Origin of the sequence: Mesorhizobium sp. B2-5-11, assembly GCF_006440835.1 — a bacterium.
In the GTDB taxonomy this organism is placed as follows: domain Bacteria; phylum Pseudomonadota; class Alphaproteobacteria; order Rhizobiales; family Rhizobiaceae; genus Mesorhizobium.
Genome location: NZ_VFUK01000008.1, coordinates 1 through 111,047 on the forward strand (window position 1 = coordinate 1; position 111,047 = coordinate 111,047).

Consider the following 111,047-nt stretch of genomic DNA (forward strand, 5'->3'; position numbering starts at 1 on the left):
CTTGCTCTCCTTGCAAAGGGCCGAAAGTGTAACCCATCTATCCGGAATGAACTGTCACCCATCTCTCGGGAAGGGCAAAACAGCCCGGCTCACCCCGGGCTGTTCTTGTATCCGGCTGATGGCCCCCCGCTGATTTGAGAACCCTCATCACAGCCCAGCAAACACCCAAAGCCGACGCCCAAGGTCAAAAACAAATCCCGCAAAACCAAACACAATCCGCCCGCCAAAGCCCAGCCAAGCCAAAGCGACCAGGGGGGCGGGCAAGCCGGGCCACCGCACAAAAGACAGACCTGTCGCCGAAAATAATCCAGCCGGCAAAGCAATGGCGTCCGCAGTGTAAGCCGTCAACATCTCGACCTGAACCGGCGGGTGGGTTTGTCCAACCGCCGGCATAGGTGGTTCAACTCTTGATTTCGATCCGCTTTGCCTGCGCTTGCGCTTTCGCGGTCTTCGGCAATGTAACCGTCAGGACGCCGTTCCTGAAGCGCGCTTCGACATTGTCTTGCTCTACCTCGACGCCGAGCGGAATGCGGCGCTCGAAACGGCCGTAATAGCGCTCGGAGAACTGGCGCTCCTTGTCCTCGGTCTCGGACCGCTTTTCGCCCTTCAGGGTCAGCACGTCGTCATCGAGCAGGACCTCGATGTCCTTTTCCTCCATGCCGGGCACTTCGGCCGTGACACGGACCTCCTTTCCAGTGTCGGAGATCTCGACGCTTGGCCAGCGTGCGCCCTCGGCGGCAACGGAAGACAAGGATGGCAGCCCCGAACCGAAACCACGGAAAACATCGTCGAAAAGACGGTTGACCTCGCGGTGCAACGACATGAACGGATCACGTTCGCCATCGCGCAAAAGGCTGGGCACCTGTCCGCGTTCCCGGCCAAAAGGAATGAGATCACGTACGCTCATTGTCTTTCTCCTCTTTGCTTGCGTCTCCACCACCGGGCGACCGGCGTCCGGTTGGTGGAAGCCCTGACCCGAATTGCCTCACGCGGCCTGTTTTTCCACTTGCACGGGCTTTGCCGCGGATTTTTCCTTGGCTTTGGCCATGCTGGTGCCGATCTCGATCTTGCGCGGTTTCATCTCTTCGGGAATCTCACGCTGAAGATCGACGGTCAGGAGACCGTTGACGAGGCCGGCGCCGGTCACCTTCACATGGTCGGCAAGTTCGAAGCGTCGCTCAAACGGCCGTCCGGCGATGCCGCGATGCAGGTATTCGCCATTGTCCTCTCCGGCACGCTCGCCGGCGATGACGAGCATGTTGGGTTCATGCACGATGCTCAATTCGTCTTGACCGAAGCCGGCTACCGCCATGGTGATGCGGTAGGCGTCGTCACCGGTCCTGGAGATGTCGTAGGGCGGCCAGTTGTCGACGTTCGCCGTGCGGCTGGCATTCTCCAGCAGGTCGAAAATGCGGTCGAAGCCTATGCTCGACCGATAGAGCGGTGAAAAGTCGAAAGCGGTTCTCATAGCCATATCCTCCTTCGCTGAGCAACATGGGTACGAGGAGTGCCAAGGATGCGGCACTCCTTGACCTGCCGGCCCTTCCGGCGCCGGCGGAATCGATCTGGGAACTGACGGGCGTGGCGTCAAGAGGCCTGATCGAACGTCTCGTCGAGATTCCGGCGGCCCTTGACGCGGCCTGAACGGCTGACCATCTCGATCACGGATGGACGGTCGCCGGTGACGCCATCCGATTGCTTACTCGCAAAAAGACGTCAAAAAACGGAGGAAGTGATGAACGATATTCGGTTTCCCCAGCCGATTACCCTCGAATTGTCGGACGCCCCACGCAAGGTCGCCAGCAGCTTCGAGGCTCTGGAATGCCTGGATCAACAATGGCCGAAATGGGCGCGCGGACCAAGCTGGCGCGCCGCCGGCCGTGCATGCCGTGATGCGCTGGATGGCTGGCGCAGCGGGCGTGCCGCCTACAAGGCCTTCTTGAAGGCGGCCAAGCGAGCCGGCCTGACGAGGGGCCGCTCCGCTTCGCCCCAGCAATTCCGTTCCGCGGCGATGTCAAGGACGGCCCAGCCGATGGCTGTCAGAGCAGGATGACACGAATCCCATCACTCATCCTGCTCGGGAACTCTGATTTTAGGTATGCTCAATCGAGCCTTTGAGCGCGCCGCGTTGCAGGCGACGCGCTTCAGGTTTTTTGATCCGCTCAATGTGATCCGCTCAATGGATGGCAACGATGCCGTCAACGGCGCGCCATTCCGACGGTGTGATTAGACGATGATGTGCGACGCGCACGGAATGCAGCGTGCCGTCCAGTTCGCTTTCCCAATAGCCAAGGAAGCCCTTCAGCTCCGGGAAATCGGGAGCGAGGTCGTATTCCTGCCAGACATAGAGCTGCAGCAGGTTGGGGTAGTCAGGCATATGATAGTGAATCTCGGCCGTGGTCAGGCCGTAGCCATCCATCTGCAGGCGGAATTCTCTGCTGACCGCAGTCACCATATGTTTCTCCTTTCGCTTACGACCTCATGCATTCATCCTGGCGAAGTCGTGCCGGAATTCATCCGGCGTGGACCGCGGCGCCGGCACGTCGATGTCGAGCTTGCACAAGGCCTCCATGACGTGGTCGAAGGAAACCGGCCGCTCGACTCCCGGCGGCAGGCGCAGTTCCGGCATCGACTCCACCGCGCAGGCATCCGAGGCCCAAGACGACAGGATCGCCCGCTTTTCCCAGAGGTCGAGCGCGTCGTCTTCCAATACCTCGTCAGGATGTTTGAAGTGCCTCGCCGGCGAAAGCAGCCGGTCAAGCGAGGTGTCGGGCGTGTCAGTCAGGGAAGGCATGATCGGCGAAAATTTCTGTCGGTCCATCGTTGTCCTCCGTCTGCAAAAACTCCTCGATAGCGTCCAGTTTCCGGCTGTGCTTCGGCAGCGCCGGCCAGGATAATCTTGTTGGCCCTCTACCAAAATTCAAGCGGTGAAATCGTCGACTTGGTGAGAATTCCTGCATGATAACAACGCGTTGGCACTCTCGTGCGACGAGTGCCAAAATTTTTGCGCCAACCTCTTGAAACCGGAAAATTCCAAAACTAGCTCGATATGCGCGCGCGATGCCTGAACAAGGGTCGCGGCACCTCGTGCCGGGCCGATATTGCCGGTCCGGCGCGGAGGAACCTCAAAAACTGTTTGTCCTTGAAGGAGAACGACATGACGTTCCGCCCATTGCACGACCGTATCCTGGTCCGCCGCATCGAAGCCGAGGAGAAAACGGCTGGCGGCATTATCATTCCCGACACAGCCAAGGAAAAGCCGCAGGAAGGCGAGGTGATCGCCGCCGGCCCCGGCGCCCGAAACGAAGCCGGGCAGCTACAGCCGCTCGACGTCAAGGTGGGTGACCGCATTCTGTTCGGCAAATGGTCCGGCACCGAGATCAAGCTCGGCGGCCAAGACCTGATCATCATGAAGGAAAGCGATGTGATGGGCGTGATCGAGCAGACCGCGACCGTGAAGAAGGCCGCCTGACGGCTTCTTGCCAAGTTATCAGTCAACGAAAGCTGCCTAAATTGAAGGAGTGATCCAATGGCTGCCAAGGAAGTGAAATTCCATACCGAAGCCCGCGAGAAGATGCTGCGCGGCGTCGACATTCTGGCCAATGCGGTGAAGGTGACGCTCGGTCCCAAAGGCCGCAACGTCGTTATCGATAAATCCTTCGGCGCGCCGCGCATCACCAAGGATGGTGTGACGGTGGCCAAGGAGATCGAACTGGAAGACAAGTTCGAAAACATGGGCGCGCAGATGGTGCGCGAAGTCGCTTCGAAGACCAACGACATCGCCGGCGACGGCACCACGACCGCGACCGTTCTGGCCCAAGCCATCGTCAAGGAAGGTGCCAAGGCCGTTGCCTCGGGCATGAATCCGATGGATTTGAAACGCGGCATCGACAAGGCCGTGGAGGCGGTCGTCGCCGAACTGAAGGTCAACGCTCGCAAGGTGACGAAAAACGATGAGATCGCCCAGGTCGGCACCATTTCGGCCAATGGCGATCCCGAGATCGGCCGGTTCCTCGCCGAGGCGATGGAGAAGGTCGGCAATGAAGGTGTCATCACGGTGGAGGAGGCCAAGACCGCCGAGACCGAACTGGAGGTGGTCGAAGGCATGCAGTTCGACCGCGGCTATCTCAGCCCGTACTTCATCACCAACCAGGACAAGATGCGCGTCGAGCTCGAAGAGCCCTACGTGCTGATCCACGAGAAGAAACTGTCCAACCTGCAAGCCATGCTCCCCGTCCTCGAGGCAGTCGTGCAGTCGGGCAAGCCGCTGCTGATCATCGCCGAGGATGTCGAGGGCGAGGCGCTCGCCACGCTGGTCGTGAACAAATTGCGCGGCGGCCTGAAGGTCGCGGCAGTCAAGGCGCCCGGCTTCGGCGATCGCCGCAAGGCGATGCTGGAGGATATCGCCATCCTCACCGGCGGCACGGCGATCAGCGAGGATCTCGGCATCAAGCTCGAGAACGTCACGCTGCAGATGCTGGGCCGCGCCAAGAAGGTGGTGATCGAAAAAGAAAACACCACCATCGTCGATGGCGTTGGCCGCAAGGAAGAGATCCAGGGCCGCATCGCCCAGATCAAAGCGCAGATCGAGGAGACTACCTCCGACTACGACCGCGAGAAACTGCAGGAGCGGCTGGCGAAGCTCGCCGGTGGCGTCGCCGTCATCCGTGTCGGCGGTTCGACGGAAGTCGAGGTGAAGGAGCGCAAGGACCGTGTCGACGACGCGCTGCATGCGACCCGTGCGGCGGTCGAGGAAGGCGTACTCCCGGGCGGCGGCGTCGCGTTGCTCCGGGCCGCCAAGGCGCTCGATGCCTTGCCGATCGACAATGCCGACCAGAGGACCGGTGTCGAGATCGTGCGGCGTGCGATCGAGACCCCGGTGCGCCAGATCGCGGAGAACGCCGGCGCCGAGGGCTCGATCATCGTCGGCAAGCTGCGTGAGAAGAGCGAGTTCGGCTGGGGCTGGAACGCCCAGACCAACGAGTTCGGCGATCTCTACGGTCAAGGCGTCATCGATCCGGCAAAGGTCGTGCGCACCGCGCTTCAGGATGCCGCTTCCGTCGCTGGCCTGCTGGTCACCACCGAGGCGATGGTAGCCGAGAAGCCAAAGAAGGAGGCCGCGACCCCTGCCATGCCCGCCGGCGCGGGCATGGACTTCTAGGACGCTTGGAGGCCGCCCGCTCCCAGAAGTGGGAGCGGGCGCTTCCCGGGGAAAGTTTGGAGAGAGACCACTATGACCGGTATCGGTTCGGTTTCGGCGCCCACGCATCCGGCAAACGAATTTCTCGCCTACGAGGCAGAATGCAGGAGCGTGCTGGGGCCATTGTTGATGCGCGTTCTCGACATGGCCGAGTCCGAAGGCTGGAGCCGCCGTACGGCGGCGTCGACGCTGATGTTCCTGGCCGCGCAGCATGTGTCGGCAGCCTCGGAAGGCTCCGGCGGCTCAACCAGGGATGGAGGACGCGATCATCGGAGCCCCACAGCAAACGATGGACCGATGTCCGGTTGGGAAGAGGACCGACATGATCGTGGGCCAATTGCGTGAATGCCTGAAAACGTTGAGGTGGAAAGCGGCAGACCTCGTCGACGAGCTTGGTTGCCCGCAAAGCCAGGTCGCCGCCTGGCTCGATGGGCGGGCGCTTCCGCCGCTTTCCGTCCTTGCCTGGCTCGAGGCGCTCGCCAGGGCGCATAGGGCGCTACCGGCGCCTGGCCGAGGCTCGCCAGTGCTCAAGCCAAGCCCGGTCGAGCCAGCCGAGATCAGGCTCGTGGCCGCCGGAAATCCGACGACACCGGCGCACCCGCCCTATCCGCGCCGACCTGTCTTCGCGCACCAGGCTGCCCGACATGCTTCGGTTCGTTTGCCATCGAATGGAGGTTTAAATCATGGCACAGATGCGCTTTGAAGAACCCGTGACGATCTTGGTCGGAATGGGGCTTCCGGTAACGATCGAGACTGCGATGGAAGCATATGCCGTGTTGCAGGACTGGCCCGTTGCCAGCCGAAACGGCGCCCATGCCGTCGCCCTCAACGCTTGCAAAGCCGGCATTGCCGGCGAGATCGATGCGGAAACCGTGCGGGCGACCTTGATCGCCTTCGCGCGCCGCAATGACATTCTGGTGCCGAATATGATCTCGCCTGCGAGTACCGCGCCCAGCGGCCGCGCCGTGCGAGCGGATTGAGGATCTATACGCGACCTATCGGTGAGCGCCCCGGCGATCCAAAATGATCGGCCCGTCAGCCTTGAGCTGGCGGGCTGTCTCCGTCGCCTCAGGCCGTTTCGACGAGACGCGAGCGTTTCTTCTCGGCGGCCGCCAGCAACTCGACGAAGGCGCGGACCTTGGCTGGCCGGAACCGGGCCGGAGGGAAAACGGCATGGATGCCGCCGGCAGGCAACATCCAGTCGGCAAATACCGGCACGAGACGCCCCTCGGCGATATCGTCGCCGACACTGTAGTCGGGAAATACGCCCAATCCGATACCGGCGAGCACGCAGGCAAGAGCCGCCGGGCTCTTGTCGCACATGATGACCGGGTTGAGTTCGGTCAACCGTTTCTCCCTCTCTTGAAAACAGCCATTGGCCGATGCCGCGCAGCTGGGCGTTGCCGACCCAGGCAAGCGATCTTGCCTGGCGCGGGGTGACATCGGGCGGCAGGCTTGCGGCGAAGGTCGGGTTCGCCACCACGACCTGCTGTATCGTGCCCAGGCGCCGCGCCTGATTGGACGAATCCGCAAGCCAGCCGACGCGGATGCCGAGGTCGATCTGCTCGTCCACCAGATTGCTGACGGCGTCATCGAAAATCGCCTCGACGCGCATATGCGGATAAGTTCGGAGATAGGCGGCCATGACCGGCGCAACGATCTTCGTGCCATAGTCGAGCGGCGCGGTCAGCCTCAGCATTCCCTTGGGTTCGATCGCCCCGTGCGAGATCTCGCCATAGGCCGCTTCGGCTTCGCGCAGGATGATCATCGCGCGGTCGTAGAACAGGCGACCCTCCTCGGTCGGCGTGACACGCCGCGTCGTGCGCCGCATGAGCGTCGCGCCCAATTCCTGTTCAAGCCTGCCGATCTGATGGCTGACCACGGCCTTGGCCACGCCAAGCCGGTCCGCCGCCGTGGTGAACGAGCCTGTCTCCATCACCGTGGTGAAATAGACAAGCCGATTGAGATTGAGGAGTTCGGTCACATGCTTTGTCTGATTAGATCAGACAGCTTGTATTATTGGGCACCGTTTATTGCAAGACCATCACCTGCCACATGTAAGCCAAGACATTTGGCGGACGGGGCAGCCAACGCCACGGTAACGGAGACCGGACGATCGTGGGCAATCCAGAAGTGACCTACCTTTTCGATCCGCTCTGCGGCTGGTGCTATGGCGCAAGCCCGATGCTCGAAAAACTGTCCGGCAGCGGCGTGCGCATCGAGCTCTTGCCGACCGGCCTGTTTTCGGGGGCAGGCGCCCGGCCGATGGATGGCGGTTTTGCCGCCCATGCCTGGGCGAACGACCAGCGCATCGAGCGGTTAACGGGACAGGTTTTCACGCAGGCCTATCGGGACAACGTGCTGAATGTTCGCGGCACGTTGCTGGATTCCCATGCCGCGACCCTCGCGATCACCGCAGCGGGCCTGGAAAATCCCGGCCGCCGGCTGGCCGCGCTGAAGGCGATCCAGAACGCGCGCTATGTCGACGGGCGCGATATCGTCACGGTCGGCGGTGTCGCCGAGGTGCTCGCCGACGCCGGCATGGCCGATGCCGGCGAACTGGTGAAGGCGCCAACCGAAGGATTGCTGACAGCTCACCGCGAACTGGTCGGCCGAGGCCGCGCGCTGTTCCAGCGCCTGCATTCCAACGGCGTGCCTTCGCTCGCCATCATCAGCAACGATGCGCCGCGCCTCATCGGTTCGAACGCGCTGTTCGGCAGTTTCGACAATCTCCTCGCTCATATCGCGGCCGCGTGATCCCCAACCGACTCCAACAAGGATGGAAAAAGACATGGCAAAAGTCGCTCTCATCGGCGCATCGGGCGCAGTCGGTTCGCGCCTGCTCAAAGAACTCTCCGGCCGTGGCCACACGGTCACCGGCATCGCCCGCAATCCTGAAAAAATCGCGGCGCTGCCTGACGTGACGGCCAGGAAGGGCGATGTCTTCGACATGGAAGGCCTGGCCAAGCTGATCCGCGGCCATGATGTGGTGACCAGTTCGGTGCATTTCCTCGACAGCGATGCCGACACGCTGATCGCCGCGGTGCGAGCCTCCGGCGTGAAGCGCTACCTGGTCGTCGGCGGTGCGGGCAGCCTTGAGGTCGCGCCCGGCAAGCGGCTGGTCGACACGCCCGAATTTCCCGACATCTACAAGGCCGAGGCGCAGAAGGGCGCCGACTTCCTCGACAAGCTGAAGACCATCGATGACCTCGATTGGACGTTCCTGTCGCCGTCCGCCATGTTCATCCCGGGCGAGCGGACTGGCAAATTCCGCCTCGGCAAGGACACGCTTCTGGCTTCGGACAAGGGCAGCAGCATTTCCTTCGAGGATTACGCCATCGCGATGGTCGACGAGATCGAGAAGCCCGCCTACATAAAGCAGCGCTTCACCGTCGGTTATTGACTAGGCAGGCCTGGCCAGCTCGAAAGCGAAACGGCTTTCGGAGTTGGCGAGCCCAGCTGCTTCTTGTCCATCAACGTTCTAAACGTCGCCCGTCATCATCGCTCGCAGCCATGCCATGATGGCATCGAAGTCGATCGGTTTCGTCGTGTCGACGTCGAAGAGCGGGCCGCGCCGCAGCGGTTCGGCGCGCCTGGCGAGTTCGATCAGTTCGGGGATATAGGCCGCGCCTGGATGGCCGGCGGGACGCTGGCCGAGCCGGGCGCCATAGCGTTCGGCCAAAACCTCGCCCGGCGCGTGGCACCAGATTTCGAAAGTCTGTTCGACACCGGCATTCCTGAGATGATCCTCGAGCAGCTCGCGCGGCTGGAAACCGAACCAGGCGTCGACGATGAATGTGGAGCCCGCTGGGGCTTCGCCGACGACTGACCAGATCGCCTGATAGCTGGCCCGGCCGAGCGTGCGGTTGAAGGCGCGGTCGCCACCGCCGAGCGCTTCGAGAAACGGATTCTTGATCGTATCGAGCGCAAGCAACGGCCATCCCGTGCGGTCGGCTATGCCGCGCGAGACCGTGCTCTTGCCGCTGGCCGGGATGCCGTTGACCAGCACGGCGCGCCTGGCGCCGCCGGTTTGGACAAAAGAACGGCCCAAAATCGGCGCTGTCGCCCTGTCTGTTCCGGCCAGCGCCTGCAATCCCGCCCCGATCACGCCGGCCTCGTCGCCGAGCTGCGCCGGCTCGACCGGGCACTGATACCAGGGCGCCAGGGCCGGCGCGCGGCCGAGCGCCTTGTGTGCCGCCCGGCCAAGACCGCCGCCGAGCAGGACGACACCGGGGTCGAACATGGCGACGCTGGTATCGATGGCGGCACGCAAAGGCATTGCCCAGGCTTCGAGTATAGCGCGCGCCTGGACGTCTCCGGCGGCGTCGCGGGCAAAGAGCTGGTCGACCGAAAGGTCGGGACGCAAGCCGGCCCGCGCGATGTGACGGCCAAGCGCGGTGCCCGAACTGGTGGTCTCGACACAACCGCGCCGGCCGCAGGCGCAGATCTCGCCATTGACGTCGACAGTGATGTGGCCGAGCTGCCCTGCCGTTGCCCGGCCACGCACGATCCGCCGATGTTGAGCGACGGCCCCGCCAATGCCGGTGCCGATGGTGAACATGGCGACGTCGTGATGGCCCCGGCCGGCGCCGAGCGCCATCTCGGCGACCAGTGCCATGTTGCAGTCATTGTCGATGACGACGGGCTTGCCGGCCATGTCTTCCAGGCGCTGCGCCAGCGAGACGGAGGCCAGATTGACGTAGCCGCCGGACAGGACCGCGCGGCGATGCGCGTCGACGCGACCGGGAACACCGATGCCGATGGCCGAAACCTCCGCTGTGTCGAGCCGGCGCACCATCCCGGCGATCCGCGAGAGCACAGCCTGCGGGTCTGGCGCGCTCTTTTCGGACAGACGTTCGAGGATTTCGCCGGTGCCCGAAATGCGGGCGGCCCGCAGATTGGTGCCGCCTATATCGATCCCTATGCTGAGAGGCATGACGTCCTGCACGTGCCGGTGATCCAACGCAGATATCAGGCGGCGGCCTTGCGCCGGTGATGCCCGATCACCGCCTGGATCTCACGCAATCGCGGCACCGCGATGGCCTTAAGCCTTTCGCGCTGAATGTCACGATCGAGCGAGATGCAGTCCTTCCACAGCGAGCGGCCGGCGATGACGCCGGAGGCGCCGTTCTGCATGGCAATCTCGACCTGGCCGAGGAAGGTGGCGTGGTTGACGCCGGCCGAAAGCACCGCCCACGGCACCTCGCCGGCCATTCTCGTGATGTTGGCGCAGGCTTCCGGCGTTCCGGGATACGGAAGCTTCAGCACCTTTGCCCCGCACTCCAGCGATATCCTTGTGCCTTCCTCGACGAGCCAGGGGGTCTTCGCCGCATAATCTTCCGGGCTTTCGTCTTCGAGCTGATAGGTCAGGAATTCGACGACGAGCAACAAATCTTCCTGCCCGAAATCGGCGATGCATTGGCGCAGGATGGCGATGTTGTGCTCATTCGCTTCGGGCTTGTCGGCCCGCAGATACACCATGATCTTGCCGCCCGTGCCACCCAGTTCGCGCACGCGGCGCGCATCGATGCCGGGGACAAGGCGCGACAGGCGATAGCCTTCAGGCGAGACGTCGAAACCCGAGGCGTCGAGGCCGATAAGCAGCGCGGTATCGCGGTTCAGCACGCCCTCCTCGACAACCCGCGGCACCGCGCAGAGCGGGTCGAGCAGCACGCAGGACGCGGCACTTGCAAGGTAGCGCGTGATGTCGGCCTTGGTGTCGCCGAGCATGTCGTTGGTGATCCTGGCCTGTTCGGCCGGATCCGACGCCAGCAAGGTGCGCATGCCGCCGCGCTGGTCGCAGGCGATGGCCAGCATGGCCCCGTCCTTGCCGCATATCTGCTGATAGCCGCGCAGCTCCGCGGTGGTCATCTTTGTCATGGTCTCTGTCCGATGTTGGCGCTCTCTGGCCGAGGGCGCGGATCCCGTGGAAACAAGAATGTTCAGTTTTTGCCCGCCTGCCGGCAGGGGAGAATTGCCGTCTTGATGCGCCGTCCATTGCCCGGAAAAGCACACCTTGCCGGCGCCTGGGCAGGACGGCCTCAAGTTGCGAGTTCGCCGGATTTGCGCGATAACTCCCATCGGCGTATACGTGTGTAACACGTTGCTGAAAGGAATTGCAAGCTGGCTGTCCCTCCCATTCAGGATGCGACCGCATCGCGCACGATGCTGCACACGGTCGCCAAACTGCATTACGAGGCGGAGATGTCGCAGGTCGATATCGCGCGGCAGCTTGGCGTCTCCACCGCGACCATATCGCGCCTCTTGCAGCGGGCGCGGGCGGAAGGGATCGTCCGTATCGAGGTTCTCGATCTGGCGGCACCTGAGGAGATCACCGGACAGCTAATCGATAGGCTAGGCCTGCGTGACGCAGCGGTGGTCGAGACGCCGGCCGCAGGCGCGCTGACGGCGCTGGCCGGCTCGCTCGGCGGCCTTCTCAAGCAGGCGCAATTGGTGGCCGGCTCCGTGGTCGCCATCGGCTGGGGGCGCGCGGTGCGCGAGGTGATCCGCGCCGGCCTGCCGCGCATTCCGGGCGTGCTGACCGTTGCCGCCACCGGCGGCATGCAGCAGCACGCGGCGCATTTTCAGGTCAACGAATTCGTCCGCCTCGCCGCCGAGGAGTTCGGCGGGACACCGCACTTCATTCATGCGCCCTATCTGCCTTCCAGTGAATTGCGTGAAGTCTTCCTTGGTGATGCCGCCATCAGCGATGCCGTCGCGCTGTGGGACAGGACCGATGTGGCGATCGTCGGCATCGGCCTGCCGCATGCCATCAATGCACCCGAGGCGAGCGCCGCCACGCCGAGCGAGCAGGCGCTGGTCCATGCGGCCGGCGATGTCCTTCGGCATTATTTCGATGCCGATGGCGCGCTGATCGCCTGGGAAGGAGAGGGCCGGATGATCGCTATGTCGCCGGCGCAGCTCCGCGCCGTGCCGCTGGTGATCGGTGTCGCGGCGTCGCCGGAAAAGGCGACGGCCATCATCGGCGCCGCTCGCGCTCAGCTGATCAACGCCGTGATAACGGATACGAAGACGGCGCAAGCCATCCTCGCTACCCTGCCGCCGCGATAGTGCCGCCCGCCGCCCCGCCGCCGCATTCCAGTTCGCGAGGGCGATTTTACGAAATCGGTTGTGCCGCCGAGAAGTCGAGGCAATAGTTCGGCGGGACTTTGTGGAGCAGTCGGATGTTGCGTGAAAAATCCGGCGTTGCGACCCGGAAAACCGAGTTGCAATTTATTTCTGCAAAGTGTTACAAGTTTGTGAACTTGGCGTGCAATGCATGCCGGGTGCTGTGGTTCTCTGACCTCGCGGAGGCGAGGAAGTGACCGTGGCTATCGTGCCGGTCGGCTGGACCGGCTGACATATCGACTGGAGGGCGCTTGGGAGGAGCTGCCCGCGAAAAGCAAACAGGCGTTCCCGGCCGTCTTGTCCCAAGCGGACGACGGCCATTCGATGTCACTTGCAACGGCAGATCTGCCAACACAATGAGGAGGATGTCATGAAGAAGATCGTTGCCGCGCTTGCGGCTCTCGCCGTCAGCGCGACGGTGCTTATCGCGCCCGCGCAGGCGCAGGACAAGAAATACACCATCGCGCTCGTTCCGGGCCTGACCACCGACGGTTTCTACATCACCATGCGCAAGGGCGCCCAGGCCGCGGCCGACGCCCTTGGCGTGAACCTGGTCTTCCAGGGCGCTCCTGAGTTCAATCCGGTCACCCAGGTGCCGGTGCTCGACGCGGTCATCGCCAAGAAGCCGGACGCGATCCTGATCGCGCCTACCGACAAGGTCCAGCTGGTCGAGCCGCTGCGCAAGGCCAATGACGCAGGCATTCCGGTCATCACCGTGGATACGTTCATCGGCACCGGCGCCTATCAGACCGGAGCGGGTGACGCCGATTTCCCGCTGGCCTACATCGCTTCGGACAATGTGCTGGGCGGCGAAATCGCGGCGCGGGCGCTTGCCAAGGCCGTCGGCGACAAGGGCAAGGTCTACGTCTCCAACGTCAAGCCCGGCATCTCGACCACCGACCAGCGCGAGGAAGGCTTCAAGAAGGAGATGGCCAACCATCCCGGCATCACCGTTCTCGAGACCCAGTTCAATGACGACGACGCCAACAAGGCGGCCTCGCAGCTGCAGGCGGTGTTCGCGCGCAACCCCGACCTCGTCGGCGTGTTCGGCGCCAATCTGTTCTCGGCGCTGGGCGCCGCCAATGGCGTCAAGCAGGCAGGGCAGACGGGCACCGTCAAAGTGGTTGCCTTCGATGCTCCGACCAGCATCGTCGACAACATCAACACCGGCCTTGTGGATGTGGCGATCGCCCAGCATCCCGCAGAGATCGGCTATTTCGGCGTCGTCTCGGCCTATGCCCACCTGACCGGCCAATCCATCCCGGTCATGATCGGCACCGGCTTCACGATCATGGACAAGTCCAACATCGCCGATCCGAACATCTCGAAGTATCTCTATTCCGAGTAAGTCCGGACCAGCTTGGCTCTTCCCGGTGCGCCGGGAGGAGCCTGTGCCGGTCCCGCCAGGGCGGGACCTGTTTGAAGGCAGCCGCGCCGCGGAGTACTCATGACCTCGACATCACCAGCACAGCCAGCCGAGAAGCATGTCGCCCCCCAGGCTGACCACGGCGATCCCGCCAGGAGCTGGATCGCACGCATCGCCGAGGGGCGCGCCTGGCTGTTTCTCGCCGGCCTGATCATCTGTTTCGAGATCTGGTCGCGGAGCGCCTTCGGCGCCACTTTCGTGCTCAATCCGTTCAATCTTCAATCCATCGCGATTTTCGCCGTGGCGCCGCTGCTTTTGGCGACCGGGCAGACCTTTGTCATCATATCAGGCGGCATCGACCTTTCGCTGGGCTTCATCATGGGCCTTGCCGCGGTCATCGCCGCGCATGCCACCAACATGGCGGGCGCCGCCATTCCGTTGCCGTTGGCCATGCTGGCCGGCATCCTTGCCGCGGTGATCGTGGCCGGCGTGCCCGGCGTCATCAACGGCTTGCTGATCTCGCGGCTCAGGGTTCCGCCCTTCATCGGCACGCTCGGCATGTTCGGCGTCGCCCGCGGTGTCGCCTTCCTGCTTGCCGGCGGCACGACGGTGCCGGTACAGAACTCCTGGTTCGCACTGCTCGGCAACGGCAAGTTCCATGGCGTGCCCTATCTGGTGATGATCGCCGCTGTCTTCGTCGTCGTGATGCACTATCTGCTCAGCCAGACCCGGTTCGGCCAGCACAATTACGCCATCGGCGCCAATGTGCAGGCGGCGCGCCGCGCCGGCATCGACATCAGGGGCCACATCCTGCGGCTCTACGTGCTGTCGGCAATGTGCGCCGGCCTTGGCGGCGCGCTCTATGCCGCGCGCTTCACGGCGGGGGCAGCGCAGGCCGGCGAACCGCTGCTGCTCGACAGCGTCGCGGCGGTGGTGATCGGCGGCGCCAGCCTGTTCGGCGGCTCCGGCACGATCTTCGGCACCGTCGCCGGCGCGCTGGTGATCGCGGTCATCCAATACGGGCTGGTCTTCGTCAATGTGGAGCCGTTCTGGCAGTTCATCGCCGTCGGCGTCGTCATCATCATTTCCGTTCTCATCGACCAGGCGCAGCGCCGGTTCAGTGGAGCCCGTCAGGATGAATAGCACCGAGCCCCTCCTCGAAGTCCGGAACCTTTCCAAGCACTTCGGTGCGGTACGGGCGCTCAACGATTTCTCCATGGCCGTGCGGCCGGGCGAAGTGGTGGCGCTTGCCGGCGACAATGGCGCCGGCAAGACGACCCTGATCAAGGCAATATCGGGCGTGTTCCAGCCGACGGGCGGAGAAATCCTGCTCAGAGGTCAGCCGGTGGCTTTCGCCACGCCGCAGGAGGCGCGCGAAAAGGGCATCGAGACGATCTACCAGGATCTCGCGCTGGCCGACAATCTGTCGATCGGTGCCAACATCTTCCTCGGCCGCGAACCGATGCGCAAGGCGTTCGGCTTCCTGCCGGTGCTCGACCGCAAGGCCATGGCCGAGGCCGCCAGGGAGACGATGAAGCGGCTGGACTTCCACGTCAGCCGATTGAACGCGCCGGTCAGCAATTTCTCCGGCGGCCAGCGCCAGGCCGTGGCCATCGGCCGCGCCGTCTACTGGGACGCGCAGATCCTGATCATGGATGAACCGACGGCCGCGCTCGGCGTGCCGGAGCAGCGCAAGGTGATTTCGCTCATCCATCAGCTCAAGGCGCAAGGGCGCGGCGTGATCTTCATCTCGCATAATCTGCAGGACATCTTCGCCGTTTCCGATCGCATCGTCGTGCTGCGGCGTGGGATCCAGGCCGGCGAGCGCAAGATTTCCGAGACCAACCATGACGAGGTCGTCAGGCTGATGGTCGGCGGCTAAGGCCGTCGATTGCTAGCCGGCATCGCGGTTGGTCAGCGCGATGTGGCAGCAGCCGCTGCCGTGGCCGGGCGTCCAGGTGACATTGTCGAAACGCACGCCGGTCGCCTCGAACAGGCCACGGTCGAAGGCGCCGGCGATGCGGCAGAGCGTCGCGAGTTTTTCCTCGCCGACGCCGGCCTCGACCCAGGCATCCTTGAGAGGGCAGCGTTTCACCTTGAAGGCGATGCGGTCGGGCCCTCGTTCGACATCGGTCGGATACATCCGGCCGTCATCCGGGCTGACCGACAGGAAAGCTTCGCCGATTGAGCGCGCGTCGTTGGGACCGAATGCGGCGAAGGCGGCTGCGGCCACTTCCTTGCCGCGCTGCTCGATGGTCCGGGTCATTATCGCCTCGGCTCTTTCGGCGCCCAGCTCTCCGGTCAACTGATCCAGGAACAGGCGATAGAGGTCGGCCCGGTTGCGGAATGCGGAATCGAGTTCGCGCGACAGTTTCTCGGCTCTGGCTTCGGGGTCGATCATGATGCTTCCTGCGTGGTTCTTCTGAGCTTTGGTGCGGCTGCCACGAGCGCCTTGCCGATAGCCGATCGCGGCGCATCGATGACGGCGCGGGCATCGCCGCTCTCGGCAATCCGCCCGCCGTCGAGAAGGATGACGCGGTGGGCGACGGCCCTGACGACGCCGAGATCATGCGAAATGAAGAGATAAGCGATCCGTTCCTGGCGTTGCAGGTCGAGCAAAAGATCGAGGATCTGTCCGCGCACGGAAACATCGAGCGCCGACACCGCTTCGTCGAGCACGATCAGCGAGGGTTTCGTGGCCATGGCGCGTGCAATCGCCACCCGCTGTCGCTGGCCGCCCGAGATTTGATGGATGGCGCGAGAGGCGAGCTCCGCCGCAAGCCCGACGCGCTCCAGCAGGGCGGCGATACGGCGCGGGCGCTCGGAACGGGAGGCGAGCCCGTGGATACGCAAGGGATCGTCAAGCACGCGCGCCACCGTGGCGCGCGGATTGAAGGCGGCAAGCGGATCCTGAAACACCATCTGCAAGCGAGCGCGACGCGCACGCAAGCCGGCGCCGCCCAGAGCCAGGAAATCATGGCCTTCAAACTCGATCCGGCCGGCATCCGGCTCGATCAGCCGCAACACCAGCCGGGCGATCGTCGACTTGCCGCTGCCGGAGGGTCCGGCCAGCGCCAGCGTCTCGCCGGGCCCGATTTCGAAAGAAACGTCGTCGACCGCGGTAACCGTCTTGCCGCCACGGCGGTAGTGCCTGGTAAGGTTGGAAACTGCAAGCACGGGGACGCTCATGCGATCATGCCGTGGTGCAGCGGTTCGGCGTCGAGGCCGATATGGGCCTCGAGCAGCGCGCGCGTGTAGGCTTCAGTTGGCGCACTGACGATCTGTTGCGTGGCGCCAAGTTCGATCAATTCGCCATGCCGGAACACGGCAATGCGGTCCGCCAGCTCGGCGGCCAGCGCAATGTCGTGACTGATGAACAGCAGCGTCATGCCGTCTTCTTCCACCAGCCGCCGGATCAGTGCGACGATCTCGGCCTGCACGATGGTGTCGAGCGCGCTGGTCGCCTCGTCGGCGATCAAAAGTCTCGGGCCGGCTGCGATCGCGGCTGCAATCGCCACACGCTGCTTCTGGCCGCCGGACAGCTGATGCGGATAGGCGCGCAGGGCGGAGTCCGGGTCGGGCAGACGGACGCGTTCGAGCAGATCCTTCGCCTTGGCGTATGCCTGAGGCCATGTGAGACCGAGATGGGTTCGGGAGACTTCGGCGATCTGTTTGCCGACGGTCATGACAGGATCGAGGCTGGCGGACGGGTCTTGAAAGATGAAGCCGATATCGCGGCCGAGGAGGGGTGCCTTTTCGAGAAAACGGGAAGGTAGGCGTTCTGCCTTGGCACCCAACATCGACGGTCGCAAAACCCAATCGATACGTCCGTCAATCCTGGCGCTCGCCGGCAACAACCCCGCAATCGCCAAAGCCAGCGTACTTTTGCCCGAACCGCTTTCGCCGATGACGGCCAGCCGCTCGCCAGCCTTGATGTCGAGGCTGATGTCTCTCAGCGCCACCACCTCGCCGTCGTCACGGCGGTAGGTCACCGCGAGGTTGCGGATCGAAGCCAGCGCGGTCACGACAGGCCTCTTCGGACCGCCGTGGTTTCAACGATGCCTTCACCGGCGAGATAGACGCCGAGCACCGTCAGGACCAGTGCTATGCCGGGTACGATCGACAGGAAGGGCGCGGTGCGCAGCACGGCGCGGCCCTCAGCTATCATGCCGCCCCAGGTGACCCGATTGGGGTCGCCAAGGCCGAGGAAGGACAAAGCCGCCTCGGTGAGGATCGCCGCTGCCACGATCACCGAGGACAGCGCCAGCACCGGCGGCAAGGCATTGGGCAGCACCTCGCGAAAGGCGATTTCCAGCGGATGCATGCCGATGACGCGCGCGCCGGCAACGTAGTCGCGCTCGCGGATCGACAGCACTTCCGCGCGGGCCACGCGCGCGGGCCCGGTCCAGGTGCCGAGCGCTATTGCCGCCACGACGACGCCGAGCGAAGGGCCGACGACGCTGACGAAGGCCAGAGCCAGCAAAAAGCCCGGCACGGTCTGGAAGGCATCGGTGACGCGCATCAGCACCTCGTCGGTGAGGCCGCCGGCAAACCCGGCCACCGTGCCCACCATCGAGCCGATGGCCAGTGCGGCGGCGGCTGCCGCAAGGCCGACGGCAAGCGATGTGCGGGCGCCGTGGAAAAGCTCGGCCAGCACGTCGCGGCCGAGGCGATCCGTGCCGAGCGGCAGCGACCAGTCCTGGAAGGGCGGCAGCAGCGCCGGGCCGGCGATGGCTTGCGGGTCGCCCGGAAACAGCAGCGGCGCCGACAGGGCCATGGCGCACAATGCCGCCAGGAGTATGGCGCCGGCGACCGCCTCCGGCGTGCGCAGAAAGCGGCGGAGCGTGCTCATGTGCCGGCCTCGCTGGCGCCGACGCGCGGGTCGAGAAAGGCATAGGCGACATCGACGAGAAGATTGATGACGATGACCAGGACGGCGCTGACGAGAATGATGCCGAGCAGCAAGGGCGTGTCGCGCGCGGCCACTGCCTCCTGCGCCAGCCGACCCAGACCGGGCACGGCAAAAACACTCTCGATCACGACGCTACCGCCCAGCATCTGCGCCGACTGCAGGCCGAGCATCGTGACCAATGGCAGCAGCGCATTGCGGGCGACATGGGCAAGCACGATGCGGCGGCGCGACAAGCCCCTGGCGCGGGCGGCCAGCACAAAATCCTGCCGCCAGACCTCGGTGATGCCGGCACGCATCATCCGCAAATAGAGCGCCAGGTAGATGAAGCCGAGGGCTGAGACCGGCAGGACGAGATGGATGGCGATGTCGGCGGCGCGGTCGAGGCCGGCCTTGCCGGAGGCGATGGTCTCGATGCCGCCGATTGGCAGCCAGCGCAGGTCGACAGCGAAGACGACGATCAGCACCAGGCCGAGCCAGAAACCCGGCACCGCGTAGAGCGCCAGCGAACCGATGGAGAGAAAACGGTCGCGAAAACTGCCCGGCCTGGCGCCGGCATAGATGCCCAGCGCCGAGCCGAGGCCGAAGGAAAGCGCGGTGGCGCTGCCCATCAACCACAGCGTGGTCGGCAGGCGGTCGAGGATCACGTCGCGGATCGGCCGCGAAAAGGTGACGGACTGGCCGAGATCGAGATGCAGCAGCGCCCAGAGATAGTTGGCGAGCCGCGTCAGCTCCGACTGGTCGAGGCCCCAGCGATGGCGCAACAGCTCGATCATGCCGGCATCGCCGCCGGTCGAGACGATATAGGCATCGACCGCGTCGCCCGGGGCGGCTTCGAGCAGCAGGAACGTGCCGATGACGACGATCAAAAGCACGAAGATGCTGCCGACGAGGCGACGGCGGAGGAGCGCGAGGGCGCGGTTCATGCGGCCCTCGATGGGTTGGCGATACGTTGGTTAGGACCGCGCCTGGGCACCCCCCTCTGTCCTGCCGGACATCTCCCCCACAAGGGGGGAGATTGGCTGTCATTTTTGGCTTCGCCAATCCCCAACGTCGGAAAATTCGCGGGACAGACAAGTTGCCAATCTCCCCCCTTGAGGGGGAGATGTCCGGCAGGACAGAGGGGGGCCTCGTAGAACTCAACGCCTACGATGATTTCGCGAACGTTCATCCGCGAAATACTGTCACGATTCCAGATATGTGTCCGCCCAGTTCGATACCGCCCAGCGCGGATTGTTGGCGATGTTGCCGACCGTCTCGCGCGCGACGCTGATGAAGCTCCATTCGGCGACATTGATCAGCGGCAGGTCGGCGGCCACCTCTTTCTGGAACTCCTTGTAAAGATTGGTGCGGGCCGATGTATCGAGCGTCTCGGACGCCTTGGCGATGAGCGCGTCCAGCGCATCGTTCTTGTAGCCGCCCTGGTTGGAGAACGGCACGCCGTCCGGAATGCCGCTCTGCACCAGGATGGTGGTCGAGATCGCCGGGTCGCCGCGGAACACCGGCGGGCCGACGGCGAGGTCGAAAGCGTGGTCGGTGTAGACGGCCTTGATATGCGCGGCGGAATCGTTGTTGACGAGCTGGGCGTCGATGCCGATGGCGGCGAGCGCCTGGCGCAGATAGTCGCCGAACTGCTTGGTTTCGTTGAAATAGGGAGCCGGCAACAGTTTCAGCGAAAAGCGCTTGCCGTCGGCGCCCTTCTTGTAACCCGCCTCGTCGAGCAGCGCATTGGCCTTGGCGACGTCGAAGGCATAGGTCGGGACGTCGGCGGTATAGAACTGCGGGTCGTTCTTCGGCACCGGGCCGGTGGCGGTGGCGGCATAGCCGAGGAACACCGTCTTGACGACGAAATCCTTGTCGATGGCATGCGCGATCGCCTGGCGCACCTTCAGGTCGGCGAGCTCCTTGCGACGGTGATTGATCTCGACGACGAGCTGGTAGGTCAGTCCCTCATAGCCCTTGGTGATCACCTTCAGGCCCGGCACTTTCGAGATGCGGTCAAGATCGGCCAGCGGCACGGCGGAGAAGGCGGCGAGCTGGATCTCTCCTGCTTCCAGCGCGCTCGCCGCCGAAGTGCGGTCGGGCAGCACCTGGTAGATGATCTCATCGAGATAGGGCTCGCCCTTGCCCCAATAATCCGTGTTCTTCGTCAGCCGGTAGTATTGGCCGGCCTTGTATTCGGCGAACTTGAACGGGCCGGTGCCGATGGGCGCGTTGTTGGCCGGGTTGTCCTCGATCTTGCCAACTTCGTAAACGTGCTTCGGCACCACGCTGCTCAGCGCCGGCAGAGCGTTGCGGATCAGCTGGAAGGGCGTCGGCTTGGCGAATTTGAACACGGCGGTCAATTCATCAGGGGTATCGACCGCGGCCAGATCCTTGAACACGGTGCGGCCGAGATTCTGCAGCGGCTTCCAGATCTGCAGCGCCGAGAAGGCGACGTCGGCCGAGGTAAACGGCTTGCCGTCATGCCATTTGACCCCTTCGCGCAGTTTGAAGGTCGCCGACAGCCCGTCGGCGGCGCCTTCCCAACTGACCGCCAGGCGTGGTGCAAGCCCGTCCTTGCCATCGAAGGAGGCTTCGGCCAGCGTTTCGACGATCTTGCTGGAGATGAAGAAGACGCCGTTGGAGGCGACGATGGCCGGGTTGAGGTTGCGCGGTTCGGAATCGGCGGCGAGCACCAGCCGGCCACCCTTCTTCGGCGTCTGCGCCCAGCTCAAGGCCGGCATCGCGGTGGAGGCCAGAAGCATGGCAGAGCCCGCAAGCACCGTGCGGCGTGAAATCCTGAACTCCGACATCATCCTATTCCCCCTCTATCTCATATCTTGCACGGAGGCCTTTCGGGCGTTTCCATGCACGTTTGATTATGGGCCTTGCCGTGGCTTTCGCCAGAGACGGAATTGGCGCATCGTGGCGTGGCTTTGAAATTTTTGTTCGCTGGACCAGTTACGGGAGAGTGGTCGATAAACCTGACCTGGTAAGACTAGGTCATCCGATGCACCTCACATTATCGGCACCGGCGACGGCCATTCAGCTGGGCGAGCCTGTTTCTGGCTGGACCAGATGGGCGAAAATGGTGCAGATTTGACCCGAAGTCGGAAGACCTATCGGGATCGGGCATCCGGCGGTCCAGCCGATCCGCGCGGACATTCAGGGAGAGAGACAATGAACATAGCTCCGGGGAAGAGTGCCGTCGGCGACATCCCATTCGACCACGCCAGGGTCGATGGCCTGATGGAAGAGGCTGATATCGACGTCCTGCTCGCGACATCCAAGCACAACACCCAATATCTGCTCGGCGGCTACAAGTTCATCTTCTTCGCCGCCATGGATGCGATCGGCCACAGCCGGTACCTGCCGATCGTGATCTACGAAAAAGGCGGACCGGACCACGCCGCCTATATCGGCAACCGCATGGAGGGTGGCGAACACCAGAACCACCCGTTCTGGACGCCGACGCTGCATGCCGCCTGCTGGGGCACGCTCGATGCCGCCAATCTCGCTGTCGAGCATGTGCGCAAGATCGGCAAGGGCGACGCTCGCATCGGCATCGAGCCGGGTTTCCTGCCGTCGGACGCCTATGCCCTGATCCGCAAAGCGCTCCCCGACGCCAAGCTGGTCGATGCCACCGACATGCTGGAGCGCATGCGCGCCATCAAGACCGAGGCCGAGCTGGAGAAACTGCGGATCGCCTCCGAACTGATCACCGATTCCATGCTGGCCACCATCCAATGGGCGCGCGAAGGCACGACCAAGAGCGAGATGATCGAACAGCTTCGCCGCGAGGAGACCAATCGCGGCGCGCATTTCGAATATTGCCTGCTGACGCTGGGCTCCAGCCACAACCGCGCGGCGTCGCCGCAGGCGTGGAAAAAGGGTGAAGTGCTGTCGATCGATTCCGGCGGCAATTATCATGGCTATATCGGCGACCTCTGCCGCATGGGGGTTCTCGGAGACCCGGATGCCGAGCTGGAGGACCTGCTGGCGGAGGTCGAGGCGGTGCAGCAGGCGGCGTTCTCGAAGGTAAAGGCGGGTACGCTGGGTGGTGACATGATTTCCCATGCCGAAGGCGTGCTGAAAAAATCCAAGGTCGCGCCCTACACGGATTTCTTCGCTCACGGCATGGGGCTGATCACGCATGAGGCGCCGTTCCTGATGACCAACCATCCGGTGACCTATGAAGGCACCTATGCGGGCAAGCCGCTGGAGAGGAACATGGTGCTATCGGTGGAGACGACCATGCTTCACCCGACGCGCGGCTTCATCAAGCTGGAGGATACGGTGGCGGTTACCGATACCGGCTATGTGATGTTCGGGGATCGGGGTCGGGCATGGAACCGGGGTGGCATGTAACCTGCCACGTTACAAATGAGCGTGCCGGTCTCGATTGTCTCTAAGGCGCGTCGCGTCGAAACGAATTCATGCGCGGCGCTTTGCCGTTGCCGCTAAACAGAAGTCACTTTTGCGCGACAGGCACTAAACCATTCCAGTGCAGACGACTTCCAATCTTCCGTCGATCGTCTGGGTGCAGCATATGGTAAGCCCCTCGGATGCGGAGACGACGGCGCAATCGGATGCAAACGTTGACGCCCACGGACTGCCGGATTTGGCGTTGCGATGGAACCAGGAGAGTTGGCTCTGAAGCCCGGCCATGATCATAAGCAGGGCATTGATGTCACGTTGATCCGGCGAGGGCGGTGTAAAAGCGATCTTGACCAGCGGATGCTTATGGTCTTTGCAGTTGACCGTCCGTACCTGCTCGACAGTCTGGATCAAGCTCAGCGGCACGGGTATCCAGGATTCGCAGGACAAATCGGTCGAAAAGAGAAGCGTTGACGGGTCGGCGTCGTTGGCCTTGACAATACCGCCAACCGTCATGGCCGGGTTGCCATCCGGCAGGCTGCCCGTTGCGAGCTTCTCCACGAATTCCTGGGGACTGAAACGCGTCATCGCTTCTCTCTCAAGGAGGCATGCTGGACGATAGCATATCGGAAGGGCGCCTCAAAGTCGCGAGCGAGGGGAGTTCCCGGCCGGCAGCAACCTGAAATCCGGCAGTTCGCGCAATCCCAGTTCCGGCCCTGCCGGCGAATAGACGACGAACAGCTGCATCGGCCCGTCGCCGGTGTTGAGCGTCGAGTGGAAGCGGCTCTCGGGCACGTAAATGGTGCAGCCGGGGCCGACCTTCTCGACCACCGGATTGCCTTGCTCGTCCTCGACCATCTGCTCGCCATGGCCCGAAATGACAAAGATGATTTCTTCCGCGCCCGGATGGTTATGACGGGTATGGCCCTTGCCGGAAGGCAGGTCGACGACGCCGCCGGAAAAGCGGGTCGCGCCGTTCACTTCCGGAGCGACCGTCAGCGACAATTTTCCCCAGTCGAATCCGAAGGCGCTGACATCCTTCGGGTAGACGAACACCTTGCTCTTGTCGGTCATTCTCATGATCCCTTCTTTTTCTTCGTGGTCGTCTTCAGGCCGCCAAGCGTAACGGCCTTGAAATCGGCGGTCTGCCGGGCGATCGCCGCTTCCGCCGGCAGCCGCTCCATCGAGCTCGCGCCATAGAAGCCGTGCAGCCCCTTGCAGCGTTCGAGGATGTAGCGGGCGTCGTCCGGCATCGAGATCGGCCCGCCATGGCAAAGCAGGATGACATCCTTGCGCACCGAACGGGCCGCTTCGGCGATCGCGTCGATGGCGACCACGCAGTCGTCGAGCGACTTGGCAGAGGTGGCGCCGATCGAGCCCCCCGTCGTCACGCCCATATGAGCCACGACGATATCGGCGCCGGCCCTGGTCATGGCGCGCGCCTCGTCCGGGTTGAAGACATAGGGCGTGGTCAGAAGATCGAGCTTGCGGGCTTCGGCGATCATGTCGACCTCGAGCCCAAAACCCATGCCGGTCTCCTCGAAGCTCTGTCGCATGCTGCCGTCGAACAGGCCGATGGTGGGGAAATTCTGCACCCCGGAAAAACCCATCGTCTTCAGTTCGGAGAGCAGCAGCGGCATGATGACGAACGGATCGGTGCCGTTGACACCAGCCAGCACCGGCGTCTTCCTGACCACCGGCAGCACCTCGTAGGCCATCTCCTTGACGATCTCATTGGCATTGCCATAGGCAAGCAGGCCGGCGGCCGAGCCGCGACCGGCCATGCGGTAGCGGCCGGAATTGTAGATGATGATGAGGTCGATGCCGCCGGCCTCTTCGGCCTTGGCCGACAGGCCGGTGCCAGCGCCGCCGCCGACGATCGGCACGCCCTTGTCGATCATCCCCCTGAATTTCTTCAGTATGTCCTTGCGCGGTATTGCCGGCATGTCTTGGATCTCACTGTCTGGCGATTTCGAGGAAAGCCGCGACCGCGGCCTTGGCGAATCGGGGATCATTGATGTGCAGCGGCAGGCGTGTCAGCCGGCGCGTCGCGTTCGGCTTAATCGTGCGCTCAATGGCTTCGAACAGGGCGGCATCGGCTTGCGGGTCGAAGAAGGCGCCGCCTTCGATGTCGAGCGCCGAGACGCCTTTCTCCGGGACAAGGAAATGCACAGGCCCCTTGCAGCGGGCGAGCCTTGTGCCGATCCACTCGCCGATCTTGCGGCATTCCTGCGCCGTCGTGCGCATCAGCGTGACGTTCGGGTTGTGCTCGTAGAACAGCCGCCCGCGATAATGGTCCGGAATGGTCGCAGGCGCCCAGAAATTGACCATGTCGAGCGCGCCGACCGAGCCGACATAAGGCAGGCCGGTGCGGGCAACGGCACCGAAACGATCCTCCGTCGCCGGCAGCACGCCGCCGAACAGGAGATCGCAGACCTCAGTGGTGGTGATGTCGATGACGCCGGACAGCAGGCCGCTGTCGGCCAGTTTCTCCATGCTGCGGCCGCCGGTGCCGGTGGCGTGAAAGACCATGCAGTCATAGGTCGAACGGAGCTGATCCGCGATTGCCGTCACGCAGGGCGTGGTGACGCCGAACATGGTGAGGCCGATCGACGGCTTGCCCTCGGGCGGCGGCGGCGGTCCGGCGGCCATGCCCGATATCGCCTGGGCCGCATTGTGCAGAACGACACGCGAGAGCTGGTTCAGCCCGGCCATGTCGGTCACCGATGGCATCATGACGATGTCCGAGATGTCGACATAGGGCGCGGTGTCGCCGGAAGCGAGCGTCGAGACCATGATCTTGGGCAGGCCGAGCGGCAGCACGCGCATGCCTGCGGTGATGATCGACGTGCCGCCGCCGCCGCCGATGCCGATCATGGCGGCAATGTCGTTTCGCGATTGGGCAAAGCGAGCGAAGGCGATGCCCATGGCGGCGACGGCGATGCCGCGGTCATCGCCGGCGAGCACCGCGTCTCGCCCGCCGGGATGGTGGCCTGCCACATCCCCAGCGGCAATGTCGACCGGCACGCTCGCGGCGCGCGTTCCGACGTCGACCCGGCAGACAGCGGCACCCGTGGCGGCGATCGCGTCGGCCAGGAAGGCGAGTTCCTCACCCTTGGTGTCCGCGGTGCCCACCACATAAATGCGCTTCATCAATGCCTCCCTCTGCCGGTCCAAGTCACCCAAGGCTCAGTGCTCTACAGAGCGTCAACCTAGCCATTCCGAAAACGAGGAGGTCATTGCAATTTTTTGAGACGCGCGTATCATATTGATATGGATGTCTCACGTCAACACGCCGCAACAAGCGACGACACCGCCGGGGGACCCGAACGTGGACCGCGCGCGCGCACGAAACGGCTGATGCTGGAGACGGCGACGAGGCTGATGCAGGCAGGCGCAACACCTTCGGTCAGCGAGGTTGCCGAGGCGGCGCAGGTGTCCCGCGCCACCGCCTACCGGTATTTTCCGAGCCAGGCGGCACTGGTGCAGGCAGTGGTTAACGAGGGGCTCGGGCCGATCCTCACCTGGAAATCCACCTCTGCCGATGCCGAGCGTCGCGTTGCCGAGCTCTTCGACACGGCCATGCCGCGCATCGAGGCTTTCGAGGCGACATTCAAGGCGGCATTGAAACTGTCGCTCGATCAGTGGGCGCGGCGCCAGGCCGGTACTTTGGGAAGCGAACCGGCCTTCAAGCGGGGCCACCGCGTCGAATTGCTCCAGGACGCGCTCGCTCCGCTCAAGGGCCGGCTTCCGCCGCGCGACCTCAAGCGGCTGGCGCAAGCGCTGTCGCTGATCTTCGGCGTCGAGGTGCTTATCGTGCTGAAGGACATCTGGGGACTGGACGGTCGCCGGACGATGTCCGTTGCCCAGTGGGCGGCGGTCGCCCTGGTGCGCGCGGCGATCGCGGAATCAGTGTCCGAAGCACAGGCAAGCCAACCAACAAGGGTCACGAAATAGCAGGTATCTGGTTCTACCAGATTTGCATGCTGGTTGCCGATATTAATCTCAATGCTGAAGCATGAACAAGGCCGATGTCTATCAATGAGTAGGAAAATTTAGGAAAAACAGGCAGATAAGGCTGGAATTCGAGACTTCAAGCTGTCACCATTGCTCAAGAAAGGGCTTGACGGAGCTTCAAAATTGGTAATACCAGATCAAAGGAGAAAAGCGGATCGAAAGTGAGGGCTGCGATCCATTTCCGGACGGGCGAGGAGGCTCCAAACCGGAAGGCGCGACCAAGGGAGGAACTACCAGGGCCGGCCCCGTTTGCCGGTTCGCTTGATACGGTAGAATGCGCACAAGGGAGGAAACATCATGCGCAAGATAGTGACCAGCTTGCTTGCTGGTATCGGCTTGACACTTGCCTGCGGAACATCCGTCTACGCCCAGGACAAATCGCTCACCATCTTCTGGGCGGAATGGGATCCGGCCAACTACCTCCAGGAACTCGGCAACGAGTACGAGAAGGAAACCGGCGTCAAGATCACGGTGGAAACCACGCCCTGGGCCGACTTCCAGACCAAGGCCTTCACCGAGTTCAACGCTCATGGCGATGCCTACGACCTGGTCGTCGGCGACTCGCAATGGCTCGGCGCCGGCTCGACCGGTGGCCACTATGTCGACCTCACCGACTTCTTCAACAAGCACAAGCTCGGCGAGGTGATGGCGCCGGCGACGGTGAAGTACTACGCCGAATATCCCGGCAACAGCGGCAAGTACTGGGCCATCCCGCTCGAAGGCGACGCCGTCGGCTGGTCCTATCGCAAGGACTGGTTCGAGGATCCGAAGGAGAAGGAAGCCTTCAAGGCCAAATACGGCTACGATCTCGACGTGCCGAAGGATTTCAAGGCGCTGCGCGACATCGCCGAATTCTTCCACCGGCCGGACCAGAAGAGATACGGCATCGCCATCTACACCGACAATTCCTATGACGCGATGGCGATGGGCTTCGAGAACGCGCTGTTCTCCTATGGCGGCGAACTGGGTGACTATTCGACCTACAAGGTCGACGGTTTCATCAACTCCGACAAGGCTGTCGCCGCGCTCGACGCCTATAAGGAGCTTTACAAGTTCACGCCTCCGGGCTGGGCCAAGTCGTTCTTCGTCGAGGACAACCAGGCGATCACCGAAAACCTGGCCGCGATGAGCATGAACTACTTCGCGTTCTTTCCCTCGCTGATCAACGAGGCGTCGAACCCGAATGCCAAGAACACCGGCTTCTTCGCCAATCCTCCCGGGCCGAACGGCGACCAGTTCGCCGCACTCGGTGGCCAGGGCATCTCCGTCGTCTCCTACTCGCAGAAGCAGGACGAGGCGATGAAGTTCCTCGAATGGTTCATCAAGGACGAGACCCAGAAGAAGTGGGCGGCACTCGGTGGCTACACCTGCAGCGCAGCCGTGCTCAAGTCGGAAGAGTTCCAGAATGCGACGCCCTACAACAAGGCCTTCTACGAGACCATGTTCAAGGTGAAGGATTTCTGGGCGGTGCCGGAATATGCCGAACTGCTCCAGCAGCTCAACCAGCGCGTCTATCCCTACATGATCGGCGGCGAAGGCACCGCCAAGGAAACGCTCGACGCACTGGCCGCCGACTGGAACGCGACCTTCAAGAAATACGGCCGCGGCCAATAATCGTTCATGTCCCACGGAGGGGGCGCTCATGCCTCCTCCGTTTCTTTTTCTTCAAGCGGGAGCAGGGTCTTGGCGACCACGATGATCACCACGCTGGACAGATCTTCACGCGCGGCCGCGCGTGGCCTTAGCGATATTTCGATCCGCAATCTTTTCATCATCCCGACGATCCTGTTCCTGATCGTCTTCAACATCTTTCCGCTGATCTATTCGCTCGGCTATTCCTTCACCGATTTCCGCGCCTCGACCAACGCGCCGGCGAATTTCGTCGGGTTGCAGAACTACCGCGACCTGCTCAGCGACCCCTATGTCTGGTCCAACTTCGCCATCACCGCCAAATACGTGATCATCTCGGTCGCCGGACAGTTGCTGGTCGGCTTCGGCGTGGCGATGCTGCTCAACCGCGATATTCCGCTGAAGGGGCTGCTGACGACCCTGCTGCTGCTGCCGATGATGCTGTCGATGGCCGTCGTCGGCCTGTTCTGGAAACTGCTCTACGATCCGTCATGGGGCGTCATCAACTATGCGCTCGGGCTTGGCAATTTCGAGTGGCTGGCCGACCCCAAGATGGCACTCTACGCGGTGGCGCTGACCGACATCTGGATGTGGTCGCCCTTCGTCATGCTGCTGTCGCTGGCCGGCCTCTCGGCGGTGCCGAAGCACCTCTACGAAGCCGCCGCTATCGACCGCGCCGGTCCGTTCTACACCTTCTTCCGCATCACCTTGCCGCTGGTCGCGCCGATCCTGATGATCGCCGTCATCTTCCGCACTATGGAAGCGTTCAAGACCTTCGATCTGGCCTACATCCTGACCACCCAGCCGACGGCTGAACTGATCTCGATCCGGCTCTACAAGATGGCGTTCCAGGAATGGCAGACCGGGCGCTCCTGCGCGCTCGCCTACATCGTGCTGATCATGGTGCTGGCCATCACCAACATCTACGTCAAATATCTGAACAAAGTGAAGGAGCGCTGAGATGGCCGCCGTCCGCACTTCTTCCGAGATCGCCCTCAACCGCGTCGCAATCGTCGCCGTGCTGGTGGCGACAGTGATCTTCCTGGCACCGATCTACTGGATCGCCTCGACGGCGTTCAAGCCGCGCAACCTTGCCACCACCATCCCGCCGACGGTCGTGTTCCAGCCGGAGATATCGCCCTTCGTGAAGCTGTTCACCAAGCGCTCGCAATTGCGCAGCCCGCCTTCGCCCGAAGAATACGCGGCGGCGCCCTGGTGGGAACGCGTCGTCTTCGACGGCGGCGAAAAGATCGTGCGCGACGGCAAGGGCCAGGTGCAATGGTCGGGCTATCCGAACCGTTTCATGAATTCGCTGATCGTCGCGATCACCTCGACGGTGCTGGCGGTCGGCATGGGTACATTCACCGCCTATGGCTTCTCGCGCTTCAGGGTCAAAGGCGAGGCGGACCTTTTGTTCTTCATCCTCTCGACCCGCATGCTGCCGCCCGTGGTGGTGGCGATCCCGATGTTCCTGATGTACCGGGCGGTCGGCCTCAACGATTCCCATATCGGGCTGATCATCCTCTACACCGCCTTCAACCTGTCCTTCTCGGTTTGGCTGATGAAGGGCTTCATGGACGAGATCCCGAAGGAGTACGAGGAAGCGGCGCTCGTCGACGGCTATACGCGCATGGAAGCCTTCTTCAAGATCGTGCTGCCCGAAGCCGCCACCGGCATCGCCGCGACGGCCGTGTTCTGCTTCATCACGGCATGGAACGAATATGCCTTCGCGCTGATCATGACCAATCGCCGCGCCCAGACCGCACCGCCGTTCATCCCGAGCCAGGTCGGCTCCGGGCTGCCGGACTGGACGGTGATCGCCGCCGGCACTTTCCTGTTCCTGCTTCCTGTCGCCATCTTCACCTTCCTGCTTCGTAATCACCTGTTGCGCGGCATGTCCTTCGGAGCGATCCGCAAATGAGCTTTCGCGCCATCAACCAGAAATATCTGGAACCAGGCAGCCAGGTGCTGATGGTGCTCGGCATCGTTGCGCTCTGCCAGCCCTGGAACTTGCTGCTGCACAGCTATGGGCTGACCATCATCCTGATCGGCCTGATCGGCTTCAACATCACCTCCAAGATCGCACCGCAAGAGGAAGCCGGAACCGGCCAGTCAGGCGATCCGCAGCGAAATCCGGGAGCGCAGCATTGACCCAGATCGAGCTTCGCGGCGTCCAGAAGTTCTTCGGCGCCGTCCAGGTCATCAAGGACCTCAACCTCAAGATCGAAGACAACGAGTTCATCGTGCTGCTCGGCCAGTCGGGCTGCGGCAAGACGACGACGCTGCGCGCCATTGCCGGGCTGGAGACGATCGACGAGGGCGACATCCTCATCGACGGCAAGCCCATCCAGCATCTGAAGGCCGCCGATCGCGACATCGCCATGGTCTTCCAGTCGTTCTCGCTGTACCCGCATATGAGCGTCTACGAGAACATCGCCTTTCCCTTGCGCGCCACGCGAAAGAGCAAGAGCGAAATCGACCAGGAAGTTCGCTCGGTCGCCAAGACGCTGCAAATCACGGACCTGCTCGGCAAGAAACCGTCGGCGCTGTCGGGCGGCGACATGCAGCGCGTGGCGATCGGCCGGGCACTGGTGCGGCGGCCGAAAGCGATGCTGATGGACGAGCCGATCGGCGCGCTCGACGCCAAGCTGCGCGAGGAGATGCGGGCCGAGATCAAGCGGCTGCACATCAAGCAAGGCTCGACCACCATCTACGTCACCCATGACCAGATCGAGGCGATGAGCCTCGCCGATCGCATCGTCATCATGCATGAGGGGGTTCTCCAGCAGGTCGGCTCCCCCGACGAGGTCTATTCGCACCCGGCCAACCTCTTCGTCGCGCAATTCGTCGGCAGTCCGGTGATGAACGTGGCCGACGCGGCGGTGGCCGAAAAAGCCTCGTCGGCCTCGGTGACGGTGGGCGATGCGCCAACCGGTTTCGAATTCCCGCGCGCGCTCCTGTCGAAGCTGAACGGCCATGCGGGCGGCCGGCTGGCACTCGGCATCAGGCCGGAAGGCGTCCTCATCAGCCGTGAGGCGGCGGAGGGCTTCATGGCGGTCGAGACGCAGATCGTCGAGCCGCTCGGCTCGTTCGACATCGTCGACCTGAAAGTCGGCTCCAAGATGCTGCGCGCCCGCACCAAGAGCGGCTTCATTTCAGGTCCCGGCGAGAGGGTGTTCGCCAGGATCGATCCGACACAGGCGCATTTCTTCGACGCGGCGAGCGGCAAGTCGCTCGGAGTGAGACTCTGATGGCCCATATCCAGCTCAAGAATATCTCCAAGACGTTCGGCAATCACACGGCCCTGACCGGGCTCGACCTCGACATCGCCGATGGCGAGTTCTTCGTCCTGCTCGGCGAGACGGGCGCGGGCAAGACAACGACGCTGCGGCTGATCGCCGGACTGGAAAAACCGAGCGAGGGCCAGGTCTTCATCGACGGGATCGACGTTGCCGACTGGGGCGCCGCGGAGCGCGACGTGGCGCTGGTGCTGCAGCAATATTCGCTCTACCCGCGCTATACGGTGCGCGAAAACCTCGAATTCCCGCTGAAGCCGAAGATCCGGCGGCTGCCCGACGCCGAAATCAAGGACCGCGTCGATCGCGCGGCGCGGACGCTCAGGATCGAGCATCTGCTCGACCGCAAGACCGACCGGCTGTCGGGCGGCGAGATGCAGCGCGTCTCGATCGGCCGGGCCATCGTGCGCAAGCCGCGCGTGTTCCTGATGGACGAGCCGCTGTCGGCGCTCGACGCCAAGCTGCGCGAGGCGCTGCGCACGGAACTGAAGAACCTGCAGATGCAGCTCGGCGCCACCTTCCTGTTCGTCACCCACGACCAGATCGAGGCGATGTCCATGGGCGACAAGGTGGGCGTGCTCAACCATGGCCGCATCGTCCAGACCGGCACGCCGCATGAGATCTACAACAATCCGCGCGACACCTATGTGGCGAGCTTCGTGGGCTCGCCGCCGATGAACCTCATCGACGGCAGGGTGGTCAACGATCGTGCGGTCATGGCGCCGCTGAATTTCGAATTGCCGCTTTCAGGGGGAGCCAAGGCGAGTGCGGCGACCGACGGTCGCCCGCTCGTCTTCGGCATCCGCCCCGAGGACGTCTATCTCGAGAGCGGTGCGCCGGTCGAGGCGCGCGTCCACGACGTCGAAAACCATGGCGTGGAAAAGATCCTGACGCTGCGCGTGGGCGAGACCACGCTGCGCGCCACGGTGCCGGCGCGGACCGATGTCGCGATCGAGCAGCCGGTGCGCTTTGCCTGGAATCCGGACAAGGTGGTGCTGTTCGACAAGGGCAGCGGCGTGAGTTTGCGGCACGCCGGATGAGGCGAATATCGCGAATGCGATGTTCCGGACAGCGCCCTAAACAAAAAGCCCGCCTTGCGGCAGGGCAAGGAATCCGGGTTAACGGGTCCCTCCGGAGCCTTCGTCGGTGCGCTGTTGATGAAGCATTGAACGGAAAAACCCGCCTGTGCGGCGGGTCCCTGGCGCAACTCAGCACCATAACCAAATATCTACCATAGTTGCCTTCACCCAGTCAAGAAAAAATTCCTATCATGGGAAACTGGCACAGCGGGACCGGCTGTGGTCAGGTCTTGTCAACCCGAGTTCTGAGCCCCCGCAGCAATGTCGGCCGGACAGCCGTCCCGCACCTCTACTTCGGCAGGTAGGTCTCATAGGGCTCGGTGTTGATCAGCAGGATCACGCATTCCGTGTCCGAGAGGCAGGCGTCGTCATGCATCTCATTGGCCTTCTGGGTCCAGTAGGATCCGGGAGGCAGTTCGACCTTGCTCGCCTCGCCGCCTTCCATCTGCCAGTGCGCCCATAGGCCCTGGATCAGCACGGCGCGATAATCGGCGGTGTGCGCGTGAACAGGAGCGCGCCAGTTGCCCGGGACTTTCAGCAAGGTTCCCGCGGGGCCCTTGGCCCTTTCTCCCCATAGCGGACCGAGGCGCTGCGGCTGGTCCGGCGCCTCGGAAACATAGGGAATCTTGCTGGCCGGCAGATAGCTGTCCTCAAGGGCGAAGGCACGGCCGGGGATAGTGAGCATTGCAGCCAGCGTCAGGATTTTTAAGTGATTTGGCATCGCTTCTCCTCTTCGGGCCGACTTGCCGCCGGCGCTCGTCTGTTGGATGACAAGCTATTGCAAATGGCCAAACCGGGAATGGCATTCTGTCCGGAACACTTGGCAATTCATCCAGGCCGGAAATCGCCACTGCAAACAGCGTTGATTTAGCCTTTTCCCGAGCCGCCGCCCGCGGCGCGCAAATGGCTGGGCGCGCTGCCGACGATGCGCTTGAAGGCCCGGCTGAACGACGCTTCCGAATCATAGCCCAATCTGGCGGCGATCACCGACACCCGCATCCCTTCTTCCTCGAGCCACCGTCTTGCCTGATGCATGCGCACCCCGGCGACATATTTTGCCGGCGTCTCTCCGACGACGGCCGTGAAACGTTCGGCAAAAGCCGACCGTGAGGCGCCCATCTCGCGGGCCAGCGCTTCGACGGTCCAGTTCCTGTCAGGCTGCCGATGAATGGCGACCAGCACGCGGCCGATGTCCCGATCCTTGATCGCCGCGATCCAACCCGTGATGTCACCGGCGCTGTTCTCCACCCAGGAGCGGATGATGGCTGCGGCCAATACATCGGCCAGCCGCGCCAGCATCATGCCGGAGCCGGCCCGGTTTCTCGTCGCCTCGTCGGCCATGGCTTCCAGCAAATGCGGGATGCCTGGCTCGCCGGCCATCAGCTCCTTCGCGCGCAGCATATCCGGCATCATGGCCAGCAGTGGATGCGAGCCATCGTGGTTGAAGCGCATGCTGCCGCAGAACAGCAGCGTTTTTGCACCATGGCCGCCGTTCGAGGCGGCGTAGACATTGTCCTGCAGGGGCTCGACGCTGTAGCTTTCGAGCGGTTCGGCTTGTACACCGGGTGCGCTGGCAAGGATATGCTCGGCGCCGCGCGGCAACAGCAATGCATCGCCGGCTTTCAGTTCCATCCATTCGCCTAGTGGCGAAAGCAGCCAGCATCCGGCACGGCCGATGAAGTGAAACCGCGCCGCCTTCTGCACCGGAAAGAGCACGGCCCAAGGCGTGCCCAGTTCGCAGCGGCCATAGTCGACGCCCTCGAGGCGCAGCGCGCGCAACATCTCGGTCAACGCACCCCCCGGGGCCGGCACAGTGTCGTTGGGCGAAGTCAAGTCCATGCCGATTCCTACAGCAGTTCAGCGTCCCACGGAAACGCTGAACTGCTGTACCTCTTCGGGCAATTCCGGACGGAATTGCTCCAGCCTGGAGTCACGGCCTGGCGCTTCAGCCGGCCTGGCGGATCTCAGCATGTTCCTCGGCACGCAGGTGGCTGGGAGCCGAGCCGATGACGCGCTTGAAGGCCCGGCTGAAGGCGGCGTCCGACTCATAACCCAGGCGTGTGGCGACGACGGAAATCTTCTGGCGATCGCGCACCAGCCATTGTCGGGCCTGGTGCATGCGCACCTGGGTGACGTACCTGGCCGGCGTCTCGCCGACAATGGTGGCAAAACGCTCGGCAAAGCCCGATCGCGAGGCGCCCATCATCCTGGCGAGCGCCTCGACGGTCCAGTCGCGGTCCGGTTCGAGATGGATGGCGGCCAGAACGCGCCCGATGTCGGGATCCCTGACCGCCGCGATCCAACCGCTTGAATCGCCGCAGCCGCGCTCGACCCATGAGCGGATCACGGTGGCGGCAAGGACGTCGGCGAGCCGCGCCAGAATGCCGCCGGAGCCGACGCGCTCCATCGTCACTTCACGCGCCATCGAGTCCAGGAGATGCGGAATACCCGGCTCATAAGCTTCGAGTTCATGCGCGCGCATGACATCAGGCATCATGCCGAGCAGGGGATGCAGGCCATCGATGTTGAAGTACATGCTGCCGAAAAACAGCAGCGTGCCCGGACAGCGACCATCGGGGCACATGGCTTCATTGGACATGCAATAGACGTTCTTGCAGACTTCTTCGGCCGCGTAGCCCTGGATCGGCCAAGCCTTCGTGCCCGGTTCGCTTGCCAGCACATGCGCTGCGCCACGCGGCAGCAGCGCCGCGTCGCCCGCCTTGAGCTCGACCCACTCGCCCGAGGGCTGCATCAGCCAGCAGCCCTTGCGGCCGATGAAGTGGAATCGCGCCGCTGCCTGGGCCGGAAACTGGATGCCCCAAGGCTCCCGCATTTCGCAACGGGCGTAGTCGACGCCATCGAGACGCAGCCCACGCAATATGTCGGTCAGCGGATCGCCAGTGGTCGGAATTTTGGACGAACGGTCAAACATAATGGTGTTTCTAGCATGGAAACTCCAGGCCGTCACTCCCTATGTTGCAGTGCAGCCAAATGTTGCGCTGCAACTTCATCGGAGACTGACCATGGCCGAACCCGCGACGGGCGTCGTCGACGCCGCCCTATTGAACACTGTCGATCAGGAGGAACGAACCGAGCCGGCATGGGGCGCCGTCGTCTCGCTGGCGCTTGGTGTTTTCGGTCTCGTTACGGCGGAATTCCTGCCCGCCAGCCTGTTGACGCCGATGGCGAGCGATCTCGGCGTCAGCGAAGGCGTTGCGGGACAAGCGGTCACCGCGACGGCGATCGTCGGCGCCATTGCCGCTCCCACGATGGCGATCATGACACGGCGCATGGATCGCAGGCTGGTGATGTGGATGCTGACCGCGTTTCTGATCGCCTCGAACCTTTTGGCCGCCTTTGCCTCATCGCTGCCCATGCTTCTGCTTGCCCGCGTCGTGCTCGGCGTTGCGCTGGGCGGCTTCTGGGCGATGTCGGCGGCCATGGCGTTGCGGCTGGTGCCGATGCGGTTGATGCCACGCGCCATGTCGATCATCCTGACCGGCGTTTCGCTGGCCACCGTCACCGCCGCCCCTGTCGGCGCCTATGTCGGTGATATCTGGGGCTGGCGCACGGCTTTCATGATCGCCACGGTCGTCGCCGCGCTGGCGTTGTTGGTGCAGGTGGCCACCATTCCGAAACTGCCGCCGATGGGCGTGGCAAGTTTCCGCACCTTGCTCGAGGTGCTGGAGCGCCCGTCGATCAGGGTGGCGCTGCTGGTCGTGCTGCTGGTCGCTTCGGGGCACTTTGCCGGCTTCACCTATGTGCGCCCCTTCCTCGAGAAGATCCCGATGCTCGGCATCGAGACAATCTCGCTGGTGCTCCTGGCCTATGGCATAGGCGGCTTCTTCGGCAATATCGCCGGCGGCATCCTGGCCGAACGCAATCTCAAGGCCGCCGTCGCGCTGGCACCCCTGCTGATCGCAGTGGCCGCCGCCTTGATGCTGGTCTTCGGCGCCTCGCCGGCGATCGCCGCCGCCGCCGTGGCGGCCTGGGGCTTTGCCTTCGGCGCGGTGCCGGTCGGGCTGCAGACATGGCTGGTGCGGGCCGCGCCCGATCAAGCCGAGAGCGCCGGCGGCCTGATGGTCTCCACCTTCCAGGTGGCGATTGCGCTCGGCGCCGTCTTTGGCGGCCTGCTGGTCGATCATGCCGGCGTCGCCAGTGCCTTCGCCTATTGCGGCGTGGCGACTTTGCTGGCGGCAGTCGTGGTGTTTCTGCTCGGCCCAAAACGCGCCGAGTAGGCTCTCCCGACAAGCATCCCTGACTTGCGCAACGGCCCGAGAACCATCATGGTTCTCGGGCCGTTGCCTTTGCGATGGCGGCGTCGCTGACAGGCAGACGCGGCAGGCTGCCGGCGAAACTCAGGCTGAACGCCCATCGAAGTCGAAGATCGACAAGGCGGACGGATCGACATCGGTGACACAGTTGACGTTGATGTAGGCGCTGCGTTCACTCCCCTCGCGCACATCCTCGGCGAAAGGATGGATGCCGCAGGTGCGACAGAAGCGGTGCGCGATGGCGCAGTTGCCGAATGTGTAGGTGCCGATCTCGTCGCTCCAGGCCAGCACCCGCAGCGCCTGATGCGGAACGGCGCACAGCAAGGCGCCCTTGCGCGAGCAGATCGAGCAATTGCACCGCACGGCTCCGGTCAGTTCCGCCTCGAACTCGAAGGCGACCTTGCCGCAATGACAGCTGCCTTTGTAGAGCATCGTTCTCTTCCTTGCGTCCGCCAGGGGTGCAAAACCGCCCGCGCCGGGTTAAGTCTCGGCACGCCACGCGCCGGCTGCTAAGCTTAAGACGTCCCAGAGGTCCGGAGTCCGACACCGAAGATGCAATCCGTCCGCGATCACCTGGAAACTACCCTTGCGCGTCTCGCCGCCCGTGCCGGTGAAGAACGTGTGTTCACGAAACTCTATATCGAAGCCGCGCGAGCCGCAGCCGATGCCGCCGACGCGCGGCGGAGGGCCGGCGTGAGGCTCGGACCGCTCGACGGAACGATCATTTCGATCAAGGACCTGTTCGATGTCTGCGGCGAGGCGACCACGGCCGGATCACTGCTGCTCAAGGATGCTGCGCCGGCAATTGGCGACGCCATGATTGTGCGCCGGCTGCGGCAAGCCGGCGCGGTGATCATCGGCAAGACCAACATGACCGAGTTCGCCTTTACCGCCATCGGCGACAACCAGCACTATGGCACGCCTGGCAACGCGACCGATGCCGACCGCATTCCCGGCGGCTCTTCCTCCGGCGCCGGCGTTTCCGTCGGCGAGGGGACGAGCGAAATCTCCATCGGTTCCGACACTGGCGGATCGATCCGTATTCCGGCGGCACTTAACGGCGTCGTCGGCTTCAAGCCGACGGCGCGGCGGGTGCCGCTCACAGGCGCCTTTCCACTGTCGGCCACGCTGGACTCGGTCGGCCCGCTCGCCCGCACCGTGGCGCAATGCGCCGCAGCCGATGCGGTGATGGCGGGCGAGGACTTGGCGCTGCCTGCGCCACTCGCCCTTGCGGGGCTGCGCATCGGTCTCCCGCGCGGCGTGCTTTTCGGAGAGACTGAAGGCGCGGTGGCAGCAGCGTTCGAGCGCTGCCTCGGCAAGATCGAGCAGGCCGGCGCACGGGTCGCGGACCTGTCGATCGACGACCTGATCGCCGACCTTCGCGCGGTCACAAAACGCGGTTCGATCGCCGCGATGGAAGGGGCCGAAGTGCATGCAGACTGGCTGGCGGCGGGCTCTCCGGTGCCGGTTGACCCGCATGTGAGCGGACCCTTGTCGCGGGCGGCAATGCTGCCGACCCCGGTTTACATCAGGGCACTGCGTCGCCGTGCCGTGCTGGCCGCCGCCATGGATGAGCGGCTGACGTCGGTCGATGTGCTGGCCCTGCCAACCACGCCGGTGACAGCGCCGACCATCGTCTCCCTGGCGCAAGATGCCGGTCTGCGCGATCGCACGGAGGGCCTGCTGCTGCGCAACACGCAGGTGGCCAACCAGTTCGATCTCTGCGCGATCTCGCTGCCGATACCAGGCATGGCGCTGCCGGCCGGCTTGATGCTGGTGGCGCGCCACGGCCACGACCGCCGTCTGCTGAGCATCGCCGCTGAAGTGGAGAGATTGCTGGGCGGCTGATCGGGACTGAACCGAATGTCAGTGTGAAGAGCAGTGCTTGCGTTCGCTGTCCTTGGCGGCGCGCTCGACGGCCGTCGCGATCAGCCACGGCAGGCTGTATTGCTTGCCGGTGATGGTCTGGGTGCGTCGCTCGATCGATCCCCTGACGACAATCTTGCCGGCAGAGAGCGCATCCGACGCCTCGACCATCGCCTTGTCCTTCGTCGGCAATCCGCCGGTGTCGATCGACACGCCTTTGATGATCTTGCCGGTGGCGAGGTCGAGCACGCTGTTCGATGGGCAGGGAGCCTTGAAGCAGCGCAGCCCGTTGTCGCAATAGACATAGCTGCTTTCGGCCGCGGCGAGCGAGGGCAGCAGGCCCGCTGAAGTGGTGGCAAGGCACAGGAATGCGAGGCGGAGAACGGACATGGCTCCAGCGTCGCGAAGAATTGGGGCGAAACGGCGATGGTCTAGCTGTCGGCGGGAAACCGTCGCCGATAATGCCCGACCACTTCCGGGTTGCGCAGATTGACCGGCAATTTGCCTGCCAGGACCAGCAGGGCCTCGCCGGCCGCGCCAACGCCCATGCGCATCATCGATTCCTCGGTGATGCCGGCCATGTGCGGGGTGATGACGACATTGTCGAAGCTGAAATAGGGATGATCCGGTGGCAGCGGCTGCGTCGAGAACACGTCGAGCGCGGCACCGCCGATGCGGCGCTCCCGCAAGGCCTCGATCAGCGCGTCGTCATCGACGACGGGCCCGCGCGACACGTTGATCAGCAGCGCGTTGGGTTTCATGCGCGATATGCGTTCGCGGCTGATCAGGCCGCGCGTTTCCGGCGTCAGCGGACAGCACAGGACGATGATGTCGCTCTGCTCGACCAGCGCGTCGATCGACAGGAAGCCGACCTTGTCCGGCGCCGGCTGCATGCTGCGGGTCGTTGCGACCACTTTCAGGTCGAACCCATGCGCGGCGATATGGCCAACGGCCTGTCCGACGGCGCCGAGACCGACGATGCCGATCGTCTTGCCGGCGAGCTCGATGTTGGAATTGGCGTGCTCGCGACCGGCAAGCCAGCCCTTGGCGCGCAGGTCGCGGTCGACGACACGAAACTGCCGAAGCAGGGCGAGGGCTGCAAACATCACATGCTCGGCCACCGAGCGTGCGTTGACCGCCGGCACGTTGGCGACCAGCACACCTGCCGCGGTCGCTGCTTCCATCGGGATCATGTCGAGCCCGGCGCCATGGCGGATCGCTGCCCGCAACCTGGTGGCACCCTCGAACAGCAGGGGCGGCAGGGGCGCGCGCACAATGACGATGTCGGCATTCCTCGCCTCGGCGGCCAGCGTGCCCGGATCGATGGCCGAGGCGACGACAAGCTCACCCGCCCCCGCCAGCATGGCCGCGGCGCGCGGATGCAGTCTGTGCGTCGACAGGATGCGCGTCATCCCCGTCAGGCCTGTTCGAGCGTCGGGTTTTGCGGCGCCGCCCCGAGGCCTTCGATCAGCCCCTTCCAGTAGCTTTCCGCGCCCTGCAGGTGGGCGCTCATCAGCGCCTGGGCGAGATTGCCGTCGCGCCGCAGCAGCGCCTCGTATATCTGGATGTGTTCGGCATGCGAGCGCACGCTGCGCTCCGGATCGTTGAAGTAGATCGGTAGGCGCTGCTCGCCCATCAAATAGTAAACGCTGCAGATGTTGTGGAAGACGCCATTCTTGGTGGCGCGCACGATCTCGAGATGGAATTCGCGGTCCTCCTTGGCGAGGCCTTCGCCTGCCGCGATGCGTTCTTCCGAGGCCTTCAGGATCTCGCGCAGCCGTTCGAAATTCTCCTCGGTGGCACGCGAGCATGCAAGTTCGGCCGCCTTGATCTCATGGATCTTGCGCAATTCGACCGTCTCGTAGATCTGCAAGGGATCGAGCGGCAGGCCGGCGCGCGCGAACAGCGCCAGCGCCTCGACGCTGGCCTGCTTGGTGTCGATATAGATGCCGGACTTGGCCCTGCGCTCGACGATGCGCATGGCCTCGAGAATGGCCAGCGCTTCGCGGATCTGGCCGCGGCTGACGCCGAAATGCTCCGCCAGTTCGCGTTCCGACGGGGTTCGGCCCGTCTCCTTGTCGGAATGGGAGAACAGATAGGCGGCAAGCTCCGCGAGAAGGTTGTTTTCTTTCATCGTCAATTGCGTTGCGCGTGCGCCTCCAGGAATCGCTCCGAAATGGTGAATCCCAATCCGGGTTTTTCGGGGATCGCTATCATACCGTCCCTGGCTTCGACAGTCTCTTCGACAAGGTCGTGGATCATCGGATTGGCACCGAGCGAATATTCGACGGTGAAGCTCGACGGCGAGGCGGCGCAGACATGCAGCCCGGCGAAGAAGCAGGGCGCGCCGGCCCATAGATGCGGCGCAAAGCGCAGGTTGAAGGCACTGGCGATGGTTCCGATCTTCATGGCCTCGCTGATGCCGCCGCAGAAGGCGGGATCGGGCTGGAAGATGTCGGCGGCCTTGAGCACGGCGAGGTCGCGGAAGGCATAGCGGGTCGCATCGCTTTCCCCGGTGGCGATCGGTATGGCGCCGGAGGCACGGACTTCGGCAAGGCCGGACTTGTCGTCGGCGATCACCGGCTCCTCGAACCAGGCAAGGTCGAGATCGCCGGCGAGATGGATGAAACGCTTGGCCTCCGCCACCGTATAGGTGCCATGGGCGTCGACCATCAACTCGACGTCGGGGCCGAGCGCCTCACGGGCGGCGCGAACGCGAGCGGCCGACACATGCGCGGCGCCATCCATGGCGCCGATGCGCATCTTCAGCGCCTTGAAGCCGCCCTTGGCGACATAGGATTTGAGCTGGTCGCCGATCGCGTCGGCGGACGCCCAGCCACCCGAGGCGTAGGCTGGCATGCGATCGAGCTTGCGCCCACCGATCAGCCGCCAGACCGGCTGCCCGAGCGATTTGCCCAGTATGTCCCAGAGCGCGATGTCGACGGCGCTGATGGCGGCCACGCTCATGCCGCGCCGCGCCAGCTGCGGCATGGCATGGCCGGCGCGCGCCGCGCTGTCGTGGCGCACGCCGTTGTAGAGCATTTCCCAGATGATGCCGATATCGGCCGGATCGCGGCCGACGAGCTGCGGCCCGACCTCGCGGTTCAGCATATGGACGAGCGCACCATAGCTGCCGGCGCTGCCGGCGGCGTTCTTGCCTTCGCCCCAGCCGACCAGCCCGTCATCGGTTTCGATGCGCAGGATGGCGGCGTCGAAGGTCGTCACCTGACCGAAATCGCTGCGGTGCTGCTTGGCCGCCTCGATCGGTATGCGAATCCACCAGGCCTGGACGCTTTTGATGCGCATGGTCTTCCCCGGCCCTGCCGCCGGATGGCGGGAGGGCTCATTCCCAATCGGATCGGCTACTTGATCAGCGGCAGCAACGTTTCGGCAGTGATCCGCATCTGGTCGGTGTAGAACTTTTCCGTCAGCACGCTGGAGCCGTGATCCTGGATGAATTTGAGCTGCTCGGGCGAGATGTCGACCGGGTGGCGTTCGACCATGTCGGGGTAGGGCGCGGCCGGTGTGCGGTCGACAGGCGCGACGAACTCGTTGGTCAGCGCCCCGTCATAGCCGACCTCCCGCAAGGTCGCCACGATCTTCGGCCAGTCGATCTGGCCAAGGCCTGCGGCGAAGCGGTTGTTGTCGGCGACATGGAAGTCGAACAGGCGCTTTCCGACCTTACGGATCGCGTCGTAGACGTTAAATTCCTCCATATGGATGTGGTAGGCGTCCAGGCAGACGCCACATTCCGGGCTGACAGCGTCGGCCAGCGCCAAGGCCTGGGCGCCGCGATTGAACAGGTAGGTCTCGAAACGGTTGAGCGGCTCGACCGCGATCTTGACGCCGACCTTCTTGGCGTGGGTGAAGCACTCCCTGGTGGCATCGACCACCCACTTCCATTCCTCTTCCTCGGTGCCGTCCGGCACGACCTTGCCGACGGTCGCGGGAACCAGCGTGATGATCTCGCCGTCGAGTTCGCTGACCATGGTCAACACGTCCTTGACGTATTGCACGGAGCGCTCGCGCTGGCCCTGGTCCCGGGCGGCAAGGTTGCGTTCGCCCAGCATCAAGGTCACGGCGCCCCAGCAGCGTATGCCGTGCTCCTTCAGGAGCGCGCGCGTCTCCTTGGTCTTGTATTGGTCGGGCTCGCCGGAAATCTCGATCGACTCATAGCCGAATTTCTTGATGCGCTTGAGCGTCGTCTCCAACGGTTCCGCGCGCATCCAGTTGTGCGTCGAAAGATGCATGGTCTGTCCTTCCCGGATCGTCCCTAATGGTTCGCCTGCAACATGCCGTCACCGGATGTGACGGACGGTTCCTCCCCAAGGCGTTCCAGCATTTCTTCGCAAACTGGTTCGACCAATTGGGCCCAACACGAGGTCTACAGCAATTTCCCACGCGCGGCAAGAACTGTGCGATGGCAACTTGATGTCTGGATTACTCCATTGATTATATTGGACTATGCTGCCCTCCCGTGGCACGGTGGAGGGCTCTGAATGTGAGTGGCAAGGCTTGACCAAATCGCCACGTTTGGTAATACCAGAATGACAATGCATGCAAGTGACCGTTGAGAACAGACCAAAGTGGCTGGCCCTGTCTTCAATCGGCGCTATGCTCGGTCGCGAACAATGAGGGAGGATGCCGATGCCGACGACGATGAAGGGCCCTGGACTGTTCCTGGCGCAGTTCGCGGGCGATGCAGCGCCGTTCAATTCGCTTGCATCGATCACAAAATGGGCGGCCGGCCTCGGCTATAAAGGCGTGCAGATCCCGACCTGGGACGCGCGCTTGTTCGACCTCCAGAAGGCTGCGTCTTCCAAGGCCTATTGCGACGAGGTGAAGGGCATCTGTGCCGACGCCGGCGTCGAGATCACCGAACTATCGACGCATCTGCAGGGGCAATTGGTGGCGGTGCATCCGGCCTATGACGCGCAATTCGACGGCTTTGCGCCGGCTTCGGTGCACAACAACCCCAAAGCGCGGCAACAATGGGCGGTCGAACAGATGCAGTTCGGGGCCAAGGCGTCGCGCAATCTCGGGCTCGACGTCTCGGTGAGCTTCAGCGGCGCTCTGGCTTTCCCCTACCTCTATCCCTGGCCACAGCGGCCGGCCGGATTGATCGAAGAGGCGTTCGCAGAACTAGGCAAGCGCTGGAAGCCGATCCTCGATGTCTATGAGGACAATGGCGTCGACGTCGGCTACGAAATCCATCCCGGCGAGGATGTGTTCGACGGGGCGACGTTCGAGATGTTCCTCGACGCGGTCGGCGGCCACAAGCGGTGCAACATCAATTACGATCCGTCGCACTTCCTGTTGCAGCAGCTCGACTATCTCGAATTCATCGACATCTACCACGAGCGCATCAAGGCCTTCCACGTCAAGGACGCCGAGTTCAATCCGACCGGGCGGCAAGGCGTTTATTCCGGCTACCAGAGCTGGACGAACCGCGCCGGCCGCTTCCGCTCGCTCGGCGACGGACAAGTGGATTTCGGCGGCATCTTCTCCAAGCTGACGCAGTACAATTATGATTCCTGGGCGGTGCTGGAGTGGGAGTGCTGCCTGAAGCATCCGGAAGATGGCGCGGCCGAAGGCGCGCCCTTCATCCAGCACCACATCATCCGGGTGACGGAGAAGGCGTTCGACGATTTCGCCGGCGGTGCCACGGATAAGAAGGTGCTGCGCGCCATGATGGGAATCTAGCGCGGGTTTTCCCTCTCCCTCGAGGGGGAGGTATCTCAGACACGAGGGAGACGACATGGTCGGTGCATCGAAGTCGGAAACGGGAGGCGGCCCGATCCGCTATGGCATGGTCGGTGGCGGGCAAGGCGCTTTCATCGGCGCGGTGCACCGGATCGCGGCGCGCATGGACAATGAGTTCGTGCTGGTCGCCGGCGCGCTGTCGTCCGATCCGGCGCGCGCCAAGGCCTCTGCCGCCGAGCTCGGGCTCGACCCTTCGCGCAGCTACACGTCCTATGCCGAGATGGCCAAGGCCGAGGCCAAGCGCCCGGATGGCATCGAGGCGGTGGCCATCGTCACTCCGAACAATGTGCATGTGCCGGCGGCCAGGGCGTTTCTTGAAGCCGGCATCCATGTCATCTGCGACAAGCCGCTGGCGACGACGCTGGCCGAGGCAAAGAAGCTCGCGGCGATCGTCGAGAAGACCGGCAAGGTGTTCGTGCTGACCCACAATTACACCGCCTATCCGATGATCCGCCAAGCGCGCGAGATGGTGGCCAAGGGCGTGCTCGGCGACATCCGCATCGTGCAGTCGGAATATCCGCAGGACTGGCTGACGGAGGACCTTGCCGCCACCGGTCAAAAACAGGCGGCGTGGCGTTCCGACCCCAAGCAGGCCGGCGCCGGCGGCGCGCTCGGCGACATCGGCACGCATGCCTACAATCTTGCGCGCTTTGTCTCCGGGCTGGAACTCGACACTCTGTCGGCCGATCTCGACGCCTTCGTGCCGGGACGGCAGCTCGACGACAATGTCAACGTGATGCTGCGCTTCAAGCCGGTCGGCAAGACGCATGCGGCAAAAGGCATGATCTGGGCAAGCCAGGTGGCGCCCGGCCATGAGAACGGGCTGAAGCTGCGCATCTATGGCTCGAAGGGTGGGCTGGAATGGGTGCAGGCCGACCCGAACTATCTCTGGTATACGCCGTTCGGCCAGCCCAAGCAGCTGATCACCCGCAACGGCGCCGGCGCGCTGCCGGTGGCGGGCCGTGTCAGCCGCGTTCCCTCCGGTCATCCCGAAGGCTATCTCGAAGGCTTCGCCAACATCTACCAGGAGGCCGCACGCGCCATCCGCGCCGCGCGGCGCAAGGGCGGCAAACCTGCCAAGGACGTCGTGTTCCCGACCATTCAGGACGGCGTGGAGGGCATGGCCTTCATCGAGGCCTGCGTGAAATCGTCGAAGAAGAATGGAGCGTGGACGAAACTTTAAATTGACCTCGCGGGGGATCATTTTGGGGAGGGGCGTCGATGAAAATCGGCATGTGCATGTTCTTGTGGACGACGGCCGTATCGAAGAAGCACGAGCCATTGCTTCGCGACATCAAGGCCACCGGCTTCGACGGCGTCGAGATACCGATCTTTGCCGGTATGCCGGACGACTACAGAAAACTCGGCGAGCTGCTCGATCGCATAGGGCTTGAACGGACCGCCGTTTCAGCGATGGGCGATCCGGCGATGAACCTGATCTCGGCCGATGCGGCAACGCGCAAGGCCGGTGTCGACTACATGAAATGGGCGATCGATTGCGCAGATGCCCTCGGCGCCAGAACGCTGAGCGGCCCCTTGCATTCGACGCTCGGCGCCTTTTCCGGGTCCGGCCCGACCGCGGCCGAGAAGAAACGCTCCGTCGCCTCGCAGCGCGCCATCGGCGATCATGCCGGCAAGCGGAACGTCACCATCGGGCTCGAGGCGCTCAACCGCTTCGAATGCTATCTCCTCAACACGATGGCCGACCTGTCGGAGCATATCGATGCCATCGACCGGCCGCACATCAAGGCGATGTACGACACCTTCCACGCCAATATCGAGGAGGCAGACCCGATCGGCGCCTATACGAAGCATCGCAGGAATGTCGTGCATATCCATATATCGGAGAACGATCGCGGCGTGCCGGGGCGCGGCAACATCCCCTGGAAGGAAACATTCTCGGCCATCCGCAAGAGCGGCTACGACGACTGGCTGACGATCGAGGCGTTTGGACGTTCGCTGAAGGATCTCGCGGCGGCGACCAAGGTGTGGCGCGATTTTTCCGAGAGCCCGGAAGCGGTTTATCGGGATGGATATAAGCATATCAAGAACGGGTGGAAGAAGGCCGCCTAGGTGCCTTGGTCGGGCGATAGTGACGCGAACAAGACCTGCGTCGGCGACCTTTGGCGGATAGAAAGAAGCCTCGGCCTAGGGCGACAGGCGTCAGCCAGGACGGCCTGGCGCCATTCCTCTCCCCCGTCGATCGGGGGAGAGGTGTCGAGCGCAGCTCGACGGAGTGGGGGTCGATCCTTGGCGCGGCACCATACGATGCCCGTGCTTATGCGTCACAAGGTTAGCCCTGCTCGGCCTGCAACCTGTTGTAGTCGTGAATCGTCCGGCTCAGCCTGCGGCGCAGGAAATTGGAAATGTTGTCGAAGATGAAGACCACGACCAGCGTCAGCAGCACCATGTAGAAGACGTTGGCCCAGTTCGAATTGGTGCGCATCGCTTCCCACAGTTTCAGACCGATGCCGCCGGCGCCGACGGCGCCAATAATGGTTGCGCCCCTGGTGTTGGATTCCCACTGATAGAGCGTCTGGCTGATGAACACCGGCACCACTTCCGGCAGTACGCCGTAGCGCTGCACCAGAAGACGGTTGGCGCCTGTCGACACAACACCTTCGCGCGGCTTGTCATCGATGTTCTCCAGCGCCTCGGAATAGGTTTTGCCGAGCGTGCCGATCTCGGTGAAGAAGATCGCGGCGCTGCCGGCCAGCGGACCCGGTCCGAAGGCGCGCGTGAAGAACAGTGCCCAGATCAGCATATCGATGGAGCGCATGAAGTCGAAGAAGCGCTTGAGCAGCTGGTTTACCAGCCGGTTGGGGGTGATGTTGCGGGCGGCGAAGAAGGCGAGCGGGAAGGCGACGATGCCGCCGAGCGCGGTGCCGAGAAAGGCCATGACGATGGTCTGCAACAGCTTTGTCCAGACATCGCCATGCTGCCACTGCGCATTGTTCCAGATGTTGTTGCCGGCGAGCGCCAGATTGGAGGTGCCCGCTTTCAGCTCGGGGCCCGACGTGATCAGTGACACCACCTCGCCGGCGGATTTTCCGAAGAAGGGCGAGCGTGTGTCGAAGACGAAGTTCGCCCAGCCGAGAAAGCGCTTGCGGATCCTGACGCGATCGGGGGCGACGCGGACCTCGCCGGCGAAGCCCATGTCGGCGACGACCTCATCCTCATGCACGGTGACCCAGTCGGGAACAGGTCCCGAGACCAGCGGCTTGCCGCTGTCCAGCGCCACCGCCACGCTCGTCCCAGCGGCGACGATCGTTGCTCGTGCCTTGTCGAAGGTGACCGACTTCGCCGTGCCGTCGATCAGGACCGTCACCGAACCGTCGGCGTTGGTCTTGACCCAATCCGGGTGGGGATTGGGGCCGAGTACAGAAAAGCGGGGGTATTTGGCCGTTATCTGCGGCTCGTCGAGGCGGAAGATCGGCTGCACGTCGTAACTGATCCACTGGGTCAGGAACAGCGGCAGCCGCTCCCAATGCGATTCCCGCAGCACTTGCGGCAGATTGAAGAACCACAGCGCGTAGAGCAGGTAGAGCAAGATGCCGCCAAGCAGCAGCAGCGGCCCGAAACGCTTGTGGAACGGCCGGCGGAACACTTGCGGGAAGCGTTCCTCGATCGACTGGATTTCGGCGGCGGTCATGATCAGGCGCTCATCACAAAGGCCTGTTCGCCGACCAGCTTGCGGCGCAGCCAGGCGGAGAACTGGTCGACGATGAAGATGGTCGTGAACAGGAGCAGCACCAAGGCTATCGTCTTGGCGCCGAAGCCGCGCGAGATCGACAGCTTCAGCTCCTCGCCGATGCCGCCGCCGCCGACCGCGCCCATGATGGTGGAGATGCGCACGTTGATCTCGATCCTGAGCAGCGTATAGGACATGAAATTGGGCAGCACCTGCGGCAGGCCGGCAAAGCGTACCCGTTCGAACCAGTTGGCGCCGACGGCCCGCAGGCCTTCCTCGGCGCGCATGTCGATGTTCTCGTTGATCTCATAGAACAGCTTGCCCAACGCGCCGATCGAATGCAGACCGATGGCGATGATGGCGGCGATCGGACCTATCGAGACGATGGCCGCGAACAGGCCGGCGATGACGATCTCGGGAAAAGCCCGCAGCAGTTCCATGAAGCGCTTGACGACAAGCCGCAGCAGCGGATGCGGCGTCAGGTTGCGCGCCGCGATGAAGGAGAACGGCACGGCGAAGACGAAACCGATAAATGTCGAGACCAGCGCCACGTTAAGCGTGGTCAGCATCAGCTCGAAATATTCGGGGATGTAGAAGCCGCCCCAGACATAGGCGCGGCCGAGCGGAAAGTTGAATTCCTGCGTGCCGGTGTCATGCGGGGAGGCGATGTCGAACAGCGCCCGCCAGACATCGTTCCAGTCCTTGGGAACGAGCCAGCTCAGGAAATCCAGTATGTGCGGAAGCCGGTCGAAGAAGTGTCCGGCATTGGCATCGTCGGCGAACCACATGGTGCCGCCGAGTGCGACCAACAGCAGGCCGACGCCGATGGCGGTGTAGAGCCGGCGCAAGGAGGTCTGGCGACGCCAGGCGTCGGCCATCTGGTGCGTGGCGCCGGAAGGAGCTGTCAGGGAAAGGGTCATGGTCGGAGATGCAAGAAGGGCGGCGTTTTCTCGACGCCGCCCTTCCTGACTTCTGCCTTTAGCCGCCGATGGCTGCCTTACGGGCTTCGACGATGACGTTATAGAAATCCGCCTTCACCGGAACGTAGCCGGTAAAATCACCGCCTTCGACGCCTTCGAAGCAAGCCTTGTCCTTCTTGGGCAGGTCGGTGAAGAAGGCCGCCAGCTTGGCCGTCATCTCGTCGCCGAGCGCCGTGCGCACGACCAGCGGACCGTTCGGGATCAGGCCCGAGCGCCAGACCTCGACGAAGTCGTTGGGGTCGACGGCGCCCTTGGCGACTTCCTTGTGGAAGGTGCCGGAGGTGTAGCCGTCCTTGAAGTCGCCGATGCCGGAGGAATCGTCCACGGCCACGTCGACCTTGCCGTCTCGCACGGCGAGCACATTGTTCTCATGGCCGCCATTGAACTGGGTCGAGGCGAAGAAGGTCTCGTTCGACGCGCCCGTGTCCTTCGGAATCTGCGTCAGCGGGATCAGGTAGCCGGAGGTCGAATCCGGATCGGCGTAACCGAGCTTCTTGCCCTTGGCCGACTTGATGTCGGTGATGCCGGAGGACTTCAGCGCCAGGCCGATCGAATAGTAGCCGGTCGCGCCGTCGGTCTGCTGGGTGGTGAGGATCGGGGTTACCGCCTTGGGATCCTTGAGGACGACGCTGGCATAGCCGGAAGCGCCGAGTTCGGCAAAGTCGAGCGTGCCGCCGAGCAGGCCCTGGATGACGCCGTCATAGTCGGCGGCCGGGAACAGCGAGACCTTCTCGAAGCCGAATTCAGCCTTCAGGTGATCGGCCAGGCACTGGTAGTTGCGCAGCCGGTCGGTTTCGTTCTCGCCGCCGAGGATGCCGACGCGGAATTCCTTCATATCGGCGGCATGCGCCGCGCCGGTGGCCATTGCAAGCACCGAAACGGCGCTGAAAACCATTTTCCTGAACATCTGATTTCTCTCCTGTAGGTTCCGGCCCCGCGCCGGCGGCGTTGGTGATTTTGACGGGTGCCCTGACGCGGGCTGGCGATCCAGGTCGCTCTCAGTAACCCGGGAATGCGGGTTCGAGCGGTCCGGCGGATGCGGCGATCTTTTGCTTGAAGGCAACGCTGGTCGAGGTGATGGCCTCGGATATCTCGCCGCCATTGCTGTCGGCGCCATAGACGAGACGGACGGCCTCGCGGTTAAGCTCCTCCGGCGGCCCGTCGAACACGACCTTGCCCGCGGCCATGCCGATGATGCGGTTGCAATAGGTGCGGGCGGTGTCCAGCGTGTGCAGGTTGGTGACCACGGTGATGCCCTCGCGCAAATTGATGTCCTGCAGCGAATCCATCACCACCTTGGCATTGAGCGGGTCGAGCGAAGCGATCGGCTCGTCGGCCAGGATCACCCGGGGCTGCTGCATCATGGCGCGGGCAATGGCGACACGCTGCTGCTGGCCGCCCGACAAGGTGCCTGCGGGCTGCAGCGCGGTACGGGCGATATCGAGCCGCTCGAGGGCGGCGACCGCCTGCGCACACTCGGTCCGCGAGAACATGCCGAAAAGGTTCGACAGGGTCGGACGATGGTTCAGCCGGCCGAGCAGCACATTGGTCAGCACGTCGAGGCGCGGCACAAGGTTGAATTGCTGGAAGATCATGGCGCAGTCGCGCTGCCAGCGCCTGAGCGGCGAACCGCGCAATTGCGAGACCTCGGCTCCGTCGAAGAAAATCGATCCATGGCTGGGATCGATGAGGCGGTTGATCATACGCAGAAGGGTCGACTTGCCGGCGCCGGAACGGCCGATGACGCCGACCATCTGACCCTGCGGGATCGAGATGCTGACATCGTTAACGGCGGTGTTCTTGCCAAATCGTCGGGTGACGCCGCGGATTTCGAGCGTGGCTGACATGGTGCGTTCCCGTCCAGTCGCGGTTGAAGGTCCTGTTGACCCTCGCTAGCGCAGCGCCATGAACCTGCGGTGTCGGATTGATGTCAGTTTTGTTACCACCCACAGCCGTGTCGTGCGCGATCAGGCCAGGACCATCAGTTCCTCGAAATGCTCCATGTCCCTGAAGCTGCGGAAGGCAGGCGGCTCGAGAAGACAGCCCCCTGCCCGAACTCTATGTAAGGGATGCGAATAGTGAGCAGCCCTATTCCATTCACCACCGTCATCCACCGTATTTTTCCAGGAAAGCTTCGGCCTCGAGCTGACGGAAATCGTCGAGTGCGGCGCGCAGCCTCGCATGGTCCCAATCCCACCAGGCAAGCGCCTGGTAGCGCTCGGCGGTGCGGCGGTCGAAGCGCTCGCGGATCGGCTTTGCCGGCACGCCGGCGACGATGGTGTAGGGAGCGACATCCTTCGATACCACCGCTCCGGCGCCGACGGCGGCGCCATCGCCGACGGTGATGCCGGGCAGGACTGTCGAGCCATGGCCAAGCCATGTGTCGTGGCCGATTGTGACGCGCCTGGCGCGGCGCTCAGCGAAAAATTCGCTCTCGTGTTCGGCATCGTCCCAATAGTCCGATGCGCGGTAGGTGAAGTGGTGCAGCGTCGGTCGCCAGGTCGGGTGGTTGGTGGCGTTGATGCGCACGCTTGCCGCGATGTTGGAGAATTTGCCGATCGTCGCACACCAGACGGCGCAGTCCTGCATCATGTAGGAATAGTCGCCGAGTTCGCTTTCCGAAACCCGACAGCGGTCGGCGATTTCGGTCCACCGGCCAAGCGTCGAATTCTCCACGTCCGCCGTCGGGTGGACCAGCGGCGTCTCCGACAATTTCCTGCTCATGCGGCGAGCTTTCCCGGGGCGAAGGCGGTGACGTCGATGATGCGGTCGGCCACCGCTTCGCGCACATCATAGTCGTGGAAGATGCCGAGCAGGGCGACGCCTGCCGCCTTCTTGGCGGCGATGAGTTCGATCACCACCTCGCGGTTCCTGGCATCGAGCGAAGCTGTCGGCTCGTCGAGCAGCAGGATCGGGTGCCCGGTGATGAAGCCGCGCGCGATGTTGACGCGCTGCTGCTCGCCGCCGGAGAAGGTCGCCGGCGGCAATGCCCAGAGTTTTTCCGGCAGATTAAGCTGCGCCAGCAGGGCGCGCGCCTTGCTTCTTGCTGCTTCGCGATCCTCGCCGCGCTCTACGAGCGGCTCAGCGACGACGTCGAGCGCCGATACGCGGGGCACGGTGCGCAGGAACTGGCTGACATAGCCGATGGTCTGGCGGCGCACGGCAAGCACGGTGCGCGGGCTGGCGCTGGCGAGATCGATGAGCCCGTCTTCGTGCGTGACGATGATCTGGCCTTCGTCGACGGCGTAATTGCCGTAGAGCATCTTCAGGATCGAGCTCTTGCCGGCCCCGGACGGGCCGCCGAGCACGGTGCATTCACCGGCGCGGATCGAGAAGGAGACACCGGCGACGACAGGCAGTTTGATGCCGTCGCGCAGATGCATGGTGAAGCTCTTGGCGAGATCGGAGACAACGAGAGGCGTCGGCATCAGAAGGTACTCCAATCGTTATTCGTTTGCGGGCAGGACAGAGGGGGGTGACTTGGCGCCATCGTCAAACCTGCAGAATCGAGGAAACAAGCAATTGCGTGTACGGCGCGCGCGGGTCGTCGAGCACACGGTCGGTGAGGCCGCTTTCGACGACGCGGCCGTCTTTCATCACCATCATGCGCTGGGACAAAAGCCGCGCCACCGCGAGGTCGTGGGTGACGACGATGGCGGCGAGGCCGAGATCGGTGACGAGGCCGCGCAAGAGATCGAGCAGGCGCGCCTGCACCGAGACGTCGAGGCCGCCTGTCGGTTCATCCATGAACACCAGCCGCGGGCCGGTGACGAGGTTGCGGGCAATCTGCAGGCGCTGGCGCATGCCGCCGGAAAAGGCGCGCGGCTCGTCGTCGATGCGGTCTTCCTCGATCTCGACGCGCGACAGCCAGTCGACGGCGGTGGCGCGGATCTTGCCGTAGTGGCGGTCGCCCACCGCCATCAGCCGCTCGCCGACATTGGCACCGGCCGACACCGTCATGCGCAGGCCGTCGGCCGGATTCTGGTGGACAAAGCCCCAGTCGGTGCGCATCAGGAAGCGGCGCTCGGCCTCGCTCATGCGGTAGAGTTCGCGGAACTGGCCGTCGCGCATGCGGTAGCTGGCGGTGCCGGATGAGGGCAGCAGCCGCGTCGACAGGCAGTTGAGCAATGTCGTCTTGCCGGAGCCGGATTCGCCCACGACAGCCAGGACTTCGCCCGGCCACAGATCGAAGGTGACGTTGTCGCAGCCGACGCGCGAGCCGTAGAATTTCGAGAGCGCCGAAACGCGTAGCAAGGGTTCGTCGGTCATTGTATCTCCTTACCCTCCCCCTTGTGGGGAGGGTCGGCGCGCAGCGCCGGGGTGGGGGCTGCCGATGGGTCGCTACCCCCACCCGCGCCTTCGGCGCGACCTCCCCACAAGGGGGAGGTAGGGGTGCTGCGCCGCTTCTCGCAGTGGTCGGTGTCGGAGCAGACGAACATGTGGCCGCCGTGATCATCGAGGATGACCTCGTCGAGATAAACGTTCTCGGCGCCGCACAACGCGCAGGGCTGGTCGAAGGTCTGCACCTCGAACGGATGATCCTCGAAGTCGAGGCTGACCACATCAGTAAAGGGGGGCAGCGCGTAGATGCGCTTCTCGCGGCCGGCGCCGAACAGCTGCAAAGCCGGCGAGCGGTGCATCTTGGGATTGTCGAATTTCGGCGTCGGAGACGGGTCCATCACATAGCGGCCCTCGACCTTCACCGGATAGGCATAGGTGGTGGCGATGCGGCCGTGCTTGGCGATGTCCTCATAGAGCTTCACATGCATGAGGCCGTATTCCTCCAGCGCATGCATTTTGCGCGTTTCGGTCTCGCGTGGCTCGAGAAAGCGCAGGGGCTCGGGGATCGGTACCTGGTAGACCAGCACCTGGCCTGCGGCGAGTGGATATTCGGGAATGCGGTGGCGGGTCTGGATGATGCTGGCGCTGGCGGTATCGGTCGTAACCGCCACATTGGCGACCTTCTTGAAAAAGGCGCGGATCGAGACCGCATTGGTGGTGTCGTCGGCGCCCTGGTCGATGACCTTCAGCACATCGTCGGGGCCGATGATCGAAGCGGTAACCTGGACGCCGCCGGTGCCCCAGCCATAGGGCATCGGCATTTCGCGCGAGGCGAACGGCACCTGATAGCCGGGAATGGCGATGCCCTTGAGGATCGCGCGGCGGATCATCCGCTTGGTCTGTTCGTCGAGATAAGCGAAGTTGTAGCTGGCGATGTCGGTCGGTTGCGCGCTCATTCCGCGGCCTCTTTCTTCTCTTCAATCTTGCCGGGATTTTCGCGGGCGTCGTACTCGGCGCGCATGCGGCGCACGAGGTCGAGTTCGGCCTGGAAGTCGACATAATGCGGCAGCTTCAGATGTTCGACGAAGCCGGTCGCCTGGACGTTGTCGGAGTGCGAGATGACGAATTCCTCGTCCTGGGCGGCGGCGACAATGTCCTCGCCGAGTTCGCTTGCACGAAGAGCGCGGTCGCAGAGTGCCATGGCCATCGCCTTGCGCTCGCTCTGGCCGAAGACCAGCCCGTAGCCGCGTGTGAATTGCGGTGGCGCCTTGGCCGAGCCCTTGAACTGATTGACCATCTGGCATTCGGTAACGCGCGCGGTACCGAGCGGCACCGCGAAAGGCAGTTCGGGCACGTCGAGCTCCAGCTCGACCTCGCCGATGCGGATCTCGCCGACGAAGGGATGGTTGCGGGCATAGCCGCGCTGCGTGGAATAGCCGAGCGCCAGCAGGAAGCCCTCGTCGCCGCGCGACAGCGCCTGCAGGCGGATGTCGCGAGCCATCGGGAACTCCTGCGGCTCGCGGGTGATGTCGCCGGGGACATGGTCCTGCGGCATGTCTCCGTCCGGCTCGATCAGCCCATCGCGAGCGAGGATCGCCGAGACGCGCGGCATTGCCTGCGCTTCCGTCTCGCGCCGCAAGGGCGCGGCGACATCGGCGCCGGCGGCAAGCTCGGGATCGAGCAGCCGGTGCGTGTAGTCGAAGGTGGGCCCAAGCAACTGGCCGCCGGGCAGGTCCTTGTAGGTCGCCGAAACGCGGCGTTCGACCAGCATGGTGGCGGTGTCGATGGCATTTGTATAGCCAAAGCGCGGCAGCGTGGTGCGGTAGGCCCGCACCAGGAAGATCGCCTCGATCATGTCGCCGCGCGCCTGCACGATAGCGAGTGCGGCGAGTTCGCGATCGTAAAGCGAGCCTTCGCTCATCACCCGGTCGACGCCGAGCGCCAGCTGTTCGACGATCTGGTCGAGGCGCAGTGCCGGTACCGAGCGGTCACCGCGCCGACGGTCAGCGAGCAGGCTGTGGGCGTTGGCGATCGCGGCTTCGCCGCCTTTTACCGCAACATACATCGCTAGGCCTCCGTCGTCTTGATGCGTGTCGTACGCGGCAGGCAGGCGAGGCTGTCATGTGCCGCCAGGATGATGTCGACGCCGCGCGGAAAGCGGTTGATGTTCTGCTTCCACTGCTCGATGAAATGACGCGGCATGCGGGCCGGCGCGATCGTCGCCGTCTTCTCGATGCCAGGACCTTCGAGCAGCAGCGGCGTGCCTGACGTGAGATCGCCGACCTGCAGGATCAATGTTGTCGAGCGGTCGGGATAGTCCTGCGTGCCTTGCGAGAAACCGTCGAGTGCCATCATCTCGGCCGGCGAGGCCACAAAGGCGAAATGCGCGTCGGCCGGGGTGTTGGCCAGCGGCGCGCCGCTGTGAAAGCCGAGCCAGGACATGACCGCTGCCGAGGCGTGCAGGGCCGGGTCCAGCCAGAGCGGCGTGTCGTTGTCGCACAATGCCAGCGCAACCGCGCCCGATATCGCCGAAAGCGGCGCCGGCGGGCGGGCCAGGGCCGGCAAGGATTGCACGCTGCCCGGCCGCGCCATTGCGTCCATGACGGCGCGAAACACCGTCTGGGCGTTGAACACCGGATCGGCGAACCCGCCCTCGATCGATTGCGCTGCGATATCCATCAATCTTCTCCGCGAACCATGGTGAAGAAATCCACCTTTGTTGCCGCCGTTTCGGCGCGGCGCTTTTCTCGTGCCGTGGTCAAGGCAGCCCGCAGCGGCCCGAGAAGGCCCGTTTCGACCGTCTGTCGATGAGCGGGGTCCTGCCACAGCGCGTCCGCGATGGCCGCCAGCTTCGCCTTCTGCTTGTCGCGGCCGAGCGCATAGCAATGGCCGACCTGTCCGGACGTCAGGCGCACGGTGGCACGGGTCACGGTAGCCTCGCCGACATTGAACGGCGCGCCGCCGCCGCCGATGCGGCCGCGCATGGTAACCAGGCCGGTCTCGGGACCGCGCAGCAGTTCGGCCTCGGCAGGCAGGCCGGATTCGTTCCAGAGGCGAACGATGTCGTCGCCGCTGGACTGCGCCAGGGTTGCCATGGCCGCCTTGCGTTCGGCCTGGTCGCGCGCTTCCTGTCCTCGCATCAGCAACATCCTTGCTTCTAATTTGTCTATTGATATAGACAACCATACGAATTATATCCATTACCTAACGCGAGTCCATGACGGGTGCGTGACAGGGGCCGGCCAGGGGCGAAACCGTGAACGGAAAACACGTGGCTGACGGTATCGAGCGGCGCAGCGGCGTCTCGTTGTGGCGCCAGATCGCCGACCGAATCCTGCAATCGATCGCTGCCGGCGATTTTGCCGAGAATGCCGCGCTGCCGCCGGAGGTGGCGCTGGCCGAGCGCTATGGCGTCAACCGTCACACGGTGCGCAGCGCCATCGCGGCGCTCGTGCAAGACGGGGTACTGCGGGCCGAGCAGGGGCGCGGCACTTTCGTGCTGTCGCGCAAGCGGCTGTCCTATCCGATCGGCGCGCGCACGCGATTTTCAACCGGCTTGCAGGGCCAGGCGTCGGAGCGGCATATCGTGCTGCTGGCCTCATCGGTCGAGCCCGCCAGCCGGCGCGTCGCCGAAGCCCTGGGCGTTGCCAGGGGATCGGATGTGATTCGCCTGGAGACGCGCGGCGAGGCCGATGGGAAGCCGGTGTCGCGCGCTTCCGGCTGGTTCGACGCCAGGCGCTTCGCCGGCATCGATGTGGCCATGGCCGAGACCGGGTCGATCACCGCATCGCTCAAGCGTTTCGGCATAGACGATTATCTCAGGCAATCGACGGTGCTGTCGGCGCGTCACGCCGATGCTTCCGACCTTGCCGACCTCGATCTGCAGCCGGGCGGCATCGTGCTGGTCACGATGGCCGTCAACATGACGACGGACGGCCGGCCGATCCAATTCGCCGAGGCGCGCTTCCCGGCGGAGCGGGTGGAGCTGAAACTGTCGGCGCTGTAGGGCCTGTCGGCCTTATACTAACGCTGGTACCAGACCAGCTCGGTTGTCAGCGGCTTGGCGGTTTGGGGGTCGCCCTGCGCGGGGCGTGGTCAATACGGGCCGGGTTCACGATCTGCCAGCTTATGCCCCCACCTCGATCACGGCCTTGATCAGGCCGGATTTCTCATGCGCCCAGCGGGCGAGATCACGTGGCGTGTCGGCAAGCGTGGTGCGGTGGGTGACGAGCTTGGCCAGCGGCACGGCGCCATCGCGGATCGAAGCGGCGACGTGGTCAAAGTCGGCCCTCAAGGCATTGCGGCTGCCGACAAGCGTCATCTCGCGCTTGTGGAACTCGGGGTCGGAAAAGGCGATGTCGTCCTTCACGACGCTGACCAGCACCAATGTCCCGCCATGCGCGACATGAGCGAAGGCCGACTGCACCGAGCCGGTGTTCCCGGTGGCGTCGAAGACCACGTCGAAGCCTTCGCCTGATGTCGCTTCGCTGACCAGATCGGATGCCGCGCCGCGCGACCCGTCGAGGGTCTTGAAGCCGAGTTCATTGGCGGCGAAGCCGAGCCTTTCGCTGCTCATGTCGAGCAGCGTCACGTCGAGCCCGGCGATGCGGGCGAAGATGGCGGTGCCGAGCCCGATCGGTCCGGCGCCGATGACGAGCGTCCGTGCGCCGGGATCGGCACGCGAGCGCCGCACCGCATGGGCGCCGATGGCCAGGAACTCGACGGCCGCGGCATCGGCCAACGACAGGCCGTTGGCTGGATAGAGGTTTTGTTCCGGGATAAGGATCTGTTCGCACATGGCGCCGTCGCGATGCACGCCGAGCACTTCGATCCGGACACAGCAATTGGGTTTACCGTGCCGGCAGGCGATGCATTTGCCGCACGCCAGATAGGGATTGATGATGACCGGCTCGCCCGTGGCAAGACCAACGCCTTCGCCCGCCTCGACGATGGTCCCCGACACTTCATGGCCCATGATGCGGGGGTAGGCGAGGAAGGGATGCTTGCCCTCGAAGATGTGGTAGTCGGTGCCGCAGATGCCGACATGGCTGACCGCCACCAGCGCCCAGCCGGGAGGCGGCGAGCCAGCCGCGGGACGGTCTTCCACGACAAGGTCGCCGGGCGAACGGCAGACAACGGCTTTCATGCTTCAATCCAGTCGGTTCATGGAATCGTCGGCCGATTTTCGACCCGGCCGGCGATCGATTTTACTTGCCACCTCGGCGGCGCAGGCCGTCGAAGTAGACGATGACGATGATCAACATGCCGGTGATGACGCGCTGCCAGAACGTGTTGACGTTGAGCAGGTTGGCGCCGTTGTTGATGGTGGAGAGGATGAACGAGCCGATCAGCGGCCCGTGCACCGAACCGATAGCGCCGAACAACGACGTGCCGCCGATCACCGACGAGGCGATGGCTTGCAGCTCGTAGGTGTCGCCCTGCGTCGGATTGCCGATGCCGATGCGGGACGCGAGCAGCACGCCGACGAAAGCCGCGCACAGGCCGGACAGCACATAGGCCATGTAGATCGTGCGCGGCACGTTGACGCCGGAGAGGCGCGCGGCTTCCGCGTTCGAGCCGACGGAGAAGAGATAGCGTCCCCATCGCGTGTGGTGCAGGAAGACGTAGGAGGGCAGGGCAACCACGATTACCATCCAGAACAGATAGGGGATCCCCAGCAGCGAGCCGCGCGAAAACGCCTGGAACGCGTCGCTGTTGATCGATATCGAATTGCCATTGGTCATCAGGAGACCGATGCCGCGCAGCGAGGTCATGGTCGCCAGCGTGATGATGAAGGGCGGCAGGCCCATCCTGACGATGCCGAAACCGTGGAACAGGCCGATGGCGACCCCCACCAGCAGCGTCGCCAGAACCGCGATCCAGACCGGCCAGCCGGCATTGATCAGCAGCGCGACGATGACGGTGGCGAAGCCGACGATGGCGCCGACGGAAAGGTCGATGCCGCCGGTGATGATGACGAAGGTCTGGCCGACGGCCAGGATGGCGATCAGAGAACCCTGGCGCAGCAGGTTGGTGATATTGAGCGCCGAAGCGAAGGACGGCGTGGCGACCGCCAGGATGACCCACATCAGAAGCAGCAGGCCAAGCAGCGTCAGCCCGAACAGGGCATTGTAGTTGCGCCTCGGCTTTTCGGCAGGGATCGCCTCGGTGCTCATGTCTGTCCTCCCGTCTTTTCTTGTTTCTCGGCCAGGGCCTGGCTCAGAATGTCCTCGTGATCGGCGGTGCGGAAACCATGCGTGGCCACCAGCTTGCCGCGCCTGAACACATGCAGCGTGTCAGCCAGTTCGTAGACCTCAGGCAGATAGGACGAGATCAGGATGATGCCCGCGCCCTTGGACAACAGCACACTGAACAGCCGGTAGATCTCGGCCTTGGTGCCTACATCGACGCCGACCGTCGGCTCGTCGAAGATGAACAGTTTGGCGCCGTGCGCCAGCCACTTGCCGATGACGATCTTCTGCTGGTTGCCGCCCGACAGGCTGGAGGCCAGCGCGCCGCGCGTCGGCGTCTTGATCCTGAGGTCGGCGATCTGCCGGTCCGCCTCGGCCTTCTCCTGCGCAGACGAGATCAGCAGATTTTTCGATATGCGCTTGTAGATCGGCAGGTTGAGATTCAATGCAACCGGCAGGTTGAGGCACAGGCCCTGGTCGCGGCGGCTTTCCGGTGCCAGCGCCATGCCGAGCTTGATGGCGTCGTGCTCGGAGTTGACCTGCACCTCCTTGCCTTCCCACAACACCTGGCCGGCCGATTTGCGGTGGCGGCCGTAGAGGGTGGTGACGAATTCGCTGCGGCCGGCTCCGATCAGGCCGTAGAGCCCGACGATCTCGCCCGCGCGCACCGACAGAGAGACATTCTCGAAACCCTTGCCGGACAGGTTCCGCGCCTCGGCGATGACGGCGCCCGGCGTGAAATGCTCCTTGTGATAGATCTGCTCGATCGAGCGGTTGATCATCAGCTTGACCAGCTCCGGCTCATTGGTCTCGGCGATGTTGCGGGTGCCGACCAGCGTGCCGTCACGCAGCACCGAGACGCGGTCGGCGAGCTCGAACACCTCCTCCATGCGATGGCTGATGTAGATGATGGTGACGCCTTCACCCTTCAGGCGGCGGATCAGCGTGAACAGCTGGTCGGCCTCTTTGCGGGTGAGGTAGGCGGTCGGCTCGTCGAAAATCAGGAATTTGGTGCCGCGCACGGTGGCTCGGGCGGCGGCGATCAGCTGCTGCTGGCCGATGGTGAGATCGCCGAGCACGACATGCGCCGGCAGGTCGAAGCCGAGACCGTCGATGATCTTCTGCGCTTCCCTGACCATGGCTCGTTGCTGGAGGATGCCGAAGCGCGAGTTCTCCTCGCCGAGGAACATGTTGGCGGCGACGGTCAGGTGGCGGCAGAGCACGACTTCCTGGTGCACGGCGTTGATGCCGAGCGCCATGGCTTCGTGCGGCGTCGCCAGGGCAGCCGGCTTGCCTTCCCACACAACCTCTCCGGAGGTGCGCGGGATGACGCCGGTCAGAAGTTTGATCAGGGTCGATTTGCCGGCACCGTTCTCGCCGACGATGGCGTGGATCTCTCCCGCCTTGAAGGCCAGGGTCACAGGCTTCAGCGCATGCGTGCCGGGATACCGCTTTTCCAGACCCTGCAGCTCGAGGATCGTCCTGCCGGGCTCCAGCACGGGGGCCGGATGCAGTTCCTGCGCGGTCGACGTCATGGCAATCCTCCCTGTTGTTTCCGGGGCGCAGAGGCCCCGGAAACAGTTGCGCGTGCCGATGCTCAGTTGAGCTTCGGGTTGAGCAGCGCGTCGATCTTGGGATCCTTCATGTTGGCCTTGGTGACCAGGTTGGCGCCGGTGTCGACATTGGTCTCGACCTTTTCACCCTTGGAGGCGGCAAGCGCGGTCTTGATGCCGTCATAGCCCATCCGGTAGGGATCCTGGACGACGAGGGCGGAAATGACGCCATCGTTGAGGAACTTGATCAGCTTCTCGTCGCTGTCGAAGCCAACCAGCGCCAGCTTGCCGCCGAGGCTGTTTTCGGCGACAGCCTGCCCGACGCCCTGCGCCATGATCAGGTTGGAAGCGAAAATACCCTTGAGGTTCGGATTGGCGGTGATCAGGTCGGTGGCGATGTTGAGGCCGGTGGTGGCCTGGCCGTCGGCATATTTGTCGGCGACCAGCTTCAGGCCCGGATATTTCGCCTTGAGCTGTTCGATGAAGCCCTGCTTGCGCTGTTCGAGCGAGCCGGCGCCAGGCGTGTTGGTGATCAGGGCAACGTCGCCCTCGATCTTGCCGCCATTGGCTTCGCCGATGGCCGCTGCGAGGCCGTCAGCGGCGACGCGGCCGCCCTGGACGTTGTCGGTGGTCAGGAAGGAGGTGAAGGCCTTGGAGTCGGCGCCGGAATCGATGCCGATAACCTTGACCTTGGCGGCGGCTTCGTCGATCGGCTTGCCGAGCGCCTTGAACTCGGTCGGCGAGATGACGATCGCCGCCGGATTGCTGGCGACGGCGTTTTCGAGGATCGAGATCTGGCCGTTGACGTCAGTTTCTGCCTGGGCGCCGAGCTCCGGCACGTTGACGCCGAGATCCTTGCCGGCCTTGCGGGCCCCGGCCAGAACGATCTGCCAGTAGAAGGACGTGGTGTCCTTGACGATGATCGGAATGGTCACGTCCGCCGCCGAAACCGGCGCCGAGTGCATGACGCCGGCAAGCATCGACGCGGCCGCCAGCGCCATGACTGCGCGGCGATTGAGAATGTTGGTCACGAATTTCATGGAATTCCTCCCTAGGTCGCCCGGTGAACGATACGGAAGCTCGGTTCGGATAGGCGTAGCCAAACAGAACTTTATCAATAAAAAACAGTTGCAGCATTTTGATAGTGCATCGATCCGGTCGATGCAAGCGGTGTTTATGCCATCCTCGGGACACGGCGGTCATGACCGCACTGGCGCCTTGCTCTCTGCCCGACGCTTCCGTTTCGCGTGACTAACGTATGGAATATTAATTCCATAAATTAGTCAATATAGAATGCCCGTTCCTTCTCCGGTTCGCGGGATCGTGAAGCCCCGCGATCGCACCTTCACCCGGGCGGGCCGGCGGCTTCATGCCAATTCCTGCACCACGGTGTAGGGGCGGTACCTGGCGTAGTCCGCCTGAGGCACGTCGACATCGAGCAGTTCGAGATTGCGGGTCAGGTTCGCCAGCTTGGCGGTGCCGGTCAGCACGGTGGCGACCGAGGATTCCTGGAGGGGGAACTGGAACGCGGCGGCGGCGAGCGGGTAACCACCTTCGGCGGCGATCCGCTCCATCGCGCCGACGCGGTCGAGCACGTCACCGCTGGCGGGCTTGTAGTCGAAATGGGCGCCCTGCACCGGTCCGGTCGCCAATATGCCGGAGTTGAACACACCGCCGATGACCAGCGAAGTCTGTCGGGCGCGGCAGAGCGGCAAAAGTTCGGCCTCGGCGCTGCGATCGAGCAAGGAATAGCGGCTGGCGAGCAGGATACAATCGAGCGGCGCGCGACGCATCACGTCGAGACATATCCGGACTTCGTTGACGCCGAGCCCGTAGGCGGAAATGACGCCGGAGTTTTTCAGTTCTTCGAGCGCCTTGAGCCCACCGTCCATCAACTGGCGAAAGTGCATTTTGGTCTTCTCGACGCCATGCGTGTACACGCCGATGTCGTGCACAAACAGGATGTCTATCCTGTTTAGACCAAGCCGCGCATAGCTGAAGTCGACCGAGCGCATGATGCCGTCATAGGAATAGTCGTAGTCGAGCGCGAAGGGCAGCGGATCGACATAGGAGTGATCGGGAACCTGATCCTCCGGAACGGGCCGGAACAGGCGCCCGACCTTGGTCGACAGCACATAGGAATCGCGCGGCTTATAGCGCAGGAAGTCGCCGAAACGCCGCTCCGACAGGCCGAAACCATAGAAGGGCGCGGTGTCGAAATAGCGCAGGCCCGCCTCCCACGCGCCTTGCAACGTTTCCATCGCCGCCTCGCGCGAACAGGCGCGGTAGAGCCCGCCGATCGCGGCACCGCCGAAGCTTACTTCGGTGACCTCGAGCGCCGTCTGGCCGATGCGGCGTTTTTCCATGCACAACCTCCCCGTTGCCCGCCATTATCCGGCGCGGCAGATTCCAAGACTCAAGCTGCAGCATTCCAGGAAAGCTCGTGGCCACTTTCCGGACTGCGCGACTTCAAAGAGCTAGAGCGTCGCGCCGAGATGCCAGGGCACGAACTCGTTGTCGCCGTAGCCGAAATCCTCGCTCTTGGTCTTGCGGCCGGAGGCCGTCTCGACGATCAGTTCGAAGATCTCGCGGCCCATGCCGGCGATGGTCTTCTCGCCGGAGGCGATGACGCCGCAATTGACGTCCATGTCCTCTTCCATCTGATGATACATGGTCGAGTTGGTGGCGACCTTGATCGACGGCGTCGGCCGGCAGCCGAAGCAGGAGCCGCGGCCGGTGGTGAAGACGATGATGTTGGCGCCGCCCGCCACCTGGCCGGTGGCGGACACCGGGTCGTAGCCGGGCGTGTCCATGAACACCAGCCCGCTGCCGGTGACCTTTTCGGCATAGCCGAAGACGCCGTTGAGCGGCGTCTGGCCGCCCTTGGCTACCGCGCCCAGCGATTTCTCCAGGATGGTGGTGAGGCCGCCGCGCTTGTTGCCGGGCGAGGGGTTGTTGTCGATCGAGGCGCCGTGCTTGGCGACGTGGTCTTCCCACCACTTGACGTAGCCATCGAGCTTCTTGGCGATCTCGGGCGTCGCGGCGCGATAGGCGAGCAGATGTTCGGCGCCGTAGATTTCCGTCGTCTCGGAGAGAATACCGATGCCGCCGACGCCGGCCAGAATGTCTACCGCAGCGCCCAGCGCCGGATTGGCCGTGATGCCCGACATGCCGTCGGAGCCGCCGCATTGCAGGCCGACGACGATCTCGCTCACGGGGATCGGTTCGCGCTTGAGCTCGCCGACTTCCTCGGCGATCTCGGCCAGTACGCCCATGGCCTTTTCGACCGATTTGCGCGACCCGCCGGCGTCCTGGATGTTGAAATGGCGCTTACCGGCGGCCGCACCCTTCTGGCCGTACAGCGTGAGCTGGTTGACCTCGCAGCCGAGCCCAACCATCAGCGCGCCGCCGAAATTGGGATGGCGGGCATAGCCGGCCAATGTGCGGTGCAGCACCATCATGCCGTCGCCGGTGGCGCTCATGCCGCAGCCCTGGCCGTGAACGATCGGGACGAAGCCGTCGATGCCGGGATATTTTGGCAGCAGCGTGCGGTTGGCCGCGTCGGCGATGGCGTGGCAGACGGTGGCCGAACAGTTGACGCTGGCGATGATGCCGATGAAGTTGCGCGTGCCGGCGCGGCCGTCGGCGCGGCGATAACCCATGAAGGTGCGGGCGCGGTCGGCCTCGGTCGCATGCTCGGCCTCGCTTGGCGGTACCACCGGCAGGCGGCCGGCCTCGAACACCAGATTGTGCGAATGGACATGCTCGCCGGGCGCGATGTCCTGCGTGGCGCGGCCGATTGCCTGGGCATATTTGACCACGGCGGACCCGGCGGGAATCGGCTTGATCGCCACCTTGTGGCCGGGCTCGATGATGGCGGCGGCAAGCGCTCCGCCGGGCAGCGCGGTGCCGGTCTCGATGCGGCCATTGGCGACCGCGACATTGTCGGCTGGGGACAGAAGAATTGAGTTGGAGGCGTTCACGGGCGTTTCCTGGGGTGATCCTGGGAGGCGCGGATTGACACGCGCCTGTTAAGAGTTAATGTCTTTTATCGTGAAAAAACAGTTTTGCGTCAATTGTTTTTTCCGGCAGTTCCTATGCGGCTGGATGAGTAGCGGCGCTGCAACCGGTAAGCGAGCCCCTCGGCAAAGCGATTCCGCTTTCGAGGGCGATAGGAACGTCATATTGCGCTTCAAGCCGGCCGCCGCAAGCGCCGGCCAGCGATGGGTCAGGGCATGTCGAAGAGCAACAACGTCTACAAGGATGCCTATAACAGGTGCCTTAGGCTGCTCGACGAGACGCGCAGCCTGCCTTCGGAACCGGAGCTGGGTACGCTGCTCGGCGTCAGCCGCACCACTGTGCGCAGCATCCTTGCGCGCATGGAAGAAACCGGATTGATCGCCTGGAACAAGCGCGCCAAGACGGTGCTGCGCGAAACGCGCCCCGATGATTTCTTTCCCGAGGAAGAGACCGACACGCTGGCCGAGATCATCGAGCGGTCGTTCATGCGCAGGCTGCTCGCCGGCGGCGCCGAGGCCGGCATGCAGATCAATGAGCTCGAACTGGCGCGCGAGATCGGCGTCGGCACCACCAGCGTGCGCGAGTTCCTGATCCGCTTCTCCCGCTTCGGCCTGATCGAGAAGCGCCGCAACAGCCATTGGGTGCTGAAGGGTTTCACCCGCGCCTTCGCGCTGGAGTTGACGGAAATCCGCGAGATGTTCGAGCTGCGCTCGGCATCGGCGTTCACCGCACTGCCGCAGGACAGCGCGGTGTGGGCCGATCTCGACAATCTCGAAGAGGAACACCGCGGCCTCGCCCGTGACATCGCCACGCGCTTCAACGAATTCTCGGAGCTCGACGAGCGCTTCCATCGGCTGATCCACCGCGCCTCGCACAACCGCTTCATCGTCGATTTCTATGATGTCATCGCCATGATCTTCCATTACCACTACCAGTGGAACAAGGCGCAGGAGCGCGAGCGCAACGAAATCGCGATCGGCGAGCATCTGGCCTATATCGCGGCGCTCAAATCACGCGACCTGGGCAAGGTCGATGCCGCCTGCCGCAAGCATTTGAAGTCGGCGCGCCAGACGCTGCTGACCTCGATCCCCGAGAGCCGGCACCCACAGAGGCCCTGATCGCGCCGCGTTGCCGCAGCACCGATTTGCCGATTTTCCGTCTCTTGCTGCCGTGGTAGACATCTTCCGGTGATCGCTTGAAGATGCAGATGGTTTGAACAGGCAAGTCATTTGACCAAAAAGGGGAGACGGTGGAGCATTCCGGTCGCGCTTGTCGCGGCCTACCTGCTGCTGCTTCAGTCGACGCTGAGCGCATTCGCCTTCGCCACCGGACCGGCCGCCTCGCAAATCGACGCCTTCGGCAACGTCATCTGCACCCACGAGGGCACTGCCCAGCTTCCCGATGGCGGCCCGCATCCGTCGCATCTGCCGGCATGCTGCATGCTGGGCTGCAGCATGGTTTCAGCGGCCTTTGCGCCGCCACCCGATGCCGGGCTTGCGCTGGCCTCGCTTTCGTTCGAAGCCGTCGTTTTCATCTTTCCGGCGGCCACGCATCTCAATTTCGCGCGCCAGCGGTCGCCGTCGAACCCGCGCGCGCCGCCGCTTTCGGCCTGAGCCTGCTGTACGCCCGGCGGAACCTTCCGCCGGTGCTTTCATCCAAAGAACGAATCGTTCGCGACCGGCCAACGGCGCGATCCCCTATTCATGGAGCAAACCATGTCCCAAGCTTTTCATATCGCGGCGCCTCCTTCGGGCGGCCGCACCAAATTCCTGCGCCGTTTCAATGAACGTGTCGGCCTTGCCGTGCTGGCGTTTGTGCTGTTGTTCTTCGGTGCCCAGGCCGTCTGCGCGCATGAATTCAAGGCCGGCGATCTCGAGATCGAGCATCCCTGGTCGCGCGCGACACCCACAGGCGCCAAGGTGGCCGGCGGCTATTTCACCATCACCAACAAGGGCAATGCACCCGACCGGCTGCTGTCGATTTCCTCCGACGTCTCCGAAAAAGCAGAGCTGCATGAAATGGGCGTCAAGGACGGCGTCATGACCATGCGGCCGGTGACGGGCGGCCTGGAAATCCCGGCCGGCGGCAAGGTGGCGCTAGCACCCGGCGGCTATCACCTGATGTTCATCGGCCTGAAGCGGCAACCCAAGCAGGGCGAAGAATTCGCAGCCACGCTGACCTTCGAAAAGGCTGGCGCCGTCAACGTCGAGTTCGCTGTCGAAGGCATGGGCGGTGGCATGGACGACCACGCCAATTGACCGCGCCATCCACAACTATTGAATTCAGAGGGACCATCATGAACAAGTATCTTCTGTCGGCCGGCGCGCTTCTGGCGCTGGGGACCAGTGCCGCCTTTGCGCATGTCACGCTCGAAACACAGGAAGCGGCGGTCGGTTCGACCTACAAGGCCATCCTGCGGGTGCCGCATGGCTGTGACGGCAAGGCGACGACCGCCGTGCGCGTGCAGATCCCGGAAGGGGTGATCGCGGTGAAGCCGATGCCGAAGCCCGGCTGGACGCTGCAGACCAAGAAGGGCAAGTACGAGAAATCCTACCAGCTCTACGGCCAGGCGGTGGCCGACGGCGTCAAGGAGGTCGATTGGAGCGGCGGCAATCTGCCAGACGAATTCTACGACGAGTTCGTCTTCCGTGCGATGCTGACGGCAGACCTCCCGGCGGGTCAGAAACTCTATTTCCCGGTGGTGCAGGAGTGCGATGGCGCCGCCGACCGCTGGATCGAAATCCCGGCGGCCGGGCAGGACGAAGACGCCCTGGAGAACCCCGCGCCCGGCATCGAGCTCACGCCGAAAAAGTAAGCTCTCGCGGTGCGCTCCATTGTCCGGAGCGCGCCGCATTTATGGCAATGACATGACGGTGATATTCCCTTCCAGGACGGTTCGCGCGACCGGCAAGCTCATCGGCCGAGCTGCCATAGGGCTGCTGACCTTGGCCATGCTGATTGCCGTGGCCACGACAAATCAGGCCTTTGCGCACGCCGCGCTGATCAAGACCGATCCGGCCGACGGCGCCGTGCTGTCGCAGGCCCCGGCGCAATTCGCGCTGACTTTCAGCGAACCGGTCTCGCCACTGGTGCTGACGCTGGTGAAGCCCGACGGCACGCCCGTTCCGCTGACGTCCTTCCGCCTCAGCGACCAGACCGTCGTGATCGACGATCCGCAGGCACTTGGATCGGGCACGCATGTGCTGAGCTGGCGAGTGATTTCCGCCGACGGTCATCCGGTCGGCGGCTCTCTGCTGTTTTCCATCGGCGCGGCGAGCCAGCCGCCGGCTGTTTCCGAAGCCGTCGACTGGCAATTGCGCTCGGCGATCTGGATCGGCAAGGTCTGCCTCTATATCGGCCTATTCCTCGGGGTCGGCGGCGCCTTCGCTCTCGCCTGGCTGGCGCGGGGTGGCCGCGCCGGACAGCGCTTCGTCGCCGCCGCAATCCTGTGCGGGCTGGTCGCGGCAACCCTGTCGCTTGGCTTTCAAGGGCTGGATGCGCTCGGCGCGCCGCTCTCGCATATGGCGCAGCCGGCCATCTGGACCGCCGGTCTCGGCACCAGCTTCGGCTGGATGGCGTTGATCGCGTTGATCGCGCTGGGGCTCGGTCTTTTGTCGCTGGCCGGGCCGCGCGCGGCCGCCAGGCCCCTCGCGCTCGCCGGCCTGGCCGGAACGGGTCTCGCGCTCGCCGCCAGCGGCCACGCAAGTGCCGCCGAGCCGCAATGGCTGACGCGGCCGATGGTGTTCCTGCATGGCGCGGGCATTGCCTTCTGGGCCGGCGCGCTGGCGCCGCTCGGACTCGCGCTGAAACGGCAGGATGCCGAAGCCGTCACGTTCCTTCGCCGGTTCTCCGCCGCTATCATGCCGGTGGTGGCCTTGCTTGCCGCCGCCGGCGTGGTGCTGGCCGTCATCCAGGTGCAAACACCCGCAGCGCTGGTCAACACCGCCTATGGCCGGCTGCTGCTGGTCAAGCTCGCGCTGCTGGTCTTCCTGTTCACGCTCGCCGCCGTCAACCGCTGGAGGTTGACGGCAATGGCCGAGGCGGGGGCGACGGAAGTGCGGCGCAGGCTCACCCGTTCGATCGGCGTCGAAATACTGATCGTACTCGCCATCTTCGGTGTTGCCGCCGGCTGGCGCTTCACGCCGCCGCCACGGGCGCTGGCGATTGCCGCGGCGCAGCCGGTGTCGGTTCATATCCACGCGCTGAAGGCGATGGCCGACCTCAGCATCACGCCCGGCCATGCCGGGCCGGTCGCCGCCTCGATGATCATCATGACCGGCGATTTCGGGCCGCTCGACGCCAAGGAGGTGACGCTGGTGCTGTCGAAGCCGGACTCCGGCATCGAGCCGCTGAAGCGGGCCGCGACAAAGCCCGGCGACGGCAGCTGGCGTGTCGACGATCTCGTCATCCCGGTCCCTGGCCGGTGGACGGCGCGCATCGACATACTGGTCTCCGATTTCGAGATGGTGAAGATCGAGGCGCCGGTAGACATCAGGCCGTGATGGCTCTCCAACACAATTCGGCGAGGCGGTTGACGCGAGCCTGAAGGCCCGTCAATCATCCTGGCAGGATGCATCTTGGCAAAAACCCGGGCAATCGCGGGCTCGAACAAACAAGATCCGAAAGCAGGGAAGAAACATGGAAAAAGCCGAAATTGGCCTGATCGGCCTTGGCACGATGGGCTCCAACCTGGCGCTCAACATCGCCGAGCACGGGCACCGCATCGCTGTGTTCAATCGCACCAAGGCGCGTACGGATGCCTTTGTCGAGAATGCCGGCGCGCTCAGGGATATGGTTGTCCCCTGCTACAGCCTGGAAGAACTCGCCGCCGCGATCCGGCCGCCGCGTCCGATCATCATCATGGTGCTGGCCGGCAAGCCGGTCGATGAACAGATCGCCGCATTGCGCGGCGTGCTGTCCCATGACGACATCGTCATCGATGCCGGCAACGCCAATTTCCGCGACACGATGCGGCGCTTTTCCGAGCTGGCGGGCTCCGGCCTCACCTTCATCGGCATGGGCGTGTCCGGCGGCGAGGAGGGTGCGCGCCACGGGCCGTCGATCATGGTCGGCGGCACCGAGGAGTCCTGGAAGCGCGTCGAGAAGGTGCTGACGGCAATCTCCGCCAAGTTCAAGGACGAGCCATGCGCGGCCTGGCTCGGCACCGACGGCGCCGGCCATTTCGTCAAGACCATCCACAACGGCATCGAATATGCCGACATGCAGATGATCGGCGAGATCTACGGCATCCTGCGCGATGGCCTGGGCATGGCGCCGAAGGAGATCGGCGCCGTATTCGCCGGCTGGAACAAGGGCCGGCTCAACTCCTACCTGATCGAGATCACCGCCAAGGTGCTGGCGTCAGATGATCCCAAGACCGGCAAGCCGGTGGTCGACATCATCCTCGACCGCGCCGGCCAGAAGGGCACCGGCAAATGGTCGGTTATCGAGGCACAGCAACTCGGCATTCCGGCGACCGCCATCGAGGCGGCGGTGGCGGCACGCGTCCTGTCATCGATCAAGGACGAGCGGCTTGCGGCGGAAAAAGCCTATGGCAACATCGGCGTCACCAGGATTTCGGGCGACAAGGCAGACCTGCTCAAGGATCTGGAACTGGCGCTGTTCGCCGGCAAGATATCAGCCTACGCGCAAGGCTTCGCCGTGATGAGCGGCGCTTCGAAGGCGTTCAACTGGAACCTGCCGATGCCGACCATCGCCAAGATCTGGCGTGCCGGCTGCATCATCCGATCGCAGATGCTCGACACCATGGCCGAAGCCTTCGGCCGCGGCGGCGCTTCGACCAATCTCCTGATGGCGCCGGCCTTCATCACCATGATGCAGGAGGCGCATCCGTCACTGCGGCGCGTCGTGGCCAGGGCTTCCGAAGCCGGATCGCCGGTGCCGGCGCTGTCTTCGGCCCTTGCCTATTTCGACAGCTATCGCCAGGGCCGCGGGACCTCGAACCTGATCCAGGCACAGCGTGATTTCTTCGGTGCGCATGGCTTCGAGCGTATCGATGACAAGGGCGCCTTCCATGGACCCTGGGGGAGCGGCGCCGCCGGCTAACGGTTCAGCGTTTCGCGGAACGGCGTACCGCTCTATCTCTTTGTTTTTTGGGCAATGCCTTAGGAAAGCTACGCGGGAATTGCTCTGGCGGCGGGGCTTCAATCAGCCGCGATAGGCCACAACTTCGCCCGGCGCGCTGAGTGACTGCAGCGAGCCGGGCGCCGCGCCGCCGATCCAGCCGAGCACGGCGCGGGCGAGCTCGGAGCCGGCCAGCCGGAAGTTCTCGTTGACGATCAGCAGTTCCCGGCGGAACAGATGCAGCAGTTCCGACGACTGCTTCGACACCACGTCGATGTCGCGGCCGAGTTTCAACCCGGCGTCCTCGATGCCGGCAACAATGGCAAGCGTGGCGGCCGCGGCGCTGCTGACGATGCCGTCCGGCCTGATGTCGCGCCGCATCAGCTGCGCGGTCCTCATCCTGATCTGCTCGATCGAGTGGTCGATCGAAACGGTGTTGAACGGCACCTCCGAGGCGCCGACTTCGCTCAGCGCGTCGGCAAAGCCGTTCACGGTGTGGCCGTGATAGGTCAGGCCGACCGGCGGCGTCACCAGAGCCAGCCGACGCCGGCCCAAGCCGGCCAGATGGCGCACCGCCTCGGCCGCGAAGGCGTAATTGTCGAAATCATGATAGGGGTGCACGAGCCCCATATCGGTGCGGCCGTGCGTTGCAAAAGGTATGCCGCGCTCCAGCATGTAGCGGGCCCTTGGATCGTTGGGCTGCGTGCGCGAAATGATGACGCCATCGGCGGAGCCAGTCTCCACCAGATAACGCACCGGATCCAGCGGATCCTGCGAGCGCGAGTAGGGCGTGACGATCAGATGGTAGGGCGTATCGGCGATGACTTCGGTGACGCCGTAGATGATGTCTGAGACAAAGCTCATGATCTCGTGCTCGGTGTTGAGCACGAGGCTGATGACGTTGGTCTTGCCGGTTCGCAGGCGCACGCCGGCGCGGTTCGGCCGGTAACCGATCTGCTTGGCCACGAGCTGGACGCGGCGCCTGGTCTCGGCGCCGATCTCCGGCGCGTCCTTCAGCGCCCGCGACACGGTGGTGACGCCGAGCCCGGTCATGAAGGCAAGCGTCTTCAGCGTCGGCCGCTCCCTGGCCGACGTCTCGTCATCGCTGTCCGTGCGCCGTCTGTCCATTCGTCCCGCCCCGTCAGGCGCTTAGCAGCCGCCGGCCAGGCCGGCAATCGCCGCCGTCGCTCCCATGGCGCGTCTCCTTAGCTGAACAAGCCTATACTGAAACGTTACAGATTGTCACGACCGGTGTTCGACCAGGCTGTGGCCGAGGTCGAAAGTCCGCATGGGCTCGCCGCCGAAAAGCGTTGGGAATCAGCAGGAAAGGCATTGGGAGCAAGCTTCTTGCGAGCTTTCTGTCTTGCCATGTGGGATTTTGCGTATTGCGCTGCACAACGGGCTCCATCCCGAAAGGATTTTGTTCGCGCCTCGAAAAATATCGAACTGACTTTCAAGGGAAGGGTTGCGCATATCTTGCAATTGCCGTATCGAAAATCTGTAACGTTTCAGATTCTGGGAGGAAACCGAAATGCGATACAAATTCCTGACCGCCGCGCTTGCGGCGACGGTGGCGTTGAATTTTGCCGGGCCGGCGGCCGCAACCGATCTGGAAGTCACCCATTGGTGGACATCCGGCGGCGAGGCGGCGGCGGTCGCCGAACTCGCCAAAGCCTTCGACGCAACCGGCAACCACTGGGTCGACGGCGCCATCGCCGGGTCCGGCGGCACGGCGCGGCCGATCATGATCAGCCGCATCACCGGCGGCGACCCGATGGGCGCCACCCAGTTCAACCACGGCCGGCAAGCGGAAGAGCTGGTGCAGGCAGGCCTGATGCGCGATCTCACCGATGTCGCCACCAAGGGCAAGTGGACCGAGGTCGTGCGGCCGAAGAGCCTGCTCGACGGTTGCACCATCGACGGCAAGATCTATTGCGTGCCGGTCAACATTCACTCCTGGCAGTGGCTGTGGCTGTCGAACGCGGCCTTCGAGAAGGCGGGCGTGCCGGTGCCGAAGAACTGGAACGAATATGTCGCCGCCGCCCCGGCGCTGGAAAAGGCCGGAATCGTCCCGCTCGCGGTCGGCGGGCAGGCCTGGCAGGCGTCGGGCGCCTTCGACGTGCTGCTCGCCGCAGTGGGCGGCACCGACACCTTTCTCAAGGTCTACAAGGACAAGGATGCGACGTTCGCCGCCGGTCCCGAAGTCGCCAAGGTCTTCAAGGCGGCCGACGATGCGCGCAAGATGGCCAAGAACACCAATGTCCAGGACTGGAACCAGGCCACCAACATGGTCATCACCGGCAAGGCCGGCGGCCAGATCATGGGCGACTGGGCGCAAGGCGAATTCCAGGTCGCCGGCAAGACAGCCGGCAAGGACTATACCTGCCTTCCCGGGCTTGGCCTGAACGAGGTCATCGCCACCGGCGGCGACGCCTTCTATTTCCCACTGCTCAAGGACGCCGACAAGTCCAAGGCGCAGGAAGTGCTGGCCGAGACCTTGCTCGATCCCAAGACCCAGGTCGCCTTCAACCTCAAGAAAGGCTCGCTGCCGGTGCGCGGCGACGTCGACCTCAACGCTGCCAATGATTGCATGAAGAAGGGGCTCGACATCCTGGCCAAGGGCGCCGTCATTCCCTGGACGGACCAACTGCTCTCGCAGGACAGCCAGAAGCAGAAGGAGGATCTCTTCTCGGAGTTCTTCGCCAAGCCCGACATGACGCTCGAAGAAGCGCAAAAGCGCTTCGCCGACATCATCGCCTCGGCCGATTGACCCCCGACAAGCCGCCTCGCTCCCGGCCACCTCAGGGCCGGGAGCGAGGCGTGCCGACCTTGTCGCCCTTACCCGATCCAGCATGGCTGCACCGATGAGCAAGAGCGAACGCCCGAGCCAACTCTTCCGCAACCTCAATGCGAAGGTCGCTTCGATCCCGATGATCCTCACCGCGCTGGTGGTGTTTGTCGGCGGCACAGCCTGGACGGTGCTTTATTCCTTCACCAATTCGAAGCTTCTGCCGCGTCTGCATTTCGTCGGGCTCGACCAGTACTACCGGCTGTGGGCGACGCCGCGCTGGCTCGTCTCGATCGAGAATCTCTTGATCTACGGCGTGCTGTCGCTCGTCTTCTCGCTGGTAATCGGCTTCCTGCTTGCGGCACTGCTCGACCAGAAAATCCGTTTCGAGGACACCTTCCGCACCATCTTTCTCTATCCTTTCGCGCTTTCCTTCATCGTCACCGGCCTCGTCTGGCAATGGCTGCTCAATCCCGATTTAGGCATTCAGGGAGTGGTTCGCGACCTTGGCTGGACAAGCTTCAATTTCGATCCGCTCTACAATTCGAGCATCGTCATCTACGGCATATTGATCGCCGCGCTGTGGCAGGGCACCGGGCTGATCATGTGCCTGATGCTGGCCGGCCTGCGCGGCATTGACGAGGACATCTGGAAGGCCGCGCGGGTGGACGGCATCCCCACCTGGAAGACCTACGTCTTCATCATCATCCCGATGATGCGGCCGGTCTTCATCACCACGCTGGTGATCATCGCGTCGGGCATCGTCAAGGTCTACGACCTCGTCGTCGCGCAGACCAGCGGCGGGCCAGGCATTTCCTCTGAAGTGCCAGCCAAATATGTCTACGACTACATGTTCTTCGCCCAGAACCTCGGCCAGGGCTTTGCCGCCTCGACCATGATGCTCTTGTCGGTGATGATCGTCATCGTGCCGTGGGCCTATCTCGAATTCGGAGGCCGCAAGCGTGTCTGATCATGCCGTCTCCCTGGCCGCGTCCCCCGCCGCCATTCGCGCCGATGCCTCGGGACCGAGCGGACCGAAGCCCCGGCACATGTTGTCGCGCCGCAACATCTTCCTGTACGGCACGCTCATCGTGGTGGCGCTCTATTACCTGCTGCCGCTCTACGTGATGGTTGTCACCTCGCTCAAGGGCATGCCGGAAATTCGTCTCGGCAACATCTTCTCGCCGCCGGTCGAGATCACGTTCGAGCCGTGGGTCAAGGCATGGTCGCAGGCCTGCACCGGTCTCAACTGCGACGGTCTCTCTCGCGGCTTCTGGAACTCGGTGCGCATCACCGTCCCCTCGGTGATCCTGTCGATCGCAATCGCCTCGGTGAACGGCTACGCGCTGGCCAATTGGCGCTTCAAGGGCGCCGACACGTTCTTCGTCATCCTGATCGTCGGGGCCTTCATCCCCTATCAGGTGATGATCTATCCGATCGTGATCATCCTGCGCGAGATCGGCCTCTATGGCAGCCTGAGCGGCCTGGTGATCGTGCATTCCATTTTCGGCATGCCAATCCTGACGCTCTTGTTCCGCAACTATTTCACCTCCATGCCGGAGGAACTGTTCAGGGCTGCGCGCGTCGATGGCGCCGGCTTCTGGGGCATTTATCTGCGCATCATGTTGCCGATGTCGCTGCCGATCTTCGTCGTCGCCGTCATCCTGCAGGTGACCGGCATCTGGAACGACTTCCTGTTCGGCGTCGTCTATACGCGCCCCGACACCTATCCGATGACGGTGCAGCTCAACAACATCGTCAACTCGGTGCAGGGGGTGAAGGAATACAATGTCAACATGGCCGCCACCATCCTGACCGGGCTGGTGCCGCTGGTCGTCTACTTCATTTCCGGCAAATTGTTCGTGCGCGGCATTGCCGCCGGCGCGGTGAAAGGGTGATGTCGATGGCGGCAAACGGCACCAGCGTTTCGATCCAGGACCTGTCGCTGAACTTCGGCTTGGTCTCGGTGCTGCAGACGCTCAACCTCGACGTCGCCGAGGGCGAGTTCATAGTGCTGCTCGGACCCTCGGGTTGCGGCAAGTCGACCTTGCTCAACTGCATCGCCGGACTGCTCGACATTTCGGACGGCCGCATCTTCATCAAGGGCAAGAACGTCACCTGGGAAGAGCCCAAGGACCGCGGCATCGGCATGGTGTTCCAGTCCTACGCACTCTATCCGCAGATGACGGTGGAGAAGAACTTATCCTTCGGGCTGCGCGTCGCTGGCGTGCCCAAGGACGAGATCGCGAAGCGCATAGCGCGCGCCGCCGAGATCCTGCAGATCGAGCCGCTGTTGCAGCGCAAGCCCGCAGCGCTCTCCGGCGGCCAGCGCCAACGCGTGGCGATCGGGCGCGCGCTGGTGCGCGACGTCGACGTGTTCCTGTTCGACGAGCCGCTGTCGAACCTGGACGCCAAGCTGCGCTCCGAACTGCGCGTCGAGATCAAGCTTTTGCACCGCAAATTGCAGAACACCATGATCTACGTCACGCATGACCAGATCGAGGCGATGACGCTGGCCGACCGTATCGCGGTCATGCGCGGCGGCGTCATCCAACAACTCGACGCGCCGCAGACCATCTATAACAAACCGGTCAACCGCTTCGTCGCCGGCTTCCTCGGTTCGCCGGCGATGAACTTCATTGACGGCAGGCTCGAGAAAGACGCTGGCAACTGGTTTTTCGTGGCCGACAATCTCAAGGTTCCACTCGGCACCTATCATTTCGACAAGCAACCGGAAGCCGGCCCTGCCGTGTTCGGCATCAGGCCCGAGCATGTCAGCCTGAACAGCGGCACGGGCTGGCCATTCTCGACGGCGGCCAATGTCGAGGTGGTCGAACCGATGGGGTCCGACACGCTGGTGTGGCTGAAGCTTGCAAAGCAGAATTTCAGCGTCCGGGTCACCTCGGAACGGACGCCCAAGAACGATGAGGCGGTGACGGTGGGCTTCGACCCGATGCGCGCCTCGCTCTTCGATGCCCAAACCGGCAGCCGCATCTAAAGCCCGATAACCATCCCCCAAGCAGAACGGACAAAGACGATGAACTGGTCATTCCAACTTTACAGCGCGCGCAATTTCCAGCCCTGGGAAGGCGTGCTCGAGATGCTCGGCAAGCTCGGCTACACAGAGGTTGAAGGCTTCGGCGGCGTCTATGACGATCCCAAGGCCTTCCGCGCTCAACTCGACAAAAACGGCCTTGCCATGCCGACCGGGCATTTCTCCATCGATGCGCTGGAGAAGGATTTCGACGGCGTGCGCAGGATAGCTGAAGCGCTCGGCATCAAGCTTTTGATCTGCCCCTTTCTCATGCCTGAGTCCAGGCCTTCGGACGCTGCCGGCTGGCGCGGCTTCGGCGAGCGCCTGGCCAAGGTCGGCGAGACGGCGAAGAAGGGCGGCTACGGCTTTGCCTGGCACAATCATGATTTCGAGTTCAAAAAACTCGCCGACGGCTCGCTGCCACAGGATCACATCCTGGCTTCAGCGCCCGACATCGGCTGGGAGATGGATGTCGCCTGGGTGGTGCGCGGCGGCGCCGATCCGCTGCCCTGGATCGAAAGGCACGGCAAGCGCATCGTTGCCGTTCACGTCAAGGACATGGCAAGGCCGGGCGAGGGGCTGGACGAGGACGGCTGGTCGGATGTCGGCCACGGCACGATCGACTGGGCCGGCCTGATCGAGGCGCTGCGGCCCAAGAGCGCGGCCAAATATTTCATCATGGAACAGGACAATCCCAATGACATCGAGCGCTTCGCCCGCCGTTCGATCGCAACCGTAACGGCCTATTAGGAACAAGCATCATGGCAAACAAACTTGGCGTCGGCGTCATCGGCTGCGGCAACATCTCGAAGGCATATTTCTCGCTGGCGCCGCTGTTTCGCGGCATCAAGATGCGGGCTTGCGCCGATATCAACATGGACGCCGCGAAAGCGCGGGCGAAGGAGTTCAAGCTGCGCGCCGAGACGGTCGAGGACCTGCTCAAGGCCGACGACATCGACATCATCGTCAACCTGACCATTCCGGCCGTGCACTACGAAGTGTCGAAACAGGTGCTCGACGCGGGCAAGCATGTCTATTCGGAAAAGCCCTTCGTGCTTTCGGTCAAGGAGGGGCTCGACTTGAAGAAGCGGGCGGAGAAGAAGGGACTTCGCATCGGCTCGGCACCCGACACCTTCTTCGGCGGCGCGCATCAGTTGGTGCGCAACCTGATCGATACCGGCAAGCTCGGCAGGATCACCAGCGGCACTTGCCATGTCATGGGGCACGGCATGGAGCACTGGCACCCCAATCCGGACTTCTTCTTCCAGCCGGGCGCCGGCCCCGTGCTCGACATCGGGCCGTATTACATCACCAATCTGATCCAGCTGATCGGACCGGTGAAGCAGGTGGCGGCCTTCGCCACAACCCCGGCCAAGGAACGCACGATCAGTTCGAAGCCGCGCGCGGGCGAAAGGATCCCGGTCAACACGCCGACCACCATCCACGGCCTGCTGGAGTTCGAGAACGGAGCCGTGATCACGCTCAACACCAGCTGGGACGTCTGGAGCCACGGCCATGCGCCGATGGAGCTCTATGGCGAGATGGGGAGCGTGTTCGTGCCGGATCCGAACTTCTTCGGCGGCGACGTGCGCTTCACCGAAGCGGCCAAGCCGGTCAAGAAGCTGCCGAAATGGCAGCATCCGTTCGGCGTACCCAACGAGATGCATTCGCAGGGCATGATGGCCAATTATCGCACCGCCGGCCTCGCCGACATGGCGATTGCGATCTCCGAGGGCAGGCCGCACCGCTGCTCGATGGAGCTGGCGCTGCACGCCGTCGACGTCATGACGGGAATCCTGCGCTCGGGCGAAACCGGCAAGTTCGTCGCCATGCAGACCACCTGCGAACGTCCAGCCGCGCTCGGCATCAAGGAAGCCAAGGCGCTGATGGCGAAGAAGAGCTAGATCGCGGATTATCGATAATTTTGATGAACCCTCTCCCCGTTTTCGCGGGGAGAGGGTAAGGGTTGGGGCGCAGGGCCTGCGCGTCGCGTTCGCGATGACAGTGCCCAGTCCATCCAGCTTCGAGGATTTCCCCATGCCCTATGTCGCCGCCGAAAACCGCTACGAAAAAATGGTCTATAACCGCTGCGGGCGGTCCGGCCTGAAGCTGCCGGCGATCTCGCTGGGGCTGTGGCACAATTTCGGCAACGACACGCCGCACACGACCAAGCAGGCGATCGTGCGCAAGGCCTTCGACCTCGGCATCACGCATTTCGACCTCGCCAACAATTACGGGCCGCCGCCCGGCTCGGCCGAGATTGCTTTCGGCGAGATATTGCGCACCGACTTTGCCGCCTACCGCGACGAACTCATCATCTCGACCAAGGCCGGCTACGAGATGTGGGCGGGCCCCTACGGCCAATGGGGCGGACGCAAATATTTGCTGGCCAGCCTCGACCAGAGCCTGAAGCGGATGGGGCTCGACTATGTCGACATCTTCTATTCGCACCGCTTCGATCCGGATACGCCGCTGGAGGAAACGATGGGCGCGCTCGACCATGCGGTGCGCGCGGGCAAGGCGCTCTATGTCGGCATCTCGTCCTACAATTCGCAGCGCACGCGCGAGGCGGCCGATATACTGAAGCGGCTCGGCACGCCTTGCGTAATCCATCAGCCGAGTTATTCGATGCTGAACCGCTGGGTCGAGGACGATGGCCTGCTCGATACGCTTGATGGGCTGGGCGTCGGCTCCATCGTGTTCTCGCCGCTGGCACAGGGCATGCTGACCGACAAATATCTCGGCGGCATCCCCGAGGGCAGCCGTGCCTCCCAGGGCAAGTCGCTGCGGCCGGCCTTCATCAACGACAAGACCATCGCCAACATACAGGCGTTGAACGCGATCGCGGGCCGTCGTGGCCAGACGCTGGCGCAGATGGCGCTGGCGTGGGTGCTGCGCAAGGGCAAGGTGACATCGGCGCTGATCGGCGCCAGCCGGCCGGAGCAGGTGGAGGACTGTGTCGGCGCGCTGGAGGCGCCCGACTTCAGCGACGCCGAGCTTGCCGAGATCGACAATTACGCGCGCGAGTCCGACATCAATCTGTGGGCAGCCTCGGCCGAGCGCAACGGCCCGCCGAGGAAGTAGGCATGGAAGCCGGTAGACGACGGCGGGAGCCCTCCCGCCGTTGTCTTCGCGGAATGCCGCGCCAGCGCGTTTCAACAGAGGAGTAGCAAAGACAGCGGTTCGTCGCTATCTGAACGGGGGCGGCCGTTTGCATATGGAAACGGCCCGTATGTGACACGAGGCAGGTCGGAAACAGGATCATGGCGGCAAGGGATGTGCTGACGAAGAACCAGCTGTGCGTGCTCGAGAAACTCGAGGCCGCCAGCGGGCCGCTCAGCGCCTACACCTTGCTTGACCAGCTGCGCGAGCGGGGTTTCCGCGCGCCGCTGCAGGTCTACCGCGCGCTCGACACGCTGGTGAAGTCCGGCTTCGTGCATCGGCTGGAAAGCCTCAATTCCTTCGTCGCCTGCGTCGAACCGCACGATCACAGCCATTCCATGACCGCTTTCGCCATCTGCGACACATGTGGCCAGGTGAGCGAAATGTCCGACCATGATGTCGGCCACCGGCTGGACGAATGGGTGCGCTCCACCGGCTTTGCCGCCAAGAAGGCGGTGATCGAGTTCCGCGGGACATGTGCCAAGTGCCGGGCGCAAGCTGCCTAGTCTAAGGTGTATCGATATTCAGGTGATGCCGGCCTGGCGCTAGTGCGCCTCGTCCCAATTGTTCGCCGCTCGAGCGTCCACATGCAGCGGCACCGACATCGACACCGCCGGCATGGCCGCGTTCTCCATGACATGGCGCACGACGGGGATCGTCGCCTCCACTTCCGCCTCGATCGTCTCGAAGATCAGCTCGTCATGCACCTGCAAGAGCATGCGGGCCGAAAGCCTGGCCTTCTCCAGCGCCTCGTCCATGCGCACCATGGCGCGGCGGATGATGTCGGCGGCGGTGCCTTGCAGGCGCGCGTTGATCGAGGCGCGCTCGTTGAAGGCGCGGATCGAGGGATTGGAGGACCGGATCTCGGGGTAGTGGATGCGGCGGCCGAAGATGGTTTCGACGAAGCCGTGCTCGCGGGCGTAGGCCTTGGTCTCCTCGATATAGTCGCGGATGCCGGGGAAGCGCTCGAAATACTTCTTGATGTAGTTGCTGGCCTCCTCGCGCGGAATCGACAGCTGGTTGGCGAGGCCGAAGGCCGAGATGCCGTAGATGATGCCGAAATTGATCGCCTTGGCGCGGCGGCGCACTTCCGAAGGCATGCCTTCCACGGGCACGTTGAACATTTCCGAGGCGGTGATGGCGTGGATGTCGGCGCCGTCGGCGAAGGCCTGCCGCAATTGCGGGATCTCGGCAACATGGGCGAGCACGCGCAATTCGATCTGACTGTAGTCGGCCGAAACCAGCCGGTTGCCCCTGTCGGCGATGAAGGCTGTTCTGATCCTGCGGCCTTCGGCGGTGCGCACCGGGATGTTCTGCAGGTTCGGGTCGGAGGATGACAGGCGCCCCGTCGTCGTCGCGGCGAGCGCGTAAGAGGTGTGGACCCGCTTGGTGTCCGGGTTGACGAAGCCGGGCAGCGCATCGGTGTAGGTCGATTTCAGCTTGGTCAGCTGGCGCCAGTCGACGATCTTGCGCGGCAGTTCGTGGCCTTCGGCGGCGAGGTCTTCCAGAAGCTGCGCCGAGGTCGACCATTGGCCGGTCTTGGTCTTGGAGCCGCCGGGCAGACCCATGCGGCCGAACAGGATATCGCCGAGCTGCTTGGGCGAGCCGATGTTGATGCGCTCGCCGACGAGCTGGTAGATTTCTTCCTCGAGCCGGGCTGCGCCCTGGGCCAGTTCGCCCGACAGCCGCGACAGGATCTGCCGGTCGACCGAGATGCCGCGCTGTTCCATGCGCGCCAGCACCGGCACCAGCGGCCGTTCCAGCCGCTCATAGACCGACACCAGGCCCTTGGCGGCGAGCCGCGGCTTCAGCACCAGCCAGAGCCTGAGCGTCACATCGGCGTCCTCGGCCGCGTGGGCGGTCGCCTTGTCGACGTCGACCTGGTCGAAGCCGACGGAATTTTTCCCGGAGCCGGTCACGTCCTTGAGCTGAAGCGGACTATGGCCCAGCCATTTCTCGGCAAGCGCGTCCATGCCGTGGCCATGCGAGGTGCCGGCATCGAGCACGTAGGAGATCAGCATGGTGTCGTCGAAAGGGCCGACGTCGATACCGTAGCGGCTCATGATGACGAGATCGTATTTCAGGTTCTGCGCGATCTTGAGGACAGACTTGTCCTCGAGCAGCGGTTTCAGCACGGCCAGCGCCTCGCGCAGCGGGATCTGGTTGTCGATCGGACCACCGCCGAGCAGGTCGCCATTTCCGCTCCTGTGGGCGAACGGCACATAGGCGGCGCGACCTGGCGCCGTCGCCAGCGACAAGCCGATCAGTTCGGCCTGCATCGGATCGGGCGACGTCGCGCGGGCATCGAAGGCGACGATGCCGGTCTCCAGCGCCTCGGCGACCCAGGCCTTCAGGCTGGCGACGTCGCGGATGCACTGATAGGCCGAAATGTCGATCTTGCGGGCGGTGGCGGCCTCCAGGCGAAGCGCCGACAGAAGCGAGGGGGTGTTGCCCTCCTTGGTGCCGCCGGCTGCGGCCAGGGCCGTCTCGCCGTCCTGCTTCGCCTCGGCGCTGGGCGCGACTGGCGCGCCGGCGCCGACGTCCGGCCCATGCGCGGAGTCGGCGCGTTCGACCGTCACAGCGATCGCCTGGACGTCGCTTGCCTCGGTTCCCGTCGTTTCCGCCACGCGGCGGGTCAGCGAAGAGAATTCCATGGTCTTGAGGAAGCCGATCAGCTTCGGCCCGTCCGGCGCGTGCAGGACGAATTCGTCCAGCCCCTCGGCCACCGGCACATCGTTCTTCAACGTCACCAGTTGGCGCGAGATGCGCGCCTTGTCGGCATTGGCGATGATGGATTCGCGTCGTTTCTCCTGCTTGATCTCGCCGGCGCGCTCAAGCAGTCCGTCTAGGTCGCCGAACTGTTCGAGCAATTGCGCCGCGGTCTTCGGTCCGATGCCCGGCACGCCGGGAACATTGTCGACGGAATCGCCGGTCAATGCCTGCAGGTCGATCATCTTCTCCGGCGGCACGCCCCATTTCTCGATGACCTCGGGAATGCCGATCTGGCGATCCTTCATCGGATCGTACATGCTCACCGTCGGGCCGACCAACTGCATCAGGTCCTTGTCGGAGGAGATGATGGTGGTGTCGCCGCCGGCCTCGCAGGCCAGCCGGCAATAGGTCGCGATGAGGTCGTCGGCCTCGAACCCTTCCATCTCGAGACAGGGCAGGTTGAACGCCCTGGTCGCCTGGCGGATGAGGCCGAATTGCGGGATCAGGTCTTCCGGCGGCGCCGAACGGTTGGCCTTGTATTCGGGATAGAGATCGTTGCGGAAGGTTTTCGACGAATAGTCGAAAATGACGGCGAAATGCGTCGGCACGATGCCGACATCGGTGTTGCGGGCATCCTGCATCAGCTTCCAAAGCATGTTGCAGAAGCCGGACACGGCGCCGACCGGCAGGCCGTCGGACTTGCGGGTCAGCGGCGGCAACGCATGATAGGCACGGAAGATGTAGCCGGAGCCGTCGACAAGAAAGAGATGATCGCCTTTTTTCATGCGGGCAGGGATAGCGCGGCGCGGCGGCTTGGTCCATGCCAAAGGCACCGCTTCCAGCAACACCCTGACAGGCAGGCGACAGGTTGGTTGGAAAGAGGTGAAATCGGCATTATTTTCGCCCGCGGGACTGCCTGGCTCCGTCCGTCCAACGGCCGCTCACGGCCATGTTACAAAAGTGTAATATTCGTGCCCTTGAATCGCCACGTTCGAGGACACAGATAAATGGCATCGGCAATTTTCGCCGACGTCCGGAGCAAGGCCCGTCCCCCGCCTATCCCGGACACCTGCGGCAGCCTATCCCCCCTCTCCGGGCTGCCGCATCGTTTCGAGTAGAAGGGCCGCCGTGGTTCCCCCTCCACCACGGCGGTCTTTTTTGTTTCGAATACGCGCTTGGAGCCCGTGGTCCAATGGTCCCGGGCTTTTCGTTTGTCCGCTCTGCCTTTAGGGTTCCGGCACTGAATCGAAAGGCTCATCAATGTCAATTTCCCCCGTTCTCGACCGTCTCGACAAGAATCTCGACCAGAGCCTGGAGCGCCTGTTCGGCCTGCTCCGGATCAGGTCGATCTCCACCGATCCGGCCTATGCCGCCGATTGCCGCAGGGCGGCCGAATGGCTGGTGGAAGAACTCAAGGTGATCGGCTTCGACGCCAGCGTCCGCGACACGCCCGGCCACCCGATGGTGGTTGCGCATCATGACGGGCCGGCCGGTTCGCCGCATGTGCTGTTCTATGGCCACTATGACGTACAGCCGGTCGATCCGATCGAGCTTTGGGAAAACGAACCGTTCGCGCCGGCGGTCAAGGAGATCGAGCCCGGCCACAAGGTGATCACCGGGCGCGGCTCGGCCGACGACAAGGGTCAGTTGATGACCTTCGTCGAGGCTTGCCGGGCCTGGAAGCAGGTGCATGGCAATCTGCCGTGCCGCATCACCATCCTGTTCGAGGGCGAGGAGGAGTCGGGCTCGCCGTCGCTGAAGCCCTTCCTCGAAGCCAATGCCGATGAACTCAAGGCTGATTTCGCGCTGGTCTGCGATACCAGCATGTGGGACCGCGACACGCCGTCGATCTGCGTGGGGCTGCGCGGGCTGGTCGGCGAGGAGATCACCGTGAAGGCCGCCGACCGCGACCTGCATTCGGGCCTCTATGGCGGCGCCGCCGCCAACCCAATCCGCATCCTGGCCAAGGTGCTGGCCGACATTCACGACAAGGACGGCCATATCACCATCCCGGGCTTCTATGACGGCGTCGAGGAAACGCCGTCGCAGATCCTGAAATCATGGGAAACGCTGGGCGAAACGGCCGAGACGTTCCTTGGCCCTGTCGGCCTTTCGATCCCGTCGGGCGAAAAGGGCCGTTCGCTGCTGGAACTCACCTGGGCACGGCCGACGGCCGAGTTCAACGGCATCACCGGCGGCTACACCGGCAAGGGCTTCAAGACGGTGATCGCGGCGCAGGCCTCGGCGAAAGTATCTTTCCGCCTCGTCCACAAGCAGGATCCCAAGAAGATCCGCGCCGCCTTCCAGCAATTCGTCAAGGAGCGCATTCCGGCCGACTGTTCGGTGGAGTTCCACCCGCATGGTGGCTCGCCGGCGATCCAGCTTTCCTACGACTCGCCGTTCCTGGCCAAGGCCAAGACGGCGCTGTCGGACGAATGGCCGAAGCCGGCGGTGACGATCGGCAGCGGCGGCTCGATCCCCGTGGTCGGCGATTTCCAGACCTATCTCGGCATGGAATCGCTGCTGGTCGGTTTCGGCCTCGACGACGACCGCATCCACTCGCCCAACGAAAAGTATGAGTTGAGTTCGTTCCACAAGGGCCAGCGCTCCTGGGCACGCATTCTGGACGCGCTGACGCGCTGAGCCGGGAACTCACGAAAGGCGGGAAAATCAAGTTTATGTTGATTTTTCCACCGATCACGGCAAGGACGGGTTGCCAGCGCAACGTGCTGGAGCGCGCGCGTCCGCTCGATGGATGCGCGATGCCGAAAGCGCGACCCCGGAGAAGACGATGAGCGATATCCGTTTCCACAAAAACGATCTGCCCGACCTGTCCCGCTACAATGTCGGGGCGGTTGCCATCGATACGGAAACGCTGGGACTGAACCCGCATCGCGACCGGTTGTGCGTGGTGCAGATTTCACCCGGCGACGGCAGCGCCGACGTCATCCAGATCGCGCCGGGCCAAAGGGAAGCGCCGAACCTCGTCAAGCTCTTGGGAAACCACAGCGTGACCAAGCTGTTCCACTATGGGCGCTTCGACCTTGCCGTGCTCTACCATGCGTTCGGTGTGATGCCCGAGCCGGTATTCTGCACCAAGATCGCCTCACGGCTGACCCGCACCTACACCGACCGGCATGGGCTCAAAGACATCTGCTTCGAGCTTCTGGGCGTCGGCCTGTCCAAGGCGCAGCAATCGTCGGACTGGGCGGCCGAAACGCTGTCGCCCGAACAACTCGAATACGCCGCATCCGACGTGCTCTATCTGCACCGGCTGCGCGACGTGCTGGCGGCGCGGCTGGCGCGCGAGGATCGCACGAAAGAGGCCGACGCCTGTTTCCGCTTCCTGCCGACACGCGCCAAGCTTGACCTCATGGGCTGGGACGAAGAGGATATTTTCGCTCATAGCTGACGGCGTCGCGGCGCTGCCGCCGATGTTCCGTCCGGGACCAGATGCCGGCCGTCGTGTTCCGTCGGCTCGAAAAGAGGGATGACATGACGGACAGGAAGCCCATATCGACCGCGCCCACCGACGGTTCCAAGGTCACCGTGACCTGGAAGGACGGCGACGGCGTGCTCAACGAATCCATCGCGCAATACCGGGACGGCGGCTGGTGGGTCTACATCGACAGCGATACGCAGAAGAAGGTCGAGCCGACGAGCTGGCGGCCCGCCGCGAGCGACGACGGCGACCAATGAGCAGGCCGCTGGCGAGGGCGGCGGCTTTCGCATAGCCTGAAGCCGTTGATATCGAGGCCGATTCGGGGCTTTCCGCTCCGCGCTCGCCTCTTGCTCGGAGGGAAATCGCCATGGGCGTCGAAAGCCTGCTCGTCTTCATCATCATCGGTGCCATCGCCGGCTGGCTCGCCGGTCTCATCGTCTCCGGTTTCGGCTTCGGCCTGATCGGCAACATCATCGTTGGCATCATCGGCGCGTTCATCGCGGGCTGGCTGTTCCCGCGGATCGGCTTGTCCATCGGCGGCGGCATCCTCGCCTCGATCATCCACGCCACGATCGGCGCCATCATCCTGCTGATCCTGGTCAGGGTCCTGAAGCGAGCCTGAGGCCGGGCACCGAGGAGCGCGCCATGAAACAGAATACGCTCTATCTCGTCATTGGCGTGCTCGTCGCCGTGGTCATCGCGCTCGGCGTCTACGTCTACCGCGAACAGACCAAGCCGAAAGGCGTTGAACTCAAGATCGACGACAAGGGCATCTCGATCCAGCAGAACTGAACGGAGCCCGGGCTTGCCGGCTCCGCATTGCTCCCCACGCCTGACTATCGCTGCCTGCCGGATTTAACCCGCCTTTAAACCGCCGCATCTACTCTGCAACCCGAACGCCATAGGCATCGGGATATCAAGCGCAGCGCATGGCGAACCGCAGAGACAGCCGCATCGAACCCAGTTTCGAGGGACCGCCACAAGCGAGATCCCAGACCGGTCTTTCGGTGAGCGAGGAGGATCGCGTCGTGCCCAGCAACCGCAAAGCCTCCGCCAAACGCAAACCGCCAAAGGCAAAATCGTCGCGTGCCAGGCGCGGCAGGAGCCGGCGCGGCCTGTTCGGCGTGCTCGGCCGGCTGGTCTACTGGTGCTTCGTGCTGGCCATCTGGGGCGGCATCGCCGTGGCCGGCGTCGTCGTCTACTACGGTGCCAAGATGCCGGCGGCCACGACCTGGTCGATCCCCGATCGCGCGCCCAATATCAAGATCGTCTCCGCCGACGGCCAACTGCTCGCCAATCGCGGCATGAGCGGCGGCGAGGCGGTCGGCCTGCACGAAATGTCGCCCTACATCCCCGAGGCGGTCATCGCCATCGAGGACCGCCGCTTCTATTCGCATTTCGGCGTCGACCCGATCGGCCTGTCGCGCGCCATGGTCGCCAATCTCGCCGGCGGGCATTTCTCGCAAGGCGGTTCGACGCTGACGCAGCAACTGGCCAAGAACCTGTTCCTGACGCCAGACCGGACGTTGGAGCGCAAGGTGCAGGAGGTGCTGCTGGCGCTGTGGCTGGAGCACAAGCACACCAAGGACCAGATCCTCGAAATGTACCTCAACCGGGTCTATTTCGGCTCGGGCGCCTATGGCGTCGAAGCGGCCTCGCGCCGTTATTTCGGCAAGAGCGCGCGCGATGTCACCTTGTCGGAGGCGGCGCTGCTTGCCGGTCTCCTGAAGGCGCCGTCGCGACTGTCGCCGGCGCGCGATCCCAAGGCCGCCGAGGACCGCGCGCAGCTGGTGCTCGCCGCTATGCGCGACGAAGGCAAGATCAGCGCCAAGGAACTGACCACGGCGATGAGCGCGCCGGCGACGCGCGCGCCGTCCTACTGGACAGGCTCGGAAAACTACGTCGCCGACACCATCATGGAAGAGCTGCCCGATCTGATCGGCGACGTGCGCGGCGACATCGTCATCGATTCCACCGTCGACCTGAACCTGCAGAAGCTCGCGGAACAATCGATCCGCCGGCTGATCGATGAAAGCGGCAAGAAGCTCAACGTCACCCAGGGCGCGCTGGTGTCGATCGACGATTCGGGCGCGGTGCGTGCCATGGTCGGCGGCTACGATTATTCGACCAGCCAGTTCGACCGCGCCTCGGAAGCGCGCCGGCAGCCCGGTTCGGCGTTCAAGCCGTTCGTCTACATGGCCGCCCTCGAGGCCGGCCGCACGCCCGACAGCGTGCGCAACGATGCGCCGATCAAGATCGGCAAATGGACACCCGACAATTACGGCGGCAAGTATTTCGGGAAGGTGACGCTGGCAACCGCCTTGGCGAAGTCGCTGAACTCGGTGGCGGCCCAGCTGACCATGGAAGTGGGGCCGGACGCAGTGGTCGAGGCGGCGCATCGCATGGGCATCCAGTCCGATCTGCAGGCCAACACCTCGATCGCGCTAGGCACGTCGGAAGTGACGCCGCTGGAGCTGACCTCGGCCTATGTGCCTTTCGCCAATGGCGGCTACAAGCCGGACATCCATTTCATCCGCCGCGTGACATCAGCCGAGGGCAAGGTGCTGTACGACGCCGGCAGCGGCAGCGCGCCGCGCGTGGTGAAGCCCGAGATCGTCGGCATGATGAACTCGATGATGACCGGGACGGTGGAGATCGGCACGGCCAGGAAGGCGGCCTTCACCTGGCCGTCGGCCGGCAAGACCGGCACCAGCCAGAATTCGCGCGACGCCTGGTTCGTCGGCTACACCGCCAATCTCACCACCGGCGTATGGTTCGGCAATGACGACGGCAGCCCGATGAAGAAGGTCACCGGCGGCGCGCTGCCGGCGCAGGCCTGGCACGAGTTCATGGTCGCCGCGCATGAGGGCGTGCCCGTGCGGCCGCTGCCTGGTACCTGGAAATCGACGCCGGCCGATAGGATCGTGCCGGACGAAATCCCGTCGGCCGATGCGACACAGCCGGCTCCGAAGCTGCAAGCGCCTGTCGGCCAGTCGGCGCCCGCTGCCGTCGCGGCGCAGCCAGCGCCGGTTCGCGCGCCCCGCCCGGCCCAGACGGTCGACGCCGACGGTTTCGATATGCCGGGCGACTCCGGAACCACCGCCTCGGTCGGACATCCGGTGCCGCCGGGCAGTGTCGGCGGTCCGCTCAAGAAGCGGCAGACGTCGATCCTCGACATTCTCGGCGGAGGCTAGCGGCAACTCGCCTCTCGCCAGCGCCACACCGTTCGGCTACACCTCCCGACATGGCAGAGATCGACACCAGGAAGACCATTGTGCTGACCGGCGCCAGCCGTGGCATCGGCCATGCCACGGTCAAGCGTTTCTCGCGCGAGGGCTGGCGCGTCATCACCTGCTCGCGCCAGGCATTTGCCGAGGATTGCCCGTGGCCGGCCGGGCCCGAGGACCACATCAAGGTCGATCTCGCCGACCAGGAGGATGTCGGCATCGCCGTCTCCGAAATCCGCCACCGGCTCGAGGCGCATGGCGGCCAGCTGCACGCGCTGGTCAACAATGCCGGCATTTCGCCAAAGCTCAAGGACGGCAACAGCCGCATGAACTCCATCGACACGCCGATGCATGTCTGGCGCGACGTGTTCCAGGTCAATTTCTTCGCGCCGATCATGCTGGCGCGCGGGCTGTTCAAGGAACTGGCATCGGCGAAAGGGTCGATCGTCAACGTCACCTCGATCGCCGGCACCCGGGTGCATCCCTTCGCCGGCACCGCCTATGCGACATCGAAGGCGGCGCTCGGCTCGCTGACGCGCGAGATGGCGCATGATTTCGGGCCGCACGGGATCCGCGTCAACGCCATTGCGCCGGGCGAAATCGACACGGCGATCCTGTCGCCGGGCACGGACAAGATCGTCGAGACCATTCCGCTCAGGCGGCTGGGTACCACGGCCGAGGTCGCCGACATCATCTTCTTCCTGTGCTCCGGGCAGGCGTCTTATGTGACCGGCTCGGAAATCCACATCAATGGCGGCCAGCACGTGTGATGGGCTGACCTCAGGCTAGGGATCGTTCATCCGGTCATGGTGAGAACAGCCTTGCCGCTGAAGCTGCGCTGTCGCAGCGCATCCAGGGCTTGGGCGATGTCGGTCCATGGCATGGTCAGGGCGACGCGGGTTTCCAGCCGGCCGGCCGCAACGAGAGCGAGCAGCGAGGCGATGTCCGAGCCAATGCCCGCGCCAGACGTGTAGTAGGCGAAAGTCTGAAGCCTCGCCCCCTCGTGACCCGGAACGAACTGGCGGAACCCAATTGGCGTGAGTTCGCCACTGCTTGAGCCGAACATGACGATCGTCCCGCCGGGCGCGACGCGTTCGATCGCGTGGGCAAGGCTTTGGCCGCCGACCGATTCGGTGATCAGCGAGAACGGCCCCTCAGCCAGTTCGATCGCCTCGACGACTTGCCCGGCACCTAGGCGGCGGAGATCCTCGCCATGCCGGGAGGCCGCGACCGCGGTCACGCTCGCGCCCTGTTCGCGCGCGATCTGGATCTGGAAACGGCCGACCGCTCCACTTGCGCCGGTGATCAGGACCCGTTGGCCGGCAAGGTCGCCGCCATGGCGCAAAGTCCTGAGCGCGGTGGTGCCCGCGACCGGAAGCGTGGCCGCGGAAACGAAGCTGACGTCATCCGGCAGGACGGCGAGGCGGTCAGTCGAAACCGCGACGCGTTCGGCCCAGCCCGCCTGGTCGACCAGAGCCGCGACCCGGGCGCCCACGGCTGGCCCGGAGCCGTCGGCCGCTGGCCGTTCGACGATCCCGACGAGGTCCTGGCCGGGTATCCAGCCGTCCGGGCGTATGGTGAGCAGGCGCAATTCGCCGCGATTCAACGAGGTTGTGTGGACCGAGACAAGCGCCTCGTTTGCGAGAGGCCGTGGGTCCTCGACCTCGGCAAGCGTCAGTCCGGCGGGGCTGTCGGAAGATATGGCTAGGGCGAGCATGAGACGTACCTTCCTGCTGGTTTGTGGATGCAAAGCGCGGTGGCATCCTGATCAACCGGGTGCATGGGCAAGCTGGAACCTATCGACTTCCCAGCTTGAAGAATTTAGCTATCGTGGCGTTTAATCGCTAAAAGCCGTCAATCATGAGACAACCTCTTCGTTACCCATGGCTCGATTTCAATGTGGATGACGTCCTCGCACCGGCAATCGCCGTGCGCGTCGACGTTACCGAAACCAGGGCCGAAGTCCCCTCCCATCGGCATCGCAAAGGCCAACTCGTCTTCGCGCTCGGCGGTGGCGTCACATGCCGCGTCCCGAGCGGCCTGTGGATGGTGCCGCCGCATTGCGGGGTGTGGATTCCCGGCGACATGGAGCACAGCAATATCGCGACCGCCAACGCCCGGATCTTCTTCGTCTACATCGAGCCGGGAGCCGCCGAATTGCCGGACCGGTGCTGCACCCTTTCGGTCTCGCCGCTGCTGCGCGAACTGATCATCGAACTGTCCGATGGCGTGGGGGATGATGAGGCGAGGGATGCGCTTTTGATCATGACGCTGCTTGCCGAGCTGCCGCGCATGCCTGTCCAGCGGCTGCATCTGCCGATCTCATCCGAGCCGCGATTGAGGCGGATCGCCGAAGCGTTGGCGCAGGATCCCGCCGACCGCAGCACATTGTCGGAATGGGCCAGCCGGGTTGCGCTCAGCGAGAGCAGTCTCGCCCGTCTCGTCGTGAAGGAGACTGGCCTAAGCTTCGGACGCTGGCGCCAGCAGTTGCATCTGATCGTCGCAATTCGAGAACTTGCCTCCGGTGCGAGCGTGCAGCAGGTCTCCGGCGATCTCGGCTATGATTCCGTCACCGCCTTCATCACCATGTTCAAGAAGGCGCTTGGCAAGCCCCCGGCAAAATACCTCGGCAGCGTCGCGCAAAATGGCGGCTCTGCCTTCGTGGCGTGATCAACCTGGCTCCAGGCGGAGCACCTCGAGCATACATTGTTGGACCAGGCGACGCCTTGTAGATTCGAACGACACCTTGGAGATTGGAAACATGGCGCTCAAGCGGATGGACAACGTAGGAATCGTCGTCGAAGACCTCGGAGAGGCGGTTGATTTCTTTCGCGAACTCGGCCTCGAGCTCGAAGGACGGGCCACGATCGAAGGAGAATGGGCCGGACGTGTCACCGGACTGGGCGATCAGCATGTCGAGATTGCCATGATGCGCACACCGGACGGCCATAGCCGGCTCGAGCTCTCCCGCTTCCTCATGCCGCCTGTCGTCGCAGATCACCGGAACGCCCCGGTCAACGCCCTAGGCTACCTCCGCGTCATGTTCACCGTGGACGACATCGAAGAGACGCTTGAGAGGCTCCGCACGCGCGGCGCGCAGCTCGTAGGCGAAGTAGTCCAGTATAAAGACGTTTATCGGCTCTGCTACATCCGTGGGCCTGAGGGGTTGCTCATCGGACTCGCCCAAGAACTCGGTTAAGCGCAATACGAAGAAATGGCAGGAGTGGCCGATGTCAGCGGGCGCGTCCAAGGCCGCCCCACCTGTTCGAGGTCCCGCCCTCCACGGTCGGCCGCGTTCTCGCTAAGCACGGACTAGTTCCGTGTAGGCGGACGGTTCAGCCGCCCGCGGCTTGTGACCAAGCACCTCTTCCACGATGCCGCGCGCGATCTCGCGTTCGCCCATGATCACCGTATCGGCGCCGAGCCCCTTGAGATGCTCGACCTCGGCATCGGAATGGGCGCGGGCGACGACATTGATGGCGGGATTGGCGGCGCGCGCACGCAGCACGATCTGACCGGCCTCGAAGGCATTGGGGATGGCCAGGATCAGCCGTTTTGCGCCTTCGGGATTGGCGGCTGCAAACACTTCGGCATTGGCGGCGTTGCCGGCCACGGTCTCGATGCCCTCGGCCCTGAGCTTCACCAGTGTCTTGTCGGCATCCTCGACCACCAGGAAGGGCAGGGCGGCTTCCTTCAACGCAGCGCCGACGAGACTGCCGACACGGCCGTAACCAATCAGGATAGCGTGGCCGCTGAGGGCCGTTCTTGGCGGCGGCCCATCCTCCTGCTTCGCCGCCGAGGCGACGGAAGCCACCTGGCCGGGCTCCGTCGCCGGGCCGACCGGTTTGGGCTCCACAGGCGGCGCCGTCCTGGCGGCGCGGGCCTCGAGCCATGGCTTCATCCAGTCGATGACCAGGAACATCACCGGGTTGAGCACGATCGACAGGATGGCGCCCGCCAGGATGAGGTCTCGCCCCTGTTCGGGCAGCAGTTTCAGCCCGACGCCGAGTTCGGCCAGGATGAAGGAGAACTCGCCGATCTGGGCAAGGCTCGCCGAAATCATCAGCGCCGTCGCCAGGGGATAACCGAAGGCGACGACGATGAGGAAGGCCGCCAGCGACTTGCCGACGACGATGATGGCGAGCGTTGCCAGAATCGGCAAGCCGTTGCTGAACAGGCTGAACGGGTCGAACAGCATACCGACCGAGACGAAGAACAGCACCGAGAAGGCATCGCGCAACGGCAGCGATTCCTCCGCGGCGCGGTGGCTGAGTTCGGACTCGCTCATGATCATGCCGGCGAAGAAAGCGCCCAGTGCCAGCGAGACGCCGAACAGCTTGGCCGCGCCGAAGGCGACGCCAAGCGCTATCGCCAGCACCGAAAGCCGAAACAGCTCGCGCGAGCCGGTATGGGCGACATAGTGCAGGATCCAGGGAATGACGCGGCGGCCTACCACCAGCATGACGATGACGAAGGCGGCGACCTTGGCCAGCGTGATGCCGACGACACCCCAGATGCCGTAGCTCGCGGGCAGCGACAGCAGGCCGCTCGCATGGGCATCCGCCTGCTCCTGGCCGCCAAGCACGCCGGCAAGCGCCGGCAAAAGCACCAGGGCCAGCACCATGGCCAGGTCCTCGACGATCAGCCAGCCGACGGCAATGCGGCCGCGCTCGGTCTCGATCAGGCGGCGCTCCTGCAGGGCGCGCAGCAGCACCACGGTCGAGGCCACCGACAGCGCCAGGCCGAAGACCAGTCCTGCTCCCGCCGACCAGCCGAGCATCCAGGAAAGCCCCGCGCCGAGTGCCGTGGCAAAGCCGATCTGGACGATGGCGCCGGGCACGGCGATGGCGCGGACCGACAGGAGATCCTTCAGCGAAAAATGCAGGCCGACGCCGAACATCAACAGGATGACGCCGATTTCGGCGAGCTCATTGGCAAGGCCGGCGTCAGCGACGAAACCGGGCGTGTTCGGCCCAACCAGCACGCCGGCCACGAGATAGCCGACCAGCGGCGGAATGCGGAAGCGGTTGGCGAGAGCGCCGAAGACGAAAGCGAGCCCCAGACCGGCTACGATGGTGGCGATAAGGGGAGTGTCATGCGGCATTGTCTATGGAGCGCCTTTCAAGCCAGCGATGCAGGATATGCGCCGCCCGAAGCCGCCGCCTGTTTGCAATATGGTGGATTGGGTGTCGGCCACGCAACCCCGCAAAACCGGGAATTGCCGGTGAAGCGACAAATACCTCGCCGGTGGGCAAGCAAGCCGGAATTCGAGGTCAGCCGAAATCATGCGCCGCAACGGCGGCGCTCGATCGCCAACGATCAAGCTGCCCGCAACAGGGCCTCGATCTCGAATACCGCGTGGTTGGTCAGCGTCTTGGGAATTTCCGCGCTGACTTTGTCGCTGACTTCCTTGTGCAGGATCTTGCGCATCGCGCCGAGCACGAGCGGCGGCGCGATGAGGATGATTTCGTCAAAAGAGCCTCGATGAGCCAGCTTGTAGAGCCGTTCGGCGAGTTCGTCGGCAAAGCGCTCCTTGCCGATCCGATGCCAATCCGTCTCCTCAACCGCGCTGCGGTGAACCGAGGGACCGTCATTGTAGCGACCGGGACTGTCGCTGCCTTGCTCGCGCGTTGGCGGGTTGTCCTGCCTCACTTCCTGCACCACTTCGAGGTTCGGAAATTTGGTGTCACCTGCATTTCTGAGGAAGAGCGCTTTTTCTCCGTCGGCCACCATGATCCAGATGCCGTGCTTCAACTTGATCGCGCTCATGACGCCGGGCTCCTTCCTTCGCTGCCGCCACGCTTGGCTTCACGCCGCGGCCAGGTATGATTTTGAATTGCGCATGCGGAAGGAACGCGCCTCGATCCGGTAATGTTCCAGCCAAAAAGCCAGGTCATACGGACGCTCCGTCGAGGCGGAGGCGCGCGCACGACCGCCAGGCAGCTTTAATCTACTAAATTAGTAGAATTTAGAAAAAACGGTTTTGTCATAAAGCGCGTTCGGCCCAAAAAAGAGGAGAAATCAAGGCCCGCGACAGCGGCTTGATGCCGGTCTCCGCAACAAGGTGGAATATTTTTCTCTTGGCCGCGGCCCTTTAGAAAAAGCGATTGCATCCCGGAAGGTGATGCGCGAGTGGGTTTCTTCAGCTTTTTCGCGCCCACGCGTAGAAGTGAAGACCAGATCAGGATTCCGTTCGTATCCATGCCGCAGCCCGCCCCCAAGCTCAATGCCTTCCCCGTCTTCGTACGGGTCGAGGACGAAGCCGTAACGATCGTCGGCGGCGGCGACGAAGCGTTGGCCAAGGCACGATTGCTTGGGCAGTCCAGCGCTACGCTGCGCATCGTCGCGGAGAGCGCCTCACCGGACATGCTCGGCTTCATCGCGCAGAGCGGCGCCACCCACATCGCGGCCTATGAGGCGAGCCGGCTGGAAGGCTCGGTGATGGTGTTCGCTGCCAGCGGCGATGAGGCGCTCGACCGGCGCGTTGTCCAAGATGCGCGCCGGCTCGGCATCCCCGTCAATGCGGTGGACCGGCCGGAGCTTTGCGATTTTTTCACCCCGGCGCTGGTCAATCGCGCACCGGTCGCGATCGCCATCGGCACGGAAGGCGCTGGGCCGGTGCTGGCGCAGATGCTGCGTGCCCGCATCGACCGCATGCTGTCGCCTTCGTTGGGCAGGTTGGCGGCTCTCGCCGCGTCGTTCCGGGCCGCCGCTGAAAGCCTGCCCAGGGGCAATTCGCGCCGCCGGTTCTGGAGCGAGTTCTTCGGCGGTGCGCCGGCGCGCGCCGTCGAAGCTGGCAAGCTTTCGCAGGCGCATGACGCAGCCGCCGATCTTCTGCGTTCGGCTGCATCCGCTTCAGGCCATATCGCCCTGGTTGGCGCGGGCCCCGGTGCCGAGGACCTTTTGACGCTGCGTGCGCATCGCCTGCTGATGGAGGCCGATGTCATCGTCCACGACGCGCTGGTGCCGGAGGCTGTCGTCGCCATGGGCCGACGCGACGCCGAGCGGCTGGCGGTCGGCAAACGCAAGGGCTGTCACACCAAGAGCCAGGCCGAGATCAACGCGCTGCTGGTCGAGCTTGGCCGCGAAGGCAAGCGTGTGGTGCGGCTGAAGTCGGGCGATCCCCTGGTGTTCGGCCGGGCCGGCGAGGAGATGGCGGCGCTGCGTGATGCCGGCATCGCCTATGAGGTGGTTCCGGGCGTCACCGCTGCTTTCGCCGCCGCCGCCGATTTCGAATTGCCGCTGACGCTGCGCGGGGTTTCCTCCTCGATGGTGTTCACCACCGGTCATGATCTCAAAGGCAATTCGCTGCCCGATTGGGCCAAGCTTGCCATTTCGGGTGCCACCGTTGCTGTCTATATGGGCCGCTCGGTGGCCGCGGAGGTTGCCGGCCGGCTGATCGAGGCCGGGCTTTCGCCCGATACGGCGGTAGCCGTGGTCGAGAATGCCAGCCTCGGCAATCGCCGCCGTTTCCACGGCACGCTTGCCGACCTGCCGTCGTTGGAAGCGCGCTCCGATCTCTCAGGTCCGGTCATGACCATCATCGGCGATGCGGTCGCCGGCGCCAATTTCGAACGGTCCGAACCGCTCGCGGCACACAGGCATGAAGGTGCGCCCATAGCTGCCACCGAGGGAGTTCAGCAATGAAGATACTGACCGCCAACCGGCTCGCCGACGGCATCGCCGTCTGGTACGCAGACGGCGGCTGGGCCGAGAGGGCGGACCATGCCGACCTCGCCCATGACAAGGCGGCCGAGGATCGCCTGGAAGCGATCGGTGCCAAGGCCCACGCCGACAACGAAGTCCTCGACGTCAACCTCATCGATGCCGAAATCGTGAACGGCGTTGTCGAGCCGGTGCGGTTGCGCGAGAAGATCCGCGCCGCGGGCCCGACCATTCGCAACGATCTTGGCAAGCAGGCCTCCCGGGCGGCGTAAGCCCAGACCAGAAGTGAACACGGGCGGACGCGCCCTGAAAGACGAAGCATGTACCGCTACGATGAGTTCGATCACGATTTTGTCCAGGCCCGCGTCGCCGAGTTCAGCGACCAGGTCCAGCGCCGGCTCGCCGGCGAGATCACCGAGGACCAGTTCCGGCCGCTCAGGCTGATGAACGGCGTCTACCTGCAATTGCACGCCTATATGCTGCGCATCGCGGTGCCCTATGGCACGCTGAACAGCAAGCAGTTGCGCATGCTCGGCCACATCGCGCGCAAATACGACAAGGGCTACGGCCATTTCACCACGCGCCAGAACATCCAGTTCCACTGGCCGGCGCTGTCCGACATTCCTGCGATCCTGGCCGATCTGGCGAGTGTCGAGATGCACGCCATCCAGACCAGCGGCAATTGTATCCGCAACGTCACCGCGGACCATTTCGCGGGTGCGGCGGCCGACGAGGTCGCCGATCCGCGTCCCTATGCGGAAATCCTGCGCCAGTGGTCATCTGTTCATCCGGAGTTTTCCTACCTGCCGCGCAAGTTCAAGATCGCGGTAACCGGCGCGGAGCGCGACCGCGCCGCCATCCAGACCCACGACATCGGCCTGCACCTGAAGAAGAACGCGGCCGGCGAGCTCGGCTTCGCCGTCTATGTCGGCGGCGGCCAGGGGCGCACGCCGATGGTCGCCAGGAAGATCCGCGATTTCCTGCCGGAAGCCGACCTTTTGTCCTACTGCACGGCGATCCTGCGCGTTTACAACCTGCATGGCCGCCGCGACAATAAGTTCAAGGCGCGCATCAAAATCCTGGTCCATGAGACCGGCGTCGAGGAGATCACGCGCCAGGTCGAGGCGGAATGGCAGCAATTGAAGGACGCCGAGTTGAAGCTGCCGGAAGCAGACATCCGCGCCATCGACGCCTATTTCGCGCCACCAGCGCTGACCGCGCGGCCGGACGGCGACGAGGCTGTAAAGCTGGCACGCCTCGATTCCAAGGGCTTCTCGGATTGGCTCGACCAGAACGTGGTGACGCATCGCCACCCCGACTATGCGGCGGTGACCATCTCGCTGAAGGGTATCGGCGAAGTGCCGGGCGATGCGACCGACAGCCAGATGGAAGCGATTGCCGATATCGCCGAGAAGTATGGATACGACGAGTTGCGCGTCAGCCACGAGCAGAACCTGATCCTGCCGCATGTGGCGCGCGCCGACCTGAAGGCGGTCTATGACGCGCTGGTCGATATCGGCCTGGCGACCGCCAATTCGAACCTGATATCGGACATCATCTCGTGCCCGGGCCTCGACTATTGCGCGCTGGCCACAGCGCGTTCGATCCCGATCGCGCAGGAGATCTCGCGTCGCTTCGCCTCGCTGGAGCGGCAGCGCGAGATCGGCGAGTTGAAGCTGAAGATCTCCGGCTGCATCAATGCCTGCGGCCATCACCATGTCGGACATATCGGCATTCTCGGAGTCGAAAAGAAAGGCACGGAGCTGTACCAGGTGACGCTTGGCGGTTCGGCCGACGAGAACACTTCGGTGGGCGAGATCATCGGCCGCGGCTTCTCGTCGGAAGAGATCACCGACGCCATCGAGCAGATCGTTGAGACCTATCTCGGCCTTCGGCTCAACTCACAAGAGAAATTCATCGACGCCTACCGCCGTGTCGGTCCCGCGCCGTTCAAGGAGGCGCTCTATGCTGGCGAAGCCAAGGCCGCTTGACCCTATCGTCGACGCCGATGACGGCATCGCCGCCAAAGCGGCGGGGTTTGACGCGCTTTACGGCCACCTGAATCCGCTCGACATCATCGAACGCGCGGCAGGCGACCTGTTTCACGATGAGATTGCCGCGGTGTCTTCCTTCGGTGCCGATTCGGCCGTGCTACTGCACATGATTTCCGAAGTCGATCGCTCGCTGCCGGTCATCTTTCTCGATACTGGCAAGCATTTCGAGGAGACGCTCGGCTATCGCGACGCCCTGGTCGCCGATTTCGGGTTGACCAACATCCAGGTGATCAAGCCCGACGAGGCAGCACTCGAGCGGATCGATCCGACCGGCAATCTGCACCAGACCAACACCGACGCCTGCTGCGACGTGCGCAAGGTCGAGCCGCTGGCACGGGGCGTGGCGCCTTTCCGCGCCTGGTTCACCGGCCGCAAGCGCTTCCAGGCTTCGACGCGCGCAGCACTTCCGGTGTTCGAGGCGGTCGGCCCACGTATCCGCATCAATCCGCTGGCGCACTGGACGACGTCGGACCAGGCGGACTACATGCGCGCGCATGCACTGCGGGAAAATCCGCTGGTCGCCTATGGCTATCTGTCGATCGGCTGCTTCCCGTGCACCCAGCCGGTGCAGCCGGGCGAGGACGCGCGCAGCGGCCGCTGGGCCGGCCATGCCAAGACCGAGTGCGGCATTCACCTGTCGGGACTGGAGAAGTCGCTGACCGACGCATCGCTATAGGGTATGCTGATATTCAGGTGAGGCCGGCCTGCAAACGGCGGCTTCGGAGGCTCACGTACTACAAGTACGCTCCGCTCCGGCTCTCGGAAGCTACCGTTTTCGACTAGGGCCTGCTTGAATCTCAACACACACCTTGAGCTCTTTGAATTTTAGGAAATTTCGATGACTGAACCGACGATACCGGAGACCCGCCTCTGGACCCCGACGGGTTTTCGCGAGGATGAGTGGGCTCATGCCGAAGGCGCGGAAGCGCTGTCCGGCAATGGCCGCTTCATCCTGCCGCTGCAGGCGTTTCTCGATCTCGATCCGGAGGTGCGCCGGTCGGCCAAGGAAAGGATCGGTGTCGTGCTGCAACCCGGCGATCAGCTCGAAAGGATTGCTGGCCTGCTCGACCAACTGTCGCTGGTGGCGCTGGCTTTTCCGTCGTTCAGCGATGGCCGCTCCTTCTCAAAGGGCGAATTGCTGCGCAGCCGACATCATTTCGAAGGTGCCGTGCGCGCCACCGGCCAGGTGCTGGTCGACCAACTGCCGCATATGCTGCGGCTCGGTTTCGATGAATTCGAAATCTCCAATCCCGTGCTCTTGAAGCGGCTGGACGAAGGCCGCACCGGCGGATTGGGACTCTACTACCAGCCTGCCGCCGTGCCGAAGCCCAAGGGACCAAAATACTCCTGGCGTCGGCTGCGTGCCGGCTGACGTCACGACACTTCCCAGCGACAGGTTTACGCCGTCTGTCCTCTCCCCGTCACGACGGCGGGAAGGCGCCGGCCGGCGGATCGGCGACAGCAGAGCCAGGCAGAAGATGGCTACGCCGCCATCCGTGCCTGACGAAACGATACCAGCTTGCCGCTGTTTTCATCCCACAGCGCCAGCTTGACGCAGCGCAGGCTCTCAAGAAGGGTGATGCGGCCTATGCCGCGCAGTTCCGGATAATCGCGCAGCACTTCCTGCAGGCGGTAGCCTGGCACCTTCGCGGAGAGGTGATGGACATGATGGACACCGATGTTGCCGGTGAACCAGTTCAGCACCGGCGGCAGGTCATAATAGGAGGATCCGTGCAAGGCGGCACGCTGGAACTCCCACTCATCGTCCTTCGCCCATTCGGTCTCCTCGAACTGGTGCTGGACATAGAACAGCCAGATGCCGGCCGATCCGGCAAGGATGACGATCGGCAGGTGGACGACCAGAAAAGCGCCAATACCGACGAACCATATCAGGATCGACGCTGCCAGCACGATGGCGAGGTTGGTGGCCATCGAGGATACCCAGGGCTTCAGGCCACCGCGCATCATCCCGACCGGCAGCCTTTGCTCGAAGATGAAGAGCCATATCGGCCCCAGTCCGAACATGACCAGGGGATGGCGATAGAGACGATAGGCGAGGCGACCTCTCCAGGACATCCGCCGGTACTCCGCGACCGTCAACGTCTTGATATCGCCAACGCCGCGCTCGTCGAGATTACCCGCGCTGGCATGATGGGTGGCATGAGCACTCCGCCAGCAATCATAAGGCGTCAGCGTAAGCACGCCCAGGACGCGGCCTATCCAGTCATCGGCGGTGCGGTTGGCGAAGAAAGATCCGTGCCCGCAATCGTGCTGAATCATGAAAATCCGCACCAGGAAGCCCGCCGCCGGCAAGATCAGCACCAGCCCCCACCAATGGCCATAGGCAAAGGCGATCGAGGACAGCGCCCAGAGTGCTGCGAAAGGGATCAGGGTGATCGCCAGTTCGACGGCGCTGCGCCGCCTGTCCGGCTTCTTGTAGCGCGCCAGGATCTTCAACCAGGCACGCTTGCTGCTGGCGGCAGTCTCGGGGGAAATCATGTTCATCATGAAGCATAAGCGGAGGGGCCCGGCTCCCGCAAGGCTAATCACGAGAAATTACCGCGCGTAATTGTCGCGATAGGGCGTGGATCCTCGATCCAGGCCGCGACTTCAGGTTCTGTTCTAACCCTTGCAACTCTCCCAAACCGGATCGCATCCGGTCACATGCATCGATGGCGCGCGCCGCCAGCCATGCTGTTCTCCAGGCCGTCGAGACGTTCGAGCTGGTCCCGGAAGCGGTCGGGAATGTCTTTCTCGGCGCGAAAGGCCGGCAGCGCATGCAGAAAGCGTCTCACCGCCGCCGTGCCTAGCTGGCGCCGGATTTCGGCGGCGATCCGATCTTTCTTTTCGCCCTTGTCGCGGGGTGTCATTTCAAAAATCCTGTGTCGGTTCGAAAATCCTCCAGCCAGCAAATGGTTCCCCGATCGCGCCGCCGGGGCAAGCAAAGGTGGAAGCTATGGTAAAGTTTGAATTAAAATCGAAGCATCGCACTGATCGCCATTCGGTTTGAACGGCTGGGCCTGTGCCTTCGCTTACCCCTTGATTTTTGCCCACCAAACCTCGATATCGGGCTCAAAATCCACACTATTCGAGATGATGGGAAACGGCGATGAGCGACCAGGCAAAAGACGAACGCGCGCCCGACGAAATTGAGGCGACCGAAGCCAATGCCGAGCGCACGGAAGGTGGCGTCGATGGCGATTATGAAGCGGTTGTGCGGCTCCTGAAGGAGAATGAAGAGCTGAAGGACAGGGCGCTTCGCGTTGCGGCCGAGATGGAGAACCTGCGTCGCCGCACCGCGCGCGACGTGCATGACGCGCGTACCTATGCGGTCGCGAACTTCGCCCGCGACATGCTGTCGGTTTCGGACAATCTGCGCCGCGCGCTGGACGCGATTCCCGCCGAGGCCAAGGCGTCCGGCGATGCAGGTTTCAAGGCGCTGATCGACGGCGTCGATCTCACCGAGCGTGCCATGCTGTCCGCACTGGAGCGGCACGGCGTCAAGAAGCTCGCGCCGGAAGGCGAGAAGTTCGATCCCAATTTCCACCAGGCCATGTTCGAAGTGCCCAGTCCCGATGTGCCGGCCAACACGGTGGTGCAGGTCGTGCAGCCGGGCTATTCGATCGGGGAGCGGGTGCTGCGCCCGGCCATGGTCGGCGTTGCCAAGGGCGGCCCGAAACTCGCCGCTGGCGAAGCGCCGGTCGAGCCGGGGCCCGTCAACGAGCAGGCGGAGAAGGATGCGTAGTTGGCGGAATAGGGAATAGGGCAGTAAGGCAGTAAGGCAGTAAGGGGCGTATCAACAGTACGGCTTGGTGCTAAACATACTCCCCTACTCCCCTACTCCCCTGCTGCCTTACTCCCTGGTCCCGCCCTTGAACCCCATCGCGCTTCTCGACTATGCCGGCGTTGCGGTCTTCGCGGCGACAGGTGCGCTTGCCGCGTCGCGCAAGCAGCTCGACGTTATCGGCTTCCTTTTCCTGGCGTGCGTCACCGGCATCGGCGGCGGCACTCTTCGCGACGTCATCCTTAACCTGCCGGTTTTCTGGATCGCCAATTCCAGCTATGTGCTGATCTGCGCGGCGGTTGCGGTGCTGGTCTTTTTCAGCGCGCACCGTGTCGAATCCCGCTGGAAGTGGCTGCTCTGGCTCGACGCCGTCGGGCTGGCCGCTTTTTCGGTGATGGGTGCGGCCAAAGGGTTGGCCATCACCGGTTCGCCGGTCGTTTCCGTCATCACCGGCGTGCTGACCGCCACATTCGGCGGCATCCTGCGCGACGTGCTGGCGGGGAGCCTTCGGTGCTGCTGAGGCCGGAAATCTATGTTACGGCCGCCCTGGTTGGCGCGTCGATCTTCACATTGGGCGATGTCGCCGGACTGCCGCAGATCGTGTCAGGCTTGGCCGGTTTCGCCGCGGCATTCGCCGTGCGCGGCGGCGCGCTCAAATTCGGCTGGTCGTTTGCGTCCTACAAGAGCCGGCCCGGCAGGCGGCCGGAGGATATTTCGTGAGAGAAGGGATTAGGGATTAGTCAGTGGATGAATCATGATGTCTTCACTACTGCCTACTGCCTACTGCCTACTGACTACTGTTCACGCCGCGAAGCGCTGCGCTTCCCCGCCGTAATAATTGACGTAGCGGGCGCCGATCTCCTTGACCGGCATCACCACGAACACATCGACCGTCGAGAATTCACGATCGATGACGCAGCCGTCGCCGATGCGGGCGCCGACCCTGAGATAGCCCTTGACCAAGGGCGGCATCGCAGCGATCGCTGCCTTGGCATTGACCGCCTCGATCGGCATCAGGTCCATGGAACAATAGCGGCCTGCGACGGCGCGCACGTCCCAAGCCGAATTCGTGCGGCAGTGATGCGCCAGATAGGTGAGCGCCTCGGCATGGGCCGCCGGCACCGTGCCCTGGAAAGACGCACAGCCGGTCATCACGCCAATGCCGTAGTGGTTGATGTAGGCCCAGATGCCTTGCCACAACGCCTCGATGGTGCGCTTCGAACGGTATTCCGGCAGGACGCAGGAGCGGCCGAGCTCGAGAAAGCGCTGGCCGGGGTGACGGGCGATGAGCTTGGTCAGCTCGAACTCGCCTTCGGAATAGAAGCCGCCGGCGGCCGCAGCGATTTCTTGCCGCAGCAGCCGGTAGGTCCCGACGATGCGGCGATGTTCGGGGCCGGAAAGCGAGGTATCGAAGACGAGCAGGTGATCGCAGTGCGGATCGAAGCGGTCGGCATCACGGCGGTCCTGCACCTGAAACAGGTTCTTCCTGGCGCCAAGCTCGTCGTAGAATACCCGGTAGCGCACTTCCTGCGCGGCCGCGATCTCGGCCTCGTTGCGGGCCAGCCGCACTTCGAGGTTGCCGATACGGCCGAGCGCTGCGCCCTTTGTGACGGAATCGACATTGCGCCCGGCAAGCAAGGCGCCGCCGGCGTTCGGCCGAGTGTCACATTCCGGCATAACTGTATGCACGAGTGATTCTCCTTCGAGCCATCCCTCTTGGCACGGGGATACGGTGTAGGTGCAACAGGATTGTGACAGTACCGTGATACGGCGTCGCGGGCAATACTTCGTCGGCTGGCGAATACGGTCAACCGGCTACGTTATGCAAAAGCAAGGTGGCGCCGCTCGGCAGGAGATTGAAGAAAAAAAGTCTCAGGCGGCGACCTGCCCCTCGATGGCGTCGACCAGTGCATCGGGGTCGAGCGGCTTGGTGACAAAGCCGCTGGCGCCGTGGGCGAGCACCGCATGGCGGGTCTTTTCCTGGCTGTCGGCCGACAGCACCATGATGGGCACTGGCGGCACGGCCGTCTCCTCCTCATGGCGGCGGATGGCGGCGATGGCGTCCATCCCATCCATCACCGGCATGTGCAGGTCCATCAGCACCACGTCGAAGCGGTGTTTGTGTCCGGCACCGGTAACGGCCTCGACCGCCGCCTTGCCGTTGCCGACAACCTTGACGCGATGACCGGCCTTCAGCAGCGTGGCGCGAGCGAGCATGGCGTTGATGTCATTGTCCTCGGCGATCAGCACCGACAGGCCACGCTGGCGATCACTGGCGGCGCGAAGCGCCGGCGGGTGGGGCTTTTCCGGCCGTGTCGGGGCAAGCGCCGGCGCATGACTGCTCAGAAGCACACGCAAAAGTGTTCCGCCTCGCACCGGTCTGGCGAGGAAGGTCGCGTAGCCGCTGGCGCGGAACTCGCCGAGCATGCCGCGATCGGTCGGGGCGATCAGCGTGATGGCTTCGCAATCGGAAAAACCGCTTTGGCGCAGCCGCTTGAGCAGTCTTCCGTCGCCCTCTTCCATGGCCGCGTCGACCAGCAGCACGTCGCAATCGCCGGAGAACGATGCCGCCTGCGCCACGGTGGTGGCGATATCGACCGCGCCGCCATTGGCGCGGATGCTGCGGGCGATGGCGTCGGCCTCGACGATATTTCTCGACAGGATTACCGCGTGCCTGCCCTGAAGCGCGTCCACCCGGCCCGGTGGTGGCTCGCTCGCGGAGATGGCCGGGATATCGAAGACGAATTCCGAACCCTGACCCAACCGGCTGGAGACGGAAATCGTGCCGCCCATGGCGGTCACCAGGCGCTTGGAGATGGCAAGACCGAGACCGGCTCCGCCATGCGCGCGCGTCGAGGTGCCGTCGGCCTGCTCGAACTCCTCGAAAATGCGCTCCATGTCGTCTTCATGCAGGCCTGGCCCGGTATCCGCGATGGTGAAGCATATGCGGTCGGTGGTTTCAGTGCGGGCGCGCGCTATACTCACCAGCACCCCGCCGCTGTCGGTGAACTTGATGGCGTTGCCGATCAGGTTGAGCAGCACCTGCCTGACCCGGCCCGGATCTGCGGTGATCAATTGCGGCACGTCGGGCTCGACATGGCAGCCGAGGCCGATATCCTTGGAGAAGGCGCGCGCGGCGAGGAGCTCGACAACGTTGTCGGCGATCTCGCGCACCGACATTGGCTGCGGTTCGGGATCGAAGCGTCCCGCCTCGATCTTGGAATAGTCGAGCAGGTCCTCGATGAGGGCCAGCAGCGCGCTGGCCGAGGTCGAAATGGCGCCGACATAGGTCTGCTGCTCCGGCGACAGGCTGGTATCGGCCAACAGCCTGGCCATGCCCATGATGCCGTTCATCGGCGTGCGGATTTCATGGCTGACGGTGGCGAGGAAGCGCGATTTGGCCTGGCTTGCGTATTCGGCCCGCTCGCGCGCGGTGATCAGCGAGGATTCGGCACGCTTGCGGGCGGTGATGTCGCGGGCGATGGCGCGATGCGAGACAGAACCGCTGTCCTTGTCGCGCACCGACAGTTCGATCCACGAGAACCAGCGCGAACCGCCAGGGGTGCGGATGGCGACGTCGGTGGAACTCAGGCATTCATGGTCGGAAAAGGCGGCGTCGGGAACGATACCGACTTCGATGCCAAGTTCCGCCAGGGTCTTGCCGGCGAGGTCGCGCTGATCGACCTCGACGAGATCGGCGAACACCTTGTTGGCATAGACGATATAGCCGTCGCGGTCGCGATGAATGACGAGATCGCCAAGCGCGTCGATCAGGCCGCGAAAGCGCTCTTCGCTCTCCTGCATCTCCCACATGCGATCGGCCAGCGTCTCGATCTCGGCACGGCTGCGAGCCGTGGTTTCATCAAGCAGCGCGGCGGTGCGGTATTCGTTCCTTCTGGCGCGCAGGTGCAGGCCGAAGCCGGCAAGGCCGGTCGCCAGCAAAGCGAGGCTGATGAAGATCGGCGCGCCGGTCAGGTGGGTCAACCCCGCCAGCATGATGATGGCGACGAAGGTCAGCAGCGGCAAGCCTTCGCGGCCGGCCAATCGCGGCTCATTCCTGGCCTGTTGCGGCTCAGGCGCCAGCGGCGGTGCGGCGACGAACCGCCGCGCCGACGCCGGCGGGGGTACCGCATCGACGTCTTCGCCAGTCTCCGCTTCCTGGATGCCGGATTCCGCGACCATGCGAAAACCCTACCGGACAGAAATTATGGAAGCCTGCGGGGGATCGTTCGAATTTTAGCGGATAGGTTGTTTTACCCCGGCGAACTCACTGCATGTCTACGACGACGCGGCCGCGGATCTTGCCGTCGACGATGTCGCGCGCGGCGTCGATGATGTTGTCGAAGCCGATGGTCGTGGACAGGCTGGCGAGCTTGCGCAGATCCAGGTCGGCGCCGATGCGGCGCCAGGCCTCGAGCCGCACCGGTTTCGGCGCCATCACCGAATCGATGCCGAGCAGCGAAACGCCGCGCAGGATGAAAGGTGCCACGCTCGACGGCAGGTCCATGCCGCCGGCCAGGCCGCAGGCCGCGACGGCACCGCCATAGGAGGTCATAGAGAGCACATTGGCCAGTGTGTGGCTGCCGACGGAATCGATGCCGCCCGCCCAACGCTCCTTGGCGAGCGGCTTGGTCGGCTGGCTGAGTTCGTCGCGCGATATCACCTCCGCGGCGCCAAGATCGATGAGATACGGGCTTTCGGCATTGCGCCCTGTCGAGGCAATGACGTGATAGCCCAGGCTGGACAGGATGGAGACCGCGACCGAGCCGACGCCGCCGGCCGCGCCCGTCACCACCACGGGCCCGCGATCGGGCACGATGCCGTGCCGCTCCAGTGCCATGACGCACAGCATTGCGGTATAGCCGGCGGTGCCGACCGCCATCGCGTCATGCGCGCTGATGCCGTCGGGGAGCGGCACCAGCCAGTCGCCGTTGACGCGGGCGCGCCCGGCATAGGCGCCAAAATGCGTCTCGCCGACACCCCAGCCGTTCAGGATGACCTTGTCTCCCTTGCGCCAGTCGGGATGGGAAGAGGATAAGACCGTTCCGGCGAAATCGATGCCTGGCACCAAGGGCCAGCGGCGAATGACCGGCGCCTTGCCTGATATTGCGAGCCCATCCTTGTAGTTCACCGTCGTCGCTTCGACTGCGACGGTGACGTCACCGTCCATGAGATCGGCTTCGGTGAGGTCGGTCACCGCCACCGACTGTTTCTTTTCGGCGTCGCGCGAAACGAGGATGGCTTTGAAGGTTTCGGGCATTTTTCTCTCCTCGATCTATCGACGTTTGGACTCTGCTGCGGCGGCCGCGCCGGGTCAATCGGTCAGGCGTCGGGACCCTGGGGCTTGGGCTGGCGCCGCCAGCCCAAAACTTCGTCAAGCACGACCAGCGCGGCGCCGACCGAAATGAAGGCATCGGCGAGATTGAACACGGCGAAGGACCAGACCGGAGTGTGGAACAGGATGTAGTCGATGACGTGGCCGTAGACGGCGCGGTCGATCAGATTGCCGAGCGCGCCACCGATGATCAGGGCAAAGCCGGTGCGGGCAATAACATGGCCCGCTGGCGTGTGCGTGGCCAGATAGAGCACGAAGGCGACGACGAGAACGGCGATGATCACCAGCCCGGTATCGCCGAAGGATGAGAACATCGAGAAGGCGATGCCGGTATTATAGGTGCGAAACAGCGCCAGGAAGGGCAGGAGATCGAGCTTTTCCTGAAAGGGAAGGCCGATCTCGACCAAATGTTTTATCCACTGGTCGAGCGCGATGGCCGCGACGACCAGCAGCGCATAGGGAGACCATGATTTCACGATTGGGCAACCCTCATTGCGAATCCACCATAGGGTCCAGTTTCAGCGCGCCGCGGCGGATCTCGAACAGCATGACGCCGGTGGCGACGGCAAGATTGAGCGAATCGGCACGCCCTGCCTGCGGAATCCTGAGCAGCCTGTCGCAACTCGCCGCCAGGCTTTCGGGCAGGCCTTGCTGTTCATTGCCCATCATCAGCAGCACCGGCCCCCGGGAAAAATCGACCGAGCGGTAGTCGACCGCGCCTTTGAGGTGCGTGCCGGCGACGAGGCCAGAAAACCCGCCGCGCCAGGCGAGGAATGCGTCGGTCGTCGCCTTGGCCACCGGAACGGCGAAGATCGAGCCCATGGTGGCGCGCACCGTCTCCACCGAAAAGGGATCGGTGGTGTCTCCGACCAGGATCACGCCCTTGGCGCCGACGGCGTCCACCGTGCGGATGACGGTGCCGAGGTTGCCGGGATCGCGCACCCGGTCGAGCGCCACCCAGACATCGCCATTGTCGGCGCGGATATCCTTCAGGGCCAGGAATTTCTGCGAGAAAACGCCGATCACCATTTGCGGATTGTCGCGACGGGTTATGGCGACAAGCACTTTTTCCGAGACTTCGAGCACGGTGCCGCCGGCGGCAACCGTACGCGCAGCGACCTTCTCAACCGCCGCGTTGCCGCGTCCGGCCTTGGCGAAGACCAGGGTCCTGATCTGCCAGCCGAGGTCGAGCGCATCGATGACCAGCTTCAGTCCCTCGGCCATGAAGGCGTTCTGCTGGTCGCGGAATTTTTTCAAGGCCAGCGCCTTGATGTCCTTGACCAGCGGATTGGCGAGGCTGGTGACCTCTTTCACCTGCCCGACCGGACGGGCGCCGTCATATCCACTCATCAGGCCACCCAGCGCGAGAACAGCGAGGTCGACAGCGCGCGGCCCGCCGATTTTTCGCGGATGATCAATTCGCCCGATTCAACCTTGCCGCCCATGCCGGCAAAGGTGTCGCGCATGAGGGCATGGATGGCGAAGAAGGAGGCGCGGATCGAATAAGCGGTCAGCACCACGGCAAGCGGTTTCGGCGTCAGGATCGATCGGCAGAGATCGGTCAATGCCGGCAGGTCCTCGAACAACTGCCAGACCTCGCCCTTGGGGCCGCGGCCATAGGCGGGCGGGTCGAACAGAACAATGTCATAGCGGCTGCCGCGGCGCTCCTCTCGCTCGGCGAATTTCACTGCGTCTTCGACGATCCAGCGGATCGGCTTGTTGCCAAGCCCGGCCATCTCCTGGTTTTCGCGGGCCCAGCCGATCGCCTTTTTCGAGGCATCGACATGGGTGACCTCGGCGCCGGCACGCGCCGCCACCAGCGAGGCAAGGCCGGTATAGCCGAACAGATTGAGCACCTTGACCGGCCGCCTGGCCGCCGCGATCAGTCCGGCCATGTGATCCCAGTGCGAGGCCTGCTCGGGAAACACGCCGACATGGCGAAACGAGGTGAAGCGGCCGAGATAATCGATGCCGTCGTGCTTCATCGGCCAGGTCTCGCCGAGCGGCGTCCCGGGGAAGCGCCAGCGGCCAATGCCTTCCTCGTCGGTATCGCCGGTGAAGACAGCGTCGGCGCGGTCCCATTCCCTTGCCGGCAGCGCCTTCTGCCAGATCGCCTGGCCCTCTGGGCGGACGATCCGATAAGGACCGTATTGTTCGA

Annotated in this window: 109 protein-coding genes and 3 pseudogenes (1 of these 112 running past the window's edge); 56 read left to right on the top strand and 56 right to left on the bottom strand. The window is 63.9% G+C overall.

The window, feature by feature from the left end; translation table 11 throughout:
- Positions 1-400: 400 nt before the first annotated feature.
- Positions 401-907 carry an Hsp20/alpha crystallin family protein gene (locus tag FJ490_RS22950; protein ID WP_140522630.1) on the bottom strand — a complete coding sequence of 169 codons (507 nt, stop codon included), beginning with the start codon at positions 905-907 and terminating at the stop codon, positions 401-403.
- Positions 908-985: 78 nt separating this feature from the next.
- Positions 986-1,468, bottom strand: a complete 483-nt coding sequence (locus FJ490_RS22955) for an Hsp20 family protein (protein WP_140500457.1) — start codon at positions 1,466-1,468, stop codon at positions 986-988.
- A gap of 26 nt (positions 1,469-1,494) precedes the next feature.
- On the opposite strand from FJ490_RS22955, the gene FJ490_RS32795 reads away from it, so the two are divergent.
- Together FJ490_RS32795 and FJ490_RS22960 are read left to right on the top strand one after the other, a co-directional pair.
- Complete coding sequence (locus FJ490_RS32795) at positions 1,495-1,644, top strand: hypothetical protein (RefSeq protein ID WP_181165362.1); 150 nt, start codon at positions 1,495-1,497, stop codon at positions 1,642-1,644.
- 91 nt (positions 1,645-1,735) lie between these two features.
- The gene (locus tag FJ490_RS22960) at positions 1,736-2,053 is read left to right on the top strand and encodes a DUF982 domain-containing protein (protein ID WP_140500455.1); all 318 of its coding nucleotides are present in this window, start codon (positions 1,736-1,738) and stop codon (positions 2,051-2,053) included.
- A 123-nt stretch (positions 2,054-2,176) separates the two neighbouring features.
- On the opposite strand, the gene FJ490_RS22965 is transcribed toward FJ490_RS22960, so the two are convergent.
- Entirely contained in the window at positions 2,177-2,455 is a 279-nt protein-coding gene (locus FJ490_RS22965; protein ID WP_140500453.1) for an usg protein, read from the bottom strand.
- 24 nt (positions 2,456-2,479) lie between these two features.
- Positions 2,480-2,821 carry a hypothetical protein gene (locus tag FJ490_RS22970; RefSeq protein WP_224518916.1) on the bottom strand — a complete coding sequence of 114 codons (342 nt, stop codon included), beginning with the start codon at positions 2,819-2,821 and terminating at the stop codon, positions 2,480-2,482.
- Positions 2,822-3,157: 336 nt separating this feature from the next.
- On the opposite strand from FJ490_RS22970, the gene FJ490_RS22975 reads away from it, so the two are divergent.
- The 4 genes from FJ490_RS22975 to FJ490_RS22990 all read left to right on the top strand — a co-directional run bounded on the left by FJ490_RS22975 (position 3,158) and on the right by FJ490_RS22990 (position 6,180).
- On the top strand, positions 3,158-3,472 hold the full coding sequence (locus FJ490_RS22975) for a co-chaperone GroES (protein ID WP_140513826.1): 315 nt from the start codon (positions 3,158-3,160) through the stop codon (positions 3,470-3,472).
- 57 nt (positions 3,473-3,529) lie between these two features.
- The gene (gene groL, locus FJ490_RS22980) at positions 3,530-5,161 is read left to right on the top strand and encodes a chaperonin GroEL (protein WP_140729268.1); all 1,632 of its coding nucleotides are present in this window, start codon (positions 3,530-3,532) and stop codon (positions 5,159-5,161) included.
- 72 nt (positions 5,162-5,233) lie between these two features.
- A complete protein-coding gene (locus FJ490_RS22985) occupies positions 5,234-5,545 on the top strand; it encodes a hypothetical protein (RefSeq protein ID WP_224647517.1) in 312 nt (103 codons plus the stop codon).
- A gap of 338 nt (positions 5,546-5,883) precedes the next feature.
- The gene (locus tag FJ490_RS22990) at positions 5,884-6,180 is read left to right on the top strand and encodes a DUF982 domain-containing protein (protein WP_140657200.1); all 297 of its coding nucleotides are present in this window, start codon (positions 5,884-5,886) and stop codon (positions 6,178-6,180) included.
- Positions 6,181-6,268: 88 nt separating this feature from the next.
- Here FJ490_RS22990 and FJ490_RS22995 read toward each other — a convergent pair.
- Positions 6,269-7,184, bottom strand: a pseudogene (locus FJ490_RS22995) (LysR family transcriptional regulator).
- 134 nt (positions 7,185-7,318) lie between these two features.
- On the opposite strand from FJ490_RS22995, the gene FJ490_RS23000 reads away from it, so the two are divergent.
- Positions 7,319-7,957: a DsbA family protein gene (locus FJ490_RS23000; protein ID WP_140657204.1), complete on the top strand. Its 639-nt coding sequence runs from the start codon at positions 7,319-7,321 to the stop codon at positions 7,955-7,957.
- Between the two features lie 34 nt (positions 7,958-7,991).
- Entirely contained in the window at positions 7,992-8,603 is a 612-nt protein-coding gene (locus FJ490_RS23005; RefSeq protein ID WP_140729267.1) for an NAD(P)-dependent oxidoreductase, read from the top strand.
- A gap of 78 nt (positions 8,604-8,681) precedes the next feature.
- Here FJ490_RS23005 and FJ490_RS23010 read toward each other — a convergent pair whose 3' ends face one another.
- Both FJ490_RS23010 and FJ490_RS23015 read right to left on the bottom strand, forming a co-directional pair.
- On the bottom strand, positions 8,682-10,136 hold the full coding sequence (locus tag FJ490_RS23010) for an ROK family protein (protein ID WP_140729266.1): 1,455 nt from the start codon (positions 10,134-10,136) through the stop codon (positions 8,682-8,684).
- Between the two features lie 35 nt (positions 10,137-10,171).
- Positions 10,172-11,080: a tagatose-bisphosphate aldolase gene (locus FJ490_RS23015; RefSeq protein WP_140729265.1), complete on the bottom strand. Its 909-nt coding sequence runs from the start codon at positions 11,078-11,080 to the stop codon at positions 10,172-10,174.
- Positions 11,081-11,365: 285 nt separating this feature from the next.
- Between FJ490_RS23015 and FJ490_RS23020 the strand changes: the two genes are divergently transcribed.
- The 4 genes from FJ490_RS23020 (at position 11,366) to FJ490_RS23035 (ending at position 15,576) form a co-directional block, all read left to right on the top strand.
- Positions 11,366-12,271, top strand: coding sequence for a sugar-binding domain-containing protein (locus FJ490_RS23020; RefSeq protein ID WP_140729264.1), 906 nt, complete (start codon positions 11,366-11,368; stop codon positions 12,269-12,271).
- A gap of 427 nt (positions 12,272-12,698) precedes the next feature.
- Positions 12,699-13,676: an ABC transporter substrate-binding protein gene (locus FJ490_RS23025; RefSeq protein ID WP_140584091.1), complete on the top strand. Its 978-nt coding sequence runs from the start codon at positions 12,699-12,701 to the stop codon at positions 13,674-13,676.
- Positions 13,677-13,775: 99 nt separating this feature from the next.
- Positions 13,776-14,837: a ribose ABC transporter gene (locus tag FJ490_RS23030; RefSeq protein ID WP_140500436.1), complete on the top strand. Its 1,062-nt coding sequence runs from the start codon at positions 13,776-13,778 to the stop codon at positions 14,835-14,837.
- Positions 14,830-15,576: an ATP-binding cassette domain-containing protein gene (locus FJ490_RS23035; RefSeq protein WP_140500435.1), complete on the top strand. Its 747-nt coding sequence runs from the start codon at positions 14,830-14,832 to the stop codon at positions 15,574-15,576. Before FJ490_RS23030 ends, FJ490_RS23035 begins: the two co-directional genes overlap by 8 nt.
- Before the next feature lie 12 nt (positions 15,577-15,588).
- Here FJ490_RS23035 and FJ490_RS23040 read toward each other — a convergent pair whose 3' ends face one another.
- From FJ490_RS23040 to FJ490_RS23070, 6 genes are all read right to left on the bottom strand, one after another.
- Positions 15,589-16,095 carry an L-2-amino-thiazoline-4-carboxylic acid hydrolase gene (locus FJ490_RS23040; RefSeq protein WP_140624445.1) on the bottom strand — a complete coding sequence of 169 codons (507 nt, stop codon included), beginning with the start codon at positions 16,093-16,095 and terminating at the stop codon, positions 15,589-15,591.
- Positions 16,092-16,883 (bottom strand): ATP-binding cassette domain-containing protein, encoded by a 792-nt coding sequence (locus FJ490_RS23045; RefSeq protein WP_140624444.1) that lies wholly within the window; start codon positions 16,881-16,883, stop codon positions 16,092-16,094. The genes FJ490_RS23040 and FJ490_RS23045 overlap by 4 nt, the downstream gene beginning before the upstream one ends.
- Positions 16,880-17,719, bottom strand: a complete 840-nt coding sequence (locus tag FJ490_RS23050) for an ABC transporter ATP-binding protein (protein WP_181165361.1) — start codon at positions 17,717-17,719, stop codon at positions 16,880-16,882. The genes FJ490_RS23045 and FJ490_RS23050 overlap by 4 nt, the downstream gene beginning before the upstream one ends.
- Positions 17,716-18,546 (bottom strand): ABC transporter permease, encoded by an 831-nt coding sequence (locus FJ490_RS23055; protein WP_140624443.1) that lies wholly within the window; start codon positions 18,544-18,546, stop codon positions 17,716-17,718. Before FJ490_RS23055 ends, FJ490_RS23050 begins: the two co-directional genes overlap by 4 nt.
- On the bottom strand, positions 18,543-19,529 hold the full coding sequence (locus FJ490_RS23060; protein ID WP_140729263.1) for an ABC transporter permease: 987 nt from the start codon (positions 19,527-19,529) through the stop codon (positions 18,543-18,545). Before FJ490_RS23060 ends, FJ490_RS23055 begins: the two co-directional genes overlap by 4 nt.
- A gap of 258 nt (positions 19,530-19,787) precedes the next feature.
- Positions 19,788-21,398: an ABC transporter substrate-binding protein gene (locus FJ490_RS23070; RefSeq protein WP_140729262.1), complete on the bottom strand. Its 1,611-nt coding sequence runs from the start codon at positions 21,396-21,398 to the stop codon at positions 19,788-19,790.
- A gap of 367 nt (positions 21,399-21,765) precedes the next feature.
- Between FJ490_RS23070 and FJ490_RS23075 the strand changes: the two genes are divergently transcribed.
- Positions 21,766-22,953, top strand: a complete 1,188-nt coding sequence (locus FJ490_RS23075; protein ID WP_140522602.1) for a Xaa-Pro peptidase family protein — start codon at positions 21,766-21,768, stop codon at positions 22,951-22,953.
- Between the two features lie 123 nt (positions 22,954-23,076).
- Here FJ490_RS23075 and FJ490_RS23080 read toward each other — a convergent pair whose 3' ends face one another.
- The 4 genes from FJ490_RS23080 to FJ490_RS23095 are packed head-to-tail and all read right to left on the bottom strand — an operon-like array spanning position 23,077 to position 26,115.
- Entirely contained in the window at positions 23,077-23,550 is a 474-nt protein-coding gene (locus FJ490_RS23080) for a hypothetical protein (protein ID WP_140500419.1), read from the bottom strand.
- A 51-nt stretch (positions 23,551-23,601) separates the two neighbouring features.
- The gene (locus tag FJ490_RS23085; RefSeq protein WP_140500417.1) at positions 23,602-24,036 is read right to left on the bottom strand and encodes a cupin domain-containing protein; all 435 of its coding nucleotides are present in this window, start codon (positions 24,034-24,036) and stop codon (positions 23,602-23,604) included.
- A 2-nt stretch (positions 24,037-24,038) separates the two neighbouring features.
- On the bottom strand, positions 24,039-24,908 hold the full coding sequence (locus FJ490_RS23090; RefSeq protein WP_140500416.1) for a phosphoenolpyruvate hydrolase family protein: 870 nt from the start codon (positions 24,906-24,908) through the stop codon (positions 24,039-24,041).
- A 10-nt stretch (positions 24,909-24,918) separates the two neighbouring features.
- Complete coding sequence (locus FJ490_RS23095; protein ID WP_140729261.1) at positions 24,919-26,115, bottom strand: Tm-1-like ATP-binding domain-containing protein; 1,197 nt, start codon at positions 26,113-26,115, stop codon at positions 24,919-24,921.
- 120 nt (positions 26,116-26,235) lie between these two features.
- Between FJ490_RS23095 and FJ490_RS23100 the strand changes: the two genes are divergently transcribed.
- The 7 genes from FJ490_RS23100 to FJ490_RS23130 all read left to right on the top strand — a co-directional run bounded on the left by FJ490_RS23100 (position 26,236) and on the right by FJ490_RS23130 (position 32,944).
- Positions 26,236-26,919 carry a TetR/AcrR family transcriptional regulator gene (locus FJ490_RS23100; RefSeq protein ID WP_140729260.1) on the top strand — a complete coding sequence of 228 codons (684 nt, stop codon included), beginning with the start codon at positions 26,236-26,238 and terminating at the stop codon, positions 26,917-26,919.
- 357 nt (positions 26,920-27,276) lie between these two features.
- On the top strand, positions 27,277-28,593 hold the full coding sequence (locus tag FJ490_RS23105; protein WP_140500410.1) for an ABC transporter substrate-binding protein: 1,317 nt from the start codon (positions 27,277-27,279) through the stop codon (positions 28,591-28,593).
- A 69-nt stretch (positions 28,594-28,662) separates the two neighbouring features.
- Complete coding sequence (locus FJ490_RS23110; protein ID WP_140500408.1) at positions 28,663-29,568, top strand: sugar ABC transporter permease; 906 nt, start codon at positions 28,663-28,665, stop codon at positions 29,566-29,568.
- Position 29,569: 1 nt separating this feature from the next.
- On the top strand, positions 29,570-30,529 hold the full coding sequence (locus FJ490_RS23115; protein ID WP_140500406.1) for a carbohydrate ABC transporter permease: 960 nt from the start codon (positions 29,570-29,572) through the stop codon (positions 30,527-30,529).
- Complete coding sequence (locus FJ490_RS23120; RefSeq protein WP_140513808.1) at positions 30,526-30,759, top strand: hypothetical protein; 234 nt, start codon at positions 30,526-30,528, stop codon at positions 30,757-30,759. Before FJ490_RS23115 ends, FJ490_RS23120 begins: the two co-directional genes overlap by 4 nt.
- Positions 30,756-31,859, top strand: a complete 1,104-nt coding sequence (locus FJ490_RS23125; RefSeq protein ID WP_140500402.1) for an ABC transporter ATP-binding protein — start codon at positions 30,756-30,758, stop codon at positions 31,857-31,859. Before FJ490_RS23120 ends, FJ490_RS23125 begins: the two co-directional genes overlap by 4 nt.
- Positions 31,859-32,944, top strand: a complete 1,086-nt coding sequence (locus tag FJ490_RS23130) for an ABC transporter ATP-binding protein (RefSeq protein ID WP_140513807.1) — start codon at positions 31,859-31,861, stop codon at positions 32,942-32,944. Before FJ490_RS23125 ends, FJ490_RS23130 begins: the two co-directional genes overlap by 1 nt.
- 328 nt (positions 32,945-33,272) lie before the next feature.
- Here FJ490_RS23130 and FJ490_RS23135 read toward each other — a convergent pair whose 3' ends face one another.
- From FJ490_RS23135 to FJ490_RS23145, 3 genes are all read right to left on the bottom strand, one after another.
- Positions 33,273-33,704, bottom strand: a complete 432-nt coding sequence (locus FJ490_RS23135) for a DUF4437 domain-containing protein (protein ID WP_140676636.1) — start codon at positions 33,702-33,704, stop codon at positions 33,273-33,275.
- Positions 33,705-33,850: 146 nt separating this feature from the next.
- Positions 33,851-34,822, bottom strand: coding sequence for an AraC family transcriptional regulator (locus FJ490_RS23140; RefSeq protein WP_140729259.1), 972 nt, complete (start codon positions 34,820-34,822; stop codon positions 33,851-33,853).
- Between the two features lie 106 nt (positions 34,823-34,928).
- Positions 34,929-35,915 carry an AraC family transcriptional regulator gene (locus FJ490_RS23145; protein ID WP_140500395.1) on the bottom strand — a complete coding sequence of 329 codons (987 nt, stop codon included), beginning with the start codon at positions 35,913-35,915 and terminating at the stop codon, positions 34,929-34,931.
- 91 nt (positions 35,916-36,006) lie between these two features.
- On the opposite strand from FJ490_RS23145, the gene FJ490_RS23150 reads away from it, so the two are divergent.
- Positions 36,007-37,221: an MFS transporter gene (locus FJ490_RS23150; protein ID WP_140560222.1), complete on the top strand. Its 1,215-nt coding sequence runs from the start codon at positions 36,007-36,009 to the stop codon at positions 37,219-37,221.
- A gap of 120 nt (positions 37,222-37,341) precedes the next feature.
- Here FJ490_RS23150 and FJ490_RS23155 read toward each other — a convergent pair whose 3' ends face one another.
- Positions 37,342-37,689, bottom strand: a complete 348-nt coding sequence (locus tag FJ490_RS23155) for a GFA family protein (protein ID WP_140650464.1) — start codon at positions 37,687-37,689, stop codon at positions 37,342-37,344.
- A gap of 120 nt (positions 37,690-37,809) precedes the next feature.
- Between FJ490_RS23155 and FJ490_RS23160 the strand changes: the two genes are divergently transcribed.
- Positions 37,810-39,105, top strand: a complete 1,296-nt coding sequence (locus FJ490_RS23160) for an amidase (RefSeq protein ID WP_140500389.1) — start codon at positions 37,810-37,812, stop codon at positions 39,103-39,105.
- 18 nt (positions 39,106-39,123) lie between these two features.
- On the opposite strand, the gene FJ490_RS23165 is transcribed toward FJ490_RS23160, so the two are convergent.
- From FJ490_RS23165 to FJ490_RS23185, 5 genes are read right to left on the bottom strand one after another with little or no spacing between them, the layout of a single operon-like run.
- A complete protein-coding gene (locus tag FJ490_RS23165) occupies positions 39,124-39,513 on the bottom strand; it encodes a hypothetical protein (protein WP_140500387.1) in 390 nt (129 codons plus the stop codon).
- A 41-nt stretch (positions 39,514-39,554) separates the two neighbouring features.
- Positions 39,555-40,535 (bottom strand): hydroxyacid dehydrogenase, encoded by a 981-nt coding sequence (locus FJ490_RS23170; protein ID WP_140500385.1) that lies wholly within the window; start codon positions 40,533-40,535, stop codon positions 39,555-39,557.
- A gap of 5 nt (positions 40,536-40,540) precedes the next feature.
- Positions 40,541-41,257 (bottom strand): FadR/GntR family transcriptional regulator, encoded by a 717-nt coding sequence (locus tag FJ490_RS23175; RefSeq protein ID WP_140513801.1) that lies wholly within the window; start codon positions 41,255-41,257, stop codon positions 40,541-40,543.
- A 2-nt stretch (positions 41,258-41,259) separates the two neighbouring features.
- The gene (locus tag FJ490_RS23180) at positions 41,260-42,429 is read right to left on the bottom strand and encodes a mandelate racemase/muconate lactonizing enzyme family protein (protein ID WP_140584110.1); all 1,170 of its coding nucleotides are present in this window, start codon (positions 42,427-42,429) and stop codon (positions 41,260-41,262) included.
- Positions 42,430-42,485: 56 nt separating this feature from the next.
- Positions 42,486-43,373 carry a sugar phosphate isomerase/epimerase gene (locus FJ490_RS23185; RefSeq protein WP_140513800.1) on the bottom strand — a complete coding sequence of 296 codons (888 nt, stop codon included), beginning with the start codon at positions 43,371-43,373 and terminating at the stop codon, positions 42,486-42,488.
- A 397-nt stretch (positions 43,374-43,770) separates the two neighbouring features.
- On the opposite strand from FJ490_RS23185, the gene FJ490_RS23190 reads away from it, so the two are divergent.
- The 3 genes from FJ490_RS23190 to FJ490_RS23200 are packed head-to-tail and all read left to right on the top strand — an operon-like array spanning position 43,771 to position 46,959.
- Positions 43,771-44,826 carry a sugar phosphate isomerase/epimerase gene (locus FJ490_RS23190; protein WP_140513799.1) on the top strand — a complete coding sequence of 352 codons (1,056 nt, stop codon included), beginning with the start codon at positions 43,771-43,773 and terminating at the stop codon, positions 44,824-44,826.
- A 55-nt stretch (positions 44,827-44,881) separates the two neighbouring features.
- Positions 44,882-46,069, top strand: coding sequence for a Gfo/Idh/MocA family oxidoreductase (locus FJ490_RS23195; RefSeq protein WP_140729258.1), 1,188 nt, complete (start codon positions 44,882-44,884; stop codon positions 46,067-46,069).
- Between the two features lie 38 nt (positions 46,070-46,107).
- Entirely contained in the window at positions 46,108-46,959 is an 852-nt protein-coding gene (locus FJ490_RS23200; RefSeq protein ID WP_140676621.1) for a sugar phosphate isomerase/epimerase, read from the top strand.
- A gap of 220 nt (positions 46,960-47,179) precedes the next feature.
- Here the strand turns inward: FJ490_RS23200 and phnE (FJ490_RS23205) are convergent, their stop codons facing one another.
- The 11 genes and pseudogenes from phnE (FJ490_RS23205) to phnG form a co-directional block, all read right to left on the bottom strand.
- The gene (phnE, locus tag FJ490_RS23205; RefSeq protein ID WP_140513797.1) at positions 47,180-48,538 is read right to left on the bottom strand and encodes a phosphonate ABC transporter, permease protein PhnE; all 1,359 of its coding nucleotides are present in this window, start codon (positions 48,536-48,538) and stop codon (positions 47,180-47,182) included.
- Between the two features lie 2 nt (positions 48,539-48,540).
- Entirely contained in the window at positions 48,541-49,497 is a 957-nt protein-coding gene (phnE, locus tag FJ490_RS23210; protein WP_140513796.1) for a phosphonate ABC transporter, permease protein PhnE, read from the bottom strand.
- Between the two features lie 58 nt (positions 49,498-49,555).
- Positions 49,556-50,464, bottom strand: coding sequence for a phosphonate ABC transporter substrate-binding protein (phnD, locus tag FJ490_RS23215; RefSeq protein WP_140500369.1), 909 nt, complete (start codon positions 50,462-50,464; stop codon positions 49,556-49,558).
- Positions 50,465-50,555: 91 nt separating this feature from the next.
- Complete coding sequence (gene phnC / locus FJ490_RS23220; RefSeq protein ID WP_140500368.1) at positions 50,556-51,404, bottom strand: phosphonate ABC transporter ATP-binding protein; 849 nt, start codon at positions 51,402-51,404, stop codon at positions 50,556-50,558.
- A gap of 259 nt (positions 51,405-51,663) precedes the next feature.
- Positions 51,664-52,281 carry a DapH/DapD/GlmU-related protein gene (locus FJ490_RS23225; protein WP_140500366.1) on the bottom strand — a complete coding sequence of 206 codons (618 nt, stop codon included), beginning with the start codon at positions 52,279-52,281 and terminating at the stop codon, positions 51,664-51,666.
- Positions 52,278-52,985, bottom strand: a complete 708-nt coding sequence (phnL, locus tag FJ490_RS23230) for a phosphonate C-P lyase system protein PhnL (protein ID WP_140729257.1) — start codon at positions 52,983-52,985, stop codon at positions 52,278-52,280. The genes FJ490_RS23225 and phnL overlap by 4 nt, the downstream gene beginning before the upstream one ends.
- 64 nt (positions 52,986-53,049) lie before the next feature.
- Positions 53,050-53,826: a phosphonate C-P lyase system protein PhnK gene (phnK, locus tag FJ490_RS23235; protein ID WP_056577906.1), complete on the bottom strand. Its 777-nt coding sequence runs from the start codon at positions 53,824-53,826 to the stop codon at positions 53,050-53,052.
- Between the two features lie 128 nt (positions 53,827-53,954).
- Positions 53,955-54,794: pseudogene (locus FJ490_RS23240) on the bottom strand (alpha-D-ribose 1-methylphosphonate 5-phosphate C-P-lyase PhnJ); the annotation flags it as partial.
- The gene (locus FJ490_RS23245; protein WP_140729256.1) at positions 54,791-55,903 is read right to left on the bottom strand and encodes a carbon-phosphorus lyase complex subunit PhnI; all 1,113 of its coding nucleotides are present in this window, start codon (positions 55,901-55,903) and stop codon (positions 54,791-54,793) included. The gene FJ490_RS23245 and the pseudogene FJ490_RS23240, both read right to left, overlap by 4 nt.
- 2 nt (positions 55,904-55,905) lie before the next feature.
- On the bottom strand, positions 55,906-56,517 hold the full coding sequence (phnH, locus tag FJ490_RS23250) for a phosphonate C-P lyase system protein PhnH (protein WP_140685821.1): 612 nt from the start codon (positions 56,515-56,517) through the stop codon (positions 55,906-55,908).
- On the bottom strand, positions 56,517-56,978 hold the full coding sequence (gene phnG, locus FJ490_RS23255) for a phosphonate C-P lyase system protein PhnG (RefSeq protein ID WP_140729255.1): 462 nt from the start codon (positions 56,976-56,978) through the stop codon (positions 56,517-56,519). Before phnG ends, phnH begins: the two co-directional genes overlap by 1 nt.
- Positions 56,979-57,094: 116 nt before the next feature.
- Between phnG and phnF the strand changes: the two genes are divergently transcribed.
- Positions 57,095-57,844, top strand: coding sequence for a phosphonate metabolism transcriptional regulator PhnF (gene phnF / locus FJ490_RS23260; protein WP_140500311.1), 750 nt, complete (start codon positions 57,095-57,097; stop codon positions 57,842-57,844).
- A gap of 120 nt (positions 57,845-57,964) precedes the next feature.
- Here phnF and FJ490_RS23265 read toward each other — a convergent pair whose 3' ends face one another.
- The 6 genes from FJ490_RS23265 to FJ490_RS23290 form a co-directional block, all read right to left on the bottom strand.
- A complete protein-coding gene (locus FJ490_RS23265; protein WP_140522564.1) occupies positions 57,965-58,984 on the bottom strand; it encodes a zinc-binding alcohol dehydrogenase family protein in 1,020 nt (339 codons plus the stop codon).
- A 61-nt stretch (positions 58,985-59,045) separates the two neighbouring features.
- Complete coding sequence (locus tag FJ490_RS23270) at positions 59,046-60,014, bottom strand: ABC transporter permease (RefSeq protein ID WP_140729254.1); 969 nt, start codon at positions 60,012-60,014, stop codon at positions 59,046-59,048.
- Entirely contained in the window at positions 60,011-61,564 is a 1,554-nt protein-coding gene (locus tag FJ490_RS23275) for a sugar ABC transporter ATP-binding protein (protein ID WP_140500305.1), read from the bottom strand. The genes FJ490_RS23270 and FJ490_RS23275 overlap by 4 nt, the downstream gene beginning before the upstream one ends.
- 62 nt (positions 61,565-61,626) lie before the next feature.
- Positions 61,627-62,622, bottom strand: a complete 996-nt coding sequence (locus FJ490_RS23280; protein WP_140729253.1) for an ABC transporter substrate-binding protein — start codon at positions 62,620-62,622, stop codon at positions 61,627-61,629.
- A gap of 327 nt (positions 62,623-62,949) precedes the next feature.
- Positions 62,950-63,948, bottom strand: a complete 999-nt coding sequence (locus FJ490_RS23285) for an aldo/keto reductase (protein WP_140522562.1) — start codon at positions 63,946-63,948, stop codon at positions 62,950-62,952.
- Positions 63,949-64,059: 111 nt separating this feature from the next.
- The gene (locus FJ490_RS23290; RefSeq protein ID WP_140522560.1) at positions 64,060-65,565 is read right to left on the bottom strand and encodes an altronate dehydratase family protein; all 1,506 of its coding nucleotides are present in this window, start codon (positions 65,563-65,565) and stop codon (positions 64,060-64,062) included.
- A gap of 252 nt (positions 65,566-65,817) precedes the next feature.
- Between FJ490_RS23290 and FJ490_RS23295 the strand changes: the two genes are divergently transcribed.
- The 6 genes from FJ490_RS23295 to gndA all read left to right on the top strand — a co-directional run bounded on the left by FJ490_RS23295 (position 65,818) and on the right by gndA (position 71,668).
- Positions 65,818-66,720 (top strand): GntR family transcriptional regulator, encoded by a 903-nt coding sequence (locus FJ490_RS23295; RefSeq protein WP_140500297.1) that lies wholly within the window; start codon positions 65,818-65,820, stop codon positions 66,718-66,720.
- Between the two features lie 138 nt (positions 66,721-66,858).
- Positions 66,859-67,215 (top strand): DUF2946 family protein, encoded by a 357-nt coding sequence (locus FJ490_RS23300; RefSeq protein WP_140500463.1) that lies wholly within the window; start codon positions 66,859-66,861, stop codon positions 67,213-67,215.
- A 102-nt stretch (positions 67,216-67,317) separates the two neighbouring features.
- Entirely contained in the window at positions 67,318-67,860 is a 543-nt protein-coding gene (locus tag FJ490_RS23305) for a copper chaperone PCu(A)C (protein WP_140522558.1), read from the top strand.
- Between the two features lie 38 nt (positions 67,861-67,898).
- The gene (locus FJ490_RS23310; protein ID WP_140500293.1) at positions 67,899-68,417 is read left to right on the top strand and encodes a YcnI family protein; all 519 of its coding nucleotides are present in this window, start codon (positions 67,899-67,901) and stop codon (positions 68,415-68,417) included.
- A gap of 52 nt (positions 68,418-68,469) precedes the next feature.
- A complete protein-coding gene (locus FJ490_RS23315; RefSeq protein ID WP_140729252.1) occupies positions 68,470-70,104 on the top strand; it encodes a copper resistance CopC/CopD family protein in 1,635 nt (544 codons plus the stop codon).
- A gap of 115 nt (positions 70,105-70,219) precedes the next feature.
- Positions 70,220-71,668, top strand: coding sequence for an NADP-dependent phosphogluconate dehydrogenase (gndA, locus tag FJ490_RS23320; RefSeq protein ID WP_281405498.1), 1,449 nt, complete (start codon positions 70,220-70,222; stop codon positions 71,666-71,668).
- Positions 71,669-71,770: 102 nt separating this feature from the next.
- Here the strand turns inward: gndA and FJ490_RS23325 are convergent, their stop codons facing one another.
- A complete protein-coding gene (locus tag FJ490_RS23325) occupies positions 71,771-72,814 on the bottom strand; it encodes a LacI family transcriptional regulator (protein ID WP_140500287.1) in 1,044 nt (347 codons plus the stop codon).
- 403 nt (positions 72,815-73,217) lie between these two features.
- Between FJ490_RS23325 and FJ490_RS23330 the strand changes: the two genes are divergently transcribed.
- From FJ490_RS23330 to FJ490_RS23365, 8 genes are all read left to right on the top strand, one after another.
- Positions 73,218-74,456, top strand: a complete 1,239-nt coding sequence (locus FJ490_RS23330) for an ABC transporter substrate-binding protein (protein ID WP_140558365.1) — start codon at positions 73,218-73,220, stop codon at positions 74,454-74,456.
- Between the two features lie 94 nt (positions 74,457-74,550).
- Positions 74,551-75,444, top strand: a complete 894-nt coding sequence (locus FJ490_RS23335) for a sugar ABC transporter permease (protein ID WP_140729251.1) — start codon at positions 74,551-74,553, stop codon at positions 75,442-75,444.
- Positions 75,437-76,372, top strand: a complete 936-nt coding sequence (locus FJ490_RS23340) for a carbohydrate ABC transporter permease (RefSeq protein ID WP_140657266.1) — start codon at positions 75,437-75,439, stop codon at positions 76,370-76,372. The genes FJ490_RS23335 and FJ490_RS23340 overlap by 8 nt, the downstream gene beginning before the upstream one ends.
- Positions 76,372-77,472, top strand: coding sequence for a sn-glycerol-3-phosphate ABC transporter ATP-binding protein UgpC (gene ugpC, locus FJ490_RS23345; protein WP_181165360.1), 1,101 nt, complete (start codon positions 76,372-76,374; stop codon positions 77,470-77,472). Before FJ490_RS23340 ends, ugpC begins: the two co-directional genes overlap by 1 nt.
- A gap of 39 nt (positions 77,473-77,511) precedes the next feature.
- Positions 77,512-78,258 carry a sugar phosphate isomerase/epimerase gene (locus FJ490_RS23350; protein WP_140729250.1) on the top strand — a complete coding sequence of 249 codons (747 nt, stop codon included), beginning with the start codon at positions 77,512-77,514 and terminating at the stop codon, positions 78,256-78,258.
- Positions 78,259-78,269: 11 nt separating this feature from the next.
- Positions 78,270-79,412, top strand: coding sequence for a Gfo/Idh/MocA family oxidoreductase (locus tag FJ490_RS23355; RefSeq protein WP_140500277.1), 1,143 nt, complete (start codon positions 78,270-78,272; stop codon positions 79,410-79,412).
- A gap of 133 nt (positions 79,413-79,545) precedes the next feature.
- Complete coding sequence (gene mgrA / locus FJ490_RS23360; RefSeq protein WP_140584136.1) at positions 79,546-80,592, top strand: L-glyceraldehyde 3-phosphate reductase; 1,047 nt, start codon at positions 79,546-79,548, stop codon at positions 80,590-80,592.
- Positions 80,593-80,771: 179 nt separating this feature from the next.
- Positions 80,772-81,176: a Fur family transcriptional regulator gene (locus FJ490_RS23365; protein ID WP_140500273.1), complete on the top strand. Its 405-nt coding sequence runs from the start codon at positions 80,772-80,774 to the stop codon at positions 81,174-81,176.
- A gap of 39 nt (positions 81,177-81,215) precedes the next feature.
- On the opposite strand, the gene polA is transcribed toward FJ490_RS23365, so the two are convergent.
- Positions 81,216-84,167 (bottom strand): DNA polymerase I, encoded by a 2,952-nt coding sequence (gene polA, locus FJ490_RS23370; RefSeq protein WP_181165363.1) that lies wholly within the window; start codon positions 84,165-84,167, stop codon positions 81,216-81,218.
- Between the two features lie 475 nt (positions 84,168-84,642).
- Between polA and FJ490_RS23375 the strand changes: the two genes are divergently transcribed.
- The 7 genes from FJ490_RS23375 to FJ490_RS23405 all read left to right on the top strand — a co-directional run bounded on the left by FJ490_RS23375 (position 84,643) and on the right by FJ490_RS23405 (position 90,821).
- Positions 84,643-86,025: a M20/M25/M40 family metallo-hydrolase gene (locus tag FJ490_RS23375; protein WP_140729248.1), complete on the top strand. Its 1,383-nt coding sequence runs from the start codon at positions 84,643-84,645 to the stop codon at positions 86,023-86,025.
- Positions 86,026-86,173: 148 nt separating this feature from the next.
- Positions 86,174-86,794: a ribonuclease D gene (locus tag FJ490_RS23380; RefSeq protein WP_140522544.1), complete on the top strand. Its 621-nt coding sequence runs from the start codon at positions 86,174-86,176 to the stop codon at positions 86,792-86,794.
- An 83-nt stretch (positions 86,795-86,877) separates the two neighbouring features.
- Positions 86,878-87,081: a hypothetical protein gene (locus tag FJ490_RS23385; protein WP_140522542.1), complete on the top strand. Its 204-nt coding sequence runs from the start codon at positions 86,878-86,880 to the stop codon at positions 87,079-87,081.
- A 110-nt stretch (positions 87,082-87,191) separates the two neighbouring features.
- Positions 87,192-87,446, top strand: a complete 255-nt coding sequence (locus FJ490_RS23390) for a GlsB/YeaQ/YmgE family stress response membrane protein (RefSeq protein WP_140500262.1) — start codon at positions 87,192-87,194, stop codon at positions 87,444-87,446.
- Between the two features lie 23 nt (positions 87,447-87,469).
- The gene (locus tag FJ490_RS23395; RefSeq protein WP_140729247.1) at positions 87,470-87,616 is read left to right on the top strand and encodes a hypothetical protein; all 147 of its coding nucleotides are present in this window, start codon (positions 87,470-87,472) and stop codon (positions 87,614-87,616) included.
- 137 nt (positions 87,617-87,753) lie between these two features.
- A complete protein-coding gene (locus tag FJ490_RS23400) occupies positions 87,754-90,018 on the top strand; it encodes a transglycosylase domain-containing protein (RefSeq protein WP_140729246.1) in 2,265 nt (754 codons plus the stop codon).
- Positions 90,019-90,068: 50 nt separating this feature from the next.
- Complete coding sequence (locus FJ490_RS23405; protein WP_140500256.1) at positions 90,069-90,821, top strand: SDR family oxidoreductase; 753 nt, start codon at positions 90,069-90,071, stop codon at positions 90,819-90,821.
- Between the two features lie 26 nt (positions 90,822-90,847).
- On the opposite strand, the gene FJ490_RS23410 is transcribed toward FJ490_RS23405, so the two are convergent.
- On the bottom strand, positions 90,848-91,768 hold the full coding sequence (locus tag FJ490_RS23410) for a zinc-binding dehydrogenase (RefSeq protein WP_140632916.1): 921 nt from the start codon (positions 91,766-91,768) through the stop codon (positions 90,848-90,850).
- A 143-nt stretch (positions 91,769-91,911) separates the two neighbouring features.
- Between FJ490_RS23410 and FJ490_RS23415 the strand changes: the two genes are divergently transcribed.
- Together FJ490_RS23415 and FJ490_RS23420 are read left to right on the top strand one after the other, a co-directional pair.
- The gene (locus FJ490_RS23415) at positions 91,912-92,721 is read left to right on the top strand and encodes a helix-turn-helix transcriptional regulator (protein WP_140729245.1); all 810 of its coding nucleotides are present in this window, start codon (positions 91,912-91,914) and stop codon (positions 92,719-92,721) included.
- Positions 92,722-92,812: 91 nt separating this feature from the next.
- Positions 92,813-93,250 carry a VOC family protein gene (locus FJ490_RS23420; protein WP_140584595.1) on the top strand — a complete coding sequence of 146 codons (438 nt, stop codon included), beginning with the start codon at positions 92,813-92,815 and terminating at the stop codon, positions 93,248-93,250.
- A gap of 102 nt (positions 93,251-93,352) precedes the next feature.
- Here the strand turns inward: FJ490_RS23420 and FJ490_RS23425 are convergent, their stop codons facing one another.
- Both FJ490_RS23425 and FJ490_RS23430 read right to left on the bottom strand, forming a co-directional pair.
- Positions 93,353-95,155, bottom strand: coding sequence for a cation:proton antiporter (locus FJ490_RS23425; protein ID WP_140500248.1), 1,803 nt, complete (start codon positions 95,153-95,155; stop codon positions 93,353-93,355).
- A gap of 215 nt (positions 95,156-95,370) precedes the next feature.
- Positions 95,371-95,820 (bottom strand): host attachment family protein, encoded by a 450-nt coding sequence (locus FJ490_RS23430; RefSeq protein WP_140500246.1) that lies wholly within the window; start codon positions 95,818-95,820, stop codon positions 95,371-95,373.
- Positions 95,821-96,252: 432 nt separating this feature from the next.
- Here FJ490_RS23430 and cysG point away from each other — a divergent pair, with 432 nt between their 5' ends.
- The 5 genes from cysG (at position 96,253) to FJ490_RS23455 (ending at position 101,142) form a co-directional block, all read left to right on the top strand.
- Positions 96,253-97,698: a siroheme synthase CysG gene (gene cysG / locus FJ490_RS23435; protein WP_140558382.1), complete on the top strand. Its 1,446-nt coding sequence runs from the start codon at positions 96,253-96,255 to the stop codon at positions 97,696-97,698.
- The gene (locus tag FJ490_RS23440; RefSeq protein WP_140500242.1) at positions 97,695-97,988 is read left to right on the top strand and encodes a DUF2849 domain-containing protein; all 294 of its coding nucleotides are present in this window, start codon (positions 97,695-97,697) and stop codon (positions 97,986-97,988) included. Before cysG ends, FJ490_RS23440 begins: the two co-directional genes overlap by 4 nt.
- Positions 97,989-98,036: 48 nt before the next feature.
- A complete protein-coding gene (locus FJ490_RS23445) occupies positions 98,037-99,707 on the top strand; it encodes a nitrite/sulfite reductase (protein ID WP_140500240.1) in 1,671 nt (556 codons plus the stop codon).
- Positions 99,682-100,446, top strand: coding sequence for a phosphoadenylyl-sulfate reductase (locus tag FJ490_RS23450; RefSeq protein ID WP_140500238.1), 765 nt, complete (start codon positions 99,682-99,684; stop codon positions 100,444-100,446). The genes FJ490_RS23445 and FJ490_RS23450 overlap by 26 nt, the downstream gene beginning before the upstream one ends.
- Positions 100,447-100,608: 162 nt before the next feature.
- Complete coding sequence (locus FJ490_RS23455) at positions 100,609-101,142, top strand: DUF934 domain-containing protein (RefSeq protein ID WP_140500236.1); 534 nt, start codon at positions 100,609-100,611, stop codon at positions 101,140-101,142.
- Between the two features lie 110 nt (positions 101,143-101,252).
- On the opposite strand, the gene FJ490_RS23460 is transcribed toward FJ490_RS23455, so the two are convergent.
- Positions 101,253-102,275 carry a fatty acid desaturase gene (locus FJ490_RS23460; RefSeq protein ID WP_140566117.1) on the bottom strand — a complete coding sequence of 341 codons (1,023 nt, stop codon included), beginning with the start codon at positions 102,273-102,275 and terminating at the stop codon, positions 101,253-101,255.
- Between the two features lie 155 nt (positions 102,276-102,430).
- A complete protein-coding gene (locus FJ490_RS23465; protein WP_140729244.1) occupies positions 102,431-102,640 on the bottom strand; it encodes a hypothetical protein in 210 nt (69 codons plus the stop codon).
- Positions 102,641-102,879: 239 nt separating this feature from the next.
- Between FJ490_RS23465 and grpE the strand changes: the two genes are divergently transcribed.
- Complete coding sequence (gene grpE, locus FJ490_RS23470; protein ID WP_140729243.1) at positions 102,880-103,515, top strand: nucleotide exchange factor GrpE; 636 nt, start codon at positions 102,880-102,882, stop codon at positions 103,513-103,515.
- A 127-nt stretch (positions 103,516-103,642) separates the two neighbouring features.
- A pseudogene (locus tag FJ490_RS23475) lies at positions 103,643-104,274 on the top strand (trimeric intracellular cation channel family protein).
- A gap of 81 nt (positions 104,275-104,355) precedes the next feature.
- Here the strand turns inward: FJ490_RS23475 and FJ490_RS23480 are convergent.
- The 6 genes from FJ490_RS23480 to FJ490_RS23505 all read right to left on the bottom strand — a co-directional run.
- Complete coding sequence (locus FJ490_RS23480; RefSeq protein ID WP_140500229.1) at positions 104,356-105,243, bottom strand: GNAT family N-acetyltransferase; 888 nt, start codon at positions 105,241-105,243, stop codon at positions 104,356-104,358.
- Between the two features lie 183 nt (positions 105,244-105,426).
- Positions 105,427-107,736, bottom strand: a complete 2,310-nt coding sequence (locus FJ490_RS23485) for a PAS domain-containing hybrid sensor histidine kinase/response regulator (RefSeq protein ID WP_140500227.1) — start codon at positions 107,734-107,736, stop codon at positions 105,427-105,429.
- An 85-nt stretch (positions 107,737-107,821) separates the two neighbouring features.
- Positions 107,822-108,814: an MDR family oxidoreductase gene (locus tag FJ490_RS23490; protein WP_140500225.1), complete on the bottom strand. Its 993-nt coding sequence runs from the start codon at positions 108,812-108,814 to the stop codon at positions 107,822-107,824.
- Between the two features lie 62 nt (positions 108,815-108,876).
- Positions 108,877-109,365: a signal peptidase II gene (lspA, locus tag FJ490_RS23495; RefSeq protein WP_140500223.1), complete on the bottom strand. Its 489-nt coding sequence runs from the start codon at positions 109,363-109,365 to the stop codon at positions 108,877-108,879.
- A gap of 13 nt (positions 109,366-109,378) precedes the next feature.
- Complete coding sequence (locus FJ490_RS23500; RefSeq protein WP_140500221.1) at positions 109,379-110,239, bottom strand: RNA methyltransferase; 861 nt, start codon at positions 110,237-110,239, stop codon at positions 109,379-109,381.
- On the bottom strand, positions 110,239-111,047 hold the 3' portion of the coding sequence (locus tag FJ490_RS23505) for a class I SAM-dependent rRNA methyltransferase (protein WP_140500219.1). The gene runs 265 nt beyond the window's last position; 809 of the gene's 1,074 nt are visible here — the last part of the coding sequence; its start codon lies beyond the right edge, outside the window; its stop codon occupies positions 110,239-110,241. The genes FJ490_RS23500 and FJ490_RS23505 overlap by 1 nt, the downstream gene beginning before the upstream one ends.

Bases quoted from the DNA above. Each gene is read 5' to 3' on its own strand.
- FJ490_RS22950 (WP_140522630.1), bottom strand. From the start codon at position 907: ATGAGCGTACGTGATCTCATTCCTTTTGGCCGGGAACGCGGACAGGTG.
- FJ490_RS22955 (WP_140500457.1), bottom strand. From the start codon at position 1,468: ATGAGAACCGCTTTCGACTTTTCACCGCTCTATCGGTCGAGCATAGGC.
- FJ490_RS32795 (WP_181165362.1), top strand. From the start codon at position 1,495: ATGGGTACGAGGAGTGCCAAGGATGCGGCACTCCTTGACCTGCCGGCC.
- FJ490_RS22960 (WP_140500455.1), top strand. From the start codon at position 1,736: ATGAACGATATTCGGTTTCCCCAGCCGATTACCCTCGAATTGTCGGAC.
- FJ490_RS22965 (WP_140500453.1), bottom strand. From the start codon at position 2,455: ATGGTGACTGCGGTCAGCAGAGAATTCCGCCTGCAGATGGATGGCTAC.
- FJ490_RS22970 (WP_224518916.1), bottom strand. From the start codon at position 2,821: ATGGACCGACAGAAATTTTCGCCGATCATGCCTTCCCTGACTGACACG.
- FJ490_RS22975 (WP_140513826.1), top strand. From the start codon at position 3,158: ATGACGTTCCGCCCATTGCACGACCGTATCCTGGTCCGCCGCATCGAA.
- groL (WP_140729268.1), top strand. From the start codon at position 3,530: ATGGCTGCCAAGGAAGTGAAATTCCATACCGAAGCCCGCGAGAAGATG.
- FJ490_RS22985 (WP_224647517.1), top strand. From the start codon at position 5,234: ATGACCGGTATCGGTTCGGTTTCGGCGCCCACGCATCCGGCAAACGAA.
- FJ490_RS22990 (WP_140657200.1), top strand. From the start codon at position 5,884: ATGGCACAGATGCGCTTTGAAGAACCCGTGACGATCTTGGTCGGAATG.
- FJ490_RS23005 (WP_140729267.1), top strand. From the start codon at position 7,992: ATGGCAAAAGTCGCTCTCATCGGCGCATCGGGCGCAGTCGGTTCGCGC.
- FJ490_RS23010 (WP_140729266.1), bottom strand. From the start codon at position 10,136: ATGCCTCTCAGCATAGGGATCGATATAGGCGGCACCAATCTGCGGGCC.
- FJ490_RS23015 (WP_140729265.1), bottom strand. From the start codon at position 11,080: ATGACAAAGATGACCACCGCGGAGCTGCGCGGCTATCAGCAGATATGC.
- FJ490_RS23020 (WP_140729264.1), top strand. From the start codon at position 11,366: ATGCTGCACACGGTCGCCAAACTGCATTACGAGGCGGAGATGTCGCAG.
- FJ490_RS23025 (WP_140584091.1), top strand. From the start codon at position 12,699: ATGAAGAAGATCGTTGCCGCGCTTGCGGCTCTCGCCGTCAGCGCGACG.
- FJ490_RS23030 (WP_140500436.1), top strand. From the start codon at position 13,776: ATGACCTCGACATCACCAGCACAGCCAGCCGAGAAGCATGTCGCCCCC.
- FJ490_RS23035 (WP_140500435.1), top strand. From the start codon at position 14,830: ATGAATAGCACCGAGCCCCTCCTCGAAGTCCGGAACCTTTCCAAGCAC.
- FJ490_RS23040 (WP_140624445.1), bottom strand. From the start codon at position 16,095: ATGATCGACCCCGAAGCCAGAGCCGAGAAACTGTCGCGCGAACTCGAT.
- FJ490_RS23045 (WP_140624444.1), bottom strand. From the start codon at position 16,883: ATGAGCGTCCCCGTGCTTGCAGTTTCCAACCTTACCAGGCACTACCGC.
- FJ490_RS23055 (WP_140624443.1), bottom strand. From the start codon at position 18,546: ATGAGCACGCTCCGCCGCTTTCTGCGCACGCCGGAGGCGGTCGCCGGC.
- FJ490_RS23060 (WP_140729263.1), bottom strand. From the start codon at position 19,529: ATGAACCGCGCCCTCGCGCTCCTCCGCCGTCGCCTCGTCGGCAGCATC.
- FJ490_RS23070 (WP_140729262.1), bottom strand. From the start codon at position 21,398: ATGTCGGAGTTCAGGATTTCACGCCGCACGGTGCTTGCGGGCTCTGCC.
- FJ490_RS23075 (WP_140522602.1), top strand. From the start codon at position 21,766: ATGAACATAGCTCCGGGGAAGAGTGCCGTCGGCGACATCCCATTCGAC.
- FJ490_RS23080 (WP_140500419.1), bottom strand. From the start codon at position 23,550: ATGACGCGTTTCAGTCCCCAGGAATTCGTGGAGAAGCTCGCAACGGGC.
- FJ490_RS23085 (WP_140500417.1), bottom strand. From the start codon at position 24,036: ATGACCGACAAGAGCAAGGTGTTCGTCTACCCGAAGGATGTCAGCGCC.
- FJ490_RS23090 (WP_140500416.1), bottom strand. From the start codon at position 24,908: ATGCCGGCAATACCGCGCAAGGACATACTGAAGAAATTCAGGGGGATG.
- FJ490_RS23095 (WP_140729261.1), bottom strand. From the start codon at position 26,115: ATGAAGCGCATTTATGTGGTGGGCACCGCGGACACCAAGGGTGAGGAA.
- FJ490_RS23100 (WP_140729260.1), top strand. From the start codon at position 26,236: ATGGATGTCTCACGTCAACACGCCGCAACAAGCGACGACACCGCCGGG.
- FJ490_RS23105 (WP_140500410.1), top strand. From the start codon at position 27,277: ATGCGCAAGATAGTGACCAGCTTGCTTGCTGGTATCGGCTTGACACTT.
- FJ490_RS23115 (WP_140500406.1), top strand. From the start codon at position 29,570: ATGGCCGCCGTCCGCACTTCTTCCGAGATCGCCCTCAACCGCGTCGCA.
- FJ490_RS23120 (WP_140513808.1), top strand. From the start codon at position 30,526: ATGAGCTTTCGCGCCATCAACCAGAAATATCTGGAACCAGGCAGCCAG.
- FJ490_RS23130 (WP_140513807.1), top strand. From the start codon at position 31,859: ATGGCCCATATCCAGCTCAAGAATATCTCCAAGACGTTCGGCAATCAC.
- FJ490_RS23135 (WP_140676636.1), bottom strand. From the start codon at position 33,704: ATGCCAAATCACTTAAAAATCCTGACGCTGGCTGCAATGCTCACTATC.
- FJ490_RS23140 (WP_140729259.1), bottom strand. From the start codon at position 34,822: ATGGACTTGACTTCGCCCAACGACACTGTGCCGGCCCCGGGGGGTGCG.
- FJ490_RS23145 (WP_140500395.1), bottom strand. From the start codon at position 35,915: ATGTTTGACCGTTCGTCCAAAATTCCGACCACTGGCGATCCGCTGACC.
- FJ490_RS23150 (WP_140560222.1), top strand. From the start codon at position 36,007: ATGGCCGAACCCGCGACGGGCGTCGTCGACGCCGCCCTATTGAACACT.
- FJ490_RS23155 (WP_140650464.1), bottom strand. From the start codon at position 37,689: ATGCTCTACAAAGGCAGCTGTCATTGCGGCAAGGTCGCCTTCGAGTTC.
- FJ490_RS23160 (WP_140500389.1), top strand. From the start codon at position 37,810: ATGCAATCCGTCCGCGATCACCTGGAAACTACCCTTGCGCGTCTCGCC.
- FJ490_RS23165 (WP_140500387.1), bottom strand. From the start codon at position 39,513: ATGTCCGTTCTCCGCCTCGCATTCCTGTGCCTTGCCACCACTTCAGCG.
- FJ490_RS23170 (WP_140500385.1), bottom strand. From the start codon at position 40,535: ATGACGCGCATCCTGTCGACGCACAGACTGCATCCGCGCGCCGCGGCC.
- FJ490_RS23175 (WP_140513801.1), bottom strand. From the start codon at position 41,257: ATGAAAGAAAACAACCTTCTCGCGGAGCTTGCCGCCTATCTGTTCTCC.
- FJ490_RS23180 (WP_140584110.1), bottom strand. From the start codon at position 42,429: ATGCGCATCAAAAGCGTCCAGGCCTGGTGGATTCGCATACCGATCGAG.
- FJ490_RS23185 (WP_140513800.1), bottom strand. From the start codon at position 43,373: ATGCATCTTTCGACGCACAACTGGATGCGCGCGGAACCGTTGGAGACG.
- FJ490_RS23190 (WP_140513799.1), top strand. From the start codon at position 43,771: ATGCCGACGACGATGAAGGGCCCTGGACTGTTCCTGGCGCAGTTCGCG.
- FJ490_RS23195 (WP_140729258.1), top strand. From the start codon at position 44,882: ATGGTCGGTGCATCGAAGTCGGAAACGGGAGGCGGCCCGATCCGCTAT.
- FJ490_RS23200 (WP_140676621.1), top strand. From the start codon at position 46,108: ATGAAAATCGGCATGTGCATGTTCTTGTGGACGACGGCCGTATCGAAG.
- phnE (WP_140513797.1), bottom strand. From the start codon at position 48,538: ATGACCGCCGCCGAAATCCAGTCGATCGAGGAACGCTTCCCGCAAGTG.
- phnE (WP_140513796.1), bottom strand. From the start codon at position 49,497: ATGACCCTTTCCCTGACAGCTCCTTCCGGCGCCACGCACCAGATGGCC.
- phnD (WP_140500369.1), bottom strand. From the start codon at position 50,464: ATGTTCAGGAAAATGGTTTTCAGCGCCGTTTCGGTGCTTGCAATGGCC.
- phnC (WP_140500368.1), bottom strand. From the start codon at position 51,404: ATGTCAGCCACGCTCGAAATCCGCGGCGTCACCCGACGATTTGGCAAG.
- FJ490_RS23225 (WP_140500366.1), bottom strand. From the start codon at position 52,281: ATGAGCAGGAAATTGTCGGAGACGCCGCTGGTCCACCCGACGGCGGAC.
- phnL (WP_140729257.1), bottom strand. From the start codon at position 52,985: ATGCCGACGCCTCTCGTTGTCTCCGATCTCGCCAAGAGCTTCACCATG.
- phnK (WP_056577906.1), bottom strand. From the start codon at position 53,826: ATGACCGACGAACCCTTGCTACGCGTTTCGGCGCTCTCGAAATTCTAC.
- FJ490_RS23245 (WP_140729256.1), bottom strand. From the start codon at position 55,903: ATGTATGTTGCGGTAAAAGGCGGCGAAGCCGCGATCGCCAACGCCCAC.
- phnH (WP_140685821.1), bottom strand. From the start codon at position 56,517: ATGGATATCGCAGCGCAATCGATCGAGGGCGGGTTCGCCGATCCGGTG.
- phnG (WP_140729255.1), bottom strand. From the start codon at position 56,978: ATGCGAGGACAGGAAGCGCGCGACCAGGCCGAACGCAAGGCGGCCATG.
- FJ490_RS23265 (WP_140522564.1), bottom strand. From the start codon at position 58,984: ATGAAAGCCGTTGTCTGCCGTTCGCCCGGCGACCTTGTCGTGGAAGAC.
- FJ490_RS23270 (WP_140729254.1), bottom strand. From the start codon at position 60,014: ATGAGCACCGAGGCGATCCCTGCCGAAAAGCCGAGGCGCAACTACAAT.
- FJ490_RS23275 (WP_140500305.1), bottom strand. From the start codon at position 61,564: ATGACGTCGACCGCGCAGGAACTGCATCCGGCCCCCGTGCTGGAGCCC.
- FJ490_RS23280 (WP_140729253.1), bottom strand. From the start codon at position 62,622: ATGAAATTCGTGACCAACATTCTCAATCGCCGCGCAGTCATGGCGCTG.
- FJ490_RS23285 (WP_140522562.1), bottom strand. From the start codon at position 63,948: ATGGAAAAACGCCGCATCGGCCAGACGGCGCTCGAGGTCACCGAAGTA.
- FJ490_RS23295 (WP_140500297.1), top strand. From the start codon at position 65,818: ATGTCGAAGAGCAACAACGTCTACAAGGATGCCTATAACAGGTGCCTT.
- FJ490_RS23305 (WP_140522558.1), top strand. From the start codon at position 67,318: ATGTCCCAAGCTTTTCATATCGCGGCGCCTCCTTCGGGCGGCCGCACC.
- FJ490_RS23310 (WP_140500293.1), top strand. From the start codon at position 67,899: ATGAACAAGTATCTTCTGTCGGCCGGCGCGCTTCTGGCGCTGGGGACC.
- FJ490_RS23315 (WP_140729252.1), top strand. From the start codon at position 68,470: ATGACGGTGATATTCCCTTCCAGGACGGTTCGCGCGACCGGCAAGCTC.
- FJ490_RS23325 (WP_140500287.1), bottom strand. From the start codon at position 72,814: ATGGACAGACGGCGCACGGACAGCGATGACGAGACGTCGGCCAGGGAG.
- FJ490_RS23330 (WP_140558365.1), top strand. From the start codon at position 73,218: ATGCGATACAAATTCCTGACCGCCGCGCTTGCGGCGACGGTGGCGTTG.
- FJ490_RS23335 (WP_140729251.1), top strand. From the start codon at position 74,551: ATGAGCAAGAGCGAACGCCCGAGCCAACTCTTCCGCAACCTCAATGCG.
- ugpC (WP_181165360.1), top strand. From the start codon at position 76,372: ATGTCGATGGCGGCAAACGGCACCAGCGTTTCGATCCAGGACCTGTCG.
- FJ490_RS23350 (WP_140729250.1), top strand. From the start codon at position 77,512: ATGAACTGGTCATTCCAACTTTACAGCGCGCGCAATTTCCAGCCCTGG.
- FJ490_RS23355 (WP_140500277.1), top strand. From the start codon at position 78,270: ATGGCAAACAAACTTGGCGTCGGCGTCATCGGCTGCGGCAACATCTCG.
- mgrA (WP_140584136.1), top strand. From the start codon at position 79,546: ATGCCCTATGTCGCCGCCGAAAACCGCTACGAAAAAATGGTCTATAAC.
- FJ490_RS23365 (WP_140500273.1), top strand. From the start codon at position 80,772: ATGGCGGCAAGGGATGTGCTGACGAAGAACCAGCTGTGCGTGCTCGAG.
- polA (WP_181165363.1), bottom strand. From the start codon at position 84,167: ATGAAAAAAGGCGATCATCTCTTTCTTGTCGACGGCTCCGGCTACATC.
- FJ490_RS23375 (WP_140729248.1), top strand. From the start codon at position 84,643: ATGTCAATTTCCCCCGTTCTCGACCGTCTCGACAAGAATCTCGACCAG.
- FJ490_RS23380 (WP_140522544.1), top strand. From the start codon at position 86,174: ATGAGCGATATCCGTTTCCACAAAAACGATCTGCCCGACCTGTCCCGC.
- FJ490_RS23385 (WP_140522542.1), top strand. From the start codon at position 86,878: ATGACGGACAGGAAGCCCATATCGACCGCGCCCACCGACGGTTCCAAG.
- FJ490_RS23390 (WP_140500262.1), top strand. From the start codon at position 87,192: ATGGGCGTCGAAAGCCTGCTCGTCTTCATCATCATCGGTGCCATCGCC.
- FJ490_RS23395 (WP_140729247.1), top strand. From the start codon at position 87,470: ATGAAACAGAATACGCTCTATCTCGTCATTGGCGTGCTCGTCGCCGTG.
- FJ490_RS23400 (WP_140729246.1), top strand. From the start codon at position 87,754: ATGGCGAACCGCAGAGACAGCCGCATCGAACCCAGTTTCGAGGGACCG.
- FJ490_RS23405 (WP_140500256.1), top strand. From the start codon at position 90,069: ATGGCAGAGATCGACACCAGGAAGACCATTGTGCTGACCGGCGCCAGC.
- FJ490_RS23410 (WP_140632916.1), bottom strand. From the start codon at position 91,768: ATGCTCGCCCTAGCCATATCTTCCGACAGCCCCGCCGGACTGACGCTT.
- FJ490_RS23415 (WP_140729245.1), top strand. From the start codon at position 91,912: ATGAGACAACCTCTTCGTTACCCATGGCTCGATTTCAATGTGGATGAC.
- FJ490_RS23420 (WP_140584595.1), top strand. From the start codon at position 92,813: ATGGCGCTCAAGCGGATGGACAACGTAGGAATCGTCGTCGAAGACCTC.
- FJ490_RS23425 (WP_140500248.1), bottom strand. From the start codon at position 95,155: ATGCCGCATGACACTCCCCTTATCGCCACCATCGTAGCCGGTCTGGGG.
- FJ490_RS23430 (WP_140500246.1), bottom strand. From the start codon at position 95,820: ATGAGCGCGATCAAGTTGAAGCACGGCATCTGGATCATGGTGGCCGAC.
- cysG (WP_140558382.1), top strand. From the start codon at position 96,253: ATGCCGCAGCCCGCCCCCAAGCTCAATGCCTTCCCCGTCTTCGTACGG.
- FJ490_RS23440 (WP_140500242.1), top strand. From the start codon at position 97,695: ATGAAGATACTGACCGCCAACCGGCTCGCCGACGGCATCGCCGTCTGG.
- FJ490_RS23445 (WP_140500240.1), top strand. From the start codon at position 98,037: ATGTACCGCTACGATGAGTTCGATCACGATTTTGTCCAGGCCCGCGTC.
- FJ490_RS23450 (WP_140500238.1), top strand. From the start codon at position 99,682: ATGCTGGCGAAGCCAAGGCCGCTTGACCCTATCGTCGACGCCGATGAC.
- FJ490_RS23455 (WP_140500236.1), top strand. From the start codon at position 100,609: ATGACTGAACCGACGATACCGGAGACCCGCCTCTGGACCCCGACGGGT.
- FJ490_RS23460 (WP_140566117.1), bottom strand. From the start codon at position 102,275: ATGAACATGATTTCCCCCGAGACTGCCGCCAGCAGCAAGCGTGCCTGG.
- FJ490_RS23465 (WP_140729244.1), bottom strand. From the start codon at position 102,640: ATGACACCCCGCGACAAGGGCGAAAAGAAAGATCGGATCGCCGCCGAA.
- grpE (WP_140729243.1), top strand. From the start codon at position 102,880: ATGAGCGACCAGGCAAAAGACGAACGCGCGCCCGACGAAATTGAGGCG.
- FJ490_RS23485 (WP_140500227.1), bottom strand. From the start codon at position 107,736: ATGGTCGCGGAATCCGGCATCCAGGAAGCGGAGACTGGCGAAGACGTC.
- FJ490_RS23490 (WP_140500225.1), bottom strand. From the start codon at position 108,814: ATGCCCGAAACCTTCAAAGCCATCCTCGTTTCGCGCGACGCCGAAAAG.
- FJ490_RS23500 (WP_140500221.1), bottom strand. From the start codon at position 110,239: ATGAGTGGATATGACGGCGCCCGTCCGGTCGGGCAGGTGAAAGAGGTC.